The 114,780-nt window shown below is 73.4% G+C and carries 98 protein-coding genes, 1 tRNA gene and 5 pseudogenes (1 of these 104 only partly in view); 39 read left to right on the top strand and 65 right to left on the bottom strand.

Going from position 1 to position 114,780, the window contains the following annotated elements; all coding sequences use genetic code 11:
- The 6 genes and pseudogenes from Ae150APs1_RS25355 to Ae150APs1_RS34720 form a co-directional block, all read left to right on the top strand.
- Positions 1-839: the 3' portion of an ABC transporter substrate-binding protein gene (locus tag Ae150APs1_RS25355; protein ID WP_075300748.1), read on the top strand. 205 nt of this gene lie to the left of the window's left edge; the window shows 839 of its 1,044 coding nt (coding positions 206-1,044); its start codon lies off the left edge, out of view; its stop codon occupies positions 837-839.
- A 30-nt stretch (positions 840-869) separates the two neighbouring features.
- Positions 870-1,943 (top strand): iron chelate uptake ABC transporter family permease subunit, encoded by a 1,074-nt coding sequence (locus Ae150APs1_RS25350; protein WP_139317060.1) that lies wholly within the window; start codon positions 870-872, stop codon positions 1,941-1,943.
- Positions 1,940-3,031 carry an iron chelate uptake ABC transporter family permease subunit gene (locus Ae150APs1_RS25345; RefSeq protein ID WP_010227769.1) on the top strand — a complete coding sequence of 364 codons (1,092 nt, stop codon included), beginning with the start codon at positions 1,940-1,942 and terminating at the stop codon, positions 3,029-3,031. The genes Ae150APs1_RS25350 and Ae150APs1_RS25345 overlap by 4 nt, the downstream gene beginning before the upstream one ends.
- Positions 3,028-3,879, top strand: coding sequence for an ABC transporter ATP-binding protein (locus tag Ae150APs1_RS25340; protein WP_060573135.1), 852 nt, complete (start codon positions 3,028-3,030; stop codon positions 3,877-3,879). The genes Ae150APs1_RS25345 and Ae150APs1_RS25340 overlap by 4 nt, the downstream gene beginning before the upstream one ends.
- Before the next feature lie 68 nt (positions 3,880-3,947).
- Positions 3,948-4,244: pseudogene (locus tag Ae150APs1_RS34725) on the top strand (siderophore-interacting protein); the annotation flags it as partial.
- On the top strand, positions 4,242-4,700 hold the full coding sequence (locus tag Ae150APs1_RS34720) for a siderophore-interacting protein (protein ID WP_349289915.1): 459 nt from the start codon (positions 4,242-4,244) through the stop codon (positions 4,698-4,700). The pseudogene Ae150APs1_RS34725 and the gene Ae150APs1_RS34720, both read left to right, overlap by 3 nt.
- Before the next feature lie 93 nt (positions 4,701-4,793).
- On the opposite strand, the gene Ae150APs1_RS25330 is transcribed toward Ae150APs1_RS34720, so the two are convergent.
- The 5 genes from Ae150APs1_RS25330 to Ae150APs1_RS25310 form a co-directional block, all read right to left on the bottom strand.
- Positions 4,794-5,900: a TIM barrel protein gene (locus Ae150APs1_RS25330; RefSeq protein WP_249266476.1), complete on the bottom strand. Its 1,107-nt coding sequence runs from the start codon at positions 5,898-5,900 to the stop codon at positions 4,794-4,796.
- Positions 5,897-18,055 carry a non-ribosomal peptide synthetase gene (locus Ae150APs1_RS25325; protein WP_075300746.1) on the bottom strand — a complete coding sequence of 4,053 codons (12,159 nt, stop codon included), beginning with the start codon at positions 18,053-18,055 and terminating at the stop codon, positions 5,897-5,899. Before Ae150APs1_RS25325 ends, Ae150APs1_RS25330 begins: the two co-directional genes overlap by 4 nt.
- A gap of 2 nt (positions 18,056-18,057) precedes the next feature.
- Positions 18,058-19,698 (bottom strand): AMP-binding protein, encoded by a 1,641-nt coding sequence (locus Ae150APs1_RS25320; RefSeq protein ID WP_249266475.1) that lies wholly within the window; start codon positions 19,696-19,698, stop codon positions 18,058-18,060.
- Positions 19,699-19,706: 8 nt separating this feature from the next.
- Entirely contained in the window at positions 19,707-20,120 is a 414-nt protein-coding gene (gene panD / locus Ae150APs1_RS25315; protein WP_075300742.1) for an aspartate 1-decarboxylase, read from the bottom strand.
- A gap of 73 nt (positions 20,121-20,193) precedes the next feature.
- A complete protein-coding gene (locus Ae150APs1_RS25310) occupies positions 20,194-20,424 on the bottom strand; it encodes an MbtH family protein (protein WP_010227755.1) in 231 nt (76 codons plus the stop codon).
- 259 nt (positions 20,425-20,683) lie between these two features.
- Between Ae150APs1_RS25310 and Ae150APs1_RS25305 the strand changes: the two genes are divergently transcribed.
- The 4 genes and pseudogenes from Ae150APs1_RS25305 to Ae150APs1_RS25295 all read left to right on the top strand — a co-directional run bounded on the left by Ae150APs1_RS25305 (position 20,684) and on the right by Ae150APs1_RS25295 (position 25,292).
- The gene (locus Ae150APs1_RS25305) at positions 20,684-22,432 is read left to right on the top strand and encodes an ABC transporter ATP-binding protein (RefSeq protein ID WP_139317059.1); all 1,749 of its coding nucleotides are present in this window, start codon (positions 20,684-20,686) and stop codon (positions 22,430-22,432) included.
- Between the two features lie 175 nt (positions 22,433-22,607).
- Positions 22,608-22,802 (top strand): annotated as a pseudogene (locus tag Ae150APs1_RS34430) (ABC transporter ATP-binding protein); the annotation flags it as partial.
- Positions 22,803-22,902: 100 nt separating this feature from the next.
- A complete protein-coding gene (locus Ae150APs1_RS34425) occupies positions 22,903-24,213 on the top strand; it encodes an ABC transporter ATP-binding protein (RefSeq protein WP_212567258.1) in 1,311 nt (436 codons plus the stop codon).
- A gap of 191 nt (positions 24,214-24,404) precedes the next feature.
- Positions 24,405-25,292 (top strand): LysR family transcriptional regulator, encoded by an 888-nt coding sequence (locus Ae150APs1_RS25295; protein ID WP_075300740.1) that lies wholly within the window; start codon positions 24,405-24,407, stop codon positions 25,290-25,292.
- A 124-nt stretch (positions 25,293-25,416) separates the two neighbouring features.
- Here Ae150APs1_RS25295 and Ae150APs1_RS25290 read toward each other — a convergent pair whose 3' ends face one another.
- The 3 genes from Ae150APs1_RS25290 to Ae150APs1_RS25280 are packed head-to-tail and all read right to left on the bottom strand — an operon-like array spanning position 25,417 to position 28,540.
- Entirely contained in the window at positions 25,417-26,298 is an 882-nt protein-coding gene (locus Ae150APs1_RS25290) for an SAM-dependent methyltransferase (RefSeq protein WP_010227746.1), read from the bottom strand.
- On the bottom strand, positions 26,295-27,221 hold the full coding sequence (locus tag Ae150APs1_RS25285) for a PrsW family glutamic-type intramembrane protease (protein WP_075300738.1): 927 nt from the start codon (positions 27,219-27,221) through the stop codon (positions 26,295-26,297). Before Ae150APs1_RS25285 ends, Ae150APs1_RS25290 begins: the two co-directional genes overlap by 4 nt.
- On the bottom strand, positions 27,218-28,540 hold the full coding sequence (locus Ae150APs1_RS25280; protein ID WP_075300736.1) for an alkyl sulfatase dimerization domain-containing protein: 1,323 nt from the start codon (positions 28,538-28,540) through the stop codon (positions 27,218-27,220). Before Ae150APs1_RS25280 ends, Ae150APs1_RS25285 begins: the two co-directional genes overlap by 4 nt.
- Before the next feature lie 111 nt (positions 28,541-28,651).
- On the opposite strand from Ae150APs1_RS25280, the gene Ae150APs1_RS25275 reads away from it, so the two are divergent.
- Positions 28,652-29,284 (top strand): TetR/AcrR family transcriptional regulator, encoded by a 633-nt coding sequence (locus Ae150APs1_RS25275; protein WP_249266474.1) that lies wholly within the window; start codon positions 28,652-28,654, stop codon positions 29,282-29,284.
- Between the two features lie 76 nt (positions 29,285-29,360).
- Here the strand turns inward: Ae150APs1_RS25275 and Ae150APs1_RS25270 are convergent, their stop codons facing one another.
- The 16 genes and pseudogenes from Ae150APs1_RS25270 to Ae150APs1_RS25200 form a co-directional block, all read right to left on the bottom strand.
- Positions 29,361-30,320: an enoyl-CoA hydratase-related protein gene (locus Ae150APs1_RS25270; protein WP_075300734.1), complete on the bottom strand. Its 960-nt coding sequence runs from the start codon at positions 30,318-30,320 to the stop codon at positions 29,361-29,363.
- Positions 30,317-31,849: a bifunctional 3-(3-hydroxy-phenyl)propionate/3-hydroxycinnamic acid hydroxylase gene (locus tag Ae150APs1_RS25265; protein WP_075300732.1), complete on the bottom strand. Its 1,533-nt coding sequence runs from the start codon at positions 31,847-31,849 to the stop codon at positions 30,317-30,319. Before Ae150APs1_RS25265 ends, Ae150APs1_RS25270 begins: the two co-directional genes overlap by 4 nt.
- Positions 31,846-32,817, bottom strand: coding sequence for a fumarylacetoacetate hydrolase family protein (locus Ae150APs1_RS25260; protein ID WP_075300731.1), 972 nt, complete (start codon positions 32,815-32,817; stop codon positions 31,846-31,848). The genes Ae150APs1_RS25265 and Ae150APs1_RS25260 overlap by 4 nt, the downstream gene beginning before the upstream one ends.
- A complete protein-coding gene (locus tag Ae150APs1_RS25255) occupies positions 32,814-33,971 on the bottom strand; it encodes a VOC family protein (RefSeq protein WP_075300730.1) in 1,158 nt (385 codons plus the stop codon). The genes Ae150APs1_RS25260 and Ae150APs1_RS25255 overlap by 4 nt, the downstream gene beginning before the upstream one ends.
- On the bottom strand, positions 33,968-35,014 hold the full coding sequence (locus Ae150APs1_RS25250; RefSeq protein WP_075300729.1) for an MBL fold metallo-hydrolase: 1,047 nt from the start codon (positions 35,012-35,014) through the stop codon (positions 33,968-33,970). The genes Ae150APs1_RS25255 and Ae150APs1_RS25250 overlap by 4 nt, the downstream gene beginning before the upstream one ends.
- Positions 35,004-35,963 carry an amidohydrolase family protein gene (locus tag Ae150APs1_RS25245; RefSeq protein WP_075300728.1) on the bottom strand — a complete coding sequence of 320 codons (960 nt, stop codon included), beginning with the start codon at positions 35,961-35,963 and terminating at the stop codon, positions 35,004-35,006. The genes Ae150APs1_RS25250 and Ae150APs1_RS25245 overlap by 11 nt, the downstream gene beginning before the upstream one ends.
- The gene (locus tag Ae150APs1_RS25240) at positions 35,960-36,568 is read right to left on the bottom strand and encodes a DUF3159 domain-containing protein (protein WP_083680359.1); all 609 of its coding nucleotides are present in this window, start codon (positions 36,566-36,568) and stop codon (positions 35,960-35,962) included. Before Ae150APs1_RS25240 ends, Ae150APs1_RS25245 begins: the two co-directional genes overlap by 4 nt.
- 142 nt (positions 36,569-36,710) lie before the next feature.
- Positions 36,711-37,439, bottom strand: coding sequence for a 3-oxoacyl-ACP reductase FabG (fabG, locus tag Ae150APs1_RS25235; RefSeq protein ID WP_075300725.1), 729 nt, complete (start codon positions 37,437-37,439; stop codon positions 36,711-36,713).
- A 55-nt stretch (positions 37,440-37,494) separates the two neighbouring features.
- Positions 37,495-38,271 carry a crotonase/enoyl-CoA hydratase family protein gene (locus tag Ae150APs1_RS25230; RefSeq protein ID WP_075300723.1) on the bottom strand — a complete coding sequence of 259 codons (777 nt, stop codon included), beginning with the start codon at positions 38,269-38,271 and terminating at the stop codon, positions 37,495-37,497.
- Between the two features lie 19 nt (positions 38,272-38,290).
- Positions 38,291-39,445 (bottom strand): acyl-CoA dehydrogenase family protein, encoded by a 1,155-nt coding sequence (locus Ae150APs1_RS25225; protein ID WP_075300721.1) that lies wholly within the window; start codon positions 39,443-39,445, stop codon positions 38,291-38,293.
- On the bottom strand, positions 39,442-40,704 hold the full coding sequence (locus Ae150APs1_RS25220; RefSeq protein ID WP_075300719.1) for an MFS transporter: 1,263 nt from the start codon (positions 40,702-40,704) through the stop codon (positions 39,442-39,444). Before Ae150APs1_RS25220 ends, Ae150APs1_RS25225 begins: the two co-directional genes overlap by 4 nt.
- 167 nt (positions 40,705-40,871) lie before the next feature.
- The gene (locus tag Ae150APs1_RS25215; protein ID WP_010227720.1) at positions 40,872-41,645 is read right to left on the bottom strand and encodes an SDR family NAD(P)-dependent oxidoreductase; all 774 of its coding nucleotides are present in this window, start codon (positions 41,643-41,645) and stop codon (positions 40,872-40,874) included.
- 63 nt (positions 41,646-41,708) lie between these two features.
- A pseudogene (locus Ae150APs1_RS25210) lies at positions 41,709-42,826 on the bottom strand (CoA transferase).
- Positions 42,827-42,983: 157 nt separating this feature from the next.
- The gene (locus Ae150APs1_RS25205) at positions 42,984-44,150 is read right to left on the bottom strand and encodes a thiolase family protein (RefSeq protein WP_075300717.1); all 1,167 of its coding nucleotides are present in this window, start codon (positions 44,148-44,150) and stop codon (positions 42,984-42,986) included.
- On the bottom strand, positions 44,143-44,517 hold the full coding sequence (locus tag Ae150APs1_RS31480; RefSeq protein WP_139317058.1) for a fatty acid--CoA ligase family protein: 375 nt from the start codon (positions 44,515-44,517) through the stop codon (positions 44,143-44,145). Before Ae150APs1_RS31480 ends, Ae150APs1_RS25205 begins: the two co-directional genes overlap by 8 nt.
- Entirely contained in the window at positions 44,442-45,812 is a 1,371-nt protein-coding gene (locus Ae150APs1_RS25200) for a long-chain fatty acid--CoA ligase (RefSeq protein ID WP_139317057.1), read from the bottom strand. Before Ae150APs1_RS25200 ends, Ae150APs1_RS31480 begins: the two co-directional genes overlap by 76 nt.
- Before the next feature lie 168 nt (positions 45,813-45,980).
- Between Ae150APs1_RS25200 and Ae150APs1_RS25195 the strand changes: the two genes are divergently transcribed.
- Complete coding sequence (locus tag Ae150APs1_RS25195; protein ID WP_075300715.1) at positions 45,981-46,889, top strand: LysR family transcriptional regulator; 909 nt, start codon at positions 45,981-45,983, stop codon at positions 46,887-46,889.
- Here Ae150APs1_RS25195 and Ae150APs1_RS25190 read toward each other — a convergent pair.
- Positions 46,886-47,788, bottom strand: coding sequence for a LysR family transcriptional regulator (locus Ae150APs1_RS25190; RefSeq protein ID WP_075300713.1), 903 nt, complete (start codon positions 47,786-47,788; stop codon positions 46,886-46,888). The genes Ae150APs1_RS25195 and Ae150APs1_RS25190 overlap by 4 nt on opposite strands.
- A 377-nt stretch (positions 47,789-48,165) precedes the next feature.
- Positions 48,166-48,996: an alpha/beta hydrolase fold domain-containing protein gene (locus Ae150APs1_RS25185; RefSeq protein WP_075300711.1), complete on the bottom strand. Its 831-nt coding sequence runs from the start codon at positions 48,994-48,996 to the stop codon at positions 48,166-48,168.
- Positions 48,997-49,102: 106 nt separating this feature from the next.
- Between Ae150APs1_RS25185 and Ae150APs1_RS25180 the strand changes: the two genes are divergently transcribed.
- Positions 49,103-49,696 (top strand): TetR/AcrR family transcriptional regulator, encoded by a 594-nt coding sequence (locus tag Ae150APs1_RS25180; RefSeq protein WP_170918130.1) that lies wholly within the window; start codon positions 49,103-49,105, stop codon positions 49,694-49,696.
- A gap of 160 nt (positions 49,697-49,856) precedes the next feature.
- Here the strand turns inward: Ae150APs1_RS25180 and Ae150APs1_RS25175 are convergent.
- The 3 genes from Ae150APs1_RS25175 to Ae150APs1_RS25165 form a co-directional block, all read right to left on the bottom strand.
- Positions 49,857-49,928, bottom strand: a tRNA-Val gene (locus tag Ae150APs1_RS25175).
- 22 nt (positions 49,929-49,950) lie between these two features.
- Positions 49,951-50,412, bottom strand: a complete 462-nt coding sequence (locus tag Ae150APs1_RS25170) for a peroxiredoxin (protein WP_075300707.1) — start codon at positions 50,410-50,412, stop codon at positions 49,951-49,953.
- The gene (locus tag Ae150APs1_RS25165; RefSeq protein WP_010227692.1) at positions 50,409-50,840 is read right to left on the bottom strand and encodes a DUF3052 domain-containing protein; all 432 of its coding nucleotides are present in this window, start codon (positions 50,838-50,840) and stop codon (positions 50,409-50,411) included. Before Ae150APs1_RS25165 ends, Ae150APs1_RS25170 begins: the two co-directional genes overlap by 4 nt.
- A 416-nt stretch (positions 50,841-51,256) precedes the next feature.
- Between Ae150APs1_RS25165 and aceE the strand changes: the two genes are divergently transcribed.
- Both aceE and Ae150APs1_RS25155 read left to right on the top strand, forming a co-directional pair.
- Positions 51,257-54,037 (top strand): pyruvate dehydrogenase (acetyl-transferring), homodimeric type, encoded by a 2,781-nt coding sequence (gene aceE, locus Ae150APs1_RS25160; RefSeq protein WP_170918129.1) that lies wholly within the window; start codon positions 51,257-51,259, stop codon positions 54,035-54,037.
- A gap of 235 nt (positions 54,038-54,272) precedes the next feature.
- Complete coding sequence (locus tag Ae150APs1_RS25155; RefSeq protein ID WP_010227688.1) at positions 54,273-54,476, top strand: cold-shock protein; 204 nt, start codon at positions 54,273-54,275, stop codon at positions 54,474-54,476.
- A 63-nt stretch (positions 54,477-54,539) separates the two neighbouring features.
- Here the strand turns inward: Ae150APs1_RS25155 and Ae150APs1_RS25150 are convergent, their stop codons facing one another.
- A complete protein-coding gene (locus Ae150APs1_RS25150; protein WP_075302583.1) occupies positions 54,540-55,319 on the bottom strand; it encodes a pirin family protein in 780 nt (259 codons plus the stop codon).
- 9 nt (positions 55,320-55,328) lie between these two features.
- Here Ae150APs1_RS25150 and Ae150APs1_RS25145 point away from each other — a divergent pair, with 9 nt between their 5' ends.
- The 5 genes from Ae150APs1_RS25145 to Ae150APs1_RS25125 all read left to right on the top strand — a co-directional run bounded on the left by Ae150APs1_RS25145 (position 55,329) and on the right by Ae150APs1_RS25125 (position 60,320).
- Positions 55,329-56,651 (top strand): helix-turn-helix domain-containing protein, encoded by a 1,323-nt coding sequence (locus Ae150APs1_RS25145; RefSeq protein WP_075300703.1) that lies wholly within the window; start codon positions 55,329-55,331, stop codon positions 56,649-56,651.
- A 162-nt stretch (positions 56,652-56,813) separates the two neighbouring features.
- Entirely contained in the window at positions 56,814-57,737 is a 924-nt protein-coding gene (locus Ae150APs1_RS25140; protein WP_010231567.1) for an ACP S-malonyltransferase, read from the top strand.
- Positions 57,738-57,742: 5 nt separating this feature from the next.
- Positions 57,743-58,723 (top strand): beta-ketoacyl-ACP synthase III, encoded by a 981-nt coding sequence (locus Ae150APs1_RS25135; RefSeq protein WP_075300701.1) that lies wholly within the window; start codon positions 57,743-57,745, stop codon positions 58,721-58,723.
- Between the two features lie 66 nt (positions 58,724-58,789).
- A complete protein-coding gene (locus Ae150APs1_RS25130) occupies positions 58,790-59,032 on the top strand; it encodes an acyl carrier protein (RefSeq protein WP_010231572.1) in 243 nt (80 codons plus the stop codon).
- Positions 59,033-59,072: 40 nt separating this feature from the next.
- Positions 59,073-60,320: a beta-ketoacyl-[acyl-carrier-protein] synthase family protein gene (locus tag Ae150APs1_RS25125; protein WP_075300699.1), complete on the top strand. Its 1,248-nt coding sequence runs from the start codon at positions 59,073-59,075 to the stop codon at positions 60,318-60,320.
- 72 nt (positions 60,321-60,392) lie between these two features.
- Here the strand turns inward: Ae150APs1_RS25125 and Ae150APs1_RS25120 are convergent, their stop codons facing one another.
- From Ae150APs1_RS25120 to Ae150APs1_RS33950, 5 genes are all read right to left on the bottom strand, one after another.
- The gene (locus Ae150APs1_RS25120; protein WP_010231577.1) at positions 60,393-60,938 is read right to left on the bottom strand and encodes a hypothetical protein; all 546 of its coding nucleotides are present in this window, start codon (positions 60,936-60,938) and stop codon (positions 60,393-60,395) included.
- Between the two features lie 46 nt (positions 60,939-60,984).
- Complete coding sequence (locus Ae150APs1_RS25115) at positions 60,985-61,476, bottom strand: DUF3145 domain-containing protein (RefSeq protein WP_029239606.1); 492 nt, start codon at positions 61,474-61,476, stop codon at positions 60,985-60,987.
- Positions 61,477-61,703: 227 nt separating this feature from the next.
- Entirely contained in the window at positions 61,704-62,777 is a 1,074-nt protein-coding gene (locus tag Ae150APs1_RS25110) for an MBL fold metallo-hydrolase (protein ID WP_060573186.1), read from the bottom strand.
- A 26-nt stretch (positions 62,778-62,803) separates the two neighbouring features.
- On the bottom strand, positions 62,804-62,968 hold the full coding sequence (locus Ae150APs1_RS33955; RefSeq protein WP_249266473.1) for a hypothetical protein: 165 nt from the start codon (positions 62,966-62,968) through the stop codon (positions 62,804-62,806).
- On the bottom strand, positions 62,968-63,384 hold the full coding sequence (locus Ae150APs1_RS33950; protein WP_249266593.1) for a transglutaminase-like domain-containing protein: 417 nt from the start codon (positions 63,382-63,384) through the stop codon (positions 62,968-62,970). The genes Ae150APs1_RS33955 and Ae150APs1_RS33950 overlap by 1 nt, the downstream gene beginning before the upstream one ends.
- A 332-nt stretch (positions 63,385-63,716) precedes the next feature.
- On the opposite strand from Ae150APs1_RS33950, the gene Ae150APs1_RS25100 reads away from it, so the two are divergent.
- From Ae150APs1_RS25100 to Ae150APs1_RS25090, 3 genes are read left to right on the top strand one after another with little or no spacing between them, the layout of a single operon-like run.
- Positions 63,717-63,929: a helix-turn-helix domain-containing protein gene (locus tag Ae150APs1_RS25100; protein ID WP_010231584.1), complete on the top strand. Its 213-nt coding sequence runs from the start codon at positions 63,717-63,719 to the stop codon at positions 63,927-63,929.
- A 9-nt stretch (positions 63,930-63,938) separates the two neighbouring features.
- Positions 63,939-64,706, top strand: a complete 768-nt coding sequence (locus Ae150APs1_RS25095) for a methyltransferase domain-containing protein (protein WP_075300697.1) — start codon at positions 63,939-63,941, stop codon at positions 64,704-64,706.
- 19 nt (positions 64,707-64,725) lie between these two features.
- The gene (locus Ae150APs1_RS25090) at positions 64,726-64,962 is read left to right on the top strand and encodes a hypothetical protein (protein WP_010231586.1); all 237 of its coding nucleotides are present in this window, start codon (positions 64,726-64,728) and stop codon (positions 64,960-64,962) included.
- Between the two features lie 7 nt (positions 64,963-64,969).
- Here the strand turns inward: Ae150APs1_RS25090 and Ae150APs1_RS25085 are convergent, their stop codons facing one another.
- Positions 64,970-65,440: an NUDIX domain-containing protein gene (locus Ae150APs1_RS25085; protein WP_075300695.1), complete on the bottom strand. Its 471-nt coding sequence runs from the start codon at positions 65,438-65,440 to the stop codon at positions 64,970-64,972.
- A gap of 120 nt (positions 65,441-65,560) precedes the next feature.
- On the opposite strand from Ae150APs1_RS25085, the gene Ae150APs1_RS25080 reads away from it, so the two are divergent.
- Positions 65,561-66,553, top strand: a complete 993-nt coding sequence (locus Ae150APs1_RS25080; RefSeq protein WP_212567257.1) for an alpha/beta hydrolase — start codon at positions 65,561-65,563, stop codon at positions 66,551-66,553.
- Between the two features lie 23 nt (positions 66,554-66,576).
- On the opposite strand, the gene Ae150APs1_RS25075 is transcribed toward Ae150APs1_RS25080, so the two are convergent.
- The 5 genes from Ae150APs1_RS25075 to Ae150APs1_RS25055 all read right to left on the bottom strand — a co-directional run bounded on the left by Ae150APs1_RS25075 (position 66,577) and on the right by Ae150APs1_RS25055 (position 72,367).
- Positions 66,577-67,215: a hypothetical protein gene (locus tag Ae150APs1_RS25075; protein ID WP_075300693.1), complete on the bottom strand. Its 639-nt coding sequence runs from the start codon at positions 67,213-67,215 to the stop codon at positions 66,577-66,579.
- 107 nt (positions 67,216-67,322) lie between these two features.
- The gene (locus Ae150APs1_RS25070; protein WP_075302579.1) at positions 67,323-70,202 is read right to left on the bottom strand and encodes a vitamin B12-dependent ribonucleotide reductase; all 2,880 of its coding nucleotides are present in this window, start codon (positions 70,200-70,202) and stop codon (positions 67,323-67,325) included.
- A gap of 167 nt (positions 70,203-70,369) precedes the next feature.
- Entirely contained in the window at positions 70,370-70,858 is a 489-nt protein-coding gene (nrdR, locus tag Ae150APs1_RS25065) for a transcriptional regulator NrdR (protein WP_029239609.1), read from the bottom strand.
- A gap of 333 nt (positions 70,859-71,191) precedes the next feature.
- Positions 71,192-71,830 carry a hypothetical protein gene (locus Ae150APs1_RS25060; RefSeq protein ID WP_075300691.1) on the bottom strand — a complete coding sequence of 213 codons (639 nt, stop codon included), beginning with the start codon at positions 71,828-71,830 and terminating at the stop codon, positions 71,192-71,194.
- A gap of 207 nt (positions 71,831-72,037) precedes the next feature.
- Positions 72,038-72,367 (bottom strand): hypothetical protein, encoded by a 330-nt coding sequence (locus tag Ae150APs1_RS25055; RefSeq protein ID WP_139317054.1) that lies wholly within the window; start codon positions 72,365-72,367, stop codon positions 72,038-72,040.
- Between the two features lie 208 nt (positions 72,368-72,575).
- Between Ae150APs1_RS25055 and lexA the strand changes: the two genes are divergently transcribed.
- The gene (gene lexA, locus Ae150APs1_RS25050; RefSeq protein ID WP_060573197.1) at positions 72,576-73,310 is read left to right on the top strand and encodes a transcriptional repressor LexA; all 735 of its coding nucleotides are present in this window, start codon (positions 72,576-72,578) and stop codon (positions 73,308-73,310) included.
- Between the two features lie 25 nt (positions 73,311-73,335).
- Here the strand turns inward: lexA and Ae150APs1_RS25045 are convergent, their stop codons facing one another.
- Genes Ae150APs1_RS25045 through Ae150APs1_RS25025 form a run of 5 tightly spaced genes read right to left on the bottom strand, consistent with a single transcriptional unit; the run spans position 73,336 to position 78,601 of the window.
- Complete coding sequence (locus Ae150APs1_RS25045; protein WP_139317629.1) at positions 73,336-74,499, bottom strand: hypothetical protein; 1,164 nt, start codon at positions 74,497-74,499, stop codon at positions 73,336-73,338.
- A 32-nt stretch (positions 74,500-74,531) separates the two neighbouring features.
- Complete coding sequence (gene hflX, locus Ae150APs1_RS25040) at positions 74,532-76,034, bottom strand: GTPase HflX (protein ID WP_050802549.1); 1,503 nt, start codon at positions 76,032-76,034, stop codon at positions 74,532-74,534.
- Between the two features lie 55 nt (positions 76,035-76,089).
- A complete protein-coding gene (gene dapF / locus Ae150APs1_RS25035) occupies positions 76,090-76,962 on the bottom strand; it encodes a diaminopimelate epimerase (RefSeq protein WP_075300687.1) in 873 nt (290 codons plus the stop codon).
- A complete protein-coding gene (gene miaA / locus Ae150APs1_RS25030) occupies positions 76,959-77,903 on the bottom strand; it encodes a tRNA (adenosine(37)-N6)-dimethylallyltransferase MiaA (RefSeq protein ID WP_075302575.1) in 945 nt (314 codons plus the stop codon). The genes dapF and miaA overlap by 4 nt, the downstream gene beginning before the upstream one ends.
- On the bottom strand, positions 77,900-78,601 hold the full coding sequence (locus Ae150APs1_RS25025; protein ID WP_075300685.1) for a hypothetical protein: 702 nt from the start codon (positions 78,599-78,601) through the stop codon (positions 77,900-77,902). The genes miaA and Ae150APs1_RS25025 overlap by 4 nt, the downstream gene beginning before the upstream one ends.
- A gap of 402 nt (positions 78,602-79,003) precedes the next feature.
- Between Ae150APs1_RS25025 and Ae150APs1_RS25020 the strand changes: the two genes are divergently transcribed.
- Entirely contained in the window at positions 79,004-80,275 is a 1,272-nt protein-coding gene (locus Ae150APs1_RS25020) for a DUF349 domain-containing protein (RefSeq protein ID WP_075302573.1), read from the top strand.
- Between the two features lie 46 nt (positions 80,276-80,321).
- Here Ae150APs1_RS25020 and Ae150APs1_RS25015 read toward each other — a convergent pair whose 3' ends face one another.
- Both Ae150APs1_RS25015 and miaB read right to left on the bottom strand, forming a co-directional pair.
- Complete coding sequence (locus tag Ae150APs1_RS25015; protein WP_075300683.1) at positions 80,322-80,771, bottom strand: hypothetical protein; 450 nt, start codon at positions 80,769-80,771, stop codon at positions 80,322-80,324.
- A gap of 10 nt (positions 80,772-80,781) precedes the next feature.
- Positions 80,782-82,260 carry a tRNA (N6-isopentenyl adenosine(37)-C2)-methylthiotransferase MiaB gene (gene miaB, locus Ae150APs1_RS25010; protein WP_075300681.1) on the bottom strand — a complete coding sequence of 493 codons (1,479 nt, stop codon included), beginning with the start codon at positions 82,258-82,260 and terminating at the stop codon, positions 80,782-80,784.
- Between the two features lie 98 nt (positions 82,261-82,358).
- On the opposite strand from miaB, the gene Ae150APs1_RS25005 reads away from it, so the two are divergent.
- Positions 82,359-83,345: a TAXI family TRAP transporter solute-binding subunit gene (locus Ae150APs1_RS25005; protein ID WP_075300679.1), complete on the top strand. Its 987-nt coding sequence runs from the start codon at positions 82,359-82,361 to the stop codon at positions 83,343-83,345.
- A 12-nt stretch (positions 83,346-83,357) separates the two neighbouring features.
- Here Ae150APs1_RS25005 and Ae150APs1_RS25000 read toward each other — a convergent pair whose 3' ends face one another.
- Both Ae150APs1_RS25000 and Ae150APs1_RS24995 read right to left on the bottom strand, forming a co-directional pair.
- On the bottom strand, positions 83,358-84,785 hold the full coding sequence (locus Ae150APs1_RS25000) for a HAMP domain-containing sensor histidine kinase (protein ID WP_075300677.1): 1,428 nt from the start codon (positions 84,783-84,785) through the stop codon (positions 83,358-83,360).
- 17 nt (positions 84,786-84,802) lie between these two features.
- The gene (locus Ae150APs1_RS24995) at positions 84,803-85,486 is read right to left on the bottom strand and encodes a response regulator transcription factor (RefSeq protein WP_075300675.1); all 684 of its coding nucleotides are present in this window, start codon (positions 85,484-85,486) and stop codon (positions 84,803-84,805) included.
- A gap of 135 nt (positions 85,487-85,621) precedes the next feature.
- Here Ae150APs1_RS24995 and Ae150APs1_RS24990 point away from each other — a divergent pair.
- The 4 genes and pseudogenes from Ae150APs1_RS24990 (at position 85,622) to Ae150APs1_RS24975 (ending at position 89,023) form a co-directional block, all read left to right on the top strand.
- Positions 85,622-86,351 (top strand): annotated as a pseudogene (locus tag Ae150APs1_RS24990) (amino acid ABC transporter ATP-binding protein).
- Between the two features lie 109 nt (positions 86,352-86,460).
- On the top strand, positions 86,461-87,348 hold the full coding sequence (locus tag Ae150APs1_RS24985) for a glutamate ABC transporter substrate-binding protein (protein WP_075300673.1): 888 nt from the start codon (positions 86,461-86,463) through the stop codon (positions 87,346-87,348).
- Between the two features lie 81 nt (positions 87,349-87,429).
- Complete coding sequence (locus Ae150APs1_RS24980; protein WP_075300671.1) at positions 87,430-88,077, top strand: amino acid ABC transporter permease; 648 nt, start codon at positions 87,430-87,432, stop codon at positions 88,075-88,077.
- 67 nt (positions 88,078-88,144) lie between these two features.
- Positions 88,145-89,023, top strand: coding sequence for an amino acid ABC transporter permease (locus Ae150APs1_RS24975; RefSeq protein ID WP_075300668.1), 879 nt, complete (start codon positions 88,145-88,147; stop codon positions 89,021-89,023).
- 60 nt (positions 89,024-89,083) lie between these two features.
- Here the strand turns inward: Ae150APs1_RS24975 and Ae150APs1_RS24970 are convergent, their stop codons facing one another.
- The 4 genes from Ae150APs1_RS24970 to Ae150APs1_RS24955 are packed head-to-tail and all read right to left on the bottom strand — an operon-like array spanning position 89,084 to position 92,932.
- The gene (locus Ae150APs1_RS24970; protein WP_075300666.1) at positions 89,084-89,833 is read right to left on the bottom strand and encodes an AAA family ATPase; all 750 of its coding nucleotides are present in this window, start codon (positions 89,831-89,833) and stop codon (positions 89,084-89,086) included.
- A complete protein-coding gene (locus tag Ae150APs1_RS24965; protein ID WP_249266472.1) occupies positions 89,830-91,833 on the bottom strand; it encodes a S9 family peptidase in 2,004 nt (667 codons plus the stop codon). Before Ae150APs1_RS24965 ends, Ae150APs1_RS24970 begins: the two co-directional genes overlap by 4 nt.
- Before the next feature lie 45 nt (positions 91,834-91,878).
- On the bottom strand, positions 91,879-92,208 hold the full coding sequence (locus tag Ae150APs1_RS24960) for a hypothetical protein (RefSeq protein WP_075300662.1): 330 nt from the start codon (positions 92,206-92,208) through the stop codon (positions 91,879-91,881).
- A 7-nt stretch (positions 92,209-92,215) separates the two neighbouring features.
- Complete coding sequence (locus Ae150APs1_RS24955; protein WP_249265953.1) at positions 92,216-92,932, bottom strand: alpha/beta hydrolase; 717 nt, start codon at positions 92,930-92,932, stop codon at positions 92,216-92,218.
- A 90-nt stretch (positions 92,933-93,022) separates the two neighbouring features.
- On the opposite strand from Ae150APs1_RS24955, the gene Ae150APs1_RS24950 reads away from it, so the two are divergent.
- The gene (locus tag Ae150APs1_RS24950) at positions 93,023-93,292 is read left to right on the top strand and encodes a hypothetical protein (RefSeq protein ID WP_249266471.1); all 270 of its coding nucleotides are present in this window, start codon (positions 93,023-93,025) and stop codon (positions 93,290-93,292) included.
- A 305-nt stretch (positions 93,293-93,597) separates the two neighbouring features.
- Here the strand turns inward: Ae150APs1_RS24950 and Ae150APs1_RS24945 are convergent, their stop codons facing one another.
- The 6 genes from Ae150APs1_RS24945 to Ae150APs1_RS24920 form a co-directional block, all read right to left on the bottom strand.
- Positions 93,598-94,374 (bottom strand): succinate dehydrogenase/fumarate reductase iron-sulfur subunit, encoded by a 777-nt coding sequence (locus Ae150APs1_RS24945; RefSeq protein WP_075300660.1) that lies wholly within the window; start codon positions 94,372-94,374, stop codon positions 93,598-93,600.
- On the bottom strand, positions 94,371-96,269 hold the full coding sequence (locus Ae150APs1_RS24940; RefSeq protein WP_075300658.1) for a fumarate reductase/succinate dehydrogenase flavoprotein subunit: 1,899 nt from the start codon (positions 96,267-96,269) through the stop codon (positions 94,371-94,373). Before Ae150APs1_RS24940 ends, Ae150APs1_RS24945 begins: the two co-directional genes overlap by 4 nt.
- A gap of 6 nt (positions 96,270-96,275) precedes the next feature.
- On the bottom strand, positions 96,276-97,088 hold the full coding sequence (locus tag Ae150APs1_RS24935) for a hypothetical protein (protein WP_075300656.1): 813 nt from the start codon (positions 97,086-97,088) through the stop codon (positions 96,276-96,278).
- Positions 97,089-97,443: 355 nt separating this feature from the next.
- Positions 97,444-98,193, bottom strand: coding sequence for a succinate dehydrogenase/fumarate reductase iron-sulfur subunit (locus Ae150APs1_RS24930; RefSeq protein WP_010224776.1), 750 nt, complete (start codon positions 98,191-98,193; stop codon positions 97,444-97,446).
- Positions 98,194-98,204: 11 nt separating this feature from the next.
- Complete coding sequence (locus Ae150APs1_RS24925) at positions 98,205-100,172, bottom strand: fumarate reductase/succinate dehydrogenase flavoprotein subunit (protein ID WP_010224779.1); 1,968 nt, start codon at positions 100,170-100,172, stop codon at positions 98,205-98,207.
- Between the two features lie 3 nt (positions 100,173-100,175).
- A complete protein-coding gene (locus tag Ae150APs1_RS24920; RefSeq protein WP_083680480.1) occupies positions 100,176-100,898 on the bottom strand; it encodes a succinate dehydrogenase cytochrome b subunit in 723 nt (240 codons plus the stop codon).
- An 87-nt stretch (positions 100,899-100,985) separates the two neighbouring features.
- On the opposite strand from Ae150APs1_RS24920, the gene Ae150APs1_RS24915 reads away from it, so the two are divergent.
- A complete protein-coding gene (locus tag Ae150APs1_RS24915; RefSeq protein WP_139317053.1) occupies positions 100,986-101,945 on the top strand; it encodes a LysR substrate-binding domain-containing protein in 960 nt (319 codons plus the stop codon).
- A gap of 15 nt (positions 101,946-101,960) precedes the next feature.
- On the opposite strand, the gene Ae150APs1_RS34715 is transcribed toward Ae150APs1_RS24915, so the two are convergent.
- The 3 genes from Ae150APs1_RS34715 to Ae150APs1_RS24900 all read right to left on the bottom strand — a co-directional run bounded on the left by Ae150APs1_RS34715 (position 101,961) and on the right by Ae150APs1_RS24900 (position 104,649).
- Entirely contained in the window at positions 101,961-103,151 is a 1,191-nt protein-coding gene (locus Ae150APs1_RS34715) for a regulatory protein RecX (protein ID WP_349289895.1), read from the bottom strand.
- Positions 103,152-103,153: 2 nt separating this feature from the next.
- The gene (gene recA / locus Ae150APs1_RS24905; RefSeq protein ID WP_075300652.1) at positions 103,154-104,206 is read right to left on the bottom strand and encodes a recombinase RecA; all 1,053 of its coding nucleotides are present in this window, start codon (positions 104,204-104,206) and stop codon (positions 103,154-103,156) included.
- 248 nt (positions 104,207-104,454) lie between these two features.
- A complete protein-coding gene (locus Ae150APs1_RS24900) occupies positions 104,455-104,649 on the bottom strand; it encodes a DUF3046 domain-containing protein (protein ID WP_029239204.1) in 195 nt (64 codons plus the stop codon).
- Positions 104,650-104,726: 77 nt separating this feature from the next.
- Here Ae150APs1_RS24900 and Ae150APs1_RS32260 point away from each other — a divergent pair, with 77 nt between their 5' ends.
- From Ae150APs1_RS32260 to Ae150APs1_RS24890, 3 genes and pseudogenes are all read left to right on the top strand, one after another.
- Complete coding sequence (locus Ae150APs1_RS32260) at positions 104,727-104,888, top strand: hypothetical protein (RefSeq protein ID WP_010224792.1); 162 nt, start codon at positions 104,727-104,729, stop codon at positions 104,886-104,888.
- 296 nt (positions 104,889-105,184) lie between these two features.
- Positions 105,185-105,484 carry a hypothetical protein gene (locus Ae150APs1_RS24895; protein ID WP_075300650.1) on the top strand — a complete coding sequence of 100 codons (300 nt, stop codon included), beginning with the start codon at positions 105,185-105,187 and terminating at the stop codon, positions 105,482-105,484.
- Between the two features lie 60 nt (positions 105,485-105,544).
- Positions 105,545-110,558 (top strand): annotated as a pseudogene (locus tag Ae150APs1_RS24890) (ATP-dependent helicase).
- Between the two features lie 14 nt (positions 110,559-110,572).
- Here Ae150APs1_RS24890 and Ae150APs1_RS24885 read toward each other — a convergent pair.
- Positions 110,573-111,364: a carbon-nitrogen hydrolase family protein gene (locus Ae150APs1_RS24885; RefSeq protein WP_075300648.1), complete on the bottom strand. Its 792-nt coding sequence runs from the start codon at positions 111,362-111,364 to the stop codon at positions 110,573-110,575.
- A 65-nt stretch (positions 111,365-111,429) separates the two neighbouring features.
- Here Ae150APs1_RS24885 and Ae150APs1_RS24880 point away from each other — a divergent pair, with 65 nt between their 5' ends.
- On the top strand, positions 111,430-112,071 hold the full coding sequence (locus tag Ae150APs1_RS24880) for a GntR family transcriptional regulator (RefSeq protein ID WP_075300646.1): 642 nt from the start codon (positions 111,430-111,432) through the stop codon (positions 112,069-112,071).
- 7 nt (positions 112,072-112,078) lie between these two features.
- Here Ae150APs1_RS24880 and Ae150APs1_RS24875 read toward each other — a convergent pair whose 3' ends face one another.
- Positions 112,079-113,422: an MFS transporter gene (locus Ae150APs1_RS24875; protein ID WP_139317052.1), complete on the bottom strand. Its 1,344-nt coding sequence runs from the start codon at positions 113,420-113,422 to the stop codon at positions 112,079-112,081.
- Positions 113,423-113,537: 115 nt separating this feature from the next.
- On the opposite strand from Ae150APs1_RS24875, the gene Ae150APs1_RS24870 reads away from it, so the two are divergent.
- Positions 113,538-114,227 (top strand): DUF2848 domain-containing protein, encoded by a 690-nt coding sequence (locus Ae150APs1_RS24870; RefSeq protein WP_010241941.1) that lies wholly within the window; start codon positions 113,538-113,540, stop codon positions 114,225-114,227.
- A 59-nt stretch (positions 114,228-114,286) separates the two neighbouring features.
- The gene (locus Ae150APs1_RS24865) at positions 114,287-114,688 is read left to right on the top strand and encodes a MauE/DoxX family redox-associated membrane protein (protein ID WP_010241940.1); all 402 of its coding nucleotides are present in this window, start codon (positions 114,287-114,289) and stop codon (positions 114,686-114,688) included.
- Positions 114,689-114,780 lie beyond the last annotated feature (92 nt).

Below are 114,780 nucleotides of genomic sequence, written 5' to 3'. Positions count from 1 at the left end.
AGCGGCCCGAGCGGATCGCCGTGATCGGCTTCTCGCCGAACATGGACGCGCTGGAGGCCCTGGGCGTCACCCCCGTCTACACGATGGCCGAAGAGAGCGAGTGGCCGTGGCGGAGCCAGGAGTGGTTGTCGGGAGTCGAGTTCCGCGACACCGTCACCCGGCGCGATCCGATCAACTTCGAGGGGATCGCCTCGACCCGACCGGATCTGATCGTGGCGACCAACTGGGTCCAGGACGAGCCCACCTTCGAGCGGCTCAGCTCGATCGCCCCGGTGCTGGAGAACCCGACCCAGGTCAAGGGTGATCAGATCAGCTGGCAGGACACCCAGCGGATGATCGGCGAGGCGCTGGACCTGAGCGCCGCGTCCGACACCGCGGTCACCGAGGCCGAGCAGGCCATCGACCGGGTCGCGCAGGAGAACCCGGACTACGCGGACCGGACGATCACGATCGCCACCGACTACACCCAGAGCGGTATCGACTACTACACCGCCGCCGGCGGGACCGCCGAGGCCGCGACGCGCCGGATGGGGTTCATGCCGAATCCGCTGGCCGAGAACTTCACCGCCGACGCCGGCGTCGCCGACGAGCAGATCGGCCAGCTCGACGCCGACGTGCTCGTCGTGTTCTACACCGATCCCGCCTCGAAGACCGCGCGCGAGGCCACCCCGCTGTTCCAGTCGCTGCCCCCCGTCGCCGAGGGCCGCTACCTCGGCATCACCATCGACGACCCGGACAGCGCCATGACCTGGGTGCTGCGCCGCGGCGCCAGCGTGACCAGCCTGCCGTGGACCGTGCAGCGGCTGTCCGAGCGGATCAACGCGCTGGGCACCGCCTGACGGTGTGCACGTGATGGGAACGGGCGCGACATGAACGACGCACCGCGAGCCGGCGTCGCGACCGCACGGCGCACTGGGCGGGGGGACTCCCCCGCCCGGTCGTCGTCGCTGTACCGGCGCCGCGCACTCGGGCTGGCCACGATCCTCACGGCACTGATGGCGGCGGTGATCCTGAGCCTGGCGCACGGCGCGAACCCGCTCGGCTACGACCAGGTGTGGTCGGCGCTGTGGGGCCGGGACGGGTCGCAGGCGTCCATCATCGTCTGGACCGAGCGCTGGCCCCGCACGCTGCTCGGGATCGCCGTCGGCGCCGCGCTGGGCGTCGCCGGGGCGCTGATCCAGGCGCTGACCCGCAACCCGCTCGCCGAACCGGGGATCCTGGGTGTCAACGCCGGGGCCGGGTTCGCCGTGACCCTGGGCGCCGGGGTGTTCGGGCTCGCCGGCATCTCCCAGTACGTGTGGTTCGCCTTCCTCGGCGCCGCGGTGACCACCGTCGTGGTCTTCGTGATCGGCTCCGCGGGCAGCGGGACGGCGTCCCCGGTCACCCTGGTCCTGGCCGGGGTGGCGCTCGGCGCGGTGCTCAACGGGTTCTCCACGTTCCTCACCCTGATCGACCCGGACACGTTCCGGTCGTTCCGCAACTGGGGCCTGGGGTCGCTGGCGCGGACCACGATGGAGGACACGCTGCTCGTCGCGCCGTTCCTCCTGGTCGGCCTGATCGGCGCGCTGGCGCTGGCCGGGCCGCTGAACTCGATCGCCCTCGGTGACGACCTGGCGGCCTCGCTCGGCACCCGGGTGGGCCGCACCCGGGTGCTGGGCATCGGCGTCGTCACCCTGCTGGCGGGCGGCGCGACGGCGCTGACCGGCGGCATCGCGTTCCTCGGGCTGATGGTGCCGCACGTGGTGCGCTGGTGCGTCGGCCCGGACCAGCGGTGGATCATCGCCTACTCGGCGCTGGCCGCGCCGGTGCTCGTCCTGGTCGCCGACGTGCTGGGCCGGGTGCTCGTGCGCCCCAGCGAGATCGAGGTCGGGGTCGTCGCGGCGGTCATCGGCGCACCGGTGCTGATCGCGCTGGTCCGCCGGAGGGAGGCGAGCAGCCTGTGACGACCACACCGACCCGCCCCGACGAGCGGGTGGACTTCGGCTACACGACCCGCACGGTCCGTACCCGGTGGCTCTCCGGCCGCGTCGGCGTCCGGCTGCTGGCGGTCTCCGCGGCGGTCCTCGCGGTCGCCGTGGCGGTCTCCGTCGTGTCGCTGGGGCTGGGCGACTTCCGGCTCGGCGTCGGCGAGGTCGTGCAGGCACTGCTCGGCGGCGGGCGGGAGTTCCAGCGCATCATCGTGACCGAGTGGCGGCTGCCGGTGGTGCTCGCGGCGCTGGTGTTCGGTGCGCTGCTCGGCATCGGCGGGGCGATCTTCCAGTCGCTGACCCGCAACCCGCTGGGCTCCCCGGACGTGATCGGCTTCGACGCCGGCTCCTACACCGGGGTCGTGCTGACCCTGCTGGTCGTCGGCGCGAGCAGCTACTGGAACGTCGCGTTCGCGGCGCTGGCCGGCGGTCTGCTCACCGCGTTCGCGGTGTACGTGCTGGCCTACCGCGGCGGCATCGCCGGGTTCCGCCTGATCATCGTCGGGATCGGGATCTCGGCGATGCTCACCTCGGTCAACTCCTACCTGGTCACCCGCGCCGACATCGACGACGCGATGGTCGTCGGGTTCTGGGCGGCCGGCTCGATCGCCGACGTGACCTGGACGCCGATGCTGCCCTCGCTGGGGATCGCCGCGGTGATCGTCGTCGCGACCGTGCTGCTGTCCCCGGCGCTGCGCCGCCTCGAGCTCGGCGACGACGCCGCCGTCACCCAGGGCACCCGGGTCGGCGCGGCCCGGCTCGGGCTGCTCGTCGTGGGCGTGTCGACCACCGCGCTGGTGACCGCGGCGGCCGGCCCGATCGGGTTCGTCGCGCTCGCCGCCCCGCAGCTGGCCCGGCGGCTCACCCGCTCCCCCGGGGTCAGCACCGCGGCCTCCGCCGCGATGGGCGCGGCGCTGCTCGCCTCGGCGCACCTGCTGAGCCTGGCGATCGCCGAGGTGTACCGGGCCATCCCGGTCGGGCTGATCACCGTCTGCCTCGGCGGCTGCTACCTGATCTGGCTGCTCGTCCGCGAGGCACGGCGGCAGTACGGAACGTTCGCATGACCGACCCGGGAGCCCCCTCGTTGAACACCTCGTCACACGGGACGCACGCTCGGCTCGTCACCCGCGACGCCGCGATCGGCTACCGCGGGCGGGTCGTCGCCGACGACCTGTCGCTGGACATCCCGGACGGCTCGTTCACCGCGATCATCGGCCCGAACGGCTGCGGCAAGTCCACGGTGCTGCGCGCGCTGTCCCGGATCCTGCCGCCGTCGTCCGGGCAGATCCTGCTCGACGGCAAGGAGATCGCGTCCTACCCGCCGAAGGAGGCCGCCCGCAGCATCGGGCTGCTCCCGCAGAGCTCGCTCGCCCCGGACGGCATCCGGGTCGCCGACCTGGTGGCCCGCGGGCGGGCGCCGTACCAGAACCTGATCCACCAGTGGCGCGGCTCCGACGAGGAGGCCGTCCGGTCGGCGCTGGAGGCGACCCGGCTGACCGAGCTGTCCGGACGGCTGGTCGCCGAGCTGTCCGGCGGGCAGCGGCAGCGGGTGTGGGTGGCGATGCTGCTCGCCCAGGACACCCCGATCATGCTGCTGGACGAGCCGACGACGTTCCTCGACATCGCCCACCAGTACGAGCTGATGGAGCTGTTCCGGTCGCTGCACGAGGGCGGCCGGACGATCGTGGCCGTCCTGCACGACCTCGGCCAGGCGGCCCGCTACGCCGACCACCTCGTCGTCATGCGGGAGGGCCGGGTGGTCACCGCGGGCCCGCCGCACGAGGTGATCACCGCCGAGCTGATCGACGAGGTGTTCGGGCTGCGCTGCCTGGTCGTGCCCGACCCCGTCACCGGCACCCCTACGGTGGTGCCGCTCGACCCCCGCACCGTGAGCACGGAAGGACATCGATGAGCACTCCCGGAAACCGCCCGCGGCGGCCGCAGATCGTGCTGGAGGTGCTCTAGCGCACCCGGCTCACGCCGCACATGGTGCGCATCGTCGCCGGTGGGCCCGGCATCGCCGACGTCACCGACAACGGGCACACCGACGCCTACACGAAGATGCTGTTCGCACCCCCCGGCAGCGACCTGACCCCGCCCTACGACCTCGCCGCGCTGCGCGAGGAGCTGCCGGTCGAGGCGCTGCCGTCGACCCGCACCTACACGATCCGCCGCTTCGACCTGGAGAACCAGCGGATCTGGATCGACTTCGTCGTGCACGGCGACACCGGCGTGGCCGGGCCCTGGGCGGCGACGGCCGAGCCCGGCTCCCCGGTGGTGCTCGGCGGGATCGGCGGCGGCTACGCCCCCGACCCGCAGGCCGACCGGCACCTGCTCGCCGGTGACGAGTCGGCCCTGCCCGCGATCGCGTCCGCGCTGGAGGCGATGCCTGCCGACGCACGCGGCGTCGCACTGCTCGAGGTCGGCTCCGCCGCCGACGAACTCGACCTGACCGCGCCCGACGGTCTCGAGGTGCGCTGGCTGCACCGTGACGGCGCCGAGGCCGGGACGACCGACCTGCTCGTCGACGCCGTCCGAGGTCTCGACTGGCCCGCCGGGCGGGTACAGGTCTTCGTGCACGGCGAGCGGGCCGCCATGAAGTCGCTGCGCCCACACCTCACCGACGAGCGCGGCCTCGACCGGTCCCAGCTGTCGCTGTCGGCCTACTGGGCGCACGGCCGCAAGGAGGACGTGTTCCAGTCCGAGAAGCGCGAGGCCGTCGGGCAGATCTGAGCCACCCTGGAACCGGGGGCCGGGTAGGGCCGCGCGTACCGCGCTCGGCCCCACCCGACCCCCGATCACCGGGTGCGTCGCCGGGCCGCGTGGCTAGGCCCGGACCGGGTCCCCGCTCGCGTCCGGCCCCGGCACGGCCCCGTCCAGCTCGGCGAGCAGCGCGTCGAGGGCCCGCGCACCGCGGGCCGCGACATCGTGCGGGGGCTGCGCCCGGATCTCCGGGTTGAAGATCTCCAGCGACAGCGGGCCGCGGTAGCCCGCCGCCCACAGCGCCCGCAGCGGTGTGCGCAGGTCGAACTCGCCGTCGCCGGGCAGGCACCGGTGGTTGCGGCTCCACTGCTTGAGATCCATCGACAGCATCGGCGCGTCGGCCACCTGGGCCAGGCTGATCTTGTCCATCGGGACGCCGTCCAGGGCCCCGGCGTCCTCGCCGCGGCTGATCATGTGGAAGGTGTCGACGGTGACCGTCAGGGCCGGGTGACCGGCGCGGCGGACCACGTCCCAGGCATCGGCGAAACGGCCGACGTGGGTGCCCCAGGCCAGCGCCTCGTAGGTCACCGACATGCCGCGCTCGGCGGCGGCGTCGGCGAGCGCGGACAGCTGCCGGGCCGACAGGTCGCGGTCCGGGTCGGCGTCGTCGTCGGTGTTGGACACGACCAGGATGGAGCCGGTGCCCAGCCCGGCCATGACGTCGAGCTCGCCACGGAAGCGCGCCAGCACGTCGGTGAACTCGGCCGCGCTGACCCCCTCGGCACGCCGGAACGGCTGGTAGGCGTCGATGGTCAGTCCCAGGTCGGCACAGCGGGCGGCCACCTCGGACGCGGACAGCGACGAGTCGCGCAGGTCCGCGTCGAGCAGCTCGATGCCGTCGAACCCGGCCGCGGCGACGGCGTCCAGCTTGTCGGTGAGCGAACCGCCCAGCGACACCGTCGCGATGCAGGTGCGCAGCGAGGGCGGTTCCGCCGCGCCGGGCTGCAGCTCGCGCACGACCTCGATCCACCGCTCCAGGCGACGGTCCTCGGCCAGCGCGATGAAGCTGATCCCGGGCACTCCCGCCCGGCGCCACCGGTCGACCAGCTCCATCGTGCGCACGGAGTCCATCCCCTGGTCGCGAAGGTCCAGCTGGTGGTCCAGCTCCGCGGGTTGCAGGAACAGCGCCTCCGCGACGTCCGCGGTCACATCGGCGGCGGTGAGACTCATCGTTTCCTCTCCTCGTGCGTGGTCCCCGCGGTGCCGCCCTCGAGCAGCCCGGTCAGGTGGTCGGCCCAGCGCGGCAGGCCGCGGTCCGGGTCGATGATCGAGTGGTGGTCCTCGCCGTCGACGTACTCGGTGCGGGCCCCGGGCAGGTGCGCGCCCCACGCGGCGATCCCGGTGCCCGCGGCGCGGTCGGCCTCGACCGGCGCACCCGCCGCGACGAGCAGCGCCGGGGCGTCGAGCTCGCCGACGGTCCGCTCGGCCATGTGCCGCTCGCAGCGCAGGCCGGCGACCGCGAACGCGGTGAGCGCCTCGGCGGAGAGCTCGGCGCTCACCTCGGGCCCGAGCAGCGCGCGCAGCTCGGCGGAGTTGACGTCGAGGAACTCCCGTTGCCGCTGCTCGTCCTCGGCGACCGGCACCCCCGGGCGAGGCAGGACGTCGCCCGGCTCCGGTGCGTGATCCGGCCCCGTCGGGGTGGTGTCGACGATCGTGACCGACCCGATCCGCTCCCCGCGGCCGACGAGCTCCCGCCCGACGGCGACCACGATGTGGCCGCCGAACGACCAGCCCAGCAGGTCGTAGGGGCCGTGCGGCTGCACCCGCTGGACGGCGTCGGCGTAGACCGTGGCCAGCTCGGCCATCGAGCCGAACTCGGCGCCGAGCCCGGCGTGCGCCGGGTCCTGCAGCCCGACCAGGCCGACACCGTCAGGCAGGTACCTGCCCAGCGCGGAGTAGAGCGAGGCGTGCCCGTAGCGGGCGTGTGCGCAGAACAGATGCCGACCTGCCGCCGCGGCCCGCAGCGGGACCAGGACAGCGCCGGCCACGTCGCCGGCCACGTCCTCGGAGGTGGACGGCGCGGACCGGTCGTCGGCCACCGCGGCGAGGGTGCCGAGCACCTGCGCGGCGAAGACGTCGGACACCAGCAGCTCCGAGCCGAGTCGCTCGTTGAGCCGGGCGACCAGTCGCATGGCCAGCAGAGAGTTGCCGCCGACGTCGAAGAAGTTCGCCGACACCGACACCTCCCGGGTGCCGAGCAGCTCGGCGACCGCACCGGCGACCACCACCTCGGTCCCGGAGGCCGGTGCCACGTACTCCGCGGCCGCGGACTCGATCACCGGCAGCGCCTTGGTCTCGATCTTGCCGTTCACGGTCAGCGGCAGATCGTCGAGAGCGGCGAGCCCGGCCGGGACCATGTAGTCCGGGAGCAGGGTGCGCGCGCGGGCCCGGACGGCGTCGAGGTCCACGGTGCCGGGCCCGTCCGCCGCGGGGACCAGGTAGCCGTAGAGCTGCAGCGCGCCCCGGGCGTCCGCCCTGGCGATCACCGCAGCCCTGGCGACCTGCGGGTCCCCGGCCAGAGTGTCGGCGACCTCGCTCGGCTCGATCCGGTAGCCACGGATCTTCACCTGGTCGTCGGCACGACCGAGGTAGTCGATCGTCCCGTCGGGTGTCCAGCGGGCCAGGTCCCCGGTGCGGTACATCCGGGTCCCGGGTTCCCACGGGCAGGCGACGAACCGTTCCGCGGTGCGCCCGGGCTGGGCCCAGTATCCGCGGGCGGTCCCGGCGCCGGCGAGGTACAGCTCCCCCGGTACACCCGGCAGCGCGGGCTGGAGGTTGTCGTCGAGGATGTAGGCCCGCGAGTTGAAGATCGGCCGGCCGACGCTGGAGGTCGCCGTGTCGGCCAGGTCCGCGCCGAGCGCGTTGATCGTGTACTCGGTGGGGCCGTACAGGTTGTAGGACTCCACCCCCGGCGCCTCACGCAGCTGCCGCCACAGCGTGTCCGGCACGGCCTCGCCACCCAGCGACACGAACACCACCCCGGGCGCGTCCGCGGCGACCGATCGACCGGCAGGCCGGTCCCGGTCGAGCAGACCCTGGTCCACCAGCACCTGCCCGTAGGACGGCGTGACGTCGAACCCGTCGATCCGGGCGTCGTCGTAGTGCGCCAGCAGCTGCTGTGGCTCGCGCCGCAGCTCCTCGTCGATCACGTGCACCTCGTGCCCGTTGAGCAGCCAGAACAGCTGCTCCCATGACGCGTCGAAGGAGAACGACGTGGTGTGGGCGATCTTCATCCGGCGCCCGCCCTGGTGCGCGACGACCCGGTCGAAGATCTCCTCGACATGGTTGGCGTACATGTTGGTCAGGCCGCGGTAGCCCACCGCGACACCCTTGGGCAGCCCGGTCGAGCCCGAGGTGAAGATGATGTAGGCGAGGTGGTCGGGGTCGATCGGGCCGCCGCGCTCGGCGTCGGTGACCGGGCCCTGGCCGGCGGCGGCGATCTCCGCGCGCAGCACGGGTTCGTCGAGGTCGAGCACCTGCCCGGCGGCGGTGCCGGGCAGGCGTGCCGCATCGCGGCCGGTCACCAGTGTCACGGTGGGCCGGGCGATGTCGCACATCGTCGCGATCCGTTCGTCCGGGTGCTCGGCATCGATCGGCACGTAGGCGGCGCCGACCGCGAAGACCGCGAACATCGCGATCACCATGCGCTCGTCGCGGGGCAGCAGCAGCGCCACCCGGTGCTCGGGCCGCACGCCGCGGGCCAGCAGCACCCGCGCGTACCGGTGCACCTCGGCGGAGAACCCGTCGAAGGTGTAGCTGCGGTCCCCGGCGACCAGCGCGGTCTCCTGCGGTGAGCGGGCCACCTGGGCACGCAGCAGGTCGGCAACCGTCACCTCGGGGACGGCCCGGGTGACACCGGCCGGCGACGGAGCGTCCTCGCCGGGCAGGTAGCCCGGGATCCGCCCCAGTGCGGTGTCCGGACCGGCCGCGAGCGCGCGCAGTACGTGCAGGTAGCGCTCGGTCAGCCGCTCGGCGGCGGCCTCGTCGAGTGCGTCGCGCCGGTAGGACAGCCGGACGTGCACGGTCGCGGCGCCGTCGTGCTCCCACGGGTTCACCGCCACGGTGACCGGGTAGTGGGTGGCGTCGTTCACCGTCCCGCCGGTCACCCGCAGCCCGCCGACCGGCGTCGTCTCCGGCTCGAACGGGTCGAAGGGCAGGTTCTGGACGACGAACAGGGTGTCGAACAGGGCACCCAGCCCGGCCGCGTTCTGGATCCGGGTCAGCTCGACGTCCGGGTGGTCGAGCACCTCGAGCTGCTCGGACCGGACCCGGGCCAGCAGCTGGGTGACGGTCTCGTCCGGGCGGGCGCGGACCCGCATCGGCAGTGTGTTGAACAGCAGCCCGATCATCCGGTCCGAACCGGGCAGCTCCGGTGGCCGCCCGGAGACGGTGTTGCCGAACACGACATCACCGCGGCCGGTGACCCGGCCCAGGGTCACCGCCCACGCGGTCTGCAGCAGCGTGCCCACGGTGACCCCGGCCCTGCGGGCGGCCGCGTACACGGTCGCGGCCTCGGCCGGGCTCAGATCCCGGTGCAGGTCCCCGGTCTCGACCCGGGTCAGACCCAGGTCACCGCCCTCGGGCCAGAGCAGGGTCGGCTCGGTGACCTCCGCGAGGTAGCCCGCCCACGCGCGGTCGCCCGCCGCGGCGTCGCGGGTCTCGAGCCAATCCAGGTAGGACTCGAACGACACGGGCCGGACCCGGTCGAGCAGTCCGGGATCGGCGTAGGCGTCGACGATCTCGCCGAGCAGCGCGTTGATCGACCAGCCGTCCATCAGGATGTGCTCGAAGGTCATCGCGAACGTCCAGGCCCCCGGCCCGTGCTCGAGCAGGGTGAACCGGATCAGCGGCCCGGTCGCGAAGTCGAACGGCTCCTGGCGTTCGGCCTCCAGGAACTCCGCACGCCCGGGGCCGCCCGGCGGGTCGAGCCGGACGACCCGGAACGGGACCTCGGAGCGCTGCGGGATCACCTGGACCTCGGTGTCGCGCAGCGTCACGAACGCGGCCCGCAGGTTCGGGTACCGCTCCAGCACCCGGCGAGTGGTGGACTCCAGGTGCGCCGGGTCGACCTCGCCCTCGATCTCGCGCAGGATCTGCGACACGTAGGCATTGTGATCGCCGGTCTCGCGGGCCCGCACCATGTGGTAGAGCAGTCCGCTCTGCAGCGACGACAACGGCAGTAACCTGCTGTCCTCGCCGTGCTCGGCCCGTATCCGCCGCGCATCGGCCCGGGAGACCCGGGCACGGTCGGCCCGGCGCAGCCTCGGCCGCACCCCCGTGTGCGTCCCCCGTGCGGTGTCGTCGGGCCACTCCAGACGCACCGCGACGGTGGACCGGTAGCTCTCCACGAGCTCGCCGGCGAGGCCGGCCAGCAGCGCGGCCGCATCCGGGCCGGTGGGAGTCCCGGTCAGCTCGCCGGTGCCGTCGTCGCGTACCTCGAGCGCGAGCATCCCGGCCCCGGAGACGACGTGGCGCAGGTACTCGGCGGCCGCCCGCCAGGACGTCGTCTCGTCCGGGGTGAAGCCGGGCAGCGGGATCCTCGCCCCCGGCCCGTCCGGTGCGGCACCGAGGTCCGCGGGGTCGGTGACGGCCCGGACCAGCTCGACCAGGTGCCGCAGCGGTAGCTGCGGATACCGGGCCCCCAGGACCAGGAACCGGCGCACCCCGGCGAGCAGCCGGGCACCGGTGTCGGCGGTGAACAGCTCGCGGGTGGCGTTGAGCTGCAGGTCCAGCGCGCCGTCCGGACGCCGGACGATCGCGTAGACCAGGTCGAACAGCGCGGGCCGGTCGCCGGTGGCCTCGGCCACCGCCGCAGGGTCCGGGACCAGACGCCCGGCCACGGGGTCGCGGGCGGTGTCGTCCAGGAATGCGGCCATCACCTGGAACAGCGGGCTGACGCCGGGGATCCGCGGCGGTCCGAGGGCCTCCACGACGCTGTCGAACGGCGCCGTCTTGTGCTCGCCCGCGTCGACCACCCGGTCCCGGACACCGGACAGCAGCGTGCCGAAGCCGACCGTCTCGTCGATCTCGGCGCGGACGACGACGGTGTTGACGAAGTACCCGACGGCGTCGTCGAGCTCCGGCTGGTCGCGCAGCTCGACCGGGGTGCCGACCGGCACCGTGTTCCCGGCGCCCTCGGTCCACAGACCCAGCGCCAGTGCTGTGATCAGCCCCTGCAGCGGGGTCGCCCGTCGCTCGGCCAGCAGCCGCTCGACGGCCGCCGAGTCGGCGGCCGGCAGCGGGTCGCGGACGGTGCGCACGGTGCGCGAGGTGGTCTCCGACCGGGGCCGGTCGAGCGGCAGCGGGGTCTCGGCCGGCAGGTCGGCGAGCGCCTTCTCCCAGAACGTCAGCTCGCCCCGGAAACGCGAGTCCGGGTCGTCCCGGTCGCCGAGCGTGCTGCGCTGCCAGACCGCGAACTCCGCGGACTGCACGAGCAGCCGCGGCAGCGCGGCCGCGGTGCCGGACAGCTCGGCGTCATAGAGCACGTCGAGGTCGCGGACCAGCGGCCGGACCGAACCCTCGTCGATGACGATGTGGTGGCCGTGCACGACGAGCAGGTCGTCGCCGCCGGTACGCAGCAGGGTGAACCCGGCACCGCCGTCGGCTGCCAGGTCGCATCGCTGCGCCAGCAGCGCACCGATCCGGGCCGGTACCGCGTCCGCCGCGACGGTCTCGACCGCCAGGACCGGCGCGTCGTCCGGGGGCCGGACGAGCTGGGTCAGCTCGCCGTCCGGTCCGGCGACGAACGCCGTGCGCAGGATCTCGTGCCGCTCGGTGAACCGGGCCACCGCGCGGTGCAGGGCGGCGGGGTCGGCGCCGCCGGGAATCCGCAGGACGATCCCGACCTGGTAGGCCGGTCCCATCCCGAGCTCGTCGAGCAGCCACAGCGCCTGCTGGCCGTAGGACGCCGGGACGGGATCGGGGCGGACCACCTCGGTGATCGGCGACAGCGGCGAGCCGTCGTGCCGGGCCACCCCGGTGACGGCCTCGGCCAGTCCGGCGATCGTCGGGGTACCGAACACGTGCCGCAGCCGCAGGGCGGACGCGAAGGTGGTGTTGATGCGGGTGAGCAGCCGGGCTGCGAGCAGTGAGTCCCCGCCGAGACGGAAGAAGTCCGCATCGACCGCGAGAGCCGCACGCGGACCGGCGCCTCCGTCGAGCCGCAGGACCTCTCGGAAGTGCTCGGCCAGCGCCCGCTCGGTCGCGGTCTCCGGGCTGTGCCCACCGGCCCCCGCCCTCTCGGTGAGGTCCGGCGCGGGCAGCGCCCTGCGGTCGATCTTGCCGTTCGGGGTGAGGGGGAACTCCGCCAGCGTCGTCACCGCCGCGGGCACCATGTACTCCGGCAGCCTCGACGCCACGAACTCGCGCAGCTCCACGGCGAGGCCGGGACCGGGACCACCGGCGGTGACCCAGGCGAGCAGCTGCGGCCCGCCGGTGGGTCGCTCCGCCGCGAGGACGACGGCGCCGGTCACCGCCGGGTGCTCCCGCAGCACACCGCGGACCTGTTCCGGCTCGACCCGGTGTCCGCGGATCGTGACCTGGTCGTCGGCACGGCCGAGGAACTCCAGCTCGCCGCCGGCAGTCCAACGGGCCAGGTCCCCGGTGCGGTAGAGCCGGGAGCCGGGGTGGCCGAACGGGTCTGCCACGAACCGCTCGGCGGTGAGCCCCGGCAGCGCGAGGTAACCGTCGGCGAGCTGCCCGCCGCCGACGTAGAGCTCCCCGGCGACACCGGCGGGCACCGGTCGCAGCCACCGGTCCAGCACACGTGCGGAGCTCCCGGGCTGCGGGCGGCCGATCGCCACCCGCCGGTCCGGATCCCCGGTGTCGACGCGTGCGGCGGTGGCGTCCCCGGTGACCTCGGTGGACCCGTAGAAGTTGTGCAGGACGGCGTGCGGGGCGGCACGGCGCATGGCGTCCCGGCCGGCCGCCGTCAGCGGCTCCCCGGACGACACCCAGTGCCGCAACGAGCCGAACCCCGGTCCGCTGCCGGTGCGGGAGTCGGCGAGGGTGTCGGCGAGGCCGGGCACGGTCAGCAGATGGGTGATGTGGTGCTCGCGTATCAGCTCGGCCAGTGCGCCCGCGTCGCGCGCCGTCCCGTCGCCGACCACCACGACGGCGGCCCCCGCGGTCAGTGGCCCGAACAGCTCGGTCACCGCGTCGACGAAGCCGGCGCCGCTCTTGGCCAGGCACACGGCGGTGCCGTCGAGTTCCAGCAGCGCATTGCCCCAGCGGAGTCGGTCGGCGACCGCGCCGTGCGGGAGCCCGACGCCCTTGGCCTCCCCGGTCGTGCCCGACGTGAAGATCACCTGGGCGGTGTCGCGCGGGGTCACCGGCCGGGCCGGGCCCGACCACCGGGCCGCCTCGGCGGCGGGCTCGTCGACCAGCAGCAGCCGATCCGCGGGAAGGTCGTGCGCGGCGGCCGTGGCCCGGTCGGTGACCACCAGGGCCGGAGTGGCCGTGGTGAGGATCCGGGCGACGTGCGCCGCCGGATGGGCCGGGTCGACGGGCACGTAGGCCGCGCCGGCGCGCAGCAGCCCGGCGAGCACGGCGACCTGGTCGGCGCTGCGCGGCAGGAGGACGGCGACCCGGTCCCCCACCGTGACACCCCGCGCCGCGACCCGGGCGGCGAACGCGTCGATCCGGGCGTCCAGCTCGGCGAAGGTCCACCGGATCCCCGCGGTCGCATCGAGCACCGCCGGAGCGTCCGGGGTGGACCGGACCTGCTCGCGCAGCAGCCCGTCCACCGTGGCGGCCGGCGCGTCGACATCCGGGCCCAGCGACCAGGTCTCCACCTCGGACGACGACGCCGCCGGCAGCACGTCCAGCCGCGCCACCGCCCGCCCCGGGTCCGTCGCGACGACCTCCAGCACCCGGGTGAACACCGCGACGAACCGCTCCACCGTCGCCCGGTCGAACAGATCGGTCGCCGCCGAGACGAAGCCCTCGACCCCGTCCGCGCCATCGATCAGGTAGATGTCGAGATCGGTCTTGACCGCGCCGAGCTCGGCCGGTTCGCGCCGGGCCCGGACACCGGGCAGCGCCAGGGGCTCCTGCTCGGTGCCGCTGCGCTGCAGGTGGGTGAGCATGACCTGATAGAGCGGCGTGCGGTCGGCCGCGCGCTGCGCCCCGATCGCGGTGACGATCTGGTCGAACGGGGCTGCCTGGTGGGCGAACCCGTCGAGCACCGTCTCCCGCGCCCGGGCCAGCACGTCGGCGACGGTGTCGGCGGCACCGATCCGGTGCCGGACCGGCACGATGTTGGCGAAGTAGCCGACGTCGTCGGCGACGCCGTCGGCGGTGCGGCCGCCGACCGGGGACCCGACGACGACATCGTCCCCGCCACCGAGTGCGGACACCGCGAGCGCCACGGCGGCCTGCGCGAGCATGAAGGGGGTCAGTCCCCGCGCGCGGGCGGTCTCGTGCAGGCCCGTGACGAGCGACGGCTCCAGGGCGAACGGCACGTCCTGTCCGCGGTGCGTCGGCGCTGCCGGTCGGGCCCGGTCCGGGCTGATCGTCGACTCGTCCGGCGCGCCGTCCAGCGCGTCGCGCCAGTACCGCAGGTGCCCGGCCAGAACCGAGCCCTCGTCGTCGGGATCGCCGAGTGCGGCGAGCTCGGCGAGGGTGTGGTCGGCGTACTGCACCGGCAGCGGCGCCCACCCGGGCTCCGCACCGGCGACCCGCGCCCGGTAGGCCGCCGAGAGGTCCGCCAGCAACGACGGCAACGACCACTCGTCCACCGCGTGGTGATGCACCGCCAGCACCAGCCGCCACTCCGGGTCCGCACCGGCACCGGTCCGCAGCACCACCGCCCGCACCGGGAGATCCGCGCCCAGGTCGAACCGGGCTCGCACCACCGCGGCCACCCGGTCCTCGACGACCGCCCGGGACGCCCCCACGTGATCCTCGACAGCGACCCTCACCCGGTCCGCCGTCTCGGCCGGATCCACGATCACCTGCAGCAGCTGGTCGTCGTGTTCCTGCAGCAGGGTGCGCAGCGGTTCGTGCCGGGTCACGACGTCGCGCAGCGCGGATTCCAGCGCGTCCTCGTCGAGCGCACCGGTCAGCCGCACGACGGTCGGAACGGCGTATCGCCCGCCGGGTCCGCCGAGCTGCTCGACGAGCCAGAGGGCCCGCTGCCCCGCCGACGCCGGGATCCGGTCCGGGCGCGGTGCGTGCACCGGCGCAGCCGGAGCCGTGGCGGGCAGCTCGCCGAGCAGGTCCGCGAGCCCGGCCACGGTGGGCCGGTCGAACACATCGCGCAGGCTGATCCGGACGCCGGCCGCGGCACCCACTCGCGCCACCACACGTGTCGCGAGCAGCGAGTGCCCGCCGAGGGCGAAGAAGTCGTCGTCGACGCCCAGCTCAGTGTCGACGGGCAACCCGAGCACCTCGCGGAACGCGGCGGCGAGCGCGAGCTCGGTGCGGGTGCTGGGCGCGCGGCCGGTGGCCGCGGTCAGGCCGGTGGGCTCGGGCAGGGCCCTGCGGTCGATCTTCCCGTTGGGGGTGACCGGGAACGCCTCGAGCACCTCGATCGCGGCGGGGACCATGTGGCCCGGCAGCAGCGCGGCGAGGTGCTCCCGCAGCTCGTCGGGGTCCCCGGCGGCGCCGTCCGCCGTGCCCACCGTCGTCACGTAGCCGACCAGCCGGGTCCCGGCCACCGGGTGCTCGTGGGCGACCACGATCGCCCGGGTCACCGACGGGTGGCGCTCCAGCGCGCTCACGACCTCACCGGGCTCGACCCGGTGCCCGCGGATCTTGATCTGATCGTCGGCCCGGCCGAGGTAGTGCAGCACGCCGAACCGGTCGTGCGAGACCAGGTCGCCGGTTCGGTAGAGGCGCTCCCCCACCGCTGACCCGGGGTCGGCGACGAACCGCTCCGCTGTCAGCCCCGGCCGACCGGCGTAGCCCTCGGCGAGCTGCGTCCCACCGAGATAGAGCTCGCCGGGCACTCCCGGGCCGACCTCGCGCAGCCACGAGTCGAGCACCCGGGCGCGGGTGTTGGCCATCGGGATCCCGATCGGCACCACCGCGCCGGCCGGTACCGCGGTGGGATCGACCTCGTGATGGGTGATCTCGCCGGTCTCGGTGGGCCCGTACACGTTGAGGACGGTGCCGCCGGTGATCGTGCTCAGCGCTGCGGACAGGGTGGTCGGGAAGGCCTCGCCCGCGACCATCGTCGTGGTCACCGACGGCAGCGCTGCGCTGCCGGCCCGGACGAACTCCTCGCCCATCGAGGGCACGAAGTTGATCCGGTTCACGCCGTGGCGGCGGACCGCGTCGTGCAGGTACTCGGGGTCACCGTGCCGCTCGTCGGCAGCGACGACGAGCGTCCCGCCCTCGGTGAGCGGGGCGAACACCTCCGGCGCGGACACGTCGAACGACACCGGGGTCTTCATCAGCACGGTCTCGCCGTCCGCGAGCGGGTAGCGGGACCGGCCCCAGGCCAGCCGGCTGACCAGCGCCCGGTGCGGGACCACGACGCCCTTGGGGCGCCCGGTCGTGCCGGAGGTGAAGATGACATAGACGGGGTCGTCCGCTGTCGGGGCCCGGGACAGCTCCGGCGGTGTGGCGCGACCGCGGTGCAGCGCGGCGGCGACCGTGGCGTCGTCGAGCAGCAGGACGTCCGGGCCCACACGGTCCGCACCGTCGGAGTCGGTGATCGTCAGTCGCGGCCCGCCGTCGGCGACGATCGCCGCGATCCGTCCGGCGGGCAGCGCCGGGTCGACAGGTAGGTAGCCGGCACCGGCGCGCAGCACCGCGGCGAGCGCCACGACGAGGTCGGGGCACCGCGGCAGCAGGACCCCCACCCGGTCCCCGGCCCGCACCCCGCGCTCGACGAGCAGCGCGGCCAGCGCATTCACCCGGGCGTCGAGATCGGCGAAGGTCCAGCGCGTCCCGTCGGTGTCCCCGACGACGGCGATCCGGTCGGCCGACCGGGCGGCCTCGGCCCGCACGAGGTCGTCGACGGTGGTCGCGGGCAGCGCGAGCTCGGTGCCCTCGATGCTCGCGGTACCGGTCGCCGGTGCAACGGGTGCGTCGACGGCCAGGACCCGGTCGAGCTCGGCCAGGGTGACCTCGGTGCCGAGCTCGAGCGCGGTGTCCAGGAACGCGGCGAACCGCCCGGCCCAGGACTCCAGAGGCTGCCCGGCGTAGGACGGCTCGCGGCCGCGCGGGTCGAGCCGGAAACCGTGCACCGGGTCGTTGTAGACCGACAGGTCGAGCCGCCCGACCGGGCCCGGGTTGACGGTCTGCTCGATCCCCGGCGTACCCGCGAAGTCGACCTCGTAGTCGAGGACCTTGACGTTGGCGACCGGCAGCGCGAAGTAGTCGGCCTCGCCGCCGGGCCACAGCCGGGCCAGCTGCGAGTCCTCGATCCCCTGATACTTCTCGACGCCCCGGATCTGCGCCGAGGTCGCCCGGAGAACGTCGGTCATCGGCATCGCGGGCGTGATGCCGACGACGACGGGGAAGATCCGCGACGCCATCGACGGGGTGCGCAGCAGCACCGACCCGCCGCGCAGCATGAACGGCATCCGGACCGCGATCCGGTCGGAGTGTCGGCTGCGGGCGGTGAACAGCCCCCACAGCGCGACCATCGTGTCCGGCCAGGACAGCCGGGCGGTACGGGCGTAGGCCACCAGCCGGTCCCGGACATCCGCGGCCAGGGGGACCGTCGCGGTGTGCGGCTGGAACGAGAACGCGTCGGCGAGATCTCCCGCGTCGCCGCGTGGGTCGACGTCGACGTCGAGCAGTGTGCGCCAGTGGATCTCGCCGTCCGTGTCCGGCACGCCGCCGTCGCCGACCGCGTCGGCGAGGCGACCGAACCACGGTTCCTGCGCAGTGCCCTGGGTATGCGACGCGGTGTAGTGCTCGGCCACCCGCCGGACGAACAGCGCCACCCCGTAGGCGTCGAGCACCAGGTGGTGATGGGTGAACGCCCACGCCCAGCCGCCCGCGGCGCGCCGCACCAGCATCGACGACGGCGCGTACAGCGCCTCCCCGGTCGCGCCCGACCGGTAGTCCACCCGGACGCGTTCGATGATCGCGGCATCGTCGAGTGGTTCGGCGCGCACCTCGGTGGGCACCGACACCGTGTCGTCGACCCACTGCATCGGGACACCGCCGGACTCCTCGAACCGGACGCGCAGCGCCTCGGTCTCAGCGACGGTGGCGTCGATCGCGGCGACGAACCGGTCGGGGTCGACCGGTGCGGACAACCAGATGATCTGGCCGACGCGGTAGACGGTCGAATCCGCGAACAGCTGCTGCGCGGACCAGACCCCGCGCTGCGCCACGGACAACGGCAGGCGCACCGGAGGCGTCACCTTCACTCCTTCTTCGCTCGCTGAGCCCGCTTGCTGACCTTGCCGGCCACCGTGCTCGGGAACGTCTCGACGACCTCGACGAGGTCGGGGAGCTTGTAGGCCGCCAGCCCGCGCTCCCGCAGGAACGACCGGGTCCCGGCGACGGTGAGCACCGACCGGTCGATCCCCTGGCGCGGCACGAGGTAGGCCTTCGTGCGCTCGCCCAGCGCGTCGTCCGGGACCCCGACGACGGAGGCGTCGTGCACCGCCGGGTGGGCGAGGAGGTGGTTCTCGACCTCCTCGGGCGCGACCTTCTCCCCGCCCCGGTTGATCTGGTCCTTCGCCCGACCCACCACCGTGAGGTAGCCGCGGTCGTCCTGTTCGACGAGATCGCCGACGCGGTAGAAGCCGTCCGCCGTGAAGACCTGCGCGTCGTGGGCGGGAGTGCGGTAGTAGCCGCGCACGGTGGCCGGGCCGCGGGTCAGCAGGTGCCCGGGGCTGCCCGGGGGCACCGGCCGGTCCTCGTCGTCCACGACCAGGATCTCGTCGGCCTCGGAGGTCGGCCTGCCCTGCCGGGTGGTGATCGTCTCCTCGTCGGCGTCGAGATCGGTGAACGTGTGCAACCCCTCGGCCATGCCGTAGCTCTGTTGCAGCGTCGCACCCAGCTCCGCCCGGATGCGCCGGGCCGCCTCGGCGCCGAACTTCGCGCCGCCGACCCGGACGACCTGCAGGCTGGACAGGTCCGCCTCCGGCCGCAGCGACGAGTTCAGCCACAACAGGGCCAGCGGCGGGACCAGCGCGGTCTCGGTCACCCCGTGCCGGGCGACCAGCGCGAACGCCGTGTCCGGGCTCGGGTCGGAAGCCACGACGACGGTGGCGCCGACGTGCAGGGCCCCCAGGAACCCCGGGGAGCGCATCGCGAAGCTGTGCGGCATCGGCAGCACGACCAGCTGGACCGACGACGCGGTGGTCCCGCCCACGCGCACCGCCTGCCGCATCGACCCGAGATACCCCTCGTGGGTGTGTGGGATGAGCTTCGATGTCCCGGTCGTACCACCGGAGAGCTGCAGGAACGCGACGTCTCCCGGTAGGCAGCGACGCTCGCGGGGCAGCGGGTCGTGAGCCAGCAGCGTCTCGAGGGCCGCGCCCCCACCGGACCGGTCCAGGACGACGGTGTGTTCCACGGTCGGCGAGGACTCCGCGATCTGCGCCGCCAGCGCGCCCAGGTCGACACCGTCGTGCCGGTCCACGGTCACATAGGCACGCGCCTCGGCCAGGTCGGCGAAGTGCGCGATCTCGCTGCGCTCGTGTGCGGCGAGCGCCAGCACCGGGATCGCGCCGAGCTCGAACAGCCCGAACAGCCCGAACACCAGCGGAACGAACTCCCCGACGTTGGGCAACTGGACGACGACGCGGTCGCCGCGCCCGATCCCCAGGTCGCGGAATCCGGCGGCCAGCCGCAGCACCCGCTCGCCGAGCTCGGCGTAGCTCAACCGCGTGTCCCCGGCGATGATCGCGACGTCGTCGGGCACCCGGTCGACGGTCTCGAACAACATCTCGGAGAACGTCTGGTCGATCCAGTAGCCGTCCCGCCGGTAGCGGGCGGCGATCTCCTCGGGGTATCCGACGACGCCGTCGAGGACGAGCGGCTCGGGCCCGGGCACCGCGGGGTTCACGAGACCCGGGAATCGAACTGGTCGGTCGCCCCGGGCACCGGTTCACCCGGGTCCTCGCCGAGCTTGACGATGCGGTTCTCGGCGTCGACGTGGACGACGCGCGGGTCGTGCCCGGCGAGTTCGGCGTCCTCGGCGAGCAGGTACGAGATGATGATGACGAGGTCGCCGGGGCGGACCAGGTGGGCGGCGGCACCGTTGATACAGATGACGCCCGAATCGGGATCGCCCAGGATCACGTACGTCTCGAGTCGCGCGCCGTTGGTGATGTCGACGACCTGCACCTTCTCGCCCTCGACCAGTCCGGCGGCGGCGGCCAGCGTGGAGTCGAGCGTCAGCGAACCGACGTAGTGCAGGTCGGCCTGGGTCACGGTCGCGCGGTGGATCTTTCCACCGAGGACGGTGCGAAGCATCGGGTTCCTCCCGGGATCGGCGATCAGAGCGACGTTGGGGACGTGTCCCGCGGACCGGTCGCGGCGGGCCCGGTCACGGACTCGCGGTGTCGGCGCGGTCCCGCAGCGATCGCGGGCGCAGGTCGGTCCAGGTCCGTTCGATCCAGTCGAGAACCTCCTGGCGCGGTCTGCCCGCGGGTTCGCCGTGGGCGACGGTCCACCCGCTCGGCACCACCTGGAACGTCGGCCACAGCGAGTACTGACCCTCGCGATTGACCAGTGCGTAGAAGCTTCCGTCGGCGTCGTCGAACGGGTTCGTGGCCATCGCATCCGTCTTCGTCGGGGTTGCGTCCCGCCGGTCGTGGCACGGTCGACGCGGTGGTCGATGCCGGTGCGGGATCCGAGAACGAACAGTAGATCTTGACTATTAGTTTAGGCTAGCTTTACTCGTGTAGGTAGAGTCACCGCTTTGTCCGCTTCGTCGACAATGTCCGCTTTGGTTAGCCTGCCCTTTTCCCTGGACGGCTGCCAGACGTCCACACCGACCATCGCGATGGATGACATGACGACTTCCCAGGCAGCTCGTGCGCGGTGACCGCCTCGCCGACCCGGCGGACCTCGGCCGCGGCCGGCTCACCCGCCGGTTTCCGGTGTTCCTGCAGGTCCCGCCGGACCCACTCGCGGTGGATCCGTTCACCGTCGACGGGCGGATCAGCGCGCGGCGGTTCACCGCCCGGGTCGCCACCTCGTCGCCGAGGCTGACGGTCCCGGCTGCGGGGCTCGCCGTCGTCCAGCACACCTGCACCGCGTTGGTACCGGTGATCATGGGGCTGGCGATCGACCGGGCGCTGCAGAGCGGCGACTTCGTCCAGCTGACCGGATGGCTGCTACTTCTCGGGGCGAACTTCGTGTTCCTGGCCGTGGGCACACGGTTCAGCGCGCAGCTCGCCGCACGAGCAGTCCAGATGGTCGAGCACCGGCTGCGCAGCACCCTGTCCGGCACGGTCCTCCACCCGCCCGACGGACGAGTACGACAGGCCGACGGATCACTCCTGTCCACCACGACCAACGACGTCACCCGCCTCGCGACAGCGGTGAACCTGGGTGTCTACCCGGTCGGCGAGCTGGCCGGGATCGCGTTCATCGCGGTGGCACTGCTGATGATCCACTGGCCGATCGGGACCGTGGTGCTGCTGGGCGCACCGGTCGTGGTCTGGCTGATGGGCGCACTGAGCGGGCCGTTCGCACGGACTGCGCGGCACGCCCAGGCACTTCTCGCCGACGCTGTCGGCCGGGCCACCGACCTCGTCACCGGCTACCGGGTCATCAAGGGCATCCGAGCCGAGGACGAGGCGACCCGCCGCTACCGCCGGGAGAGCCGGACCGCCCTCGACGGCGCGTACCGCAACACCGACGCCCTCGGCCGCTACCTCGCCGGAAGCAACACGATCGGCGGCGTGTTCGTCGCCGCAGTCGCCGGGCTGGCGGGCTGGTTCGCGGTCACCGGGGCGATCACCATCGGCGAGCTCATCGCGGTCGCGGGGCTCACCCAGGCACTCCTGCCGCCGCTCAACATGCTGACCGCCAACGCGGGCGCCGTGTGGGCGGCAGCGGTGGGCTCCGGCGCACGGGTGCTGGACCTGCTGCTCAGCGCCCCGGGAACCGGCGACCACTCGGTGCGGACACCTGCCCCGGCACCCGCACACCTGCCGACCCTGGAGATCAGCATCGACGGGCACGCCCCGGTCCGCCTCGCCCCGGGGGACCTGCTCGGGCTGCACACCGACGAGCGGACCGCCACCGGGATCGTCCAGGCGCTGACCTCTCCCCGCGACGGTGACGGCGCCACGACGGTCCTGGTCGACGGCGACCCGGCAGGGCGACTGGATCCGGCGGGCTACCGGGAGGTGGTCCTCGTCGCGCCACACGAGGCGAGCCTGTTCAGCGGGACCGTCGCCGACAACCTGGACCTGCCCGGCGTCCCGGCGGAGCGCCGGACCGGGGCACTGTGGGCCGCCGCCTGCGAGGACTTCACCCTCGGCGCCGACCACGGCCTCAGCACCGAGGTCGGCGAGAACGGCAACCGCCTCTCCGGCGGTCAGCGCCAGCGCCTGGCCCTGGCCAGGGCCTACACCCGCGACCCCGCCGTGCTGGTCCTGCACGAACCGGCGGCCGCGGTCGACTCGGTGACCGGCACTGCGATCGCCCAGCGGCTGCGCGCAGCGCGCGCGGGCCGGTCGACCCTGGTGATCACCACCTCGCCGGTACTGCTCGAGGGCTGCGACCGGGTCGTCGAGCTGGGCCGCCGGTCGTCCACGCCAGGGCTCCGGTGACCCGGTGACGACCACAGCGGACCGCGCGACGGCGGACCCGACGGCGGTCGGGGGCCTGCCCGTCGCCACCGGCAGCGAGACATGGCGTGAGCTCGTGCGGGCGAGCCGCGGGCACCGGCTCCGGCTCCTCGCCGTCGTGCTGTGCGGGCTCGGCAGCGCCGCGCTCGAGCTCGCCATGCCGGTGGTACTCGGCCGCCTCATCAACTCCGTCGCCGCCGGGACCGCCGACGCGGCCCCTGTCGGGTGGAGCATCGCCGCGATGGTGGGTGCGACCACGACCGGTGCGGCAGGAGCCGCTGTCACCGCCGTGCTGGCGGGTCGGTTGTACCAGACGATGCTGGCCGAGCTCCGCGAACGGCTGGTGGCCAACGCGATGCGGTTGCCACAGAGCGTCGTGGAACGGTCCGGGACCGGTGACCTGATCGCCCGCGCGAGACGACGTCGCGCAGATCGCCGGGTCCGCGCAACGGGTGATCCCCGCGCTCACCTCGGCGGCGTTCACCATCGTGGTCGCGCTGGCCGGCCTGACCGCGCTGGACTGGAGGTACGGGCTCGCGCTGACACTGACACTGCCGGTGTACCTGGTCGCTCTGCGCTGGTACCTCGCCACCGCGCCGAGGATCTACGCGGCACAGCGAGCCGCGGCGGGTGCACGCGCCCAGCAGATACTGGAGTCGCTGCACGGATTCCAGACCGTGCAGGCCTACGGACTCGGCCCGCACCGCCACGACCGGGTGATCGAGGCATCGTGGACGATGCTGCGCCACACCATGCGTGCCCGCACCGTGCAGAACATGTTCGTCGGACGGCTGAACCTGGCCGAGTACCTGGGCCTGTCCGCAATCCTGATCACCGGCTGCCTGCTGATCGGAGCCGGGACCTCGACCGTCGGCACCGCGACCACAGCGATGCTGTTCTTCCTGCGACTGTTCGCTCCGATCACCCTGCTGCTGATGGTGATCGATGTCCTGCAGGCGGCCATCGCCGCGCTGAACCGGATCGTCGGCGTGATCACGGTGCCCGCGCACGACGGACCGGCCGGGCCGCCGACCGCGACGTCGGCGGACACCGCGGTGGCCAGGCTGCACGGCGTCAGCTTCGGCTACCCCGGTGGACCACGGGTGCTGCACGGGATCGACCTCACCGTGGGGCCCGGCGAACGGGTCGCGCTGGTCGGCGCGTCCGGCGCAGGGAAGACCACGGTCGCGAGCCTGCTCGCCGGGATCCACCGACCCGACCACGGCACCGTCACCCGACCTGATCACACGATCCTGATCACCCAGGACGCCCACGTCTTCGCCGGCACCCTGCGGGAGAACCTGGCCCTGGCAGCACCAGACGCAGACGACGCCCGGATCGTCGCCGCACTGGACGCGACCGGCGCGGCGGGGTTGCTCGATCTGCTGCCCGACGGTCTGGACACGACCCTGGGAGCGGCCGGGCACACGCTGACCTCGGCGCAGTCCCAGCAGGTCGCGCTGACGAGGGCGCTGCTCGCCGACCCCGAACTGGCGATCTTCGACGAGGCGACCGCGGAGGCCGGGTCGAGCAAGGCCGAGCTGCTCGACCGCTGCTCGGAGGCTGCGCTGCGAGGACGGGCAGGACTGGTGATCGCGCACCGGCTCTCACAGGCCGCGACCTGCGACCGGATCGTCGTCATGGACGGCGGGCGAGTCGTACAGGTCGGCACCCACGCCGAACTGACCACAGTGGATGGACTGTACGCGCAGCTGTGGCACTCCTGGAGCGGCGGCGATCCGGTGATCGCAGACGAGCGGTGAGCCCGCCACCGGCCACCGGGTCGCCTCGCCCGGACCCGACCCCCTCGCCGGGCGAACGGACCCGATGTGCGGATCGCAGCAACCACTCTGCGGCGACACCATCGACTCACCGGCCGACCGCGCTCGGAGTCTCCGGAGAGGCCTCCGGCGACCGGTTCACCGCGATCATCACACCGTGGAGACGTTGACGGATGGAACTCAGACAGCTGAGGCACTTCGTCGAAGCGGCACGGTTGTCGCACTTCACCAGAGCCGCCGAACGACTGAACGTCGCACAGCCTGCGCTGTCCCAACAGGTCAGCGCGCTCGAGCGCGAACTCGGAGTGGACCTCTTCGAACGCCACGGAAGACGCGTCGTGCTCGCGGCCGCCGGTGAGCGTCTCCTCGCCCGCGCCGAGGTCATCCTCGCCGAGGTCGAACGCGCACGAATCGCGGTCCAGGACGAACCGGACGCCCCGAGTGGCACCACCGTCGTCGGCGCTCTGAACTCGCTCGTGACCACGCTGCTCACCCGCGAGCTACCCCGGTTCCACCACTGTTTTCCCCAGGTGGATGTCGCCATCCACGAGGCGACGCCGGTAGAGATGTTGCGCAGTCTGCGCGAGGGCACCATCGACCTCGCCCTCAGCGACGATCGACTCGGCGACGGCTCGACCGCGCTGGAACGGCGACCACTCTTCGTCGAGGAGCTCGTCGTCGCCGTACCCACCGGGCATCGGCTGACCCGCCACGATCGGCTCGACCCGAAGGACCTCGTCGGCGAACGGTTCGTCAGCTATCCCCGTGGGTCGGTCGTCCGCGAGGTCCTCGTCTCACTCCTGCGAGCCGAAGAGCACGAGGCTCACATCCTCCATGAGTGCAGCACCCCCGAGAAGCTCGTGGCGAGCAATCTCGGCGTGGCACTCGTTCCACGCATGACAGCCGAAGCAGCAGTCGGGAATGTCATCGTCAGAAGGCTGCGCCGGCCGCCTTCCCGAACGATCGGCTTGTTCACGGTCCGTGGGCGTCACCTCTCCGACGCCGCCGGCGCCTTCGTGAATCACGACTGGACACAGGGTCGAGCCGAGAACGGCGCCTGAAGGTGGACCCGGTCGCACCACACCGGCGGCACCATGTGCACTGCGGGTCAGAGTCGATCACACGTGAGTGGGCCCGGCGTCGGCCTGGTGGACGATCCGAGTCGCCCGCGACCCTGCAGTCGCCTCATCGTCCCGGTCCCGGGTCGGCTGTGGCGAACCACCAGGTGAAGGTGTCCCAAGTGCTCCAGTCCGGCGGGGTCCGGCCGAGCGCACGCGCCCAGTCCGCGACGTCCCGGGCGGTCGCCGACCATCCCGCGCCGGCGAACCACTGCTGCGGCGGCAGCTGCGGGCCCGCCTGCACGAATGCGGCGATCATGTCCCGGGTCGCCGCCCCGCCGTCGATGTCGTCGAGCGCTCCGGCCAGGTCCCCCTGCGGGTACTCGGTCGCGAAGGCCGAACCCGGCGCGCTCAGCGCCCCGACCGCGGCGAGCAGGGCGGCGCAGTCCTCCGGTGCGAGATAGAACAGCAGGCCCTCGGCCAGCCAGAGTGCGGGCAGGTCCCGGTCGTACCCGGCAGCCTGCAGCGCGTCCGGCCAGTCGCCGTCGCGCAGGTCGGTGGGCACCGGCACCGCGTACGTGGTGGGCGTGAGATTCCGGCTCTCGGCCAGCAGCCGCTTCGCCCGCAGGACCTCAGGTGCGTCGATCTCGAAGATCGTGGCGTCCGGCAGCCGCATCCGGTGGGCCCGGCCGTCGAGTCCCGCGCCGAGCACGACGATCTGCCGGACCCCCTCGTCGACGGCGGAGTGCACCCGCTCGTCGAAGTACCGGGTCCGCATCGCGACGTAGTCGCGCAGGGCGTCGGCGAGCACCGAGGGCGAGCCGTCCGCGGCGCGCCACAACCGGGATACGGGTGCGTCGCCGACCGCCGCCGTCACCGCCTCGGCGATCGGGTCGGACTCGATCAGACGGTCGGGGTGCCCGAGGCCCGCGGCGCGCAGGGCCGCGATGAACACCGCCGTGTTCCCCACCCCGGACACAGCGCTCAGCACATCGTCGGACATGGTCATGCGTCGGTCCTCTCGTCCTGCATCGGATGGCCCGTGCCCGGGCGCGACCGCGGGAGGACGCGCCGCAGGCAGGCGAGGCCGAGCCCCGCGACGATCACCATGATCGCCCACGAGCAGAGTGTGAACAGGTGGGCCTGCTCCGGGGTCGGCGAGGGCAGCCGCCCAGCGGCGAGCAGCTGGTACTGCCAGACCTGCGCGGTGCGGAACCAGACGACGACGGCCGCGATCCCGCCGGAGAGGTTCCAGACGGCGTGCAGCAGCGACACCACCAGGTACCAGCCGACCACCGGGCCGGTCACCCGCAGCCGTCCTGCCGCACGGGCGGCGGCGAACAGCGTCGCCCCGAGGACCGCGGTCCACAGCCCGTGACCGACCGGGGCGAGCAGGCCGCGAAGGATCTCGGTCTCGACGAGGGCACGCAGGTCCAGGCCGCCCAGGCCGAGCGCGGCGTTGAACGCGTACCCCGCGGACTCGAACGCGGCGAAGCCGAGCCCGACCGCCGCGCCGAACACCGCACCGTCGCGGACCGTGTAGCCGGAGAGCCGCCGGGCGAGCAGCCAGACCGCGCCGAGCTTCATCAGCTCCTCGATCAGCCCCACCCCGAGCATGCCGAGTACCGGTCCGCCGCCCTGGAGCAACCGGGTCTCCAGCAGCGAGGCGCCCAGGATCCCCAGTACGCCGCCGACGACGAAGGCGAGCACGACGTCGCGCACGGCCACGTGCTCGGTGCCCGAGTCGACCGCCCACAGGACGAAGGCCACCGGCACCAGGAAGGAGCCGAGCAGGATGACGGTCGGGATCAGCGTGGGGTTCTGCGTGGTCCAGGTGACCACCACCGTGGCGACCCAGAGCGCGAGTCCCCCGAGCAGCACCCGCAGCGCCGTGCGGTGCGCTCCCCGGCGCAGCAGGTCGCCGCCGATCACGCCCCGGTCCCCCGGCCCGCGGACATCGTCGACTCGAACGCGAAGATCCCCTTCGCCATCAGGGAGCCCTCGGCCTCACTGCAGGTCGCGTACACCGCAGCTCGTGCCCGCTGCACGCCCGCGTCGTCGGGCGCGGCACCGGCGGCCCACTCCACCAGCTGACGGGCCAGGCGCAGGTCCCCTGCGGCCACGCTCTCCTCGGCCCGCTCCACCAGGACCGCGGCCCCGCCGGCGAGCCTGGCCACCTCGGCGGCGACGGTCGCGTCCGCGGCGGGCTTGAGCCGGGCCGGGTTGCCGTCGTACCAGCCGCCGTAGAGCCGCCAGATGTTGCGCACGACGAACTCGGGCTCGTCGTAGAGCGGCTGGAGGAAGGGCTTGGCCAGCGTCACCTCCGGCACGGAGACGGTGTGCAGGACGGTGTCGAGCGGAGCGCCGGCGTTCATCAGCTCCAGGGTCTGGGCCACGAGCGCGTCCAGGACGTCGGCTGTCTCGCCGAGCACCGCGGCGATCCGGTCCCGTCCGCCGATCGGCAGGCCGTGCGCCGGGAGCAGCAGCTCCGGTTCCTCGGCCACGATCGCCCGCAGCGCGGTGGCCCACTCGTCGGGGTAGCGCTGCACCTTCTGCGGGTTGCCCGCGTTCGGGAAGTTCCAGATGAGCAGGTCGCCCGTGCTGACCGCACGCTTTCCGGGAAGCCAGGACCAGAGGTGGTCGTCGGTCTCGCCCCGCGCGTGCCGGAACCCGATGTCGAGCCCGCCGACCGAGAGGTCGAGCGCGTCACCGACGAGGGTGTCGGGCAGGGCCACGTCGGAGGGCACGAACTCCCTCGGCGCGGCGTCGAACGACGGCCGCAGCTCGTCCGAACCCGTCCCGCCCGTCCGGCCCGGGTCCATCAGCCAGCCGAACTGGCGCATGTTGATCAGCATGTTGTACCCGGCGGTGCCCCGGTAGCGGGACAGCCGGCCCGGCACGTTCTCGTGCGCGATCACGCGCGGCGCCGGGTGGCCGCGGCGGGCGGCGTCGGCGAGGACCGCACCGCTCCCGCCGACGTGGTCGAGGTGCCCGTGGGTGTAGACGAGGGTGTGCACCGGCTCGTCGCTCCACCGGCGGACGGCGTCGACGACCTCGGCGCCGGTACCGGCGCCGCTCGCGTCGAACAGCACCAGCCCCTCGTCCGTGCGGACGACGACGCAGTGCGAGAAGGACTCGACGACGGCGACGTCCTCGGCGACCTCGGACAGCTCCTGGTTCGTGCGGTTCACGGCGACGTCGCACACACCGGTGTCGATGATCCGGGCGGACAGGTCGAGCAGGTCGGTCATGGCTCCTCCGCTCTCTCGGCTGATTCACCTGTAACGATACCGAGTAGTATTCGATACTTCATGGTACTGAACAGGTCGCGCCGGTCCGCCACCGCCGGTGTCGTGTGGGCCGTGAGTGGACGTGGAGGCACGGACGTGGTGAACGCGGGCCCGGTCCCCCGGGTGAAGCGGGACGAGGTGCGCAGCCGGCTGCTCGACGCCGCCGCCGAGGTGTTCGCGCAGCGCGGCTACGCGGCGGCCCGCCTCGACGAGATCGCCCGCGCGGCGGGATTCACCAAGGGGGCGGTGTACTCGAACTTCGCGAGCAAGCACGCCCTGCTGGCCGAGCTGATCGAGCAGCGCGTCAGTGCCCACCTCGCGACGAGCGCCGCGGAGCTGCAGGCACGGGACCGGCCCGGCCGGGCGCTGGAGGACATCGCCGAGGTGTTCGCCGACGGGATCGTCGCCGGCCCCACCTGGGCCCGGCTGCTGGTCGAGATCGCCCAGCAGGCGGCGTACGACCCGGAGGTGCGGGCGGTCTACACCGAGGTCCGGCGGAGCCTGCGCGACGAGCTGGCCGCGGCGCTGGAGCGGGCCTGCGACCGGCTCGGCCGCACCCCGGCCGTCCCGCCCGCGCAGCTCGCCCTGACCATGCAGTCGCTGCGGCTCGGCCTGGTGCTCGAGTACGGCACCGACCCGGAGCAGGTCGACCGGGACACCGTGGTCGCCGTGTTCACCGACGCCCTGCACGCCCTCGTCCGCTGAGGACGGGCGGCGCGCCCCGGGGACCACAGCCGGGGCGAATCCGGCGGGCACCCGAGGGAGGTGTCCACGGCCCGCGTCACCGCGCTCCCCCGACCAGGTCGGCGGCCGTCCCCTCCTGCCACGGCCCGGGGTCGGTGAGGAACGTCGACTCCCCGGACGGATCCTGCCGCTCCAGCCACCGGCGCAGGGCGACCGTCGCCGCGGGGAACCCGCGCACCTGCGCCGCGGTCTCCCGGACCAGGCTCGTCGTCGCCGTGTCCCGGTCGGGATCGTGCAGGATCCGCTTCTGCGCGGCCACCACCGCCCGTGGCCGGCGGGCGAACCGGGCGGCACGGGACCGGGTGTGCGGCAGCAGGTCCGCGGCGGGCACGACGTCGTCGACGAGGCCGAACCGGGCCGCCTCCTCCGCCGTGTAGGCCCGGGCCTCCAGCATGATCTCCAGCGCACGGGAGGGGCCGACCAACCGGGCGAGCCGCTGCCCACCGAACGTCGTGGACAGACCGAGGGCCAGCTCCGGCAGCAGGAACCGGGCACCGGGCGAGGCGAACCGCAGGTCGAAGAAGACCGACAGCTCCAGTCCTCCGCCACCACACGGCCCGTCGACGGCGGCGATCCACACCGCGGGCGAGCGCAGGATGCCCTCGGCCGCCCGCTGGAAGTCGGCGAGCGCCTGCAGGCCGGCCAGCGGGGTGCTCCGCAGCAGGTGCCGGACGGGGCCGTGGGCCCTGGCGAGCAACGCGGTCCCCCGGGCCAGCCCCCAGGCCGCGGCCGGTGGGAGCCGCGGGGTGTGCTCGGCGGTGTGCAGGAGGTCCCCGATGTCGAAGTGGGTGATGTAGCGCCCGGGGACACCGCCGGTCACCACGACCACGCCGACGCTGTCGTCGTCGGCGACCGCGTCGACCAGCCGGACGACGTCGGCCTGCATCGCCGCGGTCATGTAGGTGTAGGGCGGATCGGTCGCGAGGACCGTCAGCACCCGCCCGTCCTGTTCCGTGCGCAGGGTCTCGTAGCCCTGCCCGGCAGCTCGGCGGGTCATCGGTTCCTCCTGTCCCGCAGGGGCGCGAGCACCCGCTCCGGGGCCTGGCCCGAGGCGAGGACCGTCGCGTCCGGGCGCACGAGTACGGCGTGCGCCCCGCCGTCGCGCAGCCAGCGGCCGAGCGGGTCGGCCGGCGTGACCTCGACCAGTGCCGCCCCCGCCCGTTCCACCTCGCGGCGCCGGGCCGGTCCGACGGGCGTGTCGGTCACCACGGCGAACCGGCCCCCGACGATCTCGTCGAGGCGAGCGGTGCCGCGCACCTCGGCGTTGGGGCAGAGCGACCCGGCCGGTCCGCGGGACCGGAGAGTTCCCCGTGGCCGCCGGACGAGCGACGAGTGCCCCAGCGCGGGTGTCCCGCTCCCGAACCGCTCGGGCCGGGCGGCCGCGGCCAGCCGCGGCAGGACGGTCCGCCGCGCGACGTCGCCCGCGTGCCCGCCGCCGGTCATCACCCGGCCCAGCGAGACCGCCTGCCGGATCATGGCGCGGGCGTGCGGCCTGCGCTCCGCCTGATAGCTGTCGAGATCGGACTCCGGGAGCTCGCCGCGGAGCACCCCGGCGAGTTTCCAGGACAGGTTGGCGGCGTCGCGCAGACCGGCGCCCATCCCCTGCCCGACGAAGGGCGGGGTCAGGTGCGCGGCGTCCCCGAGCAGCAGTACCCGGCCGTCCTGCCAGCGGTCGGCGAGCTGGGCCCGGAAGGTGTAGTCGGTGACCCGCAGGAGCGTCAGGTCCTCGTCCGGCGTGCCGCGCAGCCAGGGCCGCAGCAACGGGCGCAGCGCGTGCACGGTGCCGTGGTCCGCGGCGGACTCGCCGTCGGCGAGCTGGAACTCCCACCGGTACCGGTCGTCGGAGATCCGCATGTAGGTCGCGGCGCGCTCGGCCGAGCAGACCTGGTGGATGCCCTCCCACCGGCCGAGATCGGCGCCGGTCACGAGGTCCACGACGAGCCAGCGTTGGGTGAAGCCGAGATCCTCCATCCGGGAGCCGAGAGCGTCGCGGACCACGCTGTTGGCCCCGTCGCAGCCCAGGACGTACCCGGCGGTGATCGTCTCGTCCCGGCCGGTGACCCGGTCGGTGAGCTGCACGGTGATCCCGTGGGCGAGATCGTGCCGGACGATCCCGGTCACCTCGGCGTCACCGCGGATGCGGGCACCGGGACGGCGCCGCAGGGCGCTGCGCAGCAACCGCTCCAGCTCCGGCTGGTCGAACATGCTGGCTTCCGGGTACCCGTGCCTGCCGGTAGCGGCCCGGCCGATCTCCCCGAGCACCCGGTGGTCGGCTCCGTCGATCAGCCGCAGCCCGAGTGCGGGCCGCGAGATCGCGGCGAACTCCTCGGCCAGGCCCATCCGGGCCAGGATCCGGAAGATCTCGTCGTCGAGCGACACCGCCCGGGGCCGGGGGTACACGCCGGTCCAGCGGTCGAGCACGAGAACGTCGACGCCCCGGTCGGCCAGCATGATCGCCGCACTGATCCCGGTCGGGCCCGCACCCACGATCACGACGTCGGCGTGCTCCGGCCGCCCGGCCGTCACCGGTGCTCCACCGGGTTGCGCTGACGGCCCAGGTCCAGGTGGCCGTCGTCGGTGCCGATGGCGGCCGTGACGACGTCGCCGTGCTGCAGGTAGTCGGGGTTGCGCTCGGCCCGGCCGACGAAGGCCTTCCACTTCCGCTCCGGAGGGAGGAACCCGCCGATGATCTCCACGATCCGCCGCGGAGCCTTCAGCGCGGTGCCACCCGGCGTCCCGGTCAGGAGCAGGTCGCCGGGCTCCAGTTCCTGGAACCGGGCGAGCAGCGTGAGTGCCCTGGCCGGCTGCACGATCATGTCGGCGAGGGTGCGGTCCTGGCGCAGCACGTCGTTGACCCACAGCCGCAGCCGCAGCCGTTCCAGGTGCGCGGCGTCGCCCGGCTCGAGCAGGACGAGCCGGGGCCCGACGGGGGTGAACGTCGGGTACGACTTCGACTCGTAGAACTGGCCCTTCGGCAGCTGGATGTCGCGGGCGCTGACGTCGTCGGTGACGACCAGCCCGGCCACGTAGTGGTCGAGGTCGGCGTCGGTGACGACGCTGCCGACCGGCAGCGGCGCGCCGAGGACCAGGCCGAGCTCGACCTCGTAGTCCAGCAGCCGGACGTGCTCGGGCCGCACGATCGTCGCGTCCGGGGCCGACACCGAGCCCGACGCCTTGCGGAAGAACGTCGGGAGCACCGTGTCCGGGTCGAAGCCGGAGTCCGTGGCGTGCGACCGGAAGTTGACCATCTGGGCGACGACCCGGCACGGCGTGGTCACCGGCGAGACCAGGTCCAGCCCCGCGACGTCGACGGCGCCCTCCGCCGTCGGCGCGGCCAGCGCGGCGGCCGCCTTCTCGACGGCCGGACGGTCGGCCAGCAACGCGGCCGTCGTCGTCGCGTCGGTGTCGATCGGTACCGCCCGGCCTGCGTCGGAGGTGCTGCCGGTGGCCTCGACGTACCAGGCGTCGGTGGTGCGCAGGACGGAGATGCTCATGAGTTCATCGCTCTCATCAGGGCCCGCAGGCGGGCGGGGGTCAGGTCGGTGTCCTCGGCACGGAGCGCGCCGAGGGCGTCGAGGAGCCGGGACGGGCCGCCGTCGAGGAACTCCCGGGTGACGGGCGGGCCCCACTGGGCGAGCCCGGACGACGACATCGAGGCCCAGCCAGGCTCGACCGAGGCGTCGAAGACGTCGCCGTCGGCGAAGTGCTCGACCATGAGGCCGTCGGGATCGCGCCAGTAGTCGAAGAGCTGGCTGCCCTGGACGTGCCGCCCGATCCCCCAGGACCGCCGGTGGCCGCGCTCGGTCAGGTACTCGCCGCCGGCGGCGATCGCGTCGAGGTCGGTGACCTGGTAGGCGGAGTGGACGTAGCCGGTGGTGGGCCCGAGGTGCATGGCCAGGGTGTGGTGGTCGGCCGGTTCACGGCCGCGGTCGCACCGCAGGAAGGCGAACGTCGGGCCGAAGTCCCGGTCGTCGGGCAGGTGGAGGAAGTCGCTGACGATCAGGCCGAGGGTGTCGAGGTACCAGTCCAGTGCGGACCGGAAGCGCGGTGTCTCCAGGACCACGTGCCCCATCCGCTGCACCCGGGCCGGTTCGCGGGCCGGTCGCTGGGTCGCGTTGACGCGCGGGAACTCCCGCGCGGCCGTCAGCCCGGTGTTCAGCGTCAGTGGCACCTGTCCGGGCAGTCCGGCGTGCTCGTCGGCGCCGGCGACGACGGCGACCGGGATCCCGCTCGGGTCGCGCAGCTCCACCAGGGACCCCGGCCATCCGGGTGCGACCGGGCGGACCGGCGAGCCGGTGTGCCGGGCGAGGCGTTCGAGGTCCTCCGTCGCGTCGGCCTGGAAGACCGGTCCGACGAAGCGCGACGACGGCCCGCGGCGGACGACCAGGGCGTCGCTGCCGGGCAGGGTGCCGCGCAGCCGCAGCTCGTCCGGTGTCCGGGACGCGACGGCGAACCCGAAGTCGCGGGCGAAGATCTCGGCCCGGTCCAGGTCCGGCTTCTCGAACTGCAGCCAGGCGAGGTCGCGGACCTTGATCACCGGGTTGCGGGACCGGCCCGGGTGCTCGCCGCGGCGTCGCCCGTGCTCGCTGTGCAGGTCGCTGTGCGCCGCCTCCGGCAGGTCCGCGGGCGCGGGGATCTCGACGGTCATGCTCCTACTCCGATCTGGTCCAGGTCGTGGCCGACGACCAGCCGGCCGGAGAAGCCCTTGCCGGCGTCCTCCCAGCGCTCGACGGGCCAGGTCGCCGGCACGAAGTGGTTCAGGACGAGCGTCCCGACCCCGGCCCGCTCGGCCAGCGGGCCGACGTCGGCGATGCGGGTGTGCTGGCCGACCATGTGCTGGTAGATGGCCTCGGACATCGGGTCACGCGGCGAGGGGAAGTGCTCGGCGACCCAGTCGTCGGCGATCACCTCGTGGACGAGGACGTCCGCCCCGGTGGCCAGTTCGACCAGGTTGTCGCTGGGCCCGGTGTCACCGGAGAACACGACCGAGCCGTCGTCGGTGTCGAACCGGAACGCGAGCGCCGGGAAGATCGGCGCGTGCTGGACGAGCGTCGCCGACACCCGGATCCGGTCGTCCTCGAAGAACGGCACCGGGCTCATCCGCGGGTGCGGGTTCCCGTTCGGGTCGGCGGTGTACTCGGCCGGGATCGGCACGTCGTGCCCGGCGAGGTACCCGTCGGGGACCTCGACGCCCTGCTCGAAGAAGCGGTCGTTGTAGTCGGTCGCGTAGGTGCCGAGGAGCTTCTCGACCATCTCCGCGGTGCCGGGGGTCGGGCTCTGCGGCGCGACCGCGTTCGGCGAGCTGCCGGGGCGGGCCGGGGGAAGGGCGCCACGGTTGCCCGGGCCCCAGACCCGGACCGGGCCGCCGAGTCCCAGCCCGTTCGCCAGGCCGGTGGTGAGGATGTTGTTGAGGTCGCAGACGTGGCCGGAGTGCAGGTGGGTCAGGAAGATCCCGCCGAGCGCGTCGAGCGGGCCCGCCATCCGGGACTCCCAGTTGCCGAGCCGGGCGCGGCGGATCTGCGGGCCGACACCGTGCCCGCAGTCGACCAGGTAGTACCGGTCTCCGACGGCGACGGCCGACGAGATCCCGCAGCGCGGGTCGTCGAGCCACCAGTTGGGGCCGCCCGCGGTGCCGAGCAGGACGAGGCGGGTCGGGGCGTCGGAGGTCAGGGGTGCACGGTCAGCGGTCACGGTGGTTCCTCTCGTCGTCGTGCAGCAGGGCACGGGTGTTCGTGGCGAGGTGGTCGCGCCACGTTCCGGTCGGTCCCGGCGCCGCCAGCGAGGCGATCTGGGCATCGACGGCCGGGGCGGGCGTGAAGCAGTGGTCGCTGCCGTAGACGAGGCGGGCGTCGCCGACGGTGGCGGCGATCGCGGGCAGCTGGACGGGCAGCGGGGTCCCCGCGCAGTCGAACCAGCACCCGGCCAGCGCGGTGGCCACGTCCTGCCGCGGTGCCTGCGGGTCGAACAGGGAGAACAGGTTCACCCGCGCGGTGAGCAGCGGCAGCACGCCACCGCCGTGGGTGAGCACCCACCGGATCCGCGGGTGCCGGCCGATCCGGTCGGCGAGCACCAGGTCGACCGCGGAGCGCGCCGCGTCGAACAGGAACTCGATCATCGGCAGCGGCCTGCCGCGGGACACGGCGTCGGCGTGCGGGGGCGCGGAGGGATGGACCAGGACGAGCGCTCCGCGCGCGTCGAGCTCGTCGAACAGCGGATCGAGGGCCCGGTCGCCCGGATAGAGCCCGGCGGCGTTCGACGGTAGCAGCACGCCGTCGGCCCCCAGCTCGCCGAGCCCGCGACGGGCCTCGGCGACGGCCGCCCCGACGTCCGGCAGCGGAAGCGCGACGAGGTGCCCGAACCGGTCCGGCCGGGCCTCGACGATCTCCGCGGCGGCGTCGTTGACGTGCCGGGCGAGCTCGCGGGCGGCGGCGTCGTCACCGAAGTGGACCCCGGGCGAGGACACCGACAGCAGGGACCGCCCGATCCCGGTCGCGTCCATCAGGGACAGGTGCTGGTCGGCCGACCAGCGCGGCCAGGCCGGCATGCCGTCCGGCGTGGTGTGGCCCGCGGCGACGGCCGCCTCGACGTAGTGGTCGGTGAGGAAGTGCGCGTGGACGTCGGTCAGCGACGGCGACGTCACCGCTGCTCCTCGTCGGCGGCGGCCACCGCCGCCGGACGCGTGCGCAGCAGGCGCCAGGTGAGGTAGCCCCAGAGGACGATCGCGGGCGGGCCGAGCACGAACTTCGCCACCCCGAGGGCGACGACCTGGGACGCCGCGTACAGCGGGACCCCGACGAGCAGGTGCAGCACCCAGAACCCGGTCCACAGTGCGGTGACCCTGAGATGGGCGGCCGGGTCGTCGGTCATGCCGGAGAAGCGGGACAGCCGCATCGAGATCGGCCGCCGGATCAGCCAGGAGCCCGCGAACACGACCGTCGCAAGGCTGTTGACGACCAGCCACGGCAGGAAGTAGTCGCGGCCCTCCCCGGTGACCAGCACCATCAGCACGTGCAGCAGCACGAGGCCGAAGGCCGCGACGACCATGGTGAGCCGTCGGCGCGCGAGCAGGCGTACGACGACCAGTACCAGGCCCGCGGCGACGGCCGCGATCACTCCCTCCTGCACTCCCAGCGCCTCGTAACCCACCAGGAAGGCGATGTTCGGCAGGACGGCGTCGGCGAGATGTCGTCGCAGGTCACGGCCCTTCAGCGGGGCCGGCGGTCCGGACGGGTGCTCCACAGCCATGTCCGTGACGATACTTCTCGGTATTCAATACCCTCAAGTACTGGACGCTGAGAAGTCCCTGAGTTCTGCCGGGCCGGCCCCACCCGGCAGCCGGACCCCGTCCACCTCCGTGACCGTCGCCCACCGGCGTCGGCGGACGACCTCAGATGTGGCGGCCACCGGCGACCTCGAGGACGCAGCCGGTCATGTAGGACGACATCCGGCCGGCCAGGAACAGCGCGACCGAGGCGATCTCGCTCGGGTCGCCCACCCGCTGCAACGGGATCTCGGCCACCTTCGCGTCGAAGATGTCCTGGCGCAGGGCGGCGGTCATGTCGGTACGGATCAGGCCGGGCTGGATGGCGTTGACCCGCACCCCCCGATGGGCCAGCTCCTTGGCAGCAGCCTTGGTCATACCGACCACGCCTGCCTTGGCGGCGCTGTAGTTCGTCTGCCCGGCCATCCCTACCTTGCCGGAGATGGAGGACAGGTTCACGATCGCGCCGCTCCCCTGCTCGCGCATCACCGCGGCGGCGGCACGGGTACCGAGCCAGGTGCCCTTGAGATGGATGTCCAGCACGGCCTCGAAGTCCTCGAGGGTCATTCTCCGCATGGTCGCGTCCCGCGTGATGCCGGCGTTGTTGACGAAGACGTCGAGCGAGCCGAACTCACCGACCGCGGTGTCCGCAGCGCGCTGCACGGAACCGGGATCGGTGACGTCGCACGCCACCCCGATCGCCCCCGCCCTCAGCTTCTCGGCGGACTCGCCGACGAGGTCGCCGTCGATGTCGGCGAGGACGACCCGCGCGCCGTTCGCGAGGAAGGTCTCGGCGATCGCGAGGCCGAGGCCCTTCGCCCCACCGGTGATCACTGCCGTCTGGTCCTGGAGCATGTCTGCCTCTCGCGTGTCCGGGGTCGGGGTCGGGGTCGGGGTCGGGGTCGGTGGGTCAGCGGTCGTGCCAGACCGGCCGGCGCTTCTCGACGAAGGCCGCAGCGCCCTCGGCGGCATCGTCGGAGGCCAGGACCGGCTCGACCACCTCGCGCTGCCGCGCGAAGGCGGCCGGCGCGGTGTAGTGCACGGACTCGGCGACGAGCTGCTTCGACGCCCGGACCGCGCGCGGGGCGTTGGCGGCGATGGTCCGAGCGAGCTCCCGCGCCGCCGCGAGCGCCCCGCCCGGCTCGGCGAGCCGGGCGACCAGACCGTGCGCATGCGCGACGTCCGCGGTGACGGGCTCCCCGGTCAGGGCCATCTGCATGGCCTGCTGGTAGGGCAGCACCTTGGCCAGCCGGAGGAGACCACCGCCGCCGGCGACGAGCCCGCGCCTGACCTCGGGCAATCCGAACTTCGCGTCCCGCGAGGCCACGATCAGGTCGGCTGCCAGCGCCAGCTCGCAGCCGCCCGCCAGCGCCCATCCCTCGACGGCGGCGAGCAGCGGGGTGCGGGGCGGGCTCTCGACGATCCCGGCGAAGCCGCGCCCCGGGAGGGACGGCCGTTCCCCGCGAGCGAAAGCCTTCAGGTCCATGCCGGCGCAGAAGTTGCCGCCGGCTCCGGTGATGATCCCGACCCGCAGGTCGGGGTCCGCATCGAGCTCGTCGACGGCGGCGGCGAGCGCGACCGCGGTCGCCCGGTCCACCGCGTTGCGGACCTCGGGGCGGACGATCGTCATCACCAGCACGCCGTCGTCGACCCCGGTCGTCACGGGCCGGTCGGTCGTCGTGGTCACGGGATGCGGCTCCTCGGTGTCAGAGTCCCAGGGACTTGGCGATGATCGTTTTCATGACCTCGCTCGTCCCGCCGTAGATGCGGGAGACCCGCGCGTCGGCATACAGCCGGGCGATCGGGTAGTCGCGGATGTAGCCGTAGCCACCGAACAGCTGAAGGCACCGATCGAGCACACGCCCCTGCAGCTCGGTGCAGAACAGCTTGAGTGCGGCGGCGTCCGCGGCCGAGAGCTCGGCGCGGTCGTGGTCGACCAGGCTGCGGTCCAGCATCGCCCGGCCCGCCATGACCTCGGCCCCGCACGCCGCGAGCTCGAACCTGGTGTTCTGGAACCCCGCGAGCGAGCTGCCGAACACCTCGCGCTCCTTGACGTAGCCCACCGTCGTGTCGAGTGCCGTCTCGGCGGCGGCCACCGCACCCAGCGCGATGGCGAGCCGTTCCTGGGGCAGGTTCCCGGTCAGGTAGGTGAACGCCTGCCCCTCTTCTCCGAGCAGGTTGTCCTCCGGCACCTCGACGCCGTCGAAGAACAGTTCCGCCGTGTCCTGGGTGTGCAGACCCAGCTTGTCCAGCTTGAGGCCACGGGTGAAGCCCGGCATCCCGTCCTCGACCACCAGCAGGGACAGTCCCTGACGGCGGTTCTCCGAGTTCCCGGTCCGCGCGACGACCAGCACCAGGTCGCAGTTGATGCCACCGGTGATGAAGGTCTTCGCCCCGTCGAGGACGAAACGGTCGCCGGCTCGCCGGGCCCGGGTCGTCATTCCCGCGAGGTCCGAGCCGGTGCCGGGCTCGGTCATGGCGATGGCGGTCATCAGCTCGCCGCGGGCGATGCCGGGCAGCCACCGTCGCCGCTGTTCCTCGGTCGCGTACCGCAGCAGGTAGGGCAGCACGACGTTCATGTGCACCCCCAGCCCGCCGAGGTGCACCCCGGCCCGCACGACCTCCTCGGTGAGCACGGCGGAGAACCGGAAGCTCGTGGCGCCGCCCCCTCCGTACTCCTCGGGGACCTGCATTCCGGGGATCCCGAGCTCGCCGAGGCGGGCGAAGATCTCCTTCGGGACGAGACCTGCGGACTCCCACTCCGCGAAGTGCGGGACGACCTCCTTGGCCAGGAGGTCCCGGACGACCTCCCGGAACGCCTCGTGGTCGGCGTCGTAGGCGCGACCGGTCGTGCCCGTCACCGTTCACCTGCCGGCACCGGGCCGAGCACCCGGCGGGCGTCGCGCTCCGGGTTCATCCCGAGCAGCGCGGCGAGTCCGCCGACCAGGGCCAGGACGCCGAAGATCTGGAACGCGGCGGCATACCCCTCGGCCGGCGATGCGGCCCCGTCCACGATGACACCCGTCATGTACGGGCCGACGAGCCCGCCGAGTGCCATCAGCGCCAGGAAGATCCCCAGCGTGGTCGCCAGCCGGTGCGGCGGGCAGATCTGCGAGATCGCGGCGTTGATGAGCGGGAACACGATCGACCCGACGCCATAGCCGATCGACACGACGACGACGGCGAGTACGGGCGAGCTGATCGCGGGCAGGCCGACCAGAGCGACCCCGCACACGAGCAGCCCGCACCCCGGGAGCACGCCTCGCAGCATCCGGGCGCTGGCGCCCCGGGACAGCATCCGGTCGCTCACGGCGGTGGCCGCGAACATGGCGACCACTCCGACGATGCTGGGCAGCCCGAACATCGCGCCGGCCTGCAGCCGGCCGTATCCGAGACCGACCTCGAAGTAGGACGGGAGCCAGGTGAGCACCGTGGACACGAGCGCGTACATCACGAAGACCGCGACAAGCCCACCCAGGAAGGTCGGGGTGCGGGCGATGCGCCACCAGGGTGCGTCGTTCGGCATCGGAAGCGTCGTCGCTCGTGCCTCGTCCGGCTCGGCCGATGCCGGGCGTTCGCCGTAGGGGCCCTCACGCCACACCATCAGCCAGACCGCACACCATGCGAGCCCGAGGATCGCCAGTGCGATGAACTCGCCCCGCCATCCCCAGGTCGCGACGATCACCGCCAGCACGGGGATCAGTGCGATCTTGGCGATCGACGAGCCCGCGGTGATGAACGCCCCCGGCAGGCCGCGCTTCTGCGGCGGGTGCCAGGAGTAGGCCGCGGTGTGGATGATGGCGCTCGACGGCCCTTCGAACAGTCCGAGCGCGATCCGGGACATGAGCAGCACTGCGAACCCGGCGAACGCCACGACCGGGAGCATCGAGGCAGCCCAGGTGAGCGAGAGGATCACCATGATCCATCGCATCGGCATCCACCGGGTGAGCGCCCCGGCGACGAAGCCGCTGAAGACGAACGCCGCGAAGAACGCGCTGCCGATGAGGCCGATCTGGGAGCTGGTCAACCCCAGTTCTTCGGAGAGCGGCTGGGCGACCAGGCCCAGGACCGCCTTGTCCGCGTAGTTCAGGACGTAGAGTGCGACGAGGGTGAACGTCACCCCCCCATGCCGTTGCTCGGGATTCGCCGCGCTCCCCCCGGGCCGATGTCATCGCTTCGACCGTGCGTACCGCGTTCAAGACAGATTCCTCCTGTGGAATCGTGACGATCAGCGAGAGATCCCGTCGTACGCCGTCTCGTGCGTTGCTGGATCCGTCCGATCGGGCCTCAGCGAGGAGGCATCCGGATCGCGCCGTCGAGCCTGACGGTCTCGCCGTTCATGTAGCCGTTCTCCAGCAGCGTGGTGGCCATGTGGGCGTAGTCGGCCGGGTCGCCGAGCCGACGTGGATGCGGTACCCCCGCGGCCAGCTGGTCCCGGAGGTCGTCCCGCAGCCGCGCGAGCATGGGGGTGTCGAAGACACCCGGGGCGATGGTGTTGACCCGGATCAGCCGGTTCGCCAGGTCCCGCGCCGCGACGATCGTCATCGCGTGGACCGCGCCCTTCGACGCGCTGTAGGAGGTCTGCCCGATCTGTCCGTCGAAGGCGGCGACGGAGGCGGTCAGGACGATCGCGCCCCGTTCACCGTCGACGGGCTCGTTGCGGGCCATCGCCTCGGCCGCCAGCCGCAGCACGGTGTAGGTCCCGACCAGGTTGACCTCGAGCACCTCGCGGAAGCGGTCGACGTCGGCCGGGGTGCCGTCCCGATCCAGGATGCGGAGCCGGTCACCGCCGCGGCCCGCGCAGTGGACGACACCGCGCAGCGGGGGCCGGCCGTCGTCGGTGGCGACGGCGAGGGCCTGGCGGATCTGGTCGTCGTCGCGGATGTCGGCGGGCACGAACCGCACGCCGGCGCCCAGTGCGGCGGCCGTGGCCGCACCGTCCGACCCGGGAAGGTCCGTGATCGTCACGTACGCCCCGCCCCGCACCAGCTGTGCGGCGGTGGCGGCGCCGAGTCCGGATGCGCCGCCGGTCACCAGGACCGACGTGTCGGCGATCTTCACAGAGCGTCTCCTCCTGTCCGACGGCGCCGTAGGACGGTCGCCGGTGTCTCGGTCGTGGCCATGTCAGATCACGTCCTTGTCGCGCAGGCCGTCGATCTCGTCGCGCGAGAGCCCGGCGATGTCGTGCAGGACGTCGTCGGTGTCCGCTCCCAGCGCCGGGGGCGGCGCGGCCGGGGCCGGAGCCGCATCGTCGAACCGGATCCCGAGGCCGACCTGCGGAATCCTGGTACCGCCGCGTTCCATGCGATAGAACATGCCGCGCTCCCGCAGGTGGGGGTCCGCGGCGACCTCGTCCACCGAGTGGATCGGGCCTGCGGGTACCCGTGCCTGCGCGAACACCGCCAGCCAGTGCGCGCGCGGACGCTGCTGCAGGATCGCCGAGATCCGCTCGACGATCTCCTCACGGTTCCGGCTCCGGGAGGAGTTGTCGACGAACCGTCCGGCGGCACCGAAGCCGGGGTCGCCGACGGCCTCCCAGAACCGCGCCCAGATCCCGTCGTTGCCCAGCCCCAGCGTGAGCGGCCGGTCGGCGGTGTCGAAGGACTGGTAGACGGCGATGACGCTGTCCTTCGCGCCGGCGCGGCGCGGGACCTCACCGGAGCCCAGGTAGGTGACGATGCACGGGGTGAGCATCCGCGTCATGCTCTCGACCAGCGAGACGTCGACCCCGTGGCCCCTTCCGGTTCGCGCCCGGTCGAACAGGGCGCTCACGGCGCCCAGTGCCGCGTCCATCCCGGCGAGCACGTCCGCCGCCGGGGCGCCGATCTTCTGCGGGGGCGAGCCGGCCTCACCGGTGACGTCCATGATCCCCTGTAGCCCTCGGCGATCAGGTCGTAGCCCGACAGGTCGGCGTGCGCGCCCGTGAGCCCGTAGCCGGAGATCGAGACGTGCACCAGGTCGGGCCGGACCGCGGTGAGGGCCTCCCGGTCGAGGCCCAGCTTGCGCTGGACCCGCCCGGTCATGTTGACCACGACCACGTCGCAGGCGGCGACCAGGCGGTGCAGCACCTCCTGCCCGGGATCCGAGGTGATGTCCAGGGTGATGCTGCGCTTCGAGCGGTTGACGCTGAGGAACCACAGCGACTCCCCGTCGAGGAACGGCGGTCCCCAGGCGCGGCTGTCGTCGCCGGCTCCGGGCCGCTCGACCTTCAGCACCTCCGCGCCGAGGTCGGCGAGCAGCATCGTGGCGTAGGGGGCGGCGATCGACGTCGTGAGGTCGAGGACCCGGACCCCGGACAGCAGGGCGGGCGGGTCCGCCGTCGGCGCGGTGCCGAGATCGTCCACCGGGAGCGCGCCGGTCATGACGGGCCTCCCGCAGACCGACCGGGTCGGGGGGCCGTCACAGCGCCTCGAGCACGGTGGCGTTCGCCATCCCGCCCGCCTCGCACATGGTCTGGAGTCCGTACCGGATGCCGTCGTCGCGCATCCGGTGGACGAGTGTGGTCATCAGCCGGGCGCCGGAGGCACCCAGCGGGTGGCCGAGTCCGATCGCCCCGCCCCGGGCGTTGAGCAGCTTCGGGTCCGCTCCGGTGTCGGCGAGCCAGGCACAGGTCACCGACGCGAAGGCCTCGTTCACCTCGAAGGCGCCGACGTCCTCGATCCGGAGTCCGGCCCGTGTCAGGACGGCAGCGGTGGCCGGGATCGGGGCGGTCAGCATCGTCACCGGATCGACCCCGGCAAGGGCGAACGAGTGGAACCGGGCCAACGGCTGCCAGCCGTGCCGGGCCGCGATCTCGCTGGTCGTGACCAGCAGTGCGGCGGCACCGTCGGAGATCTGCGAGGAGTTGCCCGCGGTGACGACACCGTCGTCCCGGAACGACGGCCGGAGCGCGCCCAGCTTCTCGGGCGTTCCGCCACGGCGGACCCCCTCGTCGGTGTCGACGACGGTCGCGGCGGCGCCGTCCTGCCCCGGGACCGGGACCGGGACGATCTCGTTCTCGAACAGGCCGCCGTCGATCGCCTGTCCCGCCCGCTCGTGGGACTCCAGAGCGTGCAGATCGAGCGCCTCGCGGGACAGCCCCCAGCGCTCGGCGACGATCTCGGTGCTGTCACCCTGGTTGAACTCGACGCCCTCGTAGCGCTCGCGCACGGAGGGCCCGAAGGGCAGACCCGGACCGTTCGTCCGCGCCGATCCCATCGGCACCCGCGACATCGACTCCACACCGCCGCAGACGACGACGTCGTACTGCCCCGCGATCACCCCGGCGGCGGCGAACGTCGCCGCCTGCTGGGACGACCCGCAGGCACGGTCGATGCTCGTGCCCGGCACGTGCTCCGGCCAGCCGGCGGCCAGTGCCGCGTACCGGCCGACGTTGCCGCCCTGCTCGCCGACCTGGGAGGCACATCCCCACACGACGTCCTCCACCAGCGACGGGTCCAGCCCGTTGCGCTCGGCGAGCCCGTGCAGGACCGCGGCGGACAGATCCACCGGATGCACGCCGGACAGGGCACCGTTCCGTCTGCCGATCGGGGTACAGACCGCGTCGACGACGACGGCGTCACGCATGGCTCAGCCTCTCCTTCAGTTCGGTCTTGAGGATCTTTCCGGTGGGGGTGACGGGAAGCTGGTCCACGAAGACCACCTCGGAGATCCGCTTGTACGGCGGCACCCGGCTCGCGACCTGCTCCCGCAGTGCGTCACCGGTGAGTCCGGCCTCCGGATCCGCGACGACGAACGCGACGGGCCGCTCCCCCACGACGGCTTCCGGCCTGCCGACCACAGCGGCCTGGCGGACCCCGTCGATCGCGGTCAGCAGTTCCTCCAGCTCCCGCGGGTAGACGTTGTAGCCCTTGTAGATCAGCATCTCCTTGAGCCGGCCGGTGATCGCGAGGTAGCCGTCGGCGTCGAGGCGGCCGATGTCACCGGTACGCACCCAGCCGTCCCGGAACTGCTCCGCGGTGATCTCCGGGTGGCCGAGATAGCCGGCGGTGACCTGCGGTCCGCGCACCCAGATCTCACCGTCGGTACCGGCCGGCACCGCCCGGCCGACGTCCTGCAGGTCACGGATCTCCACCTCGGTGTCGAACAGGGGACGCCGACAGTGCCGATCCGGCGTTCGGTGTCCGGTGTGGGCGGTGGGAAGGTCGCGGTGCTGGTGACCTCGGTGAGGCCGTAGCCCTCCAGAACGACCGCACGGGGGAACGCTTCGCCGAGGGCGGCGTGCATGGCCACCCCCATCGGCGCCGCCCCGCTGGTCAGCGCCCGGACCGACGACAGGTCCCGGTCCGCGATGTCCGGGACGTCCAGCAATGCGTGGTAGGCAGCCGGAGCGGTGGTGGTGTAGTCCACTCCGTACCGCTCGATGAGATCGAGGGTGCGCGCCGCGTCGAACCGTCCCGCGATGACGGCCGTCGCTCCGACCGTGACCATCAGGTTCAGGTTCATCAGCGCGTGCTGGTGATAGAGCGGCGAGGTGATCAGCCCGATGGACCGGCCGAGGCGTAGCGGGAAGTCCTCGCTCTCGGGGATCTCCGTGAGCCGGACCTCCGGACCGTGCACCTCGGGGAGCACGCCGGCGCGCCAGCAGCCCATCTGGAGCAGGTTCGCGACGAAGTTGCGGTGCAAGACGCGGACCGGCTTCGGCGCTCCGGTCGTCCCACCGGTGTACGCGAGCAGGGCGGTGTCCTCCGGACCGACGCCGATCTCGGGGGGTACCGACGGCAGGCCCCGGACCAGGTCGTCGAAGGCCGTTCCACCGACCGGCGCCCCCTCTCCGCCGGCCGGGCCCGGGAGGGTGACGACCCGCTGCAGCCGGCCGGCGGCCGCCTCGCGGGTGGCGTCGGAGCAGGCCGGATGGGTGACGGCAGCCACGGCGTTCGTCTCGCGCAACTGCCCTGCGAGCGTCGGCACCGGCTGCAGCGGGCTGAGCAGGCAGACCGTCCCGCCGGCCAGCAGGATGCCGAACCAACCCACCGGGTGGTAGAGGCCGTTCGGAGCATGCAGCGCGACCACGTCGCCTTCTCGGACCCCGTCCCGCCGCAGTGCGTGTGCCAGCGCCGAGGCGCGGCCGAGCAGCTCGGCGTAGGTCAGGGTCTCCTCGCCGTCGCGCAGGGCGATCCGGTCGGGAAAGGCACTCGCGGTCCCCCGCAGCAGCGCCGTCATCGGGAGCGCCGGATAGTCCAGCGTCCGCGGCAGGCCCGTCGGCCAGGTCTTGCCTGCGGTCTTCATCGTCAACGTCCTCCTCGACGAACACGCGACCCGTTCGGTGTGGCCTCAGCCAGTCAAGGACCTCGACACATATAGAACAAGCGGCATTCAACTAATGATCCGTACACAAGAAGCTATGAGTTGGGCTGTCCGGTGCACCTCGGCCCTGGGCCGATCTAGGATCGGAGAGTGGAGCGCCGAGCCGCCGAGTACTTCCTCGCCGTCGTCGAGCACGGCTCGATGACCGCAGCGGCCGGAGCGCTCTACATCAGCCAGCCGACCCTCTCGGTCGCGATCCGCAAGCTCGAGCAGCAACTGGGGGCGACGCTGTTCGAGCGGTCGACGCGCGCGCTGACGCTCACCGACGCGGGCCGGTCGCTCCTGGAACCGGCACGGCAGATCCTCGTCGATATCGACCGTGCGCAGCGCACCGTGCGCGACGTGGTGTCCCTGCGGGGCGGCGAGCTGGCCGGCCCGGCGGTACCGGCGCACGCCGTGGATCCCTTGCCGGCCCTGGTGGCGCGGCTGCGCGAGCGCCTTCCGGACGTGCGCGTGGTACTGCGAAGCGGGTCCACGGACGCTGTGGAGACCGATCTCCGCGCGGGCCGCTGCGAGGCCGCCATCACCGATGGTCCGGTCCGCGCCGGCGACGAGCTCTGTCACCACCAGGGTGAGGACCAAGAGATCGTCCTGGTCCTCCCGGAGGGGTCGAGCCTGCCGGACCCGCTGCCACGGCATCGGCTCAACGAGATGCCGCTCGTCCTCGAGCTCGAGGACCGCTGGCTGCGTTCCGAGCTCGGCGAGTACCTGACCCACGTGGTGGTCGACTGCGAGCACCGGCAGGCGATGCGAGCGCTGGTCTCCAGCGGCGCCGGGGCCGCGCTGATGTCACGCGGGACCGCTGCCCGCGCCGTACCGGACCACACGATCGTTGCTCTCGATCCGCCGCCACGGAGACCGTTCGTCGTCGTCCACCGCGGCGGCGCGCCATCGCCCGCCGTGACCGAGATCCTGGCCGCCGCAGGGATGGCGTGCGCAGGCGTGGGCTCGTCACCGGTGAACGTGCCCGGCCGACCGGCAGCCTTTCCAGCACGCTAGGTGTCGGGTCCCGACTCCGCCCCGTCGGTCGATGCGAGGGCCCGTTCGAGGAACGCCGCTCCTGCCGCGGACAGATGCGCGGGGTCGTACACCACACCGTGAGACCGCCGTACCGGCGGAATCAGGTCGCGCACCTGAGCGCCCCGTTCGCCCAGGTAGGCAGCACTGGAGCGCTCCATGAACGTCGCACCCACGCCACTGAGGACCAGGGAGTCGAGCGACTCGCGGTGATGGGTGACCACGGCGACCCTCGTCCGCTTACCGGCAGCGTGCAGCGCCTCCTCGATCTGGACACGCATCGGTGCCGTTCGTGGCACGAGCAGGAGCGGCAGATCGGGGAGTTCCGCCAGGGCCAGCCGAGAGGTCGGAGGCAGCTCAGCGTCGGGTGGCGCGACCAGCACGTAGTCGAGCTGCCCGAGCGTCCTGGCCGTCAAGCCGGAAGCCATGACGGGGAGGTGGCTGAACACGAGCTCGCAGTGCCCTTGTCGCAGGAGTGCGGCCGGATCATCGCCCTCCGAGAGCGAGCCCATCCGAACGGTCACCGCGGGATAGGAGCGTCGGAACGCACCGACGAGCTCTGCGACCGGGTGAACCGACACGTACGCCGAAGCCAGGATGTCGAGACGACCTGCGACCTGTGTACCCGACGCCAGCGGTGCGAGCTCCGCCGCTGTCGCGCTTCGCACGACCCGACGGGCCGGGCCGACGAACGACTGCCCGGCCGAGGTGAGCACCATGCCCCGGCCGACCCGGTGGAAGAGCTCCGCGCCCAGCGTCCGCTCCAGGGCACGGACCCCCTGCGACACGGACGAGCTGGTCGACCCCAGCGCGGTTGCCGCACTGACGACGCCGCCGTTGTCGACCACGGCGAGGAAGTAGCGCACCTGCCGGATCTCCACCGACCCATCCTAGGAAACCTCAGGGATACCGAGGACTTCCGATCGACAACCGGTCTCCACGCGCCACGGTCGACGAGACCGCGCTGCTCGCCGAGCCGAGACAGCAGCTGGCCGGCCACACGGCGCCCAAGTCGGTCGTCGTCGACGAGCTGCCGCGCACGTCCACCGGCACGACCCAGAGAACGTGGTGCGCGACCCCCGCTCGACGCACTACGGAGGCTGACCGCCGTCCGCGGGCCCGGCACCCGCCTCGACAGCTGATCGCCGACGGTCGGCCCGGCGGTGGGACGGCACGCGCGAAGGAGCCGGACCGCGCACGCTCGACCCGGCCGCGCGACCCGGTGACGGCATCCCGGATCGCGCCTGCAATTCGGCCCCTACAGCTCCATGTCCTCGAGCGACGGCCCGATCCACGTCTGTTCGGCAGGCATCGGATCGTCGCACCGCTCGGCGAACGCAGCGAGCTCGACGAGGAGCCGGTCGGACATCGGATGCGCACGCTGGGCGGACCCGTGCTGACCGCCGGCGACCACCCGGAGCTCGACCTCGCAGCCGGCCCGGGCGGCCGACCGGGCCACCGCGAGAGTGTCGTCGCGGAGGAGCTCGTCGGCGCCGCACAGCAGGAACAGCGGCGGCGCGCCCCTCCAGACCTCCGGCGAGGCCACCGCCGGCGACACGGCCGGATGACCGGGATCGGACGACCCCGTGTACATCGGACCGACTCGGTGAGCCTGGGCGGGCGTGATCTGGTCCAGGCCGTCGTTGTCGGCGAGCGACTGCTGGGTGAGCGTGAAGTCGAGGAAGGCCGACAGCGACACCACGCCGGCAGGTATCGGCAGACCGTGCTCGGAGGACCGGGTGAGCAGGGTCAGCCCCAGCGTGCCGCCTGCGGAGTGGCCGAGGACCAGGATGTCGCCCGGGGCCCAGCCGGCGTCGAGCAGGAGCCTGTACGCGGCGATGGTGTCGTCGCTCGCGGCGGGGAACGGATTCTCCGCGCCGACCCGGTAGTGGAGCATCAGCACCGGGCGATCGAGAGCGGCAGCGACCCGGACGGCGTAGAGATCGGGTTCCTCGTCGAACAGGAACGCCCCACCGTGCAGGTACAGCACGACCCGTGCGCCCGGAGCGGGCTCGCGGAGCGACGGCGGCAGCTCGCCGCCGGGCCACAGCTCCGCGACGGCGGGGGTGGACGGTGCAGAGGTCGCCACGGCGACTCCGTTCCGGTAGGGGCCTACAAATCGAAACGATTGACTCGTTTTGACGCTATGGCGGCGGGCGATCCCGCGCAACCGCTCCGCGCCTACCATGGCGATCATGCCCCGGTTGAGCGATGCGCTGAGAGCGGAGCGGCGTCGACATGTCCTCGACAGCGCGTTCCGCTGCTTCGCCCGCACCGGCTTCCACGCGACCACCGTCGACGATGTCGTCGCCGAGACCGGCTGGTCGTCGAGCGTGGTCTACAGCTACGTCCGGACCAAGGACGAGATGGTCGCTGCGGCGGTCGAGGAGGCGCTCGCCGAATTCGCCGTCGTACTCGCCGGCCTGCTAGGCCGCGATCCGGCGCCGACTCCGCGCGAGACGCTCCAGGCGTTCGTCGACATCCTCGACGACGACACCTACGACCGCCGGTACGGCCTGCAGGGCCTGGTCGTCCACATCTGGGCCGAGGCCCTGGGCAGCCGTGAGGTCGGGGACCGCGCCCGCCGAGCACTCGCGGTGGGGCGCCGCAGGCTCACGACACTCACCGGCCGGATGGAACAGGCCGGGACCCTGCCGCCCAGCATGACTCCTGACGACGGTGCCTCGCTCCTCCTGCTGGTGATCTTCGGTGTCATCGTCGACCAGACCCATCTCGGCGGCGCGGCCACTGAAGGAGCGCTGCACCGCCTGGAGATCTTCGAGCCGTGACGGCCCCTGGCACGACGGCGGCTCCTCGATGGTCCCGCGCGGCCGTCCGCGTGTCCCCCATGCCGTCCCGTGGAGCGGCGCACGAGAGGTTCACACCACGAAACGACTCCACGAGCAGAGCTTCGTGATCATGAGATGAGGGAAATACTGGGCAGAGGGGTGGGCGCGGCAGGGTTCGAACCTGCGACCGCTCGGGTGTAAACCGAGTGCTCTCCCGCTGAGCTACGCGCCCTCGAACGAACGAGGAAACACTCTCACACGACCGAGAGCGCCCGTCTCCACCCGTCCTGGTCCCGCGGCTCCCCCGGCTGGTTCACCTCGGCGAACGAGACGCGGCCGTCCGGGGCGACGAGGAACGTCCCCCGCACCGCCATCCCCTTGGCCGGGTTGAACACCCCGTAGGACGACGCCACGTCGCCGTGCGGCCAGAAGTCCGACAGCAGCGGGAACGTGAACCCCGCCGACGACGCCCACGCTCCCAGCGCGAACGTCGGGTCGCACGAGATCGCCAGCACCTGCGTCGAGGAGTTCTGGAAGTCCGCGAGCGAGGACTGCACGGCGGAGAGCTCCCCGCCGCAGATCCCGGAGAACGCGAACGGGTAGAAGACCAGCAGCGCCGAGCGCCCCGATCCCAGGACCGACTCCAGCGACACCGGAGTGCGGTTCTGGTCGGGGAGCTCGAAGGCCGGCGCCACCGACCCGACGGCGACGGTCAGCGCTTGCCCTTGCCCTGCTTCGGCGGGACGAGCTTCGAGCCCACCCAGTCGTCACCGAGGGTCGCGTTGGACGTCTGGGACAGGCCGGCGGTGGGGGCCGCCTCGGCGATCTCGGACGGCTGGAGGTGCCCGTCCCGGCCGGTCTTGGGTGTCAGCACCCAGACCACGCCGTCGTCGGCCAGTGGAGTCCGGGCGTCGACGAGGGTGTCGACGAGGTCTCCGTCACCCTCACGGAACCAGAGGAGGACGACGTCGATGACCTCCTGGGCGTCCTCGTCCAGCAGCTCCTCACCGGTGATCTCCTCGACGGCGTCTCTCACCTGCTCGTCGACATCGGTGTCGTATCCCAGCTCCTGGACGATCTGGCCCGGCTCGATGCCGAGCTTCCCCGCGATGTCGGACGCACCGGCATCAGCCGCGGTCACCACTCGTTCCCCTCTCACGCTGCTCACGCAGTCCATCGTCATCGGTTCCACGTGCGGGCGCCACCCTTCACGCGAAATCGGATGCGGCATCCGAACACGCGGGCGCGACCCGGCGCAACTGTGCGTACCCGATGCGGGGCACCGGGGCGGCGGGAGAAGCAGGTCACCCGACCTTCCGTTCAGTTACGTACGAGTAGTACCTATCCTCGCCGGAACGCCTCGTAACCGGATCGTCCCTCGTCGATGCGAGTTTCGGGCCCGAGCCGGAACGGGCACGATGGACACCATCACGTCCGCTCGATCCGGTCGGCGGCTCCGCGTCCTGCCGCCCCGCAGATCCGGGGGCCAGGGGCACGGCGGCACGTGAGGAATACAGGGCCGGGTACCCCGGCCACCGACTGACCAGGCAGGGAGAACCCTTGACCGCGCAGAGCAGCAGGGCGGGCGACGAGCCACGCCGCGTCAACGTCATCCGGGGCGGGCTTGCGGCCCACCTGCCGGACATCGATCCGGAGGAGACGGCCGAGTGGCTCGAGTCCTTCGACGCGGTCCTGGACAACGCCGGGCAGCAGCGTGCCCGCTACCTGATGCTGACGATGCTGCAGCGTGCGCGCGAGAAGCACGTCGGCGTCCCGTCGCTCACCACCACCGACTACGTCAACACGATCCCGACCGACCAGGAGCCCTGGTTCCCGGGTGACGAGGACGTCGAGCGGACCTACCGGCGCTGGCTGCGCTGGAACGCGGCGATGACCGTGCACCGCGCGCAGCGGCCGGGCATCGGCGTCGGCGGGCACATCTCGTCGTACGCGTCGTCCGCGACGCTCTACGAGGTCGGCTTCAACCACTTCTTCCGCGGCAAGGACCACGCCGGCGGCGGGGACCAGATCTACATCCAGGGGCACGCCTCCCCCGGCATCTACGCGCGCGCGTTCCTGGAGGGCCGCCTCTCCGAGGACCGCCTCGACGGGTTCCGCCAGGAGCTGAGCCACGCGGGCCCGGGCGGCGGGCTGCCGTCGTACCCGCACCCGCGACTGATGCCGGACTTCTGGGAGTTCCCCACGGTCTCGATGGGCATCGGCCCGATGAACGCGATCATGCAGGCCCGGTTCAACCGGTACCTCGGCGACCGCGGCTTCTCGAACACCGACGACCAGCACGTGTGGGCCTTCCTCGGCGACGGCGAGATGGACGAGCCGGAGTCGCGCGGCATGATCCACGTCGCGGCGAACGAGGGCCTCGACAACCTGACCTTCGTCGTCAACTGCAACCTGCAGCGCCTCGACGGCCCGGTCCGCGGCAACGGCAAGATCATCCAGGAGCTGGAGTCGTTCTTCCGGGGCGCCGGCTGGAACGTCATCAAGGTCATCTGGGGCCGCGAGTGGGACTCGCTGCTGCACGCCGACCGTGACGGCGCGCTGATCAACCTGATGAACACCACGCCGGACGGCGACTACCAGACCTACAAGGCCAACGACGGCGCGTACGTCCGCGACCACTTCTTCGGCCGCGACCCGCGCACCAAGTCGCTCGTCGAGCCGATGTCGGACGCCGAGATCTGGAAGCTCAAGCGCGGTGGTCACGACTACCGCAAGGTGCACGCCGCCTACGCCGCGGCGACCGCGCACCACGGCCAGCCGACCGTCATCCTGGCGAAGACGATCAAGGGGTACGGCCTGGGCACGCACTTCGCGGGCCGCAACGCCACCCACCAGATGAAGAAGCTCACGCTCGACGACCTCAAGCAGTTCCGCGACGAGCAGCGGATCCCGATCTCGGACAAGCAGCTCGAGGCGGACCCGTACCTGCCGCCGTACTACCACCCCGGCGAGAACGACGACGCGATCCGCTACCTGCGCGACCGCCGCCGCCAGCTGGGCGGGCCGCTGCCCTCGCGGCGCACCACGAGCAAGCCGCTCGTGTTCCCCGGCGACAAGGTCTACGACATCGCCAAGAAGGGCTCGGGCAAGCAGGAGGTCGCCACGACGATGGCGTTCGTCCGGCTGCTCCGCGAGCTGATCAAGGACAAGGAGATCGGCGGCCGGTTCGTGCCGATCATCCCGGACGAGGCCCGTACCTTCGGTATGGACTCGATGTTCCCGAGCCAGAAGATCTACAACCCGAACGGGCAGAACTACACGTCGGTCGACGCCGACCTGATGCTCGCCTACAAGGAGTCCGAGCAGGGCCAGATCCTGCACGAGGGCATCAACGAGGCCGGTTCGGTCGGGTCCTTCACCGCGGCGGGAACCTCCTACGCCACGCACGGCGAGCCGATGATCCCGGTCTACATCTTCTACTCGATGTTCGGGTTCCAGCGGACCGGCGACTCGATCTGGGCCGCCTCGGACCAGATGGCCCGCGGCTTCCTCGTCGGCGCCACCGCAGGCCGGACGACCCTGACCGGTGAGGGCCTGCAGCACAACGACGGGCACTCGCTGCTGCTGGCCGCGACCAACCCGGCGATCGTCGCCTACGACCCGGCGTACTCCTACGAGGTCGCGCACATCATGAAGGACGGCCTGCGCCGCATGGTGGGCGAGGACGCCGAGAACGTCATCTACTACCTGACCGTCTACAACGAGCCCTACGTCCACCCCAAGGAGCCCGAGGGTGTCGACGCCGAGGGCATCCTGCGCGGCCTGCACCGCGTCGAGCAGGCACCGGAGGGCAACGGTCCGGTCGTGCGGCTGCTCGCCTCCGGCGTCTCGGTCCCGTGGGCGCTGCGGGCCCGGGACATGCTCGCCGACGAATGGTACGTCCGGGCCGAGGTCTGGTCGGTCACCTCGTGGGGCGAGCTGCGCCGCGACGGCGTCGAGGCCGAGCACCAGAACCTGCTCAAGCCCGGCGACACCCCGGTCGCCCCCTACGTGATGAACAAGCTCGGCGAGGGCGAGCACGGCGAGGCCCCGGTCGTCGCCGTCTCGGACTGGATGCGGGCCGTCCCGGACCAGATCCGCCAGTGGTCCCCGGCGCCGTTCCTCTCGCTCGGCACCGACGGGTTCGGCCTGTCCGACACCCGCCCGGCCGTGCGGCGGCACTTCGCCGTCGACGCCGAGTCGATCGTCGTCGGTGCCCTCTCGGCGCTCGCCGGGCAGGGCCAGATCAAGTCCGAGACCGCGGCCGAGGCCGCGGCCGGCTACAAGATCGACGACCCCCGGGCCGCCGGGCCGCAGACCAGCGACTCCGGCGTCGCCTGACCCCGTCCGGCACCCTCACGGGCCCGCCCCTCCCCCGGTCCGGGGACGGGGCGGGCCCGTGGTGCATTTCGCCCCTCCCAGGGCGGCGCAGATCACGATAGTCTCCTCGCCACGGACGGTCGTCGTGATCACATTCCACGACGGATCGCCGTCGCGACCAGGGCGTGGACCGTGTGCGCCGCTGGCCGGCGGTCGCGGTGCGAGGTGCGCCGGGCCGATGAACGAGGGAGCAGGAATGGCAGAAGGCACCGTCAAGTGGTTCAACAGCGAGAAGGGCTACGGCTTCCTCGCTCCCGACGGTGGTGGTGCAGACGTGTTCGTGCACTACTCGGCGATCCAGACCCAGGGTTACAAGACCCTCGACGAGGGCCAGCGCGTGTCGTTCGACATCGAGCAGGGCCAGAAGGGCCCGCAGGCCAGCGGCGTCACGCCGCTCTGAGCGCACCCGTCACCAGGACGGCCCGCGCGGCGACGCCCGGGCCGTGATCCACGGCGCCCGCCGTCACTCCCGGCCCAGGGCGCCGTGCATCTCCCACACCAGGATCTCCGCGCCCTCCGGGCCGGCGGTGAGCCGCCGGCCCCCGTCGTCGACGATCCTGGCCGCGTCACCGGCGTCCAGCGCCGGTGGGCCCGTGCCGTCCCCTGGGGCGACGGTCGCGGACTCCAGTCCCGCGCTCCCGCGCGCCACGAAGGCGTGCACGAACGGCGCCGCGGGCAGCTGCGCGCCCTGCCCCGCCCGCAGCCGGACGACGCCGAGTGCCGCGTGCCGCTGACGCAGCGGGAGCACCGCCACGTCCCGGTGCCGCGCCAGCCCGGACGCCAGGACGGCCGTGCCGTCGTCGACGCCGAGCGCGTCCCGCACCTGGTACTCGGGGTCCCCGCCCGGGGCGTCGGGCACCACCCACATCTGCACGAAACGCACGCCGCGCTCCGGTGTCGCGTGCTCGGAGTGCCGCACTCCCGAGCCCGCACCGAGCCGCTGCACCGCGCCGGGGCCGACCCGCTCCAGCCGGCCGCTGCCGCTGTCGCGGTGCTCCAGCTCCCCCTCCAGCACCCAGGTGAGGATCTCGGTGTCGCGGTGCGGGTGCTCGTCGTAGCCCCGCCCCGGTGTCACCCGGTCCTCGTTGTGCAGCAGGAGCAGCCCGAAGTGGGTGTTGTCCGGGTCGTAGTGCGCGCCGGCCGAGAAGCTGTGCCGCGAGTCCAGCCAGCCGGTCGCGGTGCGGAACCGCTCACCGGCGCGGTGCAGGGTGACGTGCCGGTCGTGGTCTGTGTAGGCGCCCATCGTCGTGTCATGCTGCCCGACGTGCACCGCCCCCCGGTCGCGGCCGCGACGTTGCGCCGCCTCGAGCTCGCCTCGTCGCAGCTCGCCGGTGCGTGCCTGGCGGAGATGGAACGGCGCCGCCCGTGGTTCGCGCGGCTGCCCGCCGACCAGCGCGCGGGCGTCGCCCTGGTGACGCAGACCGGCGTCGCGAACTTCGTGTCGTGGCTCCGCGAACCCGACCGCACGACCCCGCTGACCGCCGAGGCGTTCCGGATCGCCCCGCGTGACCTGGCCCGCCGGATCAGCCTGCGCCAGACCGTCGAGCTGGTGCGGATCGCCGCCGACGTCTTCGAGCAGCACCTGCCCCCGCTCGCGGCGGACGCCGCCGAACGCCACGAGCTGACCGAGGCGGTGCTGCGCTTCGGGCGGGAGATCGCGTTCGCGGCGGCCACCGTCTACGCCGGAGCCGCCGAGTCCCGCGGCGCGTGGGACGCCCGGCTGGAGGCCCTCGTCGTCGACGCGGTGCTGCGCGGCGACGTCGACGGGGCGCTCGTCTCCCGCGCCGCGGCGCTCGGCTGGAACCCGGCGGTCCCGGTGCAGTGCCTGGTCGGCAGCGTGCCCGGGTCCGGGTCGGAGTCGCCGCAGCTCATCGTGGAGCTGCGCAGGCTCGCGGCGCGGCTCGGGCACGAGGTGCTGGTCGGCGTGCAGGGACGACGGCTGGTCGTGCTGCTCCACGCCACCGGGCGCGCCGCCCGCGGCTCCGCGGGCGTGCTCACCGAGGTCGCCACGCACTTCGGGCCGGGGCCGGTCGTCGCCGGGCCGCCGAGCCCCGATCTCGCCGGTGCCGGGGCGGCCGTCGCCGAGGCGCTCGCCGGGCTGGCCGCGGCGCCCGGGCACCCGGACCCGCCGCGCCCCGTCGACGCCGCCGACCTGCTCCCCGAGCGCGCCCTCTGCGGCGACGCGACCGCCCGGCAGCGGCTCGCCGAGGACGTCCTCGCCCCGCTGCACGACGCCGGCGGCGAGCTCCTGCGCACCCTGGCCGCCTACCTGGAGGGCGGGGCGAGCCTGGAGGGCTGCGCCCGGACGCTGTACGTGCACCCGAACACCGTCCGGTACCGGCTGCGGCGGATCGGTGAGCTCTCGGGGCTGGCGCCCACCGACCCGCGGGAGGCGTTCGTGCTGCGCGCGGCGCTGGTCGCGGACCGGATGGGCAGGGCCGGGGAGGGACTCCCGGCCGTCGGGCCGCTCACCCCGCTCGACGGCGCCGGCGACGAGGGGAGCGCCGGGAACGCGGATCGCCTGTCCGACACGCCCGGGCCGACCCCCGCCGTCGCTACCGGAACCCGGCGGTGATCGGATGGACGATGTCGTGAACCCTACAAACATCGGCGCCTACGGACCGGTAACGAGGGCTCGGTCACACCTCACTGTTGGAGGAAACCTCCAACACGGGTGGGGCGAAGTTCGTCGTAACCGATATCCCGTCGCCGCCCCCGTGAGGTGTGTGATGTCCCGGTGATCGCCCTGCTCGCTCCCGGCCAGGGGGCCCAGACCCCCGGCATGCTCTCCCCGTGGCTGGAGGACCCGGCCGCCGAGAAGGCCGTCGCCGGCTGGTCCGACGCGGTCGGGCTGGACCTGGTCCGCCTGGGCACCACCGCGGACGCCGAGGAGATCACCGACACCGCGGTCACCCAGCCGCTGATCGTCACGCTCGGGCTGCTGGCCGCGCGACGGCTGCGGGAGACCGTGGAGCTGCCGGCGGGCACCGTCGTCGCGGGGCACTCGATCGGGGAGATCACCGCCGCCGCGATCGCGGGCGTCCTGACCGACGACGCCGCCGTCGCCCTCGCCGGGGTGCGCGGGCGTGAGATGGCCGCCGCCTGCGCCGTCACGCCGACCTCGATGGCCGCCGTCCTCGGCGGTGACGAGGAGGTCGTGCTGGCCCGGCTCACCGACCTCGGGCTGGACCCGGCCAACCGCAACGGTGCCGGTCAGATCGTCGCGGCCGGCGCGAAGGACGCGATCGCCGAGCTGGTCGCCACGCCGCCGGAGGGCGCGCGCGTCCGGGAGATCCCGGTGGCCGGCGCGTTCCACACCGCGCACATGGAGCCGGCCCGCGCCGCGCTGGAGGCGCACGCGTCGTCGGTCCGGGTCGCCGACCCCGATCTGGTGCTGCTGTCCAACGCCGACGGCGGGACGGTCACCTCGGGTGCCGCCGTGCTGGAGCGGCTGGTCGCCCAGGTGACCCGCCCGGTGCGCTGGGACCTGTGCATGGCGTCGCTGGCGGGCCACGGCGTCGGTGCGACCCTGGAGCTCCCGCCCGGCGCCACGCTGACCGGCATGGTCAAGCGGGCCGTGAAGGGCACGCCCACCCTGGCGGTCAAGACCCCCGAGCAGCTCGGCGCGGCCGCCGAGCTCGTCGCCGAACACGGAAAGTGAGTCGCATGCGTCTCTCGTCGCCCGTCACCGGGGCACGCATCCTCGGGATCGGCAGCGCCCAGCCCGAGCAGGTCGTGACCAACGCCGACCTGGAGAAGCGGGTCGAGACCGACGACGCGTGGATCCGCTCGCGGGTCGGCATCGTCGAGCGCCGGATCGCCGACGCCGCGACGTCGCTCCCGGACATGGCGGTCGAGGCCGGGCGGGCCGCGCTCAAGGACGCGGGCTTCGACCCCGCCGACCTGGACGCCGTCATCGTCGCGACCTGCACCATGCCCAACCCGATCCCGAACGCCGCCGCGCAGGTCGGCACCGCGCTGGGCGCGAACGGGGTCGCCGCGTTCGACCTCAACGCCGCCTGCGCCGGCTTCTCCTACGGCCTCGGCGTCGCCTCGGACATGGTGCGGGCGGGCAGCGCGAAGCACGTGCTCGTGATCGGCGCCGAGAAGCTGTCCGACTGGATCGACTGGGACGACCGCTCGACCTGCATCATCTTCGCCGACGGCGCGGCTGCGGCCCTGGTCGGACCGGCCGAGACCGACGACGCCGTCGGGATCGGGCCGGTCAGCTGGGGCAGCGCGGGCGACCTCGCCTCCGCGATCCGGATCCTCGGCGAGACCACCGAGAAGCTGCACCAGGAGGGCCAGGCGGTCTTCCGCTGGGCCACCACCGCGATCGCGCCGATCGCCCTGGACGCGATCGACCGGGCCGGGCTGACCCCGGCCGACATCGACGTCCTGATCCCGCACCAGGCGAACCTGCGGATCGTCGAGGCGATCGCGCGCAAGCTGCGCACCAAGGGTGCGCGGGAGGACATGGTCGTCGCCGACGACATCGTGCACTCCGGCAACACCTCGTCCGCGTCCATCCCGATGGCGCTGGACCACATGCGCGCCGCCGGCCGGGTACGGTCCGGCGACGTGCTGCTCCTCGTAGGCTTCGGCGCAGGTCTGTCCTACGCCGGACAGGTCGTCGTCTGCCCGTGACGCAGGGCAGCCGCCGTCCTGGCACCACACCCGAAACCGACCCCACCTCGCAAGGAGATACCGACCGTGGCTGACAACGCTGAGATCCTGTCCGGGCTGGCCGAGATCGTCGAGGAGGTCGCAGGCATCGACACCGCCGAGGTGACCCCGGAGAAGTCCTTCGTGGACGACCTGGACATCGACTCGCTGTCCATGGTGGAGATCGCCGTCCAGGCCGAGGACAAGTTCGGCGCCAAGATCCCGGACGACCAGCTGGCCGAGCTGAAGACCGTCGGCGACGCCGTCGACTTCATCGCCAAGCACCAGTGAGTCGTTCCGGCGCGCACCGCGCCGGGGAAGGGGAGACACCATGACCGACGGAGTGGTCGTCACCGGTTTCGGGGCCACCACCCCGCTCGACGGGGACGCCATGTCCACCTGGGAGGCGCTGCTCGCCGGCAAGTCCGGCGTCGGCACCACCCGCGCGGACTGGACCGAGCGCTTCGACCTGCCGGTGGGCATCTCGGCCCAGCTCGCCGTGGACCCGGCGGAGGTCCTGCCACGGGTGCAGGCCCGCCGCATGGACCGCTGCGAGCAGGTCGCGATGATCGCCGCCCGGGAGGCCTGGGCGCACTCGGGGCTCGGTGCCGTCCCCGGTGAGGACGGCGCGAGCGTCGAGGGCGAGCGGCTGGCCGTCGTGCTGGGCGCCGGCATCGGCGGCGCGCCGACGCTCCTCGCGCAGGACGACCTGCTCGAGGAGCACGGCCTGCGCAAGGTCTCGCCGCTCACCGTCCCCATGCTCATGCCGAACGGGCCGGCCGCCATGGTCAGCCTGGAGTACAAGGCCAAGGGCGGGGTCCACTCCCCCGCGTCAGCGTGCGCGACCGGGGCCGAGGCGCTCGCCTGGGCCTACCGGCTGCTGCAGGCCGGCGAGGTGGACGTCGTGCTCGCCGGTGGCGCCGAGTCCTGCATCGTGCCGATCACCGTGGCCGGGTTCGTCCAGGCGCGGACGCTGTCCACCCGCAACGACGACCCGGAGCGCGCCTCCCGGCCGTTCGACACCGGGCGGGACGGCTTCGTGCTCGGCGAGGGCGCCGGGGTGCTGGTGCTCGAGCGCGAGGAGTTCGCGAAGGCCCGCGGCGCGACCGTCCACGGCCGGCTGGCCGGGATCGGCCTCACCTCGGACGCGTACCACATCACCGGGCCCGACCCCGAGGGCGAGGGCCAGGTCCGGGCGATGCGCAAGGCCGTCACGAACGCCGGCCTGGAGCCCTCCGACGTCACCCACGTCAACTGCCACGCCACCTCCACGGTGGTCGGCGACGTCGGCGAGTCGGTGGCCGTGAAGAAGGCCCTGGGCGACCACCCGGTGCTCACCGCGCCGAAGTCGGCGCTCGGGCACCTGGTCGGCGGGGCCGGAGCGGTCGAGGGCATCATCACGATGCTGTCGGTCCGCGACGACGTCGTCCCGGCGACGCTCAACCTCACCGACAAGGACCCGAAGGTCGAGCTGGACGTGGTCTCCGGTGAGCCGCGCAAGCTCACGGTCGACGCGGCGCTGAACAACTCGTTCGGCTTCGGCGGGCACAACGCCTCGCTGCTGTTCACCAAGCCCTGAGGCACTCCCCCACGACGACGACGGCGGCGGCTCCGTGGACCGGAGCCGCCGCCGTCGTCGTGCGTGGTGGCCTCAGCAGGGGGCGCCGAGGATCCCGCCCGGGTCGCCCACCAGGATCCGCGGCGGCGAGCCCGCCATCGGGTAGGTGGCCTGCCAGCAGATCCGCCCGACCTGCAGGCCCGGCGGGCCGTCCTCGGGGTTCTGCACGCTCACGAAGCGCACCAGCGCCACCACGCCGCCGCCCGGGGCCGGGTCGATCCGGTCCACCCGGATCGTGCCGTCGGTGGTGGTCCCGACCCCGTCCAGCCAGACGTCGCGCGGTTGCTGCTCGGCGCGTTCCGGGCTGACCACCCGGGTCCAGGTCGCGTGGTCCCGGCCGTTGATCGCGTTGAAGTAGAGCTGGACCTGTTCCAGGACCAGCTGCGCGGCCGGATGGTCCGCGGCCCCGTCGCTGATCGTGACGGTCTGGTCCCCCGCGCCGTCGTCGGGCACCCGCGGCGGCGCCGCGGCCGGTCCGACGCCGTCCGGTGAGGACCCGGACGCCGTCCAGGCGGTCCCCCCGAGCGCGACCAGTGCCACGACCAGCCCCGCGGCCACCGCAGCGGCCCGCGCGCTCATCGTTCCCCCGTGCACACGTCGTCCAGTGTGCCCGGAGGCGTCCGGGTCAGCCGACCCGGTGGGTCAGCCAGGTGACCGCGGCACCGTCACCGGCGAAGCGGAAGGACTCCAGCTCGTCGTCCCAGGCGGTGCCGAGGAGCTGGTCGAGCTGCCGGGTGAGGCCCGTGCCGCCGTGCTCGGCCATCACCGCGCGCAGCTGGTCCTCGGGCAGCACGACGTCGCCGTTGGCGCTCGTGCGGCCGTGCCACATGCCGAGGCCGGGGACGTGCATGAACCGTTCACCGTCCACGCCGGGGCTCGGTTCCTCGGTCACCTCGAACCGCAGCATCGACCAGGCGCGCAGCGCTCCCGCGAGGGCCCCACCGCTGCCGGCCGGACCGCTCCACGAGCACTCGGCCCGCATCTGCCCGGACGCCACCGGCTGCGCGGACCACTCGAGAGAGACCCGCGCCCCGAGGACGCCCGAAATCGCCCACTCGACGTGCGGACAGACCGCAGTCGGCGACGAGTGGACGAACACCACTCCGCGTGTGCTCACTGCCAACCTCCGCTGTCGTCGACGAGGATCGTCTTCCCCTACGTCCTCTGTGACTTCTGCGGTGCTGCGTGGTGACGCGCGGTACGGATGTGCTGCGTGTGGGTGTGAGGGCGACCTCCGGGTCAGGTGGGTCCGTGGCATCACTCTGCCGCATTCCGCCCCGGGCGGCCACCCCGACACGACTTACGGGTGAACCGCCGACGGCGTGTCGCGGCCCGGCGCGCGGGTCACGCGGTGTAGGTGGCGATCATCGCACCGGACGCCGGATCCACCGTCTCCGAGCGGACCAGATCGCCCCGGTCGGCGAGGACGTCGAGGTGCGCACCGGTCTCCAGGACGGCCAGCATCCGGTTGAACAGGTCCATGTCGTCGAACCGGTGCTCGCGGCGGGTCCAGCGCAGCACCCGGGCCACGTCCTGGGCGGTCGGTGCGCCCGCGACGACGGCGTCCCGGCTCTGGGCGAGCCGCACGTCGTGGTGTGCGAGCAGCTCGTCGACCCGGGCGTGCACCCGGCCACCGATCGCGCCGTGCGCGGGCAGCAGGCCGGCGTCGGGCAGCGAGCGGACCAGCCGCAGCGAGTCGAGGAACTGGCCGAGCGGGCTGTCCACGATTGTCGGCTGCAGCCCGATCGACGGGGTGATCCGCGGCAGGACGTGGTCACCGGCGAAGAAGAGCTCGTTCTCGGCGTCGGTGAAGACGAGGTGCCCGCGGGTGTGCCCGGGCGTCTCGACGGCGGTGAGGGTGCGGGTGCCGGACTGGTCCCCGACGGCGATCGCCGCCCGGTCGGCGATCCACTCGTCGGGCGCCTCCCACTCCTCGGGCACCGGCCGCGGCCACGGACCGCTGCGGCCGATCTCCTCGACGATGTCCACGGCGCCGCACCGCAGCAGCCGGGTCCGCTCGGGCTCGCGCTCGGCACGGTCCGGGGAGGCGATGATGTCGAGGTTCGGCTTCTCCCCCGCCCCCAGCAGGACCCGGGCGCCGTACTCGCGGCGCAGGATCGACGCGAGCGTGTAGTGGTCCCGGTGGGCGTGGGTGATGAGGAACCGGCGGACGTCGCCGAACCCGGAACCGAGGGCGGCCAGCGCCTTCCCCAGCAGGTCACGGGACTCGTCGATGGCCCAGCCGGAGTCCACCAGGGTCCACCCGTCGGCGTCGGCGATCGCGTAGACGTTGACGGCGCGCAGGCCGTCCTGGGGCAGTGGCAGCGGGATCCGGTACACCCCGGGCGCGCAGCGGAACACGCCGGGCGTGGTCCAGTCGCCGTCGGGATCGTCGTCGGTCACGGTCGGGAGGCTCACCCCTCGACCCTAGATCGTTGCCGTTGCTAGCGGGTGAAGGCGTCCTCCCCCGGCTCGTGCGCAGCGAACATCTCCTCGCCGTAGTGCTCCCGGAAGGTGGTCAGGACGTCGTCGAGCGGGAGGTCGTGGAACGTGCCGCGGTCGTGCTCGTAGCTCATGTAGCGGGCACCGGCGCCGTCGTAGGCGTGCATCAGGGCGTCGCCGGTGCCGTCGAACGCGATCGGCTCGACGCCGAAGCGGGCGCACAGCTCGGCGTTGAACGCCGGGGTGGCCTTGCGCCAGGCGCCGTCGAGCCACAGCGCGGTGTAGCCGTGCCAGACGAACAGGTCCGCCCCGCCCATCCGGTCCCGCAGCCGCGGGGTGTTGAGGTGGTTGCGGACGTCGGCGAAGCCGAGCCGGGCCGGGCCGGGATCCCGGCGGCACGGGCGGCCGCGGTGAGCAGCACCGCCTTGGGCACGCACCAGTTGCCCTGCTGCCCGGCGACCCGGCTCGCGCGGTACGCCTCCGGGTCGGTGACGACGCAGAACGGATCGTACCAGATCTCGTCGCGGACGGCCTCGAACAACGCCGCGGCCCGCGCGCGGGGGTCGTCGAGCCCCGCGGTCACCCGGGCGGCGAAGGCTCGCACCGCGGGGGCGTCCGAGTCCGTGAACCGGCCCGGTTCCAGGTCCTGTGCGGCCGGCTCGCCGGTCCCGGTCGATGGCTCCCGTGCGGACACCGTCGTCCTCCCCTCTCGTGTGGTCGCGACCCTACGCGGGCCCCTGAATCTCACCGTACGTAGGCGTTCGAGCACCCTGTGCCGATCTTCGGCGCGGAGTCCACCCGAGGGTGGGACATGATCGCACCGGGAGTGTGGCCGGTTCCGCGCTACCGTCCCTGCGTTCGCTGATCACGATGGTCGGCCGCGGGGGCGCGGTACGGCGGAGGAGGGGCGCACGCATGGGGGCAGGGATCCCGGAGCAACGGTCCGGGCAGGACGCGCCGTTCCTCACCGTGGCAGAGGTGGCCGAGCGGATGCGGGTGTCGCGGATGACGGTGTACCGGCTGGTGCACTCCGGCGAGCTGCCCGCGGTGCGGTTCGGCCGGTCGTTCCGGGTGCCACCGGAGTCGGTGGAGACGTTGATCGAGTCGGCCCGCTACACGGGGAGCTGAGCGCCACCGATGCTGCCCACCGACGCCGCCTCCGCGCGGCGGGTGGCCGGTACCTACGACACGCCGGAGGCCGACGCCGAGCGGGTCCGGGCCCGGTCGTTGCTGGCCGCGGATCCCGGCGAGCGGATCCTGCTCGTCGGGACCGGGCCGGGGCACCTGCTCGCGGAGCTCGCCACCGCGCGCGGTCCCGGCGTGCAGGGCGTCGATCCCGACCCGGTGATGGTGACGCTCGCCCGGCGACGGTGCGGGCCCGCGGCCGTCGTCGAGCAGCGGGCGCTCGGTGGTCCCCGGTCGCTGCCCGACGGGCCGTTCGACGCCGTCGCCTGCCTGCAAGTGCTGGAGTTCCTGACCGACACCCGTGCGGCCGTGGCGGAGCTGTACCGGGTGCTGCGCCCGGGCGGGCGCCTGCTGGTGCTCGACACCGACTGGACCTCGCTGCACTGGCCGGGCCACGGTCAGGACCGGCACCGCCGCGTCCGGGACGCCTGGTGCACGACGATGCCGCGGCCGCGCCTGCCGCACGAGCTGGGTCCGCTGCTGCGCGCGGCCGGGTTCGCCGACGAGTGGGCCGAGCGCGCGACGATGCGTGGGCCGGCCTCCACCGGTTACGGCGCGGAGCTGCGCGAGATGGTCGCCGGCGCCGCGCCCGGGCGGTGCGGGCTCACCCGGGCCGAGGTCGACGCCTGGGCGGACGGTGTCGCCGCGTGTGCGGACGAGCCGTTCTCGGTGGACCGGTGGTTCCTGGGCGCCCGGCGGCCTGGCGGGACCCGAGCATGATCGGGCAGCATCGGCGCCCGTGAGCAGTACGCCAGACGCACGGGTCCCGGCCCGGGTCCGGATCGGGCAGCGGCCCGACCACGTCCGCTGGTTCCGGGTGGTGCCCCGGACCGGGGAGTGGGTCAACTTCGCGCCACCCGGGATGACACGCGACGACTACGAGGTCGACTGGGTGATGCACTGGGCCGTCGACCCCGACGACGGCGACCAGCCGGACGTCACGATCGAGATCCAGCTCGTCGACCCGGAGGGCTGAGCGCCGGTCAGCGGAAGCCGTGACTGGTGATCGCGGCGGGGCCGCCGCGGCGGACGGCGTCGAGGACCGCCCGCTCGTGCGGCACGGTGTCGACCGGCAGCGCGGCCAGCGGGAACCAGTCCAGCCCGGCGGTCTTGCCGGTCTCGGCCGCGTGCGGCTCGCCCGTCCAGCGGCGGGCGGTGAAGAAGAAGTCGACGCGTTCGTCGACCGGATCGCCGTTGCGCTGCGTCCGGTGCAGGGCGGTCAGCGGCAGCAGGTCGGCCGGGTCGATCGTGACGCCGAGCTCCTCGCGGGCCTCCCGGACGGCCGCGGCGGGCGCGTCCTCACCCTCCTCGACGTGACCGGCCGCGGCGGCGGCCCAGTGGCCGTCCATGAACCCGGTATTCGCACGCAGCTGCAGGAGCACCTCGGTGCGCTCGCCGTCGCCGCGCAGCAGCAGGACGTAGGACGCGGGGACCACCCGGTAGCGATCGGTCACGGCGCCGACCCTAGGCGGGATCCGGCGCGGGACCCGGCGCGGGACCCGGCGCGGGATTCGAGAAGGACCCCGAACCTCGTCGCAACGCCGGGGTAACGGGGTGCGCCTACCGTCCCTGCGATGGCGGTGCGGGACGAGGAGCGCAGGGCGGTCGGTGACCGGCTCGGGATGGTTCCGCCACGCGGGTCGGAACTGAGGTTCCGCACGGTGCACGGCTACCGGCGGGCGTTCCGCGTCGCCGGGTCCGGGCCGCCGATCGTGCTCGTGCACGGCATCGGCGACAGCTCCGCGACCTGGGAGGCCGTCCTCCCGGCACTGGCCCGCCGGTTCCTGGTGATCGCCCCGGACCTGCTCGGGCACGGTCACTCGGACAAGCCGCGCGCCGACTACTCGGTCGCGGCGTACGCCAACGGGATCCGTGACCTGCTCGGGGTCCTCGGCGTACCGCGCGCGACGCTGGTCGGGCACTCGCTCGGCGGCGGCGTCGCGATGCAGTTCGCCTACCAGTACCCCGACCGCACCGAGCGCCTCGTGCTCGTCGGCAGCGGCGGCGCGGGCCCGGAGGTGACGCCGTTGCTGCGGGCCGTCAGCCTGCCCGGTGCGCAGGCGGCGCTCGCCGCGCTGCAGCTGCCGCCGGTGCGGTGGCAGGCCGGGCTCGTCCTGGACCTGCTCCGGGTGCTCGGTGCCGATCTCGGACGGGACGCGACCGGCCTGCTCCGGCTGATCGACGCGCTGCCGGACGCGACGTCGCGGGCCGCGTTCATCCGGACGCTGCGGGCGGTCGTCGACTGGCGCGGGCAGGTCGTCACGATGCTCGACCGCTGCTACCTGACCCGCGGGATGCCGACGATGCTGGTGTGGGGCGGGCGGGACGCCGTGGTGCCCGTCGAGCACGGCTACACCGCGCACCGGGCGATGCCGGGCAGCCGGCTGGAGGTGTTCGACGACGCCGGGCACTTCCCGTTCCACTCCGATCCGGCCCGGTTCGTCGGGCTGCTGGAGGAGTTCCTCGACTCGACCGAACCCGCGCGGTGGAGCCCGGAGCAGTGGCGCCAGCTGCTGCGCTGCCCGGCCCCCGTCCCGGCGCGACCCGGACCGGTGTCCGCGACCTGACCGCTCCCAGGCCGGCCGCTCGCTCAGTGGAGGATGCCGAGCCACCGGGACGCGCAGGCGTGGCAGGCGCCGTATGTGGTGTCGTCGCGAGCCACCTGGCGCAGGCAGAACGGGCAGTGCACCAGCCGGCGGCGGGCCCGGCGCAGCAGGCGGTCGCGGACGTCGCGGACCGCCGCCGCCTGCTCGTCGTCCGGGTCGGTGCACCCGGCGAGCCCCGGGACCTCCTCCTCGACCGGTTCCAGGACCGGCAGGTGCCCGTCCCACCGGGTACGGGGACGGGCGAGGCGGGGCGGCCCGTACGGGGCCAGCCCGAGCATCAGCTGGGCGGGTTCCCCCGCGACGAACCAGTCGACGGCCGGCCCCGCCCCCGGCACGGGCAGGCCGGCCGAGCGCAGGTCGGCGTCGGTCCAGCCGCCCGCCCGCAGCTCGGCGGGGGTCAGCCCGAAGTGCCGCAGGCCGTCGGCGGGGAGGTCGAGGTCGCGCAGCTCGGACGGTGAGGGGACGCCGACGAACACCCGTCCGCGGGCGGGCGGGTCGTCGTCCTCGGCCCGAGGGGTCCCGCCGTCGCCGGAGGCGGGTCGCCACGGTGCCGCGACCAGCAGGGCGAGGACCCGCGGGTCGATGCCGAGCCGCCGGGCGAGCTCGTCCGTGTGGTCCTGCACCGGTGGTTCCCCCTCCCTGTCCCCGGGGTTCCGCCGCGGGGCCTCGCGACGCGCCGCGGGGCGGCACCGGAGTCGTCCGGTACCGCCCCGCGGTGTCGTGCCGGGTGTCAGCTGCAGCCGCTGGTGGAGCCGCAGCCCTCGCAGAGGTAGCAGGATCCCGCCGGCCGCATCTTCGTCCCGCAGGTCATGCACAGCGGGGCGTCCGCGGCCTTGCCCAGCCGCAGCTCCAGCAGCTCGGTGGAGCTGCCGACCTCGGCCGGAGCCGGCTCGACGCCGGCCTCGTCCTTCTTCTCGGACGTGGGCACGGAGGACCGGAACTCCTCCATGTCCAGCTTCTCCGAGCCCGAGCCGTAGTCGCTCTCGACCTGGGCCGACCGCTCGTCCGAGGAGAAGATCCCCAGCTGGACCCGCTTCTCGTACGGGAGGTGGTCCAGCGCGAGACGGCGGAACAGGTAGTCCAGCACCGAGGTCGCGATCCGGACGTCCGGGTCGTCGGTCATGCCGGCCGGCTCGAACCGCAGGTTGGAGAACTTCGAGACGTAGAACTCGAGCGGGATGCCGTACTGCAGCCCCACCGAGATCGACATCGAGAAGGCGTCCATCACACCGGCGAGCGTCGAGCCCTGCTTGCCGAGCTTGACGAAGATCTCGCCGAGCCCGTCGTCGGGGTAGCTGCCCGCGGTCAGGTAGCCCTCAGCACCGCCGACGGTGAAAGACACCGTCTCGCTGGGGCGCTTCTTCGGGAGCCGCTTGCGGATGGGCCGCTGCTCGACGACGACCTTCGGCTCCGCCTCGGCCGTCCTCTCGCCGGAGCCGCCCTTGCCTGCGGACAGCGGCTGGCCGACCTTGCAGTTGTCGCGGTAGATCGCGAGTGCCTTGAGGCCGAGCCGCCACCCCTCGAGGTAGATCCGCTCGACGTCCTCGACGGTGGCCCGCTCGGGCATGTTCACCGTCTTGGAGATCGCACCGGACAGGAACGGCTGGGCCGCCGCCATCATCCGGACGTGTCCCATCGGCGCGATCGACCGCTCGCCCATGGCGCAGTCGAACACCTCGTAGTGCTCGGGCCGCATGCCCGGGGCGTCGACGACGTGGCCGTGCTCGGCGACGTACTCGACGATCGCCTCGGCCTGCTCGGCCTGGTAGCCGAGGTTGTCCAGCGCCCGGCGCACCGACTGGTTGACGATCTGCATGGAGCCGCCGCCGACCAGCTTCTTGAACTTGACCAGCGCCAGGTCCGGCTCGATGCCGGTCGTGTCGCAGTCCATCATCAGGCCGATCGTGCCGGTCGGTGCCAGCACGGAGGCCTGGGCGTTGCGCCAGCCGTTCGCCTCGCCGATCTCCTGGCACTGCTTCCAGGTCAGCGTGGCGAGCTTCTGGATCGCGGTGGACGCCGCGAAGGTGCAGATCCCGTCGTTCGCGGCCGCGTGCTTGCGGATCACCCGCTGGTGCGCCTCGGCGTTGCGGGCGTAGCCCTCGTACGGGCCGACGACACCGGCGAGCTCCGCGGAGCGCTTGTACGCGGCACCGGTCATGAGGGAGGTGATCGCGCCGGCCAGCGCGCGGCCGCCCTCCGAGTCGTACGCGTGCCCGGTCGCCATGAGCAGCGCGCCGAGGTTCGCGTAGCCGATGCCGAGCTGCCGGAACTTCCGGGTGGTGTCGGCGATCGGGTCGGTCGGGAAGTCCGCGAAGCAGATGGAGATGTCCATCGCGGTGATGATCAGCTCGACGGCATTGGCGAAGGTCTCGGCGTCGAACCGGTCGTCGGCGTCGAGGAACTTCAGCAGGTTCAGCGACGCGAGGTTGCAGCTGGAGTTGTCCAGGTGCATGTACTCCGAGCACGGGTTCGACGCGGTGATCCGGCCCGACTCCGGGCAGGTGTGCCAGTCGTTGATCGTGCCGTCGTACTGGATGCCGGGGTCGGCGCAGTTCCAGGCGGCCTCGGCGATGCCGTGGAAGAGCTTGCGGGCGTCGACGGTGTCGATCACCTCGCCGGTCATCCGGGCGCGCAGGCCGAACTCGGTGTCCTCCTCGACGGCGCGCATGAACTCGTCGGAGACCCGGATCGAGTTGTTGGCGTTCTGGTACTGCACCGAGGTGATGTCGGAGCCGCCGAGGTCCATGTCGAAGCCGGCGTCGCGCAGCACGCGGACCTTGGCCTCCTCCTTGGCCTTGGTCTCGACGAACTCCTCGACGTCGGGGTGGTCGACGTCGAGGACGACCATCTTCGCCGCCCGGCGGGTCGCGCCCCCGGACTTGATCGTCCCGGCGGAGGCGTCCGCACCGCGCATGAAGGAGACCGGGCCCGACGCGGTGCCGCCCGAGGACAGCAGCTCCTTCGACGACCGGATGCGGGAGAGGTTCAGACCGGCACCGGAGCCGCCCTTGAAGATCAGGCCCTCCTCCCGGTACCAGTTCAGGATCGACTCCATCGTGTCGTCGACCGACAGGATGAAGCAGGCGCTGACCTGCTGCGGGCTGGGCGTACCGACGTTGAACCACACCGGCGAGTTGAAGCTGAACACCTGGTGGATCAGCATCCAGGTCAGCTCGTGGTCGAACACCTCGGCGGCGGCGTCCGTGGCGAAGTAGCCGTTCTCGACCCCGGCCCGCCGGTAGGTCCCGACGACGCGCTCGACGAGCTGCTTGAGGCTGGACTCCCGCGTCTCGGAGCCGACCGCACCGCGGAAGTACTTGCTCGTGACGATGTTAGTGGCGTTCACCGACCAGGACGACGGGAACTCCACGCCGCGCTGCTCGAAGTTGACCGTGTCGTCACGCCAGTTCGTCATGACGACGTCGCGGCGCTCCCACTCGACCTGCTCGTACGGGTGGACGCCCTCGGTGGTGAAGACGCGCGGCACGGTCAGGCCACGGCGCTTCGCGCCGGCCTTGCCCCGGCCGCGGGCGGCCTTCGGGGCCTCCCCCGCGCCGTTCGTGCTCTCGCTCCCGGTGCCTGTCGTCGGGCCCCCGACGGTCTCGGTCATGAACTGCCTCCGCATCCGACGTCCTCTGCCCGCCCGCGCGCTGGGGTGCGCGGGCGTTCCCCGGACGGTGCCGTGCACCGTCCCCCTTCCGGTCCTGCCGACGTGGCTCCCGCGGTGCCGGTGTGCGCGCCCCCTGGTGCCCGCACCGGTCCGATCGGTCGCCCGGTTCAGCCGTCCCGGTTGCCGGCCGCGTCGTCGGCTGCTTCCCCGGCAGCCGCCGTACGCAGATCGGCGATCTCCTTCTCGAAGTCCTCGATGGAGGAGAAGGACCGGTAGACGCTCGCGAACCGCAGGTACGCGACCTCGTCGAGATCGCGCAACGGTCCGAGGATCGCCAGCCCCACCTCGTGGCTGGGAATCTCGGCCGCCCCGCGGGCACGCACCGTCTCCTCGACCCTGTGGGCGAGCTGCTGCAGGTCGTCCTCGTCGACCGGCCGGCCCTGACACGCCCGCCGAACCCCTCCGACCACCTTCTGGCGGCTGAAGGGCTCGCTCACCCCGCTGCGCTTGACGACGGCGAGCACGGTCTCCTCGACCGTGGTGAACCGGCGACCGCACGCGGTGCAGGACCGGCGACGGCGGGTACACGTCCCGTCGTCGGCGGTCCGGGAATCGATCACCCGCGAGTCCGGGTGGCGGCAGAAGGGGCAACGCACGACGTACCCACCCTCTTTCTCCCGCGACCTACCGGAGACTCTCCGCGATGACCTGTTCCCCAACCCGTGGGAGAACGACACCAATGTAACCCCTACATCTAGGGGTGCGCCATCCCAGGGGCGGCGCGGCGCCGAGCTTCGCCCGATCGGGACCCGAAGCCTCGCACACCGGCTCCCGGTCCCCGCCGACAGCAACCGATCATGAACGGATGCATACGCCCTGATCAGGTCGTGCACGCCGGCACCGCCCGCCGTCCGTCGCCCCGGAACGACCGCGCCGGACGACCACCCGGTTCCGCGACACGCCAGTGTGTCGCGCCCGGCGGCCACCGGTCAGCGTCCGGTCGCCGCCGTCACGACCGGCCCCGCCGGGCTCGCGGGGGCCGTCGCGCCGCCGGCGTTCCACCCGGCGGCCGCGTCACCCAGCAGCCCGAGCACCACGACGACGGTCGCCGCGCACAGCGCGACCGCCACCCCGGCCAGCAGCCGGGAGCCCCGCGAGTGCGCCTGCGCCTGCCGCGTCCGGCGACGCGCCGGGGCGACGCACCGGCGGTGCAGCGGACGAACCGTACGCGGCGCGGGCACGGACGACGGGCCCGCCGCCACCGGCCGCCGGTCACGCCCGGGGACCCCCGTCGTCCGCCACGCCGGTGCCGCGCCCGGGACGACCGGCACACCGTGGACGGTGCGGCGCCCGGCGCGCTCCGGACGGTCGTGGCCGCCCTCGGCCCGCTCGATGCCGGCCCAGCGGAGCGCGGCACGCTCGGCCGCCGACGGCCGGCGGACGCCCTCGGCCACCGGCACCGCCCGGTCCTCGACGGGGTCGGCGTCGCGCAGCGCCGCCGTGGAGCGGCCCCCGCCCGCGCAGACCGGCCGGACCGGGCGCCTGCGCTCACGCGGTCCGGCGGAGCGCGTTCCCCGCGCCGTCTCGCGGGTCCCCCGCGCCACGTCACGCACGTCGAGCTCTCGCATGGCTCCTCCTGCTCCTCGCGGACCGCCCCACCCGGGGCGGGGCGGTCGCCGTCGGCGCCCGGCCACACCCGGCCGCGCGCCCTGCTCACCCCCGACCGGCCCTTCCCCCAGCCCGGTCGAACGAGTGTACGAGCTGTGTAGCACCGGCCCCCCGACAGAAACGGGGGGCCGCCGGCCGGCGCCCGCGGGCCCGCCGACGCCGGCGGGTCAGCGACCCGTGGACACGGCCGCCGGAGCGACCGGGACGACGCCGGCGGTGGCGACCTCGGCCAGCAGGCCCAGCCCGACGACCGCCGTGGCGGAGGCGACCAGCACGCCCACGGCGGCGACCGCCCGGTGCAGCACGGAGGGCGCACCCGCCGACCCCGCCGAGCGCGCACCCGGCGGCATCCTGACCGCCGCAGGCGTCGCGGAGAACACCCGGACCGTCGTCCCACACGGCGGCGGCACCGCGAGCGGCGCCGTCCGAACCAGCTCCGCGGTGACCGGCGGGCGGACACCGCCGGGGACCACCCGCACCTCCGTCGTCGCGCTCACGATCTCCACCCCTCCCGGTCTCCGGCGCTGTACGGGCGCCGGACCGAAGTCGTCGAATCGATGTTCGATCGAACGCCTGTGCGCTGTTCTACCACCGGGGTCCGACGGAATCCACGACACGCCCGGCGCGAACTTCGAACGCATGTTTGGCGGACGGCCCGGACTTGGCTAGTGTTCGTGCCGGTAGATCCTCGAGGAGGCGAATGCGATGGCAGCGGACGAGTCCGGAGGCGGTGCGCCCGCCGGGCCGGGATCCGCGGACGTCCGGGAGTTCCCCGAGCCCCCGGCCGACACCCGTGGGCTGACCCCGCGGCAGCGGAAGGTCCTGTCGGTGATCCGGGACTGGGTGGACCGGTACGGGTACCCGCCGAGCGTGCGCGAGATCGGGGACGCGGTGGGGCTGACCTCCACCTCCTCGGTGCACCACCAGCTGCGGACCCTGGAGCGGAAGGGCTTCCTCCGCCGGGACCCGAACCGGACCCGGGCGGTCGACGTCCGGAGCCCGGAGCAGGCCGCGGCGGGCGACGGCACCGACGCGGACACCGAGGCGGTCCGGTCCGAGCGCCCGGCACCGGCCTTCGTGCCGCTGCTCGGTGACATCGCAGCGGGCGGGCCGATCCTCGCCGAGCAGGCCGTGCAGGACGTGTTCCCGCTCCCGCGGGAGATCGTCGGCGAGGGCACGTTGTTCCTGCTCAACGTCAAGGGCGACTCGATGGTCGACGCCGCGATCACCGACGGGGACTGGGTCGTCGTCCGGCAGCAGCCGGTCGCCGAGCAGGGCGAGGTCGTGGCCGCGATGATCGACGGCGAGGCGACGGTGAAGACGTTCCGCCGCAAGGATGGGCACATCTGGCTGATGCCGGCGAACGAGGCGTACGACCCGATCCCGGGGGACGACGCGTCGATCCTGGGCCGGGTCGTCGCGGTCATGCGCCGGCTCTGAGGCGCGGGACCGGGCCGTCGGCGGATCAGCTCCGCCGGCGGCCGTGCAGGACCATCGCGCCGATCCCGGCCAGCAGCAGCACCCCGAGCACCCCGGCCCCGGCGACGGCGGGCAGCCACGGCGGGAACGACCCGGTGCGGGGCACCTCCGCCGGTTGCGCGACCACGGGGGCCGCCGCGGCGGTCGCGGCCGTCGCCACGCCGGGCACGGCCCGGACGCCCGCCGGCGAGAGCCCGCGGGCCTCCGAGCCGGAGTGCAGCGTCCCGCGGCCGTCGAGGGCCACCGCCTCCCCCTGGGCCTCGTCCGGCAGCGGCACCGGCAGCGGCGCTGCGCGCAGGGCCTCGACGAGCGCGTCCGCGGAGACCCGGCCGTCCGGTGGCGGGCGCAGCGGGAACACCCACGCGTCGGTGTAGGTCCGCAGCGCGGCGACCCGGCCGCCGTCGGCGCCGGGAGGGCCGACCGCTCCCCCGGTGACCGTCCGGGTCCCGGTGGCGCCGAGCGGGCCGCCGGACGTGGCGGAGTACGGGAGGACCACCTCGCCGACCCGGTCCAGCGTGACCGGTGCGGCGCCGCCGTCGAGCGGGCCGGCGGGCCGGTACACCCCGGCCGCCCCCGTGGTCTTCGCGACGATCAGCGGGGTCCCGTCGTCGGCGAGGAGGATCGCCTCGGCGTCGCGCGGCCCGTCCGGGTAGACGAGGTCGTGCGCCCGCGCGGGCCCGGACACCGGCAGCTCGACCAGGCGCACCGTGCCGCGGTCGCCGCGGTTGTCGCCGATGTCGGCGAGCCAGAGGGTCCCGTCGGGTGTCGCACCGAGGTCCTCGACGTCGGTGACCCGGACACCGGTGTCCCGGATCTCGGTGACCGCGCAGGTCACCGGGTCGAGCGTGAGGACCTCGCCGGTTCCGCCGCCGTCGACGATCGCCCGGTACCGCACCGGGCCCGCTCCCGGTGGGCCCTCGGCGACCAGCCCGGAGAGCTCGGCGGCCCGCGGGTCCTCGGCCGTGCAGACCGGACGCGGCGCTGCCGGCCCGGGTGCGGCCCCGGTCCGTGGCGGGGCCCCCGGGACCTCGTCCGGCGCGGCGTGCGCCGCCGTCACCCCGCCGGCTCCGGCACCGCTGATGCCGAGGACGATCCCGAGCGCGACGGCGACCGGCCCCACACGGAGCCTGCTCCGCCGGGGCCGGGACATGCAGGGCCAGGACGTGCGGGGCCCCCTCGGGCTCAGTGCCCTGCCGCCGTCGCGGGCAGGTCGGTGCCCGCAGGATCGGTGTCCGCGGGCACCGTCGCGGTCCCGCCGACGGCGTACGGGAGCACCGCGGTGCCGAGCTCCGGACCGACCCGGGCGCGGACCCGGGTGCCCTCACCGGTGTGCTCCTCGGCGAGGACCTCGCCCTCGTCGTGGAGCCGGGCCACGAGCGCACCCTCGGTGTAGGGCAGCAGCAGGTCGACCTCGTACTCGGGGCGCGGGAGCAGCTCCGCGATCCGGTCGCGGAGCTTCCCGATGCCGCTGCCGTCGTGCGCGGAGACGAACACCGCCTCCGGCTGGGCGTGCCGCAGCCGGGCCAGTGCGAGGTCACCGGCGGCGTCGACCTTGTTGATCACCAGGAGCTCCCGCGGCATGGTGCCGCCCTGCTCCTCGCCGATCTCCACGAGGACCTGCCGGACCGCGGCGATCTGGTCGTCGGGCAGCGGGTCGGAGCCGTCGACGACGTGCACCAGCAGGTCCGCCCGGGCCGCCTCCTCCAGCGTCGAGCGGAACGCCTCGACGAGCTGGTGCGGCAGGTGCCGCACGAACCCGACCGTGTCGGTGAGGGTGTAGGCGCGGCCGTCGGGCGTCTCGGAGCGGCGCGTCGTCGGGTCCAGCGTCGCGAACAGCGAGTCCTGGACCAGGACCCCGGCGTCGGTCAGCTGGTTGAGGAGGCTGGACTTTCCGGCGTTGGTGTAGCCGACGATCGCGACCGACGGGACCTCGTTGCGGGTACGGTTCCCGCGCTGGGTCTCGCGGACCTGGCGCATCGCCCCGATCTCGCGGCGCAGCTTCGACATGCGCGCCCGGATCCGGCGGCGGTCCAGCTCGATCTTCGTCTCACCCGGGCCACGGCCACCGATGCCGACACCGCCTGCGGCCCGGCCACCGACCTGACGGGACAGCGCCTCACCCCAGCCGCGCAGGCGCGGGAGCAGGTAGGACAGCTGGGCCAGCTCGACCTGCGCCTTGCCGTCCCGGGAGCGGGCGTGCTGGGCGAAGATGTCGAGGATCAGCGCGGTCCGGTCGATCACCTTGACCTTGAGCCGCTCCTCCAGCTGGCGGAGCTGGCCGGGTGAGAGCTCGCCGTCGCAGATCACGGTGTCGGCGCCGGTCGCGCGGACCACCGTGGACAGCTCGTCGACCTTGCCGGAGCCGATGAAGGTCGCCGGATCCGGTGTCGAGCGGCGCTGCACGAGTCCGTCGAGGACCTCGGACCCCGCGGTCTCGGCGAGGCGGGCGAGCTCGGCGAGCGAGGCATCGGCCTGCTCGGCGCTGCCCTCGGTCCACACCCCGACCAGCACGACCCGTTCGAGCTGGAGCCGCCGGTACTCGACCTCGGTGATGTCGGTGAGCTCGGTGGAGAGGCCGTGGATCCGGCGGAGCGACGAGCGCTCCTCGAGGTCCAGCTCGCCCGCCGACGGGACGGCGGACCCTGCGGACGTGGACGGCACGGCGGCGGTGTGGGCTTCAGTCATCGTGCCGTCCAGTGTTCCACGTCGGCGGGCGTGTGTCCGCCCGGATTCGCGCCGGTCAGGCGGGCCGGTCCCACCAGGAGCGGTCGATCTCGCCGGTCGCGAGCAGGACGGCGGGGCCGTGCAGCACCGTCGTGCCGGTGGCCGCGTCGTCGCCCGCCCCGACGGTCACCCGGAGCCGGCCGCCGGGGGTGTCGACGTGCACGTCACCGGCCGGGTGCCCGGCGGCGCGCAGCGCGGCGACGACGGCCGCGACGGTCCCGGTGCCGCACGCCAGGGTCTCCCCCACGCCCCGCTCGTGCACCCGCATCCGGACGCGCCCGCCGTCGGCCGGGCCGTCCAGCGGGGTCACGAACTCGACGTTGACGCCACGCGGGAACACCTGCGGGTCGACGGCCGGTGCCCGGGTGAGGTCCAGCGCGTCCGGGTCGGTGGCGGTGACGCAGGCCAGGTGCGGGTTGCCGACGTCGAGGGCGATGCCGTCGAACCGGGCGCCACCGGTCGTCGCGACCGAGGCCGGACCGATCGCGACCGGGCCCATGTCGACCGACACGGTGTCGCCGGACAGCGTCGCGGTCCGCACCCCGGCCCGGGTGCCGACGGGGCCTCCGCCGGGCGCCCAGCCGCGCTCGTGCAGGTAGCGGGCGAACACCCGCACCCCGTTGCCGCACATCTCGGCGACCGAGCCGTCGGCGTTGCGGTAGTCCATGAACCACTCGACGCCGGGGACCGGCTCGGGCACCGACTCGTCCCCGGCCAGCTTCGCCCAGCGCACGACGCGCAGGACGCCGTCGGCGCCGATGCCGCCGTGGCGGTCGCAGAGCGCCGCGACCCGTTCCGGGGTCAGGTCGAGCGCGGCGTCGGGATCGGGCAGCACGACGAAGTCGTTCCGGGTGCCGTGGCCCTTGGTGAACTCGATCCCGCCGCTCATGCCACCAGGGTACGAGCGAGCACCGACCGCGCGTCCGCGACCAGGTCCGGGGCCGCGCCGTCGAGCCAGTGGATCCGCTTGTCGCGGCGGAACCAGGACCGCTGCCGCCGCACGAACCGGCGGGTGGCACGGACGGTCTCCTCGCGGACCGCGGCGAGGTCGGGGGCGTCGGGATCCCGTTCGAGTGCCTCGATCACCTGCCGGTACCCCAGTGCCCGGGACGCGGTCCGGCCCTCGGCCAGCCCGTGCGGCAGCAGGCCGCGGGTCTCCTCGACCAGGCCGTCGCCGAGCATCCGGTCCACCCGGAGCGCGACCCGCTCGTCGAGCTCGGCGACGTCGCGGTCGACGCCGAGCAGCACGGCGCCGTAGCGCGGCTCGCCGGTGGTGGGCAGCGTCGCCCGGAACGGGCCGCCGGTCAGCGCGATCACCTCCAGCGCGCGGACGATCCGCCGCCCGTTCGACGGCAGCACCTCGGCGGCCGCCGCGGGATCGACGTCGGCGAGCCTGCGGTGCAGCGCCCCCGGCCCGTCCCGCTCCAGCTCCGCCTCCAGCTCGGCACGCAGCCCCGGATCGGTCCCGGGGAACTCCAGCTCGTCGAGGACCGCCTGGACGTAGAGCCCGGACCCGCCGACCAGCACCGGGGTGCGGCCGCAGGTCCGCAGGCGCTCGATCACGGCGCGCGCCTCGCGCTGGTAGGCGGCGACCGAGGCGGTCTCCCGCACGTCGAGGACGTCGAGCAGGTGGTGCGGCACGCCGCGGCGCTCGGGGACGGGGAGCTTCGCGGTGCCGATGTCGAGGCCGCGGTAGAGCTGCATCGCATCGACGTTGACGACCTCGCCGCCGAGCGCGAGCGCGATCTCCAGGCCGAGGTCGGACTTGCCGGTCGCCGTCGGCCCGACGACGGCGACCAGCCCCGGCCCGCCGTCACCGCCGGCCGTCACGCCGGTTCCCACAGCGCGACGTGGTAGGCGACGCCGTAGGGCATCGAGGTGTGCCGGTGCGCGGCCCGCCAGTCCCGCCCGGACGCGGCGCCGGCGAGGACCTGCCAGGGGGCGCGGCCCGCCGCCCACAGCTCCGCCGCGGCGGACGGGTCGAGCCCGGCGAGCGCGCCGGGCGACGCGTCGTCGAGGGCCGCGGCGACGACGGCGTCGAACGCCTCGGCGCGCTCGTCGAACCCGCCGGGGGCCGTCGTGGAGTGCCGGGCGGCGCCGTCCCCCACGACGAGCAGGCCCGCGTCCTCAGCGGCCAGTGCCGCACCGAGCGCCCGGCAGTCCGCCGGCGGGGCGTCCGGCGCGACCAGCTCGCCGCGCGCCGACCGCACGCCCGCACCGGCCGCCGCCCACGCCGCGACCAGCAGCGGCAGCGGCAGCTCGGCGCCCTCGTCGGCGCCATCCGGGCCGGGGAGGGCGACCGGGACGTCGTGGCCGTACCCGGCGAACGTGCCCCGGGTGCCGGGGGCGACGGTGCGGCGACCGCCCTGGTCCGCGCCGACGACGATCCAGTCCGCGGCGGCCGCGGCGAGTCCCGTCACGACCGCGCCGACGGCCTCGCGCAGCGCCTCGGTCTCGACGGCGGCGTCCCCGCTCAGGTCGGGGACGAGCAGCGGCGGCTGGGGCAGGACGGCGATCGCGGCGGGCACGGCGCCCGAGCGTAGCCAGCGTGGGCGCCCCTCGCCCGGAGCCCCGGCGGAACGCCACCGCGACGCGTCCGGACCGTGCGGTTCGCCGACATCGGACGCCCGTTCGAGGCGCGCACGGTCCCCGGCCGGGGCCTCGGCGGTTCCCCCGGAGGTGGTGGACCTGCTTGAATCTCCATCCCGGCTCCTGGCCACGGCGAGGAGCCCGGTGCGCGCACGGCCCCGGACGGACATCCGGACGGGGCGCCCGCCGGTGATCCGGTGGGCCGAACGAGGAGGACACCGGTGCCCGAGACCAACGCCGCCACGCCCGGAGCACGCCCGCCGAACCCCGGTTCGGTCCCGAAGCCGGGGCCGCGCCCCGGCCCGCGTCCCGGGCCGCCGCCCGGCGCGAAGCCCGGACCGGTGGCGCAGAACGCCGCACCGGTACCGCCGGCCGCGCACCCGTCCCCGGTCCCGTCGGCGGTCGCCGACCCGGGCCGCTGGGGCCGCGCCGACGACGACGGCACCATCACCCTGCTCGGCCCCGACGGCGAGCGGGTGGTCGGCTCGTACCAGGCCGGACCGCCCGCGGAGGGGCTGGAGCACTTCGCCCGCCGGTTCGACGCGCTCGTCACCGAGACCGAGGTGCTGGCCGCCCGGATCGCCGGTGGCGGCGACCCGAAGGCGTCGCTCACCGCGCTGCGCACGCTGATCGCGGGGCTGGAGGAACCGGCCGTCGTCGGTGACGTGGCGGCGCTGCGGACCCGGCTCGACGAGCTCGTCGGCCGCGCCGAGGAGGGCGTCCACGCCGCGCGCGAGGAGCGTGACCGGGCCCGGCACGACGCCGTCGCCCGCAAGGAGGCGCTGATCGTCGAGGCGGAGAAGCTCGCCGAGGAGTCCACCCAGTGGAAGCAGGCGGGTGACCGGTTCAAGGCGATCCTCGACGAGTGGCGCACGATCAAGGGCGTCGACCGCAAGCACGACGAGCAGCTGTGGAAGCGGTACTCGAAGGCGCGGGAGGCGTTCAACCGGCGGCGCGGCTCGCACTTCGCCGACCTGGACCGGCAGCGGGTCGTCGCCAAGGGCCGCAAGGAGGAGCTCGCCGAGCAGGCCGAGGCCCTCGCCGAGTCCGACGAGTGGTCGTCGACCGCGGCCGCCTACCGGGACCTGATGACCGAGTGGAAGGCCGCGGGCCGGGCGCACCGGGAGGCCGACGACGCGCTGTGGTCGCGGTTCCGCGGTGCGCAGGACCGGTTCTTCGCCCGCCGCAACGAGCACTTCTCCGCCCGCGACGCCGAGTTCGCGGAGAACGCCGACGCGAAGCGGGTGCTGCTCGCCGAGGCCGAGAAGATCGACCTCTCGAACCCGGACGCCGCCCGGGCCGCGCTGCGCGACGTCCAGGAACGCTGGGAGGACATCGGCAAGGTCCCGCGCGACGAGATCCGCACCCTCGAGGGGCGGCTGCGCGGGATCGAGGAGAAGGTCGCCGAGGCCGCCGACGCACAGTGGCGCCGGACCGACCCGGAGGCCCAGGCCCGCGTCGAGCAGTTCCGGTCCCGGGTCGAGCAGTTCGAGGCGCAGGCCGAGAAGGCCGAGGCGTCCGGTGACCGCAGGCGGGCCGAGCAGGCCCGTGCCCAGGCGGCCCAGTGGCGGGAGTGGCTGGACGCGGCCGAGCAGTCGGTCAACGAGCTGTAGGTCCCGCCGGTCCGTGCGCGGCCCCGTCCGGGGCCGCGCCGGCCGTTCAGGAACGCGCCAGCGCCGCGCCCGCCCACACGAAGGTCAGCAGCACGACCGCGATCACGCCCAGCACCAGCCCGAACCCGGGCCCGCCCGCGGCGCCGGTCTGCTGCGACCAGATCGCCCAGACACCGTTCACCGACGAGATGCCGCAGCCGAAGGCGGCGAGCCAGGCCAGCACCCACAGCCGGGTGAGCAGGGCCGACGCGGACACGACGATCGCGAACACCGTCAGCGTGACGGAGAACAGCCGGGGCAGCGGGCCCGCCGCACCCCCCGCGAGGACCTCCCAGCCGGGCGCCCCCGCCACCCACGGCAGCAGCAGTGACGCCACCGCGGCGACGACCGCGACCGCGACCAGCATGGCCCGCGTGCCCGGGTCGATCCGCCGGGTCGCGGCCCGGCCGGCGTCGTCGATCTCCGCGCGGGTCTCCGGCGTCACGTCGCTGCTCATCGGATCCTCCTCAGGGGGCCGGGACGGCGCACGGCGACTCGGGTGCCGGCTCCTCGGCCGGCTTCCCGAAGGCGGGCAGTCCCAGGGTGGTGGGCGCGCCGGTGGGCCGGGTCCCGGCCTCGGCCGCGTCCCCGGCACGGGTGCGGCGGTGGGTCGTGACCCCGCCGTCGGCGACGAGATGGTGCGGGGCGCCGTAGTCGATCCGGACGGTGACGAGGTCGCCGGGCCGGATCCCGGTCGCGTCGCCCGGGGCGAAGTGGACGAGCCGCCCGTCGCGCGCCCGGCCGGTGAGCCGGCGGGTGGCGTCGTCCTTGCGGCCCTCGCCGGTGGAGACGAGGAGCTCGACCTCCCGGCCCTCCTGGGCGCGGTTCTCCTCCCAGGAGATCTCCTCCTGGAGGGCGACGAGACGCTCGTAGCGCTCCTGCACGACCTTCTTGGGCAGCTGCCCGTCCATGTCGGCGGCGGGTGTCCCGGGGCGGGGCGAGTACTGGAACGTGAAGGCCTGGGAGAACCGGGCCGCGGCGACGACGTCGAGGGTCGCCTGGAAGTCCTCCTCGGTCTCGCCCGGGAAGCCGACGATGATGTCGGTGGAGATCGCCGCGTGCGGGATGGACTCCCGCACGTCGGACAGGATCCGCAGGAAGCGGTCCGACCGGTAGGAGCGGCGCATCCGGCGCAGGACGGCGTCGGAGCCCGACTGCAGCGGCATGTGCAGCTGCGGGCAGACGTTCGGCGTCTCCGCCATCGCGGCGATCACGTCGGAGGTGAAGTCGCGCGGGTGCGGCGAGGTGAAGCGGACCCGCTCCAGGCCCTCGACGCCGCCGCAGGCCCGCAGCAGCTTCGAGAACGCCTCCCGGTCGCCCATGTCCTGGCCGTAGGCGTTGACGTTCTGGCCGAGCAGCGTCACCTCGAGCACGCCCTCGGTGGCCAGCGCCTCGACCTCGGCGAGCACGTCGCCGGGGCGCCGGTCGCGCTCCTTGCCGCGCAGCGCGGGCACGATGCAGAAGGTGCACGTGTTGTTGCAGCCGACCGAGATCGACACCCAGCCCGCGTAGGCGGACTCGCGGCGGGCCGGCAGCGTCGAGGGGAACACCTCGAGCGACTCGGCGATCTCGACCTGCGCGGTCTCGTTGTGCCGGGCGCGCTCCAGCAGGGTGGGCAGCGCGTGCACGTTGTGCGTGCCGAACACGACGTCGACCCACGGGGCCTTCCGCGTGATCGTGTCGCGGTCCTTCTGGGCGAGGCACCCGCCGACGGCGATCTGCATGTCCGGGTTCGCCTGCTTGCGCGGGCGGAGGTGGCCGAGGTTGCCGTAGAGCTTGTTGTCCGCGTTCTCGCGCACCGCACACGTGTTGAACACGACCACGTCGGCGGCGTCGGGATCCTCGGCCCTGGCGTAGCCCGCCTGCTCCAGCAGACCCGCCATCCGCTCCGTGTCGTGCACGTTCATCTGGCACCCGTAGGTGCGCACGGTGTAGCTGCGGCTCACACCCCGAGGGTAGGCGCCGCCGGGCCCGGCCCGCTGCGCGGGCCCGCGAGGGGAGCCCTCGCGGCGACACGGTGGCACCGCACCGGGAGGATGGCCGGATGACGACCGGGGGCGGCACGGCGCAGCGCGCCCTGTCACGCCGCACCCTGCTCGGGGCCGGGCTGGCGGCGGGCGTCTCGCTCGGTGCCCTCGGCGTCGCAGGCTGCACGGGGCCCGCGCCACCGCCCCGGCTGGTGATCGCCGGCGGCGTGCAGCCGGGCGTCTACATCTCGCTCGCCCGCACGCTGGCCGCCCTCTGGCAGGAACGGCTCGGCCCCGCGACGAGCACCGAGGTGCTGACCACGGCGGGCAGCACCCAGAACATGCAGCTGCTCGTCTCCGGTGCCGCGACCGTGGCGATCAGCCAGGTCGACGTCGCCGCCGACGTCGCCGCGGGCGTCACCGGAGCGACGGAGCCCCTGGCGCTGGCGCGGCTCTACGACGACGTCACCCACGTCGTCGTCCGGCGGGACTCGCGGTTCCGCTCGCTCGACGACCTGCGCGGCGCCCGGGTGTCGATCGGCCCGGCGGGCAGCGGCTACCAGCCGATCGCGCTGCGCCTGCTCGACGTCGCCGGGATCGGGACCGCGGGACTCGGCGAGCAGGCCGGCCTGGGCCTCCCGGACGCGGTGGAGGCGTTGCGCGGCGGCCGGATCGACGCGTTCTTCTGGTCCGGCGGGGTCCCGACCGACGGCATCCGGGAGCTGGCCGACGAGCTGCCGATCCGGCTGCTGGACCTCGGCGCGGTGCTCGACCGGATGCGGGAGCGGTTCCCGGTCTACTCGGTCGGCACGGTGCCCGCGAACACCTACGGCCTGCCCGGCCCGGTGTCGTGCCTGTCGGTGCGCAACGTGCTGCTCGCGACCGCCGGCATGCCCGACACGACGGCGCGCTCGCTGATCGACGCCGCGTTCGCCGGGCAGCCCCGGCTCGCCCAGGCCAGCCCGGCCGCGGTGACCGTCGACTCGCGCTCGGCGATCGGCACCCAGCCGATCGCGCTGCACCCGGGTGCCGTCGAGTTCTACCGCTCGACCAAGGGGTACTGACCGGCGCCGCGGTCACGGATCCGGGTGCTCCGGGACCGGATCGAGCCACAGCGTGACGCGCAGGCCGCCGCCCGGTGCCGGGTCGAGGGCCAGCGTCCCGCCGACCGCCGCCGCCGTCCGGGCGGCGATCGCCAGTCCCAGCCCGCTGCCCTCCACGTTGGTCTGGCCGGGCGCGCGCCAGAACCGGTCGGTGGCCCGGGCACGATCCTCGTCCGGCATGCCGGGCCCGCCGTCGACGACGCTGACCCCGACCCGGCCCGCGACCCGCAGCGTCGCGACCCGGATCCGGCGGCCCCGCGGGGTGTACTTGAGCGCGTTGTCGAGCACCGCGTCGAGCACCCCCTCCAGCCCGGCCGTGCCGATCCGGGCCCGCATCCCCCGCGGCCCGCTGCGCCGCAGCTCCACCCCGTTGTGCTCGGCCAGCGGCTGCCAGTTCTCCACCCGGTCGTCGACGACGTCGTCGAGCTCGGTCCCGGCGGCCTCCGCACCCGTCTCGACCGTCCGCTCCGCCCGGGCCAGCGCGAGCAGCCCGTCCAGCACACCGGACAGCCGCTCGGCCTCCTCCATCGCGGCGAGGTGCTCGTCGGCCGCGCCCGGATCGACCCGGCCGTCCAGGTTGGACAGGCGCAGGCGGAGAGCGGTGAGCGGGTTGCGGAGCTGGTGCGAGGCGTCGGCGACGAAGGCGCGCTGCGCGGCGATCGCCTCCCGGACGGTCTCGGTCATCCGGTCGAACGACCCGGACAGCGACCGCAGCTCCGGCGGTCCGCTGCGGCGGATCGGCGGACCGGGCGGGCCGCCCGCGACGACCGCGGTCCCGACCCGGCCCATCGCCTCGTCGAGCCGCCGGACCGGGCGCAGGATCCACGCGGTGAGCGGCAGCGCCACGAGGGTCCCGGCGAGCAGCGCCAGCAGCGCCGCGCCGGTGATCACCGACCAGGTGCGCAGCTCGGCCGAGCGCAGCGCGTCGGTCGGCGAGACCGTCATCGCGGCGCCGACCACCTCGCCGTCGACCAGGACGGGTTCGGCCAGCACGATCGGCCGGTCGTCCCACGGCATCAGCAGCGGCTCGGTGGCCGAGCGGCGGCCGGCCAGCGCGACCTGCAACCGGGCGGCCGGGTCGCCGGCGAGCTCCGGCAGCCGTTCCGCGGGGCGGGAGGCGGCGAGCAGCGCGCCGGACCGGTCGAACACGGCGACGGCGACGTCGTACACCTCGTCGTAGCGGGTGATCTCGGCGGTGAACGCCGTCGTCGCGGACCGGCCGTCCGGGGACTCGATCAGCGGCCGCTGCGCGGCGGAGGCGAACGAGATCGTGTCGGTCAGCCGGTCGGTGAAGACCTCCTCCTGGCTGCGCTGGGCGTCGGTGAGCGCGAGCGGCACCCCGAGCCCGGCGGCGAGCAGCCCGACGAGCACCAGGACGACCAGCAGCAACCGGCTCCGCATCCCGCTCCCCCGGTCGCCTAGTCCTCGGTGGCGGCGAAGCGGTACCCGACGCCCCGGACGGTGCGGATCAGCTCGGGCCGCCCGAGCTTGGCGCGCAGGGTCGCGACGTGCACGTCCAGCGTCCGGTTCGCACCGGCCCAGCCGCGCCCCCACACCTCGGCGACGATCTGCGCCCGGGTGCAGACGGCGCCGTCGGCGCGGGCGAGCAGCGCGAGCACCTGGAACTCCTTGCGGGTGAGCACGACCTCCTCACCGGCGACCGTGACGGCGTGTCGCTCCGGGTCGATGCGGACGTCCCCCACCGCCACCGGCGCCGCACCCGCCGGGGCCGCGGTGCCGTCGTCGCGCACCTTGCGGCGGCGCTGCACCGCGTGCACGCGGGCGACGAGCTCGCCGATGTCGTAGGGCTTCACCAGGTAGTCGTCGGCGCCGGTGTGCAGGCCCGCGATCCGGTCGGTCACCTCGCCGCGGGCGGTCACCATGAGGACCGGCACCTCGCTGACCGCCCGGATCTCACGGCAGACGTCGAGGCCGTCGGCGTCGGGCAGCCCGAGATCGAGCAGGACGACGTCGACCCCGTCGAGGTGGTCGACCACCCCGCGGCCGTGGTCGAGCCGGGTCGTGGTCATCCCGTGCCGGTGCAGCGCCGGACGCAGCGCGGCCGCGACCCTGTCGTCGTCCTCGATGAGCAGGATGTGCACCCGCGCACCGCCCCTTCCGTTACGTGGCCGAGACCCTAAGGCTTCCTCAAGGTGGTGGACTGCGGTGTCCGTTCCGTCCAGGCTCTCGCCATGTCCGGAGGCAGCATGACCAGCACGCCCGAGTCCCGCACCCCCATGGTCCGGATGACCGGGGTGCAGAAGCACTTCGGCGACCTCCACGTCCTCCGCGACATCGAGCTCGAGGTCGCGCGGGGTGAGGTCGTCGTCGTCCTCGGCCCGTCCGGTTCCGGCAAGTCGACACTCTGCCGGACGATCAACCGGCTGGAGCCCATCGACACCGGGACGATCGAGATCGACGGGACTCCCCTCGCGGCCGAGGGCAAGGCGCTCGCCGCGCTCCGGGCCGACGTCGGAATGGTGTTCCAGTCGTTCAACCTGTTCGCGCACAAGACGATCCTCGAGAACGTCACGCTCGCGCCGATCAAGGTCCGCGGGGTGTCGAAGGCCGAGGCGGAGAAGACCGGCCTGGCCCTGCTGGAGCGCGTCGGTATCGCGAACCAGCGCGACAAGTACCCGGCCCAGCTCTCCGGCGGGCAGCAGCAGCGCGCCGCGATCGCCCGCGCGCTGGCGATGAAGCCGAAGGTCATGCTCTTCGACGAGCCCACCTCCGCACTGGACCCGGAGATGGTCAACGAGGTCCTGGACACGATGACGTCGCTGGCCTCCGAGGGCATGACGATGGTCGTCGTGACCCACGAGATGGGCTTCGCCCGCCGGGCCGCGCACCGGGTGGTGTTCATGAGCGACGGCGAGATCGTCGAGGACTCCACACCGGACGACTTCATTCACCCACCCGCGCAGCGACCGCGCGAAGGACTTCCTGGGCAAGATCCTCAGCCACTGAGCCGAGGTCCGGCCCCCGACCGGCAGCGGCTCCCCGGCCGCCGGTCACCGGAGCACCGTTCCGCCGCACCCGCGGCACCCGTCCCACCACCCGTTCACGAGCGGAGATCATGATGAAGAGAACCCGGATCCTGGTGGCGGCCGCCATGGCCGCCGCCCTGGCACTGGCCGGCTGTGGCCAGGAGGGCTCGCCCGGCGCCGCGGGGTCCGGCTACGAGCCGGCCGTCGCGCAGAACGTGACCGTCGAGGGCTCGCCGACCTTCCAGGCGATGCAGCAGCGCGGCCGCGTCGTCGTCGGTGTGAAGGACGACCAGCCCGGCCTCGGCTTCCGTGACGCGACCACCGGTGAGTTCTCCGGCTTCGACATCGACGTCGCGAAGATGGTCGCCGGCGGGCTCGGCTTCGCGCCGGACCAGATCGACTGGAAGGTCGTCCCGTCCGCGGCCCGCGAGGACGTCATCGAGCGCGGCGAGGTCGACTACTACGTCGGCACCTACACGATCAACGACAAGCGCAAGCAGCGCGTCGGGTTCGCCGGCCCGTACTACACCGCGGGCCAGGGCCTGCTGGTCCGCGCCGACGAGAACGAGATCACCGGGCCGCAGACCCTGCAGGGCAAGACGGTCTGCTCGGTCACCGGTTCGACCCCGATCCAGCGGGTCCGGGACCAGAACCTCACCACCAGCATCGTCGAGTTCCAGACCTACACCCAGTGTGTCGACCAGCTGATCAACGGCCAGGTCGACGCCGTCACCACCGACGACGCGATCCTGCTCGGCTACGCCTCGCAGAACCCGGAGCAGCTGAAGGTCGTCGGCGAGACCTTCTCCGAGGAGCCCTACGGCATCGGCGTGCCGCTCAACGACACGGCGTTCCGCACCAAGGTCAACGACCTGCTGCAGACCGCGATCGACGACGGCACCTGGAAGACGATCTACGACGACACCCTGGGCAAGTCGGGCACCCCGGCCGACCCGCCGCAGATCGAGCGTTACTGACCCACCCGCTCCCCGGGCGTGCGGTGACCCCGTCACCGCACGCCCGGCCGGGGCGGGCGAGCAAGGAAGGAGAACACCGCGGTGGACGTCCTGCTGGACAACATCGACGTGTACTGGCGCGGGCTCGTCGGCACGGTAGGACTGTTCGTCATCGCGGCGATCGGGTCGCTGCTGCTGGGCACCCTCGTCGCGGGCCTGCGGGTCAGCCCGGTCCCGGCGCTGCGCAGCTTCGGGTCCGCGTACGTGACGGTCATGCGGAACACGCCACTCACCCTGGTCCTGTTCTTCTTCGCCTTCGCCTACCCGCGCCTGGAGCTGGTGGAGCTCCCGTTCTTCACCCTCGCCTGCATCGGTCTGACCCTCTACACGGCGGCCTTCGTCTGCGAGGTCGTCCGCTCGGGGATCAACACGGTCCCCGTCGGCCAGGCCGAGGCGGCCCGCGCGCTCGGGTTCACCTTCACCCAGACGCTCGGCCAGGTCGTCCTGCCGCAGGCCGTCCGCGCCGTGGTGCCCCCGATGACGAACGTCCAGATCGCCCTGCTGAAGAACACGACCATCGCGTCCGGCTTCGCGGTGTTCAACATGGGCAACGTGTACAGCGTCCTGTCCGAGCGGGGGTACAACGTGCTGGTCGGCCTGCTCTGGGTGGCGCTGTTCTTCATCATCCTGGTCGCGCCGCTGACCCTGTTGCAGCGCCGCCTCGACGCGCGGTGGGGGGTCGCCCGGTGACCGCCGTGACACGCACCGGAGGTGCACCGACCATGCCCGCCGACGTCCGTCCCACCGGGGAGGCGACATGAGCAGCGTCCTCTACGACGTGCCCGGACCGGCCGCGGTCCGGCGGAACCGGGCGCTCGGCGTCGTCGGCGTCGCCGCCGTCGTCGCGATCGTCGCGTTCGTCCTGTGGCGGTTCTACGACGCCGGTCAGTTCTCCCCGCGCCTGTGGGAGTGGATCACCTACGTCAACATCCAGTACATCCTGCTGGGTGCCCTGTGGGCGACCGTCAGCGCGTTCCTCGTCGCCGCGGTGCTCTCCCTGGTGTTCGGGGCCGTGTTCGCGGGCGGCAGGCTGTCCGACCACCGGTGGGTCAGCGGACCGGCGACGGCGATCGTCGAGTTCTTCCGTGCCATCCCGCTGCTGGTCCTGATCTTCATCCTGTACTTCGGGCTCTCGCAGGGCCTCGGCATCGACATCGACGCCTTCTGGGCCGTGGTGCTCGGCCTGATGCTCTACAACGGGTCGGTGCTGGCCGAGGTCTTCCGGGCCGGCGTCAACGCGGTGCCGCGCGGGCAGCGGGAGGCCGCCTACGCGCTCGGGCTGCGCAAGACCCAGGTGATGACGAACGTGCTGCTCCCGCAGGCGTTCCGGTCGATGCTGCCGACGATCCTGTCGCAGCTCGTGGTGGTCCTGAAGGACACCGCGCTCGGGTTCATCATCCTCTACCCGGAGCTGCTCTACCAGGCGCGTTTCCTCGGCAGCCAGAACCAGCTCGGTGCTCCGATCCTCCCGGTCGCGATCGTCATCGCGGTCATCTACATCGGACTGTGCCTGATCCTGACCGGTTTCTCCCGGCTGGTGGAGAAGCGGCTCGCCCGCGGACCGCGGGCGACGAGCACCCAGGGTCCGGACCAGGCCGCGCCGGCGATGCCGGCGGGCGCGGGCGGCATCACCTGAGCCGGACAGCCTCCGTCCGACGAGCCCCGGGGACCCCGCGTCCCCGGGGCTCGTCGGCGTCTACAGGTGCCGCAGGAACGCGTCCGGGTCGGCGAGGAACCCGCGGGTGAGCACCACCGGCGCGGCGTCGTCGTAGCCGACCTTCCGGATCGCACCGTCGTCGCCGATCTCCAGGATCGTCGCGCCGGGCAGGGCGAGCAGCACCGGTGAGTGCGTCGCGACGACGAACTGGCTGCCCTGCCCGGTCAGGTCGGTCATCCGGCGCAGGACGGCGAGCGCGCCCGTCAGCGAGAGCGCGGCCTCCGGCTCGTCGAGCAGGTAGAGCCCGCGCGGGCCGAAGCGGTGGTTGAGCAGGGCGACGAACGACTCGCCGTGGGACCGCTCGTGGCCGGACCCGCCGTAGGCCGGTAGGAGCGGCGGCCCGCCCGCCCGGTCGAGTCGCTCCACCTCGGTCGCCACGTTGTAGTACGACTCGGCGCGCAGGAAGAAGCTGGTCCGTTCCCGTCCCGGGCGCCGCGCGACCCTCAGGTGTGCCCCGAGGTCGGACTCGCTGCCGCGGGTCGCGAACCGGAACGAGCGTGACCCGCCCTCCGGGTTCAGACCGATCGCGACGGCGAGCGCCTCGACCAGGGTCGACTTGCCGGACCCGTTCTCGCCGACGAGGAACGTGACGCCGGGGTACAGCGGCAGGGCGCCGTGCTCGCGCAGCCACCGGACGGCGGGCAGGTCGAACGGGTAGCCGTCGGCCGGGGCGTCCGGGGCGAGCGACACCCGGGCGACGAAGTGGCCCCCGCGCGCCCCCGCGGTCACAGGTTCTCGATCTCCACCGGCTCGGTGCCTTCCTCGGGGGGCAGGCCGAACCCGAACACCCGCCCGTAGAAGGCGAGCTCCGCGTCGAGCGCCCGGCGGATGTTCTCCGCCTTCCGGAAGCCGTGCTGCTCCCCGGCGAAGAGCAGGTAGGCGACCGGGACCCCGCGCTCGCGCAGCGCGTCGACGATCATCTCGGACTGGTTCGGCGGGACGATCGCGTCCTCGTCGCCCTGCAGCACGATCAGCGGCGTGGAGAACGCGTCGACGTGGGTGAGCGGGGAGCGCTCGGTGTAGACGTCGCGGGCGCCGGGCCAGGGGCCGACGAGACCGTCGAGGTAGCGGGACTCGAACTTGTGGGTGTCCGCGGCGAGCGCCGCCAGGTCGGCGACGCCGAAGTGGTCGGCACCGGCGGAGAACGGGGTGTCCTCCCGGGCCAGCGCGGCGAGCGTGGTGAACCCGCCCGCGGACCCGCCGCGGATGGCCATCCGATGTGGGTCGACCCGGCCGGTGTCGGCGAGCGTCCGCGCGGCGGCGAGGCAGTCGGCGACGTCGACCAGGCCCCACGCGCCCTTCAGCTGCTCGCGGTAGGCGCGCCCGTACCCGGTGGACCCGCCGTAGTCGACGTCGACGACTCCGAACCCGCGGCTCGTCCAGTACTGCACGCCGACGGCGAGCACCGGCACCGCCGACCCGGTCGGCCCGCCGTGGATGACGACGAGCAGCGGCGGGAGCTCGCCCTCGGGGGCGTCGCCCATCCCGAGCGGCGGGTAGTACAGCGCGTAGCCGGTGCGCGGGCTGCCCGCGGCGTCGGACGACAGGAACTGGATCGGCTCCGGGACCGAGATCGTCTCCGGGTGCAGGCCGAGGTCCCGCGGCGGCCGCAGCGTCTGCACCCCGGCCGCGCCCGGCTCCCCCGCACTCGTCGGCGCGGGGACGACGCGGTGCACGCCCGGCTCCGCCGTCGGGCTGCCGGCCACGCAGACCACGGCGTGCGGCCCGTCGGCACGCACCGACCCGATCGCCGAGAACGGAGTGTCGAGCTCGGAGACCTGCCCGTTCAGCTCGCGGACGGCGAGCGCGTCGAACCCGTGCGACGACCGCGCGAACACGACCCGGCCGTCGTCGAGGAGGGTGTAGCGGGAGCCGCCGAGCGACCAGCCGGGGACCCCGATCTCCGAGTCGGTCCGGACCAGCGGCTCGATGTCCTCGCCGGGCATCCAGCGGTAGAGGTTCCACCAGCCGGTGCGGTCGGACAGGAAGGTGAGCGAGCCGTCGGGCTGCCACTGCGGCTCGGTGACCGACTCCCCCGGCCCGCCCGCGACGACGACGTCCACCCCGGACGCGAGGTCCCGCACGGTGAGCTCGACGTCGTCCCACGGCATCGACGGGTGGTCCCAGGACAGCCAGGCCAGGGTCGCGCCGTCCGGGGAGATCCGCGGCGCGGCGACGAAGTCCGGGCCGGTCACGACGACCTCCGGCGCGGACGGTTCGCGCGCGTCGAGCCGGACGATCTCGTTGACGACGTCGGTGGCGGGGCAGCCCGCGGACGGGTGGTGCTCGCGCACCGCGACCAGCCAGGACCCGTCGGGCGCGACGTCGCCGTCGGCGTAGCGGTCACCGCGCGGGACGTCCGGCTCCGGGGTCAGCGCCACCGGTGCGGCGCCGCGGTCGAGCCGGTACAGCCGCTGGTCGGCCCACTCGACGTACCAGACGACGCCGGGGCTGCCCGCGTGCAGCCACCAGGCGCCGCCGCCGTACTCGTGGACCGCGGTGCGCGCGTTGGCGCCGTCGGGCAGCAGGTCGGTGCGGGTGCCGTCGTCGGTGCGGCGGACGAGCTGGATGCGCCCGCCCTCGGTCGCGCGGCCCTCGGCCCAGATCACGCCGGTGCCCTCCGCACCGGGGGCGCCGTCCGGACGGACGTCGCCGAGCCGCACCGCGGCCGTCACCACCAGTTCCGACGTCACCGGTGTCGGCCAGGACCCGTAGCCCGAGATCGTCACGGCACCCACGCTAGTTGCTCGGCGGCGGTCCGGGACACGCCCCCGTCAGCGGCGGACCGCGACCGCCTCGCGGAGGAGCCGCACCGCGACCGGCAGCGACCCGGGCCGCAGGACCGGCGCGATGCCGAGCACCCCGCGCATGCCCGGCCACCAGCGGACCTGCCCGTCGGTCCGCACGACACCGACGGCCGGTGACCGGCATCCCGCGACGGCGGCGGGCAGGTTCGGGTAGATCTCGGCGAGCCGCGGCTCCCGGCAGGACCGTGCGCGCACCCGGACGGTCACGCAGCCCGGCAGCTCCTGTGCGATCCGCGAGCACGTGGCGCAGCGCGCGTCGTGCACCACGACCAGCTCCCGGATCCGCGTGCGCGCCACCCGGGCATCATCGCCCCAGCAGCGTCCCGGCCAGCTGCGCGGGGTGCGAGAGCATCGGATGGTGCGAGCCCGGGACCGCCTCGGGGACGACACCGCGCAGCCTGCGGGCCACCACCGTCCGCATGAACGCCGACGGGAACAGCTTGTCGTCGCGGCACAGCAGGAACCGGGTCGGGACGTCCGGCCAGCCGTCCCGCGGCCACGGCTGCTCCCACGCCGTCGACGACTGGTCGCGGTCGTGGCGCAGCGCCTCGGCGGCGACCTCGTCGGGGACGTCGTGGAAGAACAGGGCGACGACGTCGTCGGGGTCCCGGCCGTCCCGCGCGTCCTGGTCCGCCAGCGCGGCGGCGGCCCCGGTCGCGGCACCCCACCCGGACGCGGGCTCACCGGGCGCCGGGACCATCGCCGTCACCAGCACCAGCTCGCGCACGGCGAGGCGGTCACACACCAGCGGCGCGGTGAACCCGCCGAAGGAGTGCGCGACGACGACCAGGTCGTCCGGCTCCCCGTCACCCCCGGCCTTCACCGCCTCGACGACGGCGTCGGCGTAGTCCTCCAGGCGGGCGCCGTCGTCGTCGCAGGGCAGGTCAACCGGGACGGCGCGGTGTCCCCGGCCGGTCAGCTCCCACATCAGCGGGCCCCAGTACCAGGTGTCGGTCCCGGCCCCGGGCACCAGCGCGAACGTCGTCATGGTCCTACGACCGGCGCCGGCGCCGGAACTCATCGGCGCTGCTTCTCGTCTGTGCTGCTTCTCGTCGGTGCCGCGGCCGCCGGGCCGCCGGTACGCTCGGTGGCCCGTCCGTCAGGAGTGCCGATGAGCGAGCCCACGCCGAACCCGCCCGCCGTGCCGGACCCGGACGTGCCCGGCAACCCCGTCGAGCCGGTCGGCGACTACACGGAGTCCGGTGCCCCGACCTTCGAGTTCGTGCGCGACCGGATCGAGGGGCGCGCCGCGACGGCCGCCGCCGCGGAGGAGCTCGCCGGCGGGGACACCCGCGCCCGGGAGGCGGAGGACGCCTTCGCCGACCGGGAGCGCAAGGCCGCCGACCGGCTGGAGGAGATCCGCCGCTCGATGGGGCGCTGAGGCCGGAGCTCCGCCGGGCCGCCCTGCCGCGACGACGGCGCCGGGCAGTGGCGACGGCGCCGGGCGGTGACGGCCGCCCCGGGACGACGGGGGGCGAGCCGCTCGGGTGACCGCCGACTGGTCTCGCCCGCGCCGTCCCCGACCACTGCCGCCCCGGGTGTGTGTCCGGTGAACTCGCTGCCCCAGGCAGCGATCTCAGCGGACCCCCTGGTCCGCGGCACCGCCCGGCGGGCGGTGACACGGACGGGGACACGGACGGCGGCGACGCGGACGGGCCGACGGCCCGCCGCGCCGCGGGGCAGCTCTCAGGACCCCGGCCGTCGGAAGATCTTGCTCCCCAGCCAGACCAGCGGGTCGTACTTCCGGTCGACCGCCCGTTCCTTCATCGGGATCAGCGCGTTGTCGGTGATCTTGATGTGCTCGGGGCAGACCTCGGTGCAGCACTTGGTGATGTTGCAGAACCCCAGTCCGTGCTCCTCCTGCGCCTCGACCGCGCGGTTGCCGTGCGCGTCGAGCGGGTGCATGTCGAGCTCGGCGGTGCGCATCAGGTACCGCGGCCCGGCGAACGCCTCCTTGTTCTCCTCGTGGTCGCGGACCACGTGGCAGGTGTTCTGGCACAGGTAGCACTCGATGCACTTGCGGAACTCCTGGCTCCGCTCGACGTCGACCTGCTGCATCCGGTACTCGCCCGGCTCGACGCCCTCCGGTGGCACGAACGACGGGATCTCGCGGGCCTTCGTGTAGTTGAACGACACGTCGGTCACCAGGTCCCGGATCACCGGGAAGGTCCGCAGCGGCGTGACCGTGACGACCTCGTTCTCGTCGAACGTGTTCATCCGCGTCATGCACAACAGCCGCGGCCGGCCGTTGATCTCGGCCGAGCAGGAGCCGCACTTCCCGGCCTTGCAGTTCCAGCGGACGGCGAGATCTCCTGCCTCGGTCGCCTGCAGGCGGTGGATGACGTCGAGGACGACCTCGCCCTCGTTCACCTCGACCGGGTAGTCGACGAGCTCGCCCTTGGTGTCGTCACCCCGCCAGACGCGGAAGTGCTGCAGGTGGGAGCCCTTCTCGGTACTGGTCACTGGGATCCCTCCGCACGGTGACCGCCCAGCTCGTCACCGGTGTAGTACTTCTTCAGCTCGTCCATCTCGAACAGGTCGAACAGGTCGGACCGCATCGCGATCTGCTCCTGCCGGGTCAGCTCGACGTTGTCCTCGCCCAGCGCGGAGCAGACCAGCAGCAGGTGCCGCCAGTCCGAGTCCATGACCGGGTGGTCGTCGCGGGTGTGCCCACCGCGGGACTCCTGGCGTTCCAGGGCCGCCTTCCCGACGCACAGCGAGACCAGCAGCATGTTCCGCAGGTCGAGCGCCAGGTGCCAGCCCGGGTTGAACTGCCGGTGCCCCTCGACCGAGACCGTCCGGGTCCGGGTCGCGATGTCCTCGAGCTTCTTGAGGGCCATCTCCATCTCGTCGCCCTTGCGGATGATCCCGACGAGCTCGTGCATCGTCTTCTGCAGCTCCTGCTGCACGACGAACGGGTTCTCCCCACCCTCGGTCGCCGTGGAGAACGGCAGCAGCGCGCGGTCCAGGGCCCGGTCGACGTCGGCCTCCGCGACGACGGGCCGGCCGCGGTCGGCGTGCTGTGCGGCGTGCAGCCCGGCGCGGCGGCCGAACACCAGCAGGTCCGACAGCGAGTTCCCGCCGAGCCGGTTGGAGCCGTGCATCCCGCCGGCGACCTCACCGGCCGCGAACAGTCCCGGCACCCGCGACATCGCGGTGTCCGGCTCGACCTCGACCCCACCCATCACGTAGTGGCAGGTCGGGCCGACCTCCATCGGCTCCTTCGTGATGTCGACGTCGGCCAGCTCCTTGAACTGGTGGTGCATCGACGGCAGCCGCTTGAGGATCTCCTCGGGCTTCAGCCGGGTGGAGACGTCGAGGAACACGCCACCGTGGTCGGTCCCGCGGCCGGCCTTCACCTCGGAGTTGATCGCCCGGGCGACCTCGTCCCGGGGCAGCAGTTCCGGCGGACGCCGGTTGTTGTCCGGGTCGGTGTACCAGCGGTCGCCCTCCTCCTCGGAGGTCGCGTACTGCTCCTTGAACACGTCCGGGACGTAGGAGAACATGAACCGCTCGCCGTCGGTGTTGCGCAGCACGCCGCCGTCGCCGCGGACCGACTCGGTGACCAGCAGGCCCCGCACCGACGGCGGCCACACCATCCCGGTGGGGTGGAACTGCAGGAACTCCATGTTGATCAGCGAGGCGCCGGCCCGCAGGGCCAGGGCGTGGCCGTCGCCGGTGTACTCCCACGAGTTCGACGTGACCGAGTAGCTCTTCCCGACGCCGCCGGTCGCCAGCACGATCGCCGGCGCGTCGAACCGGACGAACCGGCCGTCGTCGCGGAAGCAGCCGAAGCACCCGGAGATCGCGCCGTCGGTCGTGAACAGCTCGGTGATGGTGCACTCGTGGAAGACCCGGATCCGGGCCTCGTAGTCGCCGGTCTCGGCGAAGTCCTCCTGCTGCAGCGAGACGACCTTCTGCTGCAGGGTGCGGATCAGCTCGAGCCCGGTCCGGTCCCCGACGTGCGCCAGCCGCGGGTAGGTGTGCCCGCCGAAGTTCCGCTGGCTGATCTTGCCGTCCTTCGTGCGGTCGAACAGCGCGCCGTAGGTCTCGAGCTCCCAGACCCGGTCCGGGGCCTCCTTGGCGTGCAGCTCCGCCATCCGCCAGTTGTTGAGGAACTTCCCGCCGCGCATGGTGTCGCGGAAGTGGACCTGCCAGTTGTCGTTCGGGTTGGCGTTGCCCATCGACGCCGCGCAGCCGCCCTCGGCCATCACGGTGTGCGCCTTGCCGAACAGCGACTTGGAGATGATCGCGGTCCGCTTGCCCTGCAGCCGCGCCTCGATCGCCGCCCGCAGGCCGGCACCACCGGCCCCGATGACGACGACGTCGTACTCGTGACGCTCGATCTCTTCGGACATCTCAGGTCACCCCACGATCCGCAGGTCGGAGATCCAGCCGGCGGAGACGGCCATGACGTAGAAGTCGGTCAGGGCGAGGCTGACCAGCGTCGCCCAGGCGTACCCCATGTGATGGGTGTTGAGCTTCGAGACCTGGGTCCACAGCTTGTAGCGGACCGGGTGCTTCGAGAAGTGGTTGAGCCGGCCGCCGACCGCGCTGCGGCACGAGTGGCACGACAGCGTGTAGCCGAACAGCAGCACGACGTTCACGACCAGGATGATGTTGCCCAGCCCCAGGCCGAATCCGCCGCCGGGCTTGGCGAAGGAGACCACCGCGTCGTAGGCGTTGACGAGCGTGATGAGCCCGGCGATGTAGAAGAAGTAGCGGTGCGCGTTCTGCAGGATCAGCGGGAACCGCGTCTCACCCGTGTAGCGCTGGTGCGGCTCCGCGACCGCACAGGCCGGCGGGGACAGCCAGAACGCCCGGTAGTAGGCCTTCCGGTAGTAGTAGCAGGTCAGCCGGAACAGCAGCAGGAACGGCAGCGAGATCGCCGCGTACGGCAGCCACCACACGTCCGGCAGGAACCTGCCGAAGTGCGCGGCGCCCTCGACACAGCCGACCGAGGCGCACGGCGAGTAGAACGGCGTCAGGTAGCCGTACTCGGCGACGTAGTAGTAGTCCTGCATGAACGCGCGGACCGTCGCGTAGGCCACCCAGGCCACGAACGCGACGAACGTCGCGAGCGGTGGTAGCCACCATCTGTCGGTGCGCAGCGTGCGTGCGGCGATCGTCGCCCGGCCCGAGCCGGTCCGGCCGCTGGTGTCAGTGGTGGATGACACGCGCGGGAGCTCCTGTCGTCTCGACGACGTCGGCGGCCCCGTCGCCCCGGGGGGTCCCGGCCCGACACACCTGACACGACGCCGTGTCCTGTCGATCCTCGTCCGTCGCACGAGGAGCACGACGGTCGCCAGAGCGTACGACCCGGATCACATGTGATCTACGTCGGCATCCGGAATGTGACCCGGATCGAGACGTGACTCACAGGTCACGCGCCGTCGAGAGCCGATCCGCGGAGCGTGACGGCCGCCGGCGCCGTCGTGCGGCCCCACCCGGCACGACGACGGCCCGGCCCACCCCCGCGTGCGGAGGTGGACCGGGCCGTCGGTCCCCGGTGCGGCACGAGGCCGCCCCGGCTCACTTCTTCCTGCCGCCCACCGTGGCCGCGAGGTAGTCGCGGTTCAGCTGGGAGATCACGTCGAGCGGGATCTCCTTCGGGCAGGCCGTGGCGCAGGCGCCGGTGTTGGTGCAGCCACCGAAGCCGGCGTCCTCGTGGGTCTCCACCATGTTGACGACGCGCTCCCACCGCTCGGGCTGGCCCTGCGGCAGCTCCCCGAGGTGGGTCAGCTTCGCCCCCAGGAACAGCGACGCCGACCCGTTCGGGCAGGCCGCGACGCAGGCACCGCAGCCGATGCAGTTCGCCGCGGCGAACGAGCGGTCGGCCTGCGCCTTCGGCACGGCGTTGGCGTTGGCCTCCGGGGCCGAGCCGGTGTTCGCCGAGACGTAGCCGCCCGCCTGGATGATCTTGTCGAAGGAGCCCCGGTCGACGACCAGGTCCTTGATCACCGGGAACGACCCCGACCGGAACGGCTCGATGACGATGGTGTCGCCGTCGGAGTAGTGCCGCATGTGCAGCTGGCAGGTGGTCGTCGCCCGCTGCGGGCCGTGCGGCTGGCCGTCGATGACCATGCTGCAGGCACCGCAGATGCCCTCACGGCAGTCGTGGTCGAACGCGACCGGCTCGTCGCCGGAGAGGATGAGCCTCTCGTTGAGCACGTCCAGCATCTCGAGGAACGACATGTCCTCGTCGGCCTCGACGTCGTAGGTGGCCAGGCGACCCTTGTCGACCGCGTCGCGCTGACGCCACACCTTCAGAGTCAGTTTCACGTCTGCTCGCCTTACTTGTAGCTGCGCTGGGTCGGGTGCACGTACTCGAAGACGAGCTCTTCCTTGCGCAGGACCGGAGCCTGCCCGCGGCCGGTGTACTCCCAGGCCGAGGTGAAGGAGAAGTTCTCGTCGTCGCGCTTCGCCTCGCCGTCCTCGGTCTGGCTCTCCCCACGGAAGTGACCGCCGCAGGACTCGCGACGCACGAGCGCGTCCAGGCACATGAGCTCGCCGAGCTCGAGGAAGTCGGCCACCCGGCCGGCCTTCTCGAGGCTCTGGTTCAGCTCCGCGCCGGTACCCGGCACCTTGACGTTGCTCCAGAACTCGCGGCGCAACTCGGGGATGCGGTCCAGCGCCTTGCGCAGGCCGTCCTCGGTCCGCTCCATGCCGCAGTAGTCCCACATGATCTGGCCCAGCTCGCGGTGGAACGAGTCCACCGTGCGGGTGCCGTTGATCGACAGGAACTGGTCGATCCGGTCGGTCACCGACTTCACGGCCTCGACGACCTCGGGTGCGTCCTCCGGGACGTCGTCGAGGTTGTGCGTGGCGATGTAGTCGCCGATGGTCACCGGCAGGACGAAGTAGCCGTCGGCCAGGCCCTGCATCAACGCCGAGGCCCCGAGGCGGTTCGCGCCGTGGTCGGAGAAGTTCGCCTCGCCGCCGATGTAGAGGCCCGGGACGGTCGACTGCAGGTCGTAGTCGACCCAGAGGCCGCCCATCGTGTAGTGCACGGCGGGGTAGATCCGCATCGGGACCTCGTACGGGTTCTCCCCCGTGATCCGCTCGTACATCTCGAAGAGGTTGCCGTACTTGGCCTCGACGGCCTTGCGGCCGAGCCGCTGGATGGCGTCGTCGAAGTCCAGGTAGACGCCGAGCCCGCCCGGGCCGACGCCACGCTTCTCGTCGCAGACCTCCTTGGCGGCCCGGGACGCGATGTCGCGGGGCACCAGGTTGCCGAACGCCGGGTACTTGCGCTCGAGGAAGTAGTCGCGCTCCTCGTGCGGGATCTCGTTCGGCCCGCGCTCGTCGCCGAGCTTCTTCGGGACCCAGACCCGGCCGTCGTTGCGCAGCGACTCCGACATCAGGGTCAGCTTCGACTGGTGGTCACCCGAGACCGGGATGCAGGTCGGGTGGATCTGGGTGAAGCACGGGTTCGCGAACAGCGCGCCCTTGCGGTGTGCCCGCCAGGAGGCGGTCACGTTGCAGCCCTTGGCGTTCGTCGACAGGTAGAAGACGTTGCCGTAGCCGCCGGTGCAGAGGACGACCGCGTCCGCGGTGTGCACCTCGATCTCGCCGGTGACCATGTCACGGGCGACGATGCCGCGGGCCCGGCCCTCGACCACGATCAGCTCGAGCATCTCGTGCCGGGTGAACATCTCGACCGTCCCGGCCTGCACCTGACGCTCCAGCGCCTGGTAGGCACCGAGCAGCAGCTGCTGGCCCGTCTGGCCGCGGGCGTAGAAGGTCCGGGAGACCTGCACGCCGCCGAACGAGCGGGTGTCGAGCAGGCCGCCGTAGTCGCGGGCGAAGGGGACGCCCTGCGCGACGCACTGGTCGATGATCTGACGGCTGATCTCGGCGAGCCGGTGGACGTTCGACTCGCGGGCGCGGAAGTCGCCGCCCTTCACGGTGTCGTAGAACAGCCGGTAGACGCTGTCGCCGTCGTTGCGGTAGTTCTTCGCCGCGTTGATGCCGCCCTGCGCGGCGATCGAGTGCGCACGCCGCGGGCTGTCCTGGTAGCAGAAGTTCTTGACCTGGTAGCCGGCCTCGCCGAGGGTGGCCGCGGCGGCACCGCCGGCCAGCCCCGAACCGACGACGATGATCTTCTTCGAGCGCTTGTTGGCCGGGTTGACCAGCTTCACGCCGAACCGGCGGCGCTCCCAGCGGGTCTCGATCGGACCCGACGGGACGGCCTTGTCGACGACCGGCTCGCCGGTCGTGTAGTCGCTGTAGGACACGTGGTGGGTGTTGGCGTCAGTCATGGATCAGACCACTCCGAACGTGACGGCGAGGGGCACCGAGACGAACCCCAGGGTAAGCACGACGGCGAACACCGTGGCCACCGTCTTGATGGTGCGCTCACGGCTGTTGCTGGACCACCCGAGGGTCTGGATGCCGGAGAAGATGCCGTGCTGGACGTGGAAGCCCAGCGCGACGACGGACAGCACGTAGAACAGCGTCACGTACCAGCGGTCGAGGGTGAAGTCGGCCGCGAGGTTGTCGTACGCCTGCAGGTGCACGCCGTTCGGGTTGAGCGTGCCGGCCGTGAGGTCGAGCAGGTGGTAGATCACGAACAGCACGATGATGACCCCGCCCCAGCGCATGGTGCGGGCCGCGTAGCTGCCCTTGACCTTGTAGGAACCACCCGCGTACTTGATCGGGCGGGCCCGCTTCGCGCGCAGGGCCAGCACGGTGGCCGACCAGATGTGCGCGATCACCGACACCAGCAGGACCACGCGGACGATCCAGAGCATGCCGCCGTAGGGCAGCGCGGGCTCGAGGATCGTGCGCAGCCAGGCCGCGTAGTGATCGATCGACTCCGGCCCGAAGAAGATCTTCAGGTTGCCGATCATGTGCAGGACGACGTAGAGCAGCAGGAAGACGCCGCTCACCGCCATCACGAGTTTCAGGAACGCGCTCGGCGTGCGCGGACGCCGGGGCTTGGCTGCAGTCTTGGCTGCACCGCCCGCCCGGGACTTCTCGGACATGGTGACCACGGAGACCAGTGGACATACCAACGAGTGGGACCGTCCAATGCATCGAGCGGTCAACTGTCATAGCCGTAGGCTATGCACGTGACACTTCAGCAGCTCATGTACTTCGTCGCCGTGGCGAACGTGCGCAGCTTCACTCGTGCGGCCGACCTGGTGGGTGTGGCGCAGCCGACGCTCAGCAAGTCCCTGCGCGCCTTGGAGAGCGAGCTGGGTGCCCCGCTGATCAACCGCGGGTCGGTCGTGACGCTGACACCGGCCGGCGAGGCCGTACTGCCACTGGCCCAGCGGATGCTCGCAGACTCCGACATGGTCCGCTCGACGGTCGCGGAGATGGTGGGCCTGCGCAGCGGCCGGGTGCGGGTCGGGGCGACGCCGTCGCTGTGCATCGGCGTGCTGTCGGACGTGCTGCGGGTGTTCCACGCCCGGCACCCGGAGATCGCCGTCGAACTGGCCGAGGACGGGTCGCAGCCGCTGGAGACGGCGCTGGTGCGCAACGAGCTCGACGTCGCGCTGGTGATCGTCCCGCCGGACGGCGTCGACCCCGCCCTGCACTCGGCTCCCCTGCTCCGGGAGCGGCTGTCGGTCGCGTCGCCGCGGGCACGGCGCCCCCTGACCTCGCGCGGGTCGATCGCGATTCCGGAGCTCGCCAAGCACGACCTGGTCATGGTGCGGAAGGGCTACGACCTGCGTGAGGTCACGCTGCGGGCGTACGCGGTCGCAGGGGTGACGCCCCGGATCGCGGTCGAGGGCGGCCAGATGGACGCGGTGCTGCGGATGGTGGAGGCCGGGACGGGCGTCGCGGTGGTGCCCGACCTGGTGTTCATCGGACGGCCCCGGCTGCGGCGCACGGTGCTCACCCCGGCACTGCACCGGACCGTCGCGCTGGCCCGTCGTGCGGACATCGCACCGACGCCGGCGGTCATCGCGTTCGCGGACACCCTGCTGGAGCACATGTCCGACACGTCGGCGTCGCTGCGGGAGGGGACGAACGACGTGCAGGTGCTGCACCGGCACCGCAGCGGGCGGGAGCTCCTGGGCTGAACCGGCCCGAGCCGGTCAGTCCTCCGGTGGCTCGCCGAGCTCGTCGGTGTCGGCGCCCGCGGCGGCGATCTCCTCCTTGACGACGCCGTAGGCGACACCGGGGCCGTAGCCCTTGCGGGCGAGCATCCCGACGAGCTTGCGCGCGGTCGACTGCTGCTCCTCCCGGGAGCCGACGGGCAGACCCCGGAGGCGCCGGGTGACCAGCTCACGGGCACGTTCGCGCTCGGAGTCCTCGTCGATCTCGGTGAGGGCCTCGTCGGCCGTCTCGCGGTCGACGCCCTTGCGGTGCAGTTCGAGCGCGATGGCCCGCTTCCCGAGGCCGCGGTGGCGGTGCCGGGAGCGGACCCACTGGTCGGCGAACGCCTTGTCGTCGATCAGGCCGACCTCGTCGAACCGCTCGAGGACGCGACGCGCGACGTCGTCCGGGATCTCCTTGCGGCTCAGGGCGTCGCCGAGCTCCTTGACGGTGCGCGCCCGGTCGGTCAGCAGGCGCAGGCAGATGTCCTTGGCCCGCGTCTCCTGCTCGGCGGGGGTCTCGTCGGGCGGGGGCGTCGATCCGCGGCCCCGGCCGCCACGACCGGTCCGGGCGCCACGAGCACCTCGCCCGCCCTGGCCGCGCGCCGCGCGCCCGGTCCCGGCGGTGTCGTCCCCCGGCTCGTCCCGTTCCTCACTCGGGCCGGCCACGTCGTCGGAGCCGCCCGGTCGGTCGCCATCCGGACGGTTTCCCTCCGGTCGACCGCCGGATCCACGGCGATCGGCCCCGCGGCGCCCGTCCCGGTCCGACGGGCCGGTCCGGCGGGACCGCCGGTCGCTCCCCGCGGGGCGCGCCCCGCGGGAGCCGGACAGGCCGTCGAACGACACGACCCGCGGGCCGTCGTCCTCGGGCGGCGGCTCACGGTCCTCGGTGAGCTCGCCGACCGTCAGGGGGAGCGGGGCACCGGCGTCTGCCTCCCCACCGGCACTCAGCTCCTCGAACGCGAGACGCCGGGGAGCGGGCGGGGCCTCGTCTCCCCCGTCAGCAGCAGCCTGGTCGACGTCACCGCTGACCGGCTCGGCCGCGGCCCCGGCACCGGTGGCCTCGGCTCCGTCGGTGTCACCCTCCGGGAACCCGTCGTGCACCTCGCCGGAGGAGTCGTCCGCGCGGCTCCCCGACCCACCGAACAGGTCGTCCAGCGAGACGGACGACGCCTCCTGCTCCCCGGGCACGCTCAGAAGTCGACCGGGGCGGGCAGCGCCTCGACCGGAGCGGCCTCCTCGGCGTCGACGACGGCGCCGATCCCGAGCTTCTCCTTGATCCGCTTCTCGACCTCGGCGGCGACGTCCGGGTTCTCCTTGAGGAACTTCCGGGCGTTCTCCTTGCCCTGCCCCATCTGGTCGCCCTCGTAGGTGTACCAGGCACCGGACTTCCGGATGATCCCCTGCTCGACACCCACGTCGATCAGCGAACCCTCCTTGCTGATCCCGACGCCGTAGAGCACGTCGAACTCGGCCTGCTTGAACGGCGGGGCCACCTTGTTCTTCACGACCTTGACCCGGGTCCGGCTGCCGACCATGTCGGTGCCGTCCTTCAGAGTCTCGATGCGCCGGATGTCCATCCGGACCGACGCGTAGAACTTCAGCGCCTTACCACCGGTCGTGGTCTCCGGGGACCCGAACATCACGCCGATCTTCTCGCGCAGCTGGTTGATGAAGATCGCGGTGGTACCGGACGTGCTCAGCGCACCGGTGATCTTCCGCAGCGCCTGGCTCATCAGCCGCGCCTGCAGGCCGACGTGGCTGTCGCCCATCTCGCCCTCGATCTCGGCGCGCGGCACGAGCGCGGCGACCGAGTCAATGACGATGACGTCGAGCGCGCCGGAGCGGATCAGCATGTCCGCGATCTCCAGCGCCTGCTCACCGGTGTCCGGCTGGGAGACCAGCAGCTCGTCGGTGTCGACACCGAGCGCCTTGGCGTACTCCGGGTCGAGCGCGTGCTCGGCGTCGACGAACGCGGCCACGCCACCGGCGGCCTGCGCGCTGGCCACCGTGTGCAGCGCGACCGTGGTCTTACCGCTGGACTCCGGGCCGTAGATCTCGACGACACGGCCGCGGGGGATCCCGCCGACGCCGAGTGCGACGTCGAGCGCGATGGATCCGGTGGAGATGGCACTGATCGGGACGCGGGTCTGGTCGCCCAGACGCATCACCGAACCCTTGCCGTGGTTCTTCTCGATCTGGGCGAGGGCGAGTTCCAGCGCCTTGCCGCGGTCCGGAGCGGACATCTCTTGACTCCTCGCTGGTCGGCGATCGGGGTCTGCTGCTGTCTTTCGGGGAGGCACACCGCAACGGTATGGGGTACCTCCGACAGTTCCGGTGGCCGGATCGGCACCTGTGGACAACTTCTCGGGTCGTGCAGCGTCGTATCCCGGCCCGAACGATAGGCGAACACGCGTTCGACCGGATACCCGACACGCCGACCGGACGCTCCGGGGAGCCGAACGGTCACGCGTCGTGGCGGTGGTGCCGTCCGTCAGCGGCGGGTGGCCGGCACCTCGTAGGCCTGACACACGGCACGCCAGATCCGGCGCAGCTCGAAGCCGGACTCGATCGCCTGCTCGACGGTCTGGCCGTCCAGCTCGGCGAAGACGTGGTCCCGGGACAGCGACGCCGCCCGCACCGGCCCGAACTCGCCCTCCATCAGCTCGCGGAAGTGGCTCAGTCGCACGGCCGTGAGGGTAGACGCCGTCACCGTTCCGTGCGGTCCGCACCCACGGTCGTCCGGTCGGCGGTACGATGGGCAATATGTCCGAACTGCTGGCGTCCGCGCCCGTCGACGTCGCCGACGAGGTCCTCGCGACGACCGGTATCGGATCCCCCCTCGCCTGGCAGATCGTGTCGCTGCTGGCGCTGCTCTCCGCCCTCGTCGTGCTGGTGCGCTGGTGGATCCAGCAGCGCAAGCGCTGACCGGCGGCCGGTCCGGGCACGCGCCGCCCGGGCGTTAGGCTCCCGCCCCGGACACGAGGGCGGACGCCCGCGGGGACGACGAGGAGGCCGGGACCGATGGCACGCACGGAGCAGGACCGCGAGACCGAGGTCGAGGACGCCTACCGCCTCGTCTCCGACGTCCTCGAGGGGGCCGTGCGCGAGACCCTCGCCGCGCCCGGGCCCGATCCCGCGCGCTTCGCCGTCCGGCAGCTCACCGCCGTCGACAAGGAACTCCCCGACGACGCCACCCCGCCGGCTGGTCGCTGGCGTTCCTGGTGCTCGCCGACTGGTACGACGCCGCACGCACCGCCCTCGCCGGCTCCGAGGACCGCGCCGAGCGGGCCCTGGGCTGGATCGAGCAGCACATGGGCCGCCGGTTCGCGGCCCGCGCCCGCTACACCGTGACCCCGCTCGTCGACCCGGACAACGCGCGGGAGACCTCGCTCTACGTCGACGCGCTGGGCCCGGACTTCCTGCCGACCATGGTCTGGACCGTCGCCGGGCTCGTCGCGGAGTTCCCCGCCGACGACACCCAGGAGATCTGGCCCCGCACCCGGGCCGACTCCCGCCGCTGACGCCGCTGGTGGGACCCGGTCCGCCGGGTAATTGTCGGTGCCCGACCCCATGATGGTCGGGTGAGCGCACTCGACGGCTTCTCCCCCGCCACCCGCCAGTGGTTCGAGGGGGCGTTCGCCGCGCCCACCGCCGCCCAGGAGGGCGCCTGGTCGGCCGCGCAGGACGGGCGCAACGCCCTCGTCGTCGCACCGACCGGGTCGGGCAAGACCCTCGCGGCGTTCCTCTGGGCGCTGGACCGGCTGGCGGCGACGCCCGTCCCGGACGAGCCGCGCAGCCGGTGCCGGGTCCTCTACGTCTCGCCGCTGAAGGCGCTCGCCGTCGACGTGCAGCGCAACCTCCGGTCGCCGCTCACCGGCATCCGGCAGGCCGCACAGCGGCTCGGTGATCCGGTCCCCGACATCACCGTCGGCACGCGCACCGGCGACACCCCCGCCGACGAGCGGCGGCAGTTCCAGCGGACCCCGCCCGACGTGCTGGTGACCACCCCGGAGTCGCTGTTCCTGCTGCTCACCTCGGCCGCCCGCGAGTCGCTGCGCGGGGTCACGACGGTGATCCTCGACGAGGTCCACGCGGTCGCGGGCACCAAGCGCGGCGCGCACCTCGCGCTGTCGCTGGAGCGCCTGGAGGAGATCACCGAGAGCTCCCCGCAGCGGATCGGGCTCTCGGCGACGGTGCGCCCGGTGGACGAGGTGTCGACGTTCCTGTCCGGGGCCCGGCCGGTCGAGGTCGTCCAGCCGAGCACCCCGAAGACGCTCACGGTCGAGGTCCAGGTCCCCGTGCCGGACCTCGCCGCGCTCGACGAGCGGCCCTCCCCCCGGCAGCACCGACGAGGAGGTCGTCGGGTCGGCCGCGGGGACCGCGCAGAAGCCCTCGATCTGGCCGGCCGTCGAGGAACGGCTGCTCGGCCTGGTCCGCGAGCACCGGTCGACGATCGTGTTCGCCAACTCCCGGCGGCTCGCGGAGCGGTTGACGTCGCGGCTCAACGAGCTCGCCGCCGAGCAGGCGGAGGCCGAGGCCGAGGCGGCTGCGGAGTCCGGCCCCGACGCTCCCGGCACGTCGCCGGAGCTCGACGACCCGCGCGGGCCGACCGCGTTCCCGGCCGAGGCCGTCGGCCAGTCCGGGGTCGGCGGCGGGGCGGTGCCGAGCGTGGCGAAGGCCCATCACGGTTCCATGTCCCGCGACCAGCGGACCCTGGTCGAGGAGGAGCTCAAGTCCGGCGTGCTGCCCTGCGTGGTCGCGACGTCCAGCCTCGAGCTGGGCATCGACATGGGCGCGGTCGACCTGGTCGTCCAGGTCGAGGCGCCGCCGTCGGTCGCGTCCGGGCTGCAGCGGGTCGGCCGGGCCGGCCACCAGGTCGGCGCGGTCTCCGAGGGCGTCGTGTTCCCGAAGTACCGGGGCGACCTGGTGTCGTGCGCCGTCGTCGCCGAGCGGATGACCTCCGGCTCGATCGAGTCGACCCGCTACCCCCGCAACCCGCTCGACGTCCTCGCCCAGCAGATCGTGGCGATGGTGGCGATGGAGACGTGGTCGCTGCCCGACCTGGCCGCGACGATCCGCCGGGCGGCGCCCTTCGCCGCGCTGCCCGACTCGGCGCTGCACTCGGTGCTCGACATGCTGTCCGGCCGGTACCCGTCGGAGGAGTTCGGCGAGCTGCGCGCCCGGATCACCTGGGACCGGGTGACGGACGAGCTGCGCGGCCGGCCCGGCGCGCAGCGGCTCGCGGTCACCTCCGGCGGCACGATCCCGGACCGCGGCCTGTTCACCGTCATGACCCCGGGCGGGGCCGACGGCGCCGGGTCGCGGGTCGGCGAGCTCGACGAGGAGATGGTCTACGAGTCGCGGGTCGGCGACACCTTCCTGCTCGGGACATCGTCGTGGCGGGTCGGGGACATCACGCACGACCGGGTCGTGGTGACTCCGGCGCCCGGGGTACCGGCCCGGATGCCGTTCTGGAAGGGCGAGTCGATCGGCAGGCCGCTCGAGTTGGGCCGCGCGGTCGGGGCCTTCGTGCGGGAGATGTCCGGGCTCGCCGAGGAGGCCGCCCGCGAACGCGCCACCGCGGCCGGGCTCGACGAGTGGGCCTGCGACAACCTGCTCTCCTACCTCCGCGAGCAGCGCGAGGCGACCCGGCACGTCCCCAGCGACCGGACGATCCTGGTCGAACGGTTCCGCGACGAGCTCGGCGACTGGCGTCTGGTCGTCCACTCGCCGTTCGGGGCCCAGGTGAACGGGCCGTGGGCGCTCGCGATCGCCGCCCGGATGCGGGAGCGGCGCGGCGTCGAGGTGAGCGCGTCGGGCGCCGACGACGGCATCGTCCTGCGCCTGCCCGACGCGGTCGACGACTCCGGCTCCGAGGTCGTCCCGAGCGGGGAGGACGTGCTGCTCGACCCGGGTGAGATCGAGCAGATCGTCGTCGCCGAGCTGGGTAACTCGGCGCTGTACGCGTCCCGGTTCCGGGAGTGCGCGGCCCGGGCGCTGCTGCTCCCCCGCCGCGACCCGCGCCGGCGCAGCCCGCTGTGGCAGCAGCGGCAGCGGTCGGCGCAGCTGCTGAGCGTGGCCGGCAAGTTCGAGCAGTTCCCGATCACGCTCGAGGCGATGCGGGAGTGTGTGCAGGATGTCTACGACCTGCCCGGCCTGCGGGAGCTGATGGGCGACGTCGGCTCGCGGAAGGTGAAGGTCGCCGAGGTCGAGACCTCGCAGCCGTCGCCGTTCGCCCGGAGCCTGCTCTTCGGCTACGTCGGGATGTTCCTCTACGAGGCCGACGCCCCGCTCGCCGAGCGGCGGGCCGCCGCGCTCTCGCTGGACTCGACGCTGCTCTCCGAGCTGCTCGGCTCCGAGGCCATCCGCGAGCTGCTCGATCCCGACGTGCTGGCCGAGGTCGAGGCGCTGCTGCAGCGCACCGACCCGGACCGGCACGCCCGCGACGCGGAGGTCGCCGCCGACCTGCTCCGGTTCGTCGGCGACCTGTCCGAGGCCGACGGCCGGGCCCGCGGCGTCGATCCCGCCTGGCTGGCCGGGCTGGAGCGGGACCGGCGGGCGCTGCGGGTGCGGATCGCCGGCGAGGAACGGTTCATCGCGATCGAGGACGCCGGCCGCATCCGCGACGCGCTCGGCACGGCACTGCCGGTCGGGGTGCCCGAGGCCTTCACCGAGCCGGTGACGGACCCGCTGGGTGACCTGGTGCTCCGGTACGCGCGCACGCACGGTCCCTTCACCGCCGCGGAGTGCGCGGCGCGGTTCGGGCTGGGCGTCGCGGTCGTGGCCGGTGTGCTGGACCGGCTCACCGGGAGCGGCCGGCTGGTCAAGGGCGAGCTGCGACCGCAGGCGGCGATTCCGGCGGGGGCCCGTACCGAGACCGAGTACTGCGACGCCGAGGTGCTGCGACGGCTGCGACGGGCGTCGCTCGCCAAGCTGCGGCACGAGGTCGAGCCGGTCGAGCAGCGCGCGCTCGGCCGGTTCCTGCCGGCCTGGCAGGGCGTGCAGGTGCGGTCCGGGGGCGAGCGGCGCGGCCGGGTGCGGCGTGCGCCGGGCCCGGAGGACGTCCTCGGGGTCGTCGAGCAGCTCGCCGGGACCCCGCTGCCGGCCAGCGCGGTCGAGTCGCTCGTGCTGCCGGCCCGGCTGCCCGGGTACACCCCCGCGCTGCTGGACGAGCTGACCGCGGCGGGCGAGGTGACCTGGTCCGGGTGCGGTGCCCTCGCCGGGCAGGACGGCTGGCTGGCGCTCGCCCCGGCCGACGTCGCGGACCTGCTGCTGCCGGCACCGGACCTCGACACCGCCGGGACGCCCCTGCACACGGCGCTGCTCGCCGCCCTGGGACTGACCGACCCGGCGGCCCTGACCGATCCCGGGGTCGCCGCCGAGCAGGGCGGGGGTGCGCTGTTCTTCCGCGAGCTCGCCACCCGGGCGGGAATGCTGATGACCGAGCAGGGCGAGCCGGCGCCGTCCGACGACGACGTCGTCGCCGCGGTCTGGGACCTGGTCTGGGCCGGCGCGCTGACGAACGACACGCTCGGCCCGCTGCGGGCCCGGCTGTCCGGCAGCGGCACCCGGCGCGGCGGTTCCGGGCGGCAGGGCGGGGCCCACCGGACGGCCCGCGGGGCACCCCGCGGGCGTTACGCGCAGCTGCGGTCCGGACGACCGTCGATGCCGAGCCGGACGGGCCCGCCGTCGGTCGGCGGCCGCTGGTCGGCCGCGGTGCCCCGGGAGCCCGACGCGACGCGCCGGGCCCACGCGGCGGCCGAGGCGTTCCTGGAGCGCCACGGGGTCCTGACCCGCGGCGCGCTCGGCACCGAGCGGGTGAGCGGCGGGTTCGCCGGCGTCTACAAGGTGCTCCGCGCGATGGAGGAGTCCGGCCGGTGCCGGCGCGGCTACATCGTCGAGGGGCTGGGCGCGGCCCAGTTCGCGGTGCCCGGAGCCATCGACCGGGTCCGCGCGCTCGCCGGTCCCGACGGTCCGCCGCCGGAGCGGTCCGGCCCCGCCCGGACGGACGGCGGCGGCGACGACGACGACGACAGCAACGGAGACCGGCCGGAGGGACGCGAGCGCGACGCACCCGCGCCCGGCGACGACGGCGACGAGATCCCCGACGACCTGCGCGGGCCCGGGATGTTCCCGGGGTCCGGCGCGGGCCGGCACGACGAGTTCGACGGCCGGTCCGCCGGCGCCGGGTTCGCGGCGGGTGCCCCGCGGGGCGCCTGGCGCTCGCTGTCCCGGGTCGTGCTGGCCGCGGCCGACCCGGCACAGCCCTACGGCGCGGCACTCCCCTGGCCCGGGACGATCGGCGACAGCCGGCACCGCCCCGGTCGCAAGGCAGGTGCCCTGGTCACCCTCGTCGACGGCGCACCGGCGCTCTACGTCGAGCGGGGCGGCCGGTCACTGCTCTCCTTCACCACCGAGCACGACGAGCTGCGCGCCGGAGCCGAGGCACTGGCCGGAGCGGTGCACGAGGGCTGGCTCGGGTCGCTCGCCGTCGAGCGGGCCGACGGGCAGGACTCGCTGGCGTCGGAGCTGTCCGAGGTGCTCACCGAGGCGGGGTTCCGGGTCACCCCGAAAGGACTGCGACTGCGGGCCTGACCCGGGTCCGGGATTCAGTAGCGCCGGTTCACCAGCACCGGCACGGCGCGCCGCACCGGCCCGACCTCAGCGAGGTCGACGTCGGTGACCAGCAGCCCCGGTCCGGCGCCGAGCGAGTCGAGCGCCGTGCCGGTCGGCCCGGACACCAGGCTCGCCCCGATCCCGGTCGGCACTCCGGCGGGCACGTCGTGCCCCACCGACGCCGGGTCGGCCTGGTCGCAGGCCGCCACGAACGCGGTGGAGTCCAGCGCCCGGGCACGGACCAGCAGGTCCCACTGCTCCTGCTTGCCCGGGCCGGCGCCCCACGAGGCCAGGACGACGACCAGTTCGGCCCCGGCGTCGCCGAGCTTCTGGAACAGGCCGGCGAACCGCAGGTCGTAGCAGGTCGCGAGCCCGACGGTGGCGCCGCCGACGGTGATCGTCACCGGGTCGGTCCCCGGCGCGACGGTGTCGGACTCGGCGAACCCGAAGGCGTCGAACAGGTGGATCTTGTCGTAGTGGGCCTCCACCCCGCCTCCGGTGGCGAGCAGGGTGTTGCGCACGCGGCCGTCGTCGGCGGGGGTGAACATCCCGGCGACGACCGTGACCCCGGCCCGCCCGGCGATCTCCCGGACCCGGGTCGCCCACGGTCCGTCGAGCGGCTCGGCGATCCCGCCGAGCGGCACACCGAAACGGCACTGGGTGGCCTCGGGGAAGACGACCAGCTCGGCTCCCCGCCCGGCCGCGTCGGCGACGCCGTCGGCGATCAGGGCCAGGTTCTGCTCCGGTTCCGTCGTCGCGGCGATCTGGGCGAGCGCGATCCGCATCGGTCCTCCTACGCTGTGTGTCGGGCGGCGTCGTGCGAGCCCGTACCGACGTGTATACATTGTGTATGCCGCTGTCGAGGGAGTCCGGTCGCGAGCGCGCCCTGCTGTACCTGCGCGAGACGGTCCTCGCGGACCCGGGCGTCCAGGGCACTTTCCTCAACGAGGTCGAGCTCGCGGGGCGGATCGGCGTGTCCCGGACCCCGGTCCGCGAGGCGCTGCTCCTGCTCGTCGCCGACGGGCTGGTCGAGATGCTGCCCGGACGCGGGGCCTACGTGCCGCCGATGACCGGGCGGCAGGTCCGCGAGCTGATGGAGCTGCGCGGTCTCCTGGAGCGGCACGCCGCGGCCGGGACGATCGCGGCCGGGACCGTCCCGCTCGGGGCGATGCGCACCGTGCTCGAGGAGCAGCGCGCCCTGGCGAGCACCGGTGGCGACCCCGCGGCGTTCATCGACCTGGACATGACCTTCCACCAGGTACTCGTGGACGCCGCCGACAACGCTCTGCTCGCCCGCACCTACGCGAGCCTGCGGGTGCGCCAGCGGCGGGCCGGAGTGAGCGCGCTGTTCCGGTCGGCGGACCGCCAGCGCGCCGTCTGCAGCGAGCACGACGCGATCGTCGAGGCACTCGCCGCCGGCGACACCGACGCCGCGACGACTGCGATCACCGAGCACCTCCGGCTCACCGAGGGCGTGCTGCTGCAGGCCTGACGGCACGTCAGGACGCCGCACCCGCGACGAGGTACGCCTCGTCCTCGGCGTGGTCCGGGTCGCGTCCCAGCCCGAGACCGACCAGCGTCAGCACGCAGGCGACGGCCAGGTAGCAGGCCACCGGGAGCCACCCGCCGAGCCCGCCGGAGAGCGCGGTGAAGGCGAGGGGCGCGATCGCCCCGCCGACGACGCCGGCGATCGTGTAGGCCAGCGAGCTGCCGGTGTAGCGCAGCCGCGGGGAGAACTGCTCGGTCACGAACGCCGCCTGCGGCCCGTACATGAACGAGTGCAGCGCCAGCCCGACGGTCACGCCCAGCACCAGGAGGCCGAACGACCCGCCGGCGATCATCGGGAAGAACACGAACGGCCAGACGATGCCGCCGGCCGCCGCGACGGCGTACACCACGCGCCGGTTGACGCGGTCGCTCAGCGCGCCGGCGAGCGGGATCGCCGGCAGCTGGAACGCCGAGTCGACGAGGATCGCGCCGAGCACCTCGGAGCGGGAGAACCCGGCCTGACCGGTCGCCCACGTCAGCACGAACACGGTGAACAGCGCGTACGTGACGTCCGGCCCGATCCGGCTGAGGATGCCCGCCAGCAACGGCCGCCCCTCGGTCGTGAAGACCTCCTTGACCGGCGCGTCCGGCCGCTCGCCGGACGCCGCAATCGCCTTGAAGACCGGCGTGTCCTCGAGCTTCAGCCGGATCCAGAGACCGAACGCGACGAGCACCGCGGAGAGCAGGAACGCCAGCCGCCAGCCCCAGTCGAGGAACTGCTGCTCGCTCAGCAGCACGGTGAGCAGCGCGAGCACGCCGTTGGACAGCAGGTTGCCCGCCGGCGGCCCGATCTGCGCCGCCGACGCCCAGAACCCGCGCCGCCGCGGATCGCCGAACTCGCTGGAGAGCAGCACGGCGCCGCCCCACTCCCCACCGACGCCGACACCCTGCGCGAACCGCAGCAGCACCAGGATGATCGGCGCGGCGACACCGATCGCGCCGTAGGTCGGGAGCAGGCCGATCAGGAAGGTCGCGGCGCCGATCAGCACCAGGGTCGCGACGAGGACCTGCTTGCGCCCGATGACGTCGCCGAGCCTGCCGAACACCACCCCGCCCAGGGGGCGGGAGACGTACCCCACCGCGTAGGTGGAGAACGCGAGGAGGAGGCCGGTCAGTGGGTCGGCCGCCGGGAAGAACAGCACCGGGAACACGAGCGCGGCCGCCGCGGAGTAGACGGCGAAGTCGTACCACTCCAGCGACGTGCCGGTGAGGCTGGCGACGAACGCCTTGCGCAGGTCGCGCCGGTCCACCGGCGGTGTCGACGCCTGTGACGACGAGGCGGGCGGTGAGCTCATCTCGGCCTCCGGGGTTGCGGGTCGAAGCGGTTGGACCGGCGTAATACTTGCTGTATACACGGTGTGTGCGCAAGTCTTCCGCGCATCGGTTACCGGACGGACACATGGAGGTCCCGTGCAGCTCGACCTGACCCTTCCCGACGGCAGCACCCGCTCGACCGACGTCGTGCGGGTGTTCAACGCCGGCTACGCCGGGCGCGCGCAGGAGGAGGTCGCGGCGCACGTCGCGGAGCTCGCCGAGCTCGGCGTCCCGGCGCCGTCGGCGGTCCCGGCGCTCTACCCGGTCTCGCCGTACCTGGCGTCGCAGACCGACCGGGTCCCCGCCCAGCACGACCGCACCTCCGGCGAGGCCGAGTGGGCCCTGGTCGTCGGTGACGACGTGGACGACCCGCTGCTCACCGTCGCCTGCGACCACACCGACCGGGCCCTCGAGGTGCACGGGGTGGCGTGGAGCAAGAACGCGAGCCCGGACGTCCTCGGTCGGCGCGCCTGGCGCCTCGCCGAGATCGCCGACCGCCTCGACGACATCCGGCTGCGTGCCTGGGTGCGGCACGGCGACGCCGAGCCCGAGCTCGTGCAGGACGCCACCCTCGCCGCGCTGCTGCCCCCGCAGTACTGGCTCGACGTGCTCCGCGAGCGCGGCTGGCTGGCCCCGGGCACCGTCGTGCTGTCCGGGACGATCCAGATGCGCGAGGGCGTCGACCAGTTCGCCGACGCCTGGCGGGTCGAGCTGCACGACCCCGCGACCGGGGACTCCATCGAGGCCGCCTACGAGATCGACCGGCTCCCGGAGCCGATCGGCTGACCACCGCGGGGACGACGCCCGACCGGCCCGGGGCCCGGGCGGCTGCGAGGATCACGGTCATGATCCGCCGCCCGACCGCGCACGATCCGCGTGACCGTCGCACCGCCCTCGCCCTCGCCGGCCTGCTCGGCGCCGCCGCCGTGCTGCACGCCGCCCGGCCCGAGCCGTTCGACTCGATCGTCCCGAAGAGCCTGCCCGGCGAGCCCCGGACCTGGACGTACGTGTCCGGGGTCGCCGAGGGCGCGGTGGCGGCGGCGCTGGTCCACCCGCGGACCCGCCGCGCCGGCGGCTGGGCCGCGGCCGGACTGTTCACCGCCGTGTTCCCGGCCAACGTGTCGATGGCGCTGCGCTGGCGGCGCAAGCCGGCCACGTACCGGGCGATCGCCTGGGGACGACTGCCGCTGCAGGTGCCGCTCGTGCTGTGGGCCCTGCGGGTCGCCCGCTCCGGCCGTACCCGCTAGCGACCCCACCGACGTCGGGCGCCGATCGACGAAAGTCGCCCCCGCGGTCCACGATCTCGGGCAGCGCCGCCCCCCCCCCCCCCCCCCCCCCC

Origin of the sequence: Pseudonocardia sp. Ae150A_Ps1 (assembly GCF_001932315.1) — a bacterium.
GTDB lineage: Bacteria > Actinomycetota > Actinomycetes > Mycobacteriales > Pseudonocardiaceae > Pseudonocardia.
Note: the sequence above shows the minus strand (reverse complement) of the source record. Positions and strands in the feature narration are given on the sequence as shown.

What these genes read in the sequence shown, in the direction of transcription:
- Ae150APs1_RS25350 (WP_139317060.1), top strand. Translation starts at nt 870, where the DNA reads ATGAACGACGCACCGCGAGCCGGCGTCGCGACCGCACGGCGCACTGGG.
- Ae150APs1_RS25295 (WP_075300740.1), top strand. Translation starts at nt 24,405, where the DNA reads ATGGAACTCAGACAGCTGAGGCACTTCGTCGAAGCGGCACGGTTGTCG.
- Ae150APs1_RS24975 (WP_075300668.1), top strand. Translation starts at nt 88,145, where the DNA reads ATGAGCAGCGTCCTCTACGACGTGCCCGGACCGGCCGCGGTCCGGCGG.
- Ae150APs1_RS25045 (WP_139317629.1), bottom strand. Translation starts at nt 74,499, where the DNA reads ATGTCCCGGCCCCGGCGGAGCAGGCTCCGTGTGGGGCCGGTCGCCGTC.
- Ae150APs1_RS25330 (WP_249266476.1), bottom strand. Translation starts at nt 5,900, where the DNA reads ATGAGTCTCACCGCCGCCGATGTGACCGCGGACGTCGCGGAGGCGCTG.
- Ae150APs1_RS24950 (WP_249266471.1), top strand. Translation starts at nt 93,023, where the DNA reads ATGAGCGAGCCCACGCCGAACCCGCCCGCCGTGCCGGACCCGGACGTG.
- fabG (WP_075300725.1), bottom strand. Translation starts at nt 37,439, where the DNA reads ATGCTCCAGGACCAGACGGCAGTGATCACCGGTGGGGCGAAGGGCCTC.
- Ae150APs1_RS25095 (WP_075300697.1), top strand. Translation starts at nt 63,939, where the DNA reads ATGCTGCCCACCGACGCCGCCTCCGCGCGGCGGGTGGCCGGTACCTAC.
- Ae150APs1_RS24955 (WP_249265953.1), bottom strand. Translation starts at nt 92,932, where the DNA reads ATGAGTTCCGGCGCCGGCGCCGGTCGTAGGACCATGACGACGTTCGCG.
- Ae150APs1_RS24985 (WP_075300673.1), top strand. Translation starts at nt 86,461, where the DNA reads ATGATGAAGAGAACCCGGATCCTGGTGGCGGCCGCCATGGCCGCCGCC.
- Ae150APs1_RS25135 (WP_075300701.1), top strand. Translation starts at nt 57,743, where the DNA reads ATGCGTCTCTCGTCGCCCGTCACCGGGGCACGCATCCTCGGGATCGGC.
- Ae150APs1_RS24875 (WP_139317052.1), bottom strand. Translation starts at nt 113,422, where the DNA reads ATGAGCTCACCGCCCGCCTCGTCGTCACAGGCGTCGACACCGCCGGTG.
- Ae150APs1_RS25155 (WP_010227688.1), top strand. Translation starts at nt 54,273, where the DNA reads ATGGCAGAAGGCACCGTCAAGTGGTTCAACAGCGAGAAGGGCTACGGC.
- Ae150APs1_RS25150 (WP_075302583.1), bottom strand. Translation starts at nt 55,319, where the DNA reads ATGGGCGCCTACACAGACCACGACCGGCACGTCACCCTGCACCGCGCC.
- Ae150APs1_RS24880 (WP_075300646.1), top strand. Translation starts at nt 111,430, where the DNA reads ATGCCGCTGTCGAGGGAGTCCGGTCGCGAGCGCGCCCTGCTGTACCTG.
- lexA (WP_060573197.1), top strand. Translation starts at nt 72,576, where the DNA reads ATGGCAGCGGACGAGTCCGGAGGCGGTGCGCCCGCCGGGCCGGGATCC.
- recA (WP_075300652.1), bottom strand. Translation starts at nt 104,206, where the DNA reads ATGTCCGCTCCGGACCGCGGCAAGGCGCTGGAACTCGCCCTCGCCCAG.
- Ae150APs1_RS25120 (WP_010231577.1), bottom strand. Translation starts at nt 60,938, where the DNA reads ATGAGCGCGCGGGCCGCTGCGGTGGCCGCGGGGCTGGTCGTGGCACTG.
- Ae150APs1_RS25015 (WP_075300683.1), bottom strand. Translation starts at nt 80,771, where the DNA reads ATGAGCAGCGACGTGACGCCGGAGACCCGCGCGGAGATCGACGACGCC.
- Ae150APs1_RS25310 (WP_010227755.1), bottom strand. Translation starts at nt 20,424, where the DNA reads ATGGCCACGAACCCGTTCGACGACGCCGACGGAAGCTTCTACGCACTG.
- Ae150APs1_RS25060 (WP_075300691.1), bottom strand. Translation starts at nt 71,830, where the DNA reads ATGCGAGAGCTCGACGTGCGTGACGTGGCGCGGGGGACCCGCGAGACG.
- Ae150APs1_RS25145 (WP_075300703.1), top strand. Translation starts at nt 55,329, where the DNA reads ATGCTGCCCGACGTGCACCGCCCCCCGGTCGCGGCCGCGACGTTGCGC.
- Ae150APs1_RS25290 (WP_010227746.1), bottom strand. Translation starts at nt 26,298, where the DNA reads ATGACCATGTCCGACGATGTGCTGAGCGCTGTGTCCGGGGTGGGGAAC.
- Ae150APs1_RS25260 (WP_075300731.1), bottom strand. Translation starts at nt 32,817, where the DNA reads ATGAGCATCTCCGTCCTGCGCACCACCGACGCCTGGTACGTCGAGGCC.
- Ae150APs1_RS24920 (WP_083680480.1), bottom strand. Translation starts at nt 100,898, where the DNA reads ATGTCCGAGAAGTCCCGGGCGGGCGGTGCAGCCAAGACTGCAGCCAAG.
- panD (WP_075300742.1), bottom strand. Translation starts at nt 20,120, where the DNA reads ATGCTTCGCACCGTCCTCGGTGGAAAGATCCACCGCGCGACCGTGACC.
- Ae150APs1_RS24940 (WP_075300658.1), bottom strand. Translation starts at nt 96,269, where the DNA reads ATGTCCGAAGAGATCGAGCGTCACGAGTACGACGTCGTCGTCATCGGG.
- Ae150APs1_RS25255 (WP_075300730.1), bottom strand. Translation starts at nt 33,971, where the DNA reads ATGACCGTCGAGATCCCCGCGCCCGCGGACCTGCCGGAGGCGGCGCAC.
- Ae150APs1_RS25125 (WP_075300699.1), top strand. Translation starts at nt 59,073, where the DNA reads ATGACCGACGGAGTGGTCGTCACCGGTTTCGGGGCCACCACCCCGCTC.
- Ae150APs1_RS25100 (WP_010231584.1), top strand. Translation starts at nt 63,717, where the DNA reads ATGGGGGCAGGGATCCCGGAGCAACGGTCCGGGCAGGACGCGCCGTTC.
- Ae150APs1_RS33955 (WP_249266473.1), bottom strand. Translation starts at nt 62,968, where the DNA reads ATGCACGCCTACGACGGCGCCGGTGCCCGCTACATGAGCTACGAGCAC.
- Ae150APs1_RS24865 (WP_010241940.1), top strand. Translation starts at nt 114,287, where the DNA reads ATGATCCGCCGCCCGACCGCGCACGATCCGCGTGACCGTCGCACCGCC.
- Ae150APs1_RS25340 (WP_060573135.1), top strand. Translation starts at nt 3,028, where the DNA reads ATGACCGACCCGGGAGCCCCCTCGTTGAACACCTCGTCACACGGGACG.
- dapF (WP_075300687.1), bottom strand. Translation starts at nt 76,962, where the DNA reads ATGAGCGGCGGGATCGAGTTCACCAAGGGCCACGGCACCCGGAACGAC.
- Ae150APs1_RS25270 (WP_075300734.1), bottom strand. Translation starts at nt 30,320, where the DNA reads ATGACCCGCCGAGCTGCCGGGCAGGGCTACGAGACCCTGCGCACGGAA.
- Ae150APs1_RS24925 (WP_010224779.1), bottom strand. Translation starts at nt 100,172, where the DNA reads ATGACTGACGCCAACACCCACCACGTGTCCTACAGCGACTACACGACC.
- Ae150APs1_RS25240 (WP_083680359.1), bottom strand. Translation starts at nt 36,568, where the DNA reads ATGGCTGTGGAGCACCCGTCCGGACCGCCGGCCCCGCTGAAGGGCCGT.
- Ae150APs1_RS25205 (WP_075300717.1), bottom strand. Translation starts at nt 44,150, where the DNA reads ATGCGTGACGCCGTCGTCGTCGACGCGGTCTGTACCCCGATCGGCAGA.
- Ae150APs1_RS25080 (WP_212567257.1), top strand. Translation starts at nt 65,561, where the DNA reads ATGGCGGTGCGGGACGAGGAGCGCAGGGCGGTCGGTGACCGGCTCGGG.
- Ae150APs1_RS25200 (WP_139317057.1), bottom strand. Translation starts at nt 45,812, where the DNA reads ATGAAGACCGCAGGCAAGACCTGGCCGACGGGCCTGCCGCGGACGCTG.
- Ae150APs1_RS25280 (WP_075300736.1), bottom strand. Translation starts at nt 28,540, where the DNA reads ATGACCGACCTGCTCGACCTGTCCGCCCGGATCATCGACACCGGTGTG.
- Ae150APs1_RS25070 (WP_075302579.1), bottom strand. Translation starts at nt 70,202, where the DNA reads ATGACCGAGACCGTCGGGGGCCCGACGACAGGCACCGGGAGCGAGAGC.
- hflX (WP_050802549.1), bottom strand. Translation starts at nt 76,034, where the DNA reads ATGACTGAAGCCCACACCGCCGCCGTGCCGTCCACGTCCGCAGGGTCC.
- Ae150APs1_RS24885 (WP_075300648.1), bottom strand. Translation starts at nt 111,364, where the DNA reads ATGCGGATCGCGCTCGCCCAGATCGCCGCGACGACGGAACCGGAGCAG.
- Ae150APs1_RS25005 (WP_075300679.1), top strand. Translation starts at nt 82,359, where the DNA reads ATGACGACCGGGGGCGGCACGGCGCAGCGCGCCCTGTCACGCCGCACC.
- Ae150APs1_RS25000 (WP_075300677.1), bottom strand. Translation starts at nt 84,785, where the DNA reads ATGCGGAGCCGGTTGCTGCTGGTCGTCCTGGTGCTCGTCGGGCTGCTC.
- Ae150APs1_RS25180 (WP_170918130.1), top strand. Translation starts at nt 49,103, where the DNA reads ATGCCCCGGTTGAGCGATGCGCTGAGAGCGGAGCGGCGTCGACATGTC.
- Ae150APs1_RS32260 (WP_010224792.1), top strand. Translation starts at nt 104,727, where the DNA reads ATGTCCGAACTGCTGGCGTCCGCGCCCGTCGACGTCGCCGACGAGGTC.